Source organism: Hyphomicrobium sp. ghe19 (assembly GCF_902712875.1).
Classification (GTDB): domain Bacteria; phylum Pseudomonadota; class Alphaproteobacteria; order Rhizobiales; family Hyphomicrobiaceae; genus Hyphomicrobium_B.
In genome coordinates this window covers 2,720,712-2,836,054 of record NZ_LR743509.1, presented here as the reverse complement: position 1 = coordinate 2,836,054, position 115,343 = coordinate 2,720,712, and the positions used below count along the sequence as shown (strand labels likewise).

Below are 115,343 nucleotides of genomic sequence, written 5' to 3'. Positions count from 1 at the left end.
GGATATAATTTATATCTAGACTTGATTGGACGATGAGATTGCGCACGGAAGATATATCCCGTTGGCTTGATGGAAGGCTGCAGGTTAAAGCGGACGTCAGGACGGATTGGTTACGCGCCGACGATGATGTCGATTGGCACCCGATCTGTAGGCTGACGGGCTGCGTGCCGGGCGGTATTCCCGTTTCTGTCGTAGGGTTATATCAAGACATGCGGGTGTAAAAATCAAAAAGATGATTGCGGACAAACGGCGAAAAAAATGAAAGTCGTTCTTTTCTGCGGCGGGCTCGGCACGCGCATCCGCGACTATTCGGAAGCGATTCCGAAGCCGATGATCCCAGTCGGCCATCAGCCGATTTTATTGCATATCATGCAGTACTACAGCAATTTCGGGCATCGCGATTTCGTCCTGTGCCTCGGCTACAAGGCGAACGTTATCCGAGAATATTTTCGCGATTTCGATCCCTCCGCTTACAGTGACTGCATCATCTCGGAGTTCGGTAAAAAAGTCGAAGTCCTCGGGCCCCGACCGCCCGACTGGCGTATTTCCCTCGTCGACACGGGGATTTGGCGCAACATCGGGCAACGTTTGATGGCTGTGAAGCACCTCGTTGAGAACGAAGAATATTTTCTGGCAAACTACAGTGACGGCCTAACTGACGCTCCGATCCTCGAAATGATCGATCGCCTGAAAAAAAGCGGCGCCGTGGGATTGTTCGTGGCGGTCCGGCCGCCGTTCAACTTTCACCTTGCGGAATTTGGGGACGACGGATTGGTCAACCGCATGCGGTCGAACCAGCAAAGCGATATATGGATCAATGGCGGATACTTCGTATTTTCCAATAAGATCTTCGACTACATACAAGACGGGGACGAATTGGTGCTAGAGCCGTTCAATCGCTTGATTGCGGAGCGACGGCTTATCGCTTTCAAGCACGATGGGTTCTGGCGTGCGATGGACACTCTGCAGGACAAGCGCGTGCTGGAGGAGATGGTCGAGAAGGGCAGCATGCCCTGGCGTATTCACTCGAATGCCGCCGAATAGGGAACATCGGATGCTTCCGCTCAAGCTTCCGGCCGCAGGCGAACGGCTCTCTGTTCTGTGCCTCGGTGCGCATTCCGACGATATTGAAATCGGCGCCGGCGCCACGCTGCTGCAATGGATTTCGACGGGCGCGAAGCTCAATATTCTTTGGTGCGTCTTGAGCGGGATCGGCGACAGAGAAGCGGAGGCGCGAGGATCCGCGGACGCTTTCCTGCAAGGCACCGAATCCGCGACTGTCGAGGTGATGTCCTTCAAGGATGGGTTCTTTCCGACGCAGGGTGAGCAGATCAAGGAATGGTTTGAGACTCTCAAGGAGCGTTTCAACCCGGACCTTATTTTGACGCACCGGCGCGATGACGCGCATCAGGATCACCGTGAGGTCTGCCGGCATACGTGGAATACGTTTCGAGATCACCTGATACTCGAATACGAAATTCCAAAGTGGGATGGCGATCTAGGCCAGCCGAACCTTTACGTTCCGGTCGCAGAACGTTGCCTGGAGCGTAAGATCGAATTGCTCATCAAGCATTTCGGTACGCAACGTTCAAAGCATTGGTTCGATGACGAGACGTTCCGCGGTCTCGCGCGACTGCGGGGAATGGAATGCCGGGCAAATGAGCGTTACGCGGAAGGTTTCTTCGCGCGTAAAATAGCCGTCGCCTGAGCGCGTCGACACGCTCGCGAGCCTCGGAAATTCTGGTCGCGAAATCAAAGCGACTGCGCACTCCTGCAGAGCCAATCAGACACTCGCTAAGCCGCCTCGGCTTGAAGGTTAGGAGCTACGTAGCAATCGCATGGGGTTGAAATCCCGCAGAACGGAGAGACCCAGCTGCACTGGTCTCGTCACTTTGAAAACGACCATCACCACGGTCAGATATACAAACGTACAGCCGAATAAAGAGACGAAGAATCTTGTGATCGGGCTGACATCTCCAAGGAAGGCCTCCCGGACGACAAGTCCAAATGCGATAGTGATCAGTCCGGCAACGGTTTGGGGGCCGACCGCCGCTACAACATCATTGGTGCTAATCCCGGCTGGACGCCCAGCATAAACCAAAGCAGGCAAGAACAGGATATAGGCTGCAATTGCGCCGGCAACCGTCACTCCGATGAGTCCAAAGGGAAGGCCGCCAGCCACTGCCAAAACTTGGAAAATGGCGTTGAAAAATCCCCATCGCATCCATCGATCGGAGCGCCCCGTTGGGACGTGAAGCCACCCGAGTGTCCGTTCAACCGCCTGTGCAATGCCTCTGACAGAAAAGATGCAGAGCAGAGGTCCCGCTGCGGCCCATTTCTCTCCAAGCAGCATCACGATAAGGTCCGAACCGGTTACAGCGAGTAATGCAAAAGCCAGAGCAGATACAAAGCTGAGAGTCGACAACGCGACGCTCCAGGATCGCCGGAAGTCGTCCAAGTTGTTTTTGAGTTTGCTTAAGCTCGATACGGCGATGTTATGCAAAGGCGACACGAGCAGACTTAGAAGGTTCGTGTAGAAAAGATACGCGTTCTGATAGTAGCCGAGCGCACCCGGTCCGAGGAAATAGCCGATCGCGAGCCTATCTGCCGATTGCGCGATGCTATCGGTCATGGTGAAGCCGGCAACGCCCAAGCCAAATCGTACTGATTCTTTTGCTTCTTTCGAAAGTCGCGGACGTCCAGGCACCCACGGGCAGCTTATCCAGACGCCGACAAGGTTCAACAGAGGCGCCAAGACGTTCTTTGCCACGAGAGCCCAATAGCCCCATCCCGTCAGTGCCATGACGATGCCGAGAACGCTGCTGATCAGATTAGAGCAGATATCGACAACGGCGAGGCTGCGGAATTGCATCGCTCGCCGCAGCAAAGCCGAATGCTGCGTTGAGAAGCCGGCAGCAACGAATGTCAAGGATGCGGCAAGCGCGATGCCTCCGAGCGCCGGTTCACCATAAAAGCTTGCGATAAGTCCACTGGAGGCGGCAAAGACGGCCGTCAGCGCGACACCGATCGCGACGTTGAGCCAGAAAAGAGATGAAACCTCGGCCTCAGTAATGTGGGTCTTCTGACTTGTTGCTTCGGAGGTGCCCAAATCGACAAGCGACGGACCAAAGGCGATCAGCGCAAAAATCGTTGCTGTCAGACCCACGTCATTAGGACTGAGCAAGCGCGCCAGTACAATCATCGACACGACTTGCGAGACAACACCCACGCACTTCGCAGCAAGCACGATCACGCCGCTATGCAGAGATGCCCGGCCGAGCCCCGCAATGGGTTTGTTCTCCTGGAAATACTTATTCATGTCGCTGACGACGCCAATTGACAAGTCGCAGAGCAACGAGCATGCGGATTATGTCCTATTTGGAATGGTGTCCACCGTTGTGAACGCGCATCAATTGTAGTCAGCACATCACTGGAGCCTATTCAGCGGCGGCAGCAGCAGTATGGCGAAGCGAGGCGTCGATAATCCCGTCGGCCAATAGCTTTTTGATGTGACTGATGCGCTGGTATCGGGGCCCCTCGAACTCTTCCAGAGTGAGGCCCGAGGATCGGAACGCATCATAAACTTGTTGCGCGCCGGCTCGCGCGGTCCAGCGCGGCTTGAAGTCGGGCAGAGCGCGAGAGATCTTATCGAAGTTCACACGATAGCAGCGCTTGTCGGGACCGGCATCGGTAGCGTATTCGACGCGGCAATCGGGAACGACTTCGGCGACGATACTTGCGATCTCACTGATCCTGTAATTCTCGGACGTGCTGCCGACATTGAATGCCTGGTTGAAAATTTTCTCGGTCGGCGCCGCCAGCGCAGCGACAAAGGCCTGCGAAATATCTTCGATATGTACGATCGGGCGCCAGGGAGTGCCGTCGGATTTCAGATAGATCAGCCCTTTCGTCACTGCCCATGCGACGAGATTGTTGAGGACGATGTCGAAACGCATTCTTGGCGAAAGCCCGTATGCCGTGGCCGGGCGCAAGAACGTCGGGCTGAAATCGCCGCTGGCGAGTTTCGAGATATCGCGCTCCGACCAGACCTTCGATTCTCCATAGGCGGTAACGGGGTTGAGGGCGGCCGTCTCGTCGACGAAATTGTCGCCGGCCAATCCGTAATTGCTACATGAGGAGGCCATTACAAAGCGGCCGACGCCCGCGCTTTTCGCAACCTCGGCAATATGCACGCTTCCGCGATGATTGATTGCATATGTCGTTTCGCGGTTGAGATCGCTTAGCGGATCGTTGGAAAGCGCCGCGAGGTGAATGACAGCGTCGAACCCGGCGAGATCGCTGCGCTCGAGATCGCGAATATCCTTGCGGATCGTCGGAATGTCGACGATCTCGCCGCCGTGGGCGAATGTGCACCGTTCATAAAGATCGCTGTCGCAACCCGTAACACTGTGGCCGGCAGCAATGAGGGCCGGCGTCATGACTGTGCCGATATAGCCCCGATGGCCCGTCAAGAAGACTTTCATGCGATCACTCCAAGATCTCAGGCCCACCCCTGCAAGCGCCGCGCCACCCGACAAGTCGCCGCCACAATATTCTCGGCGATTTAATAATTCCCTATATGTTTGAGCGACATGGGCGAGAAAATTGTGAGCGGCTAATGGAAAAAATAATGGTGGCTTCCGATCATCATTGATGGCCGATTTGCACTAGCCCCCCCCGACGTCCGGCAGGTGAACGGAAAGCCGTCATATAATTTGACGTGTTCTGTCTATCCGGGTGCAGATGCAAAACAGCATCATCGAGTGGAATAAAATATCCGCGATAAGTGCAAATAACCATTCAGAAAACTTCGCGTATCAAATTAGTGCAACCAACTGTAATCTCGCGTCCAATAAATTCAACGAGCCTTTTTCATCATGGACAGCTCGCGACGTTACCTGCTCATTTCCCCATGTCGGGATGAGGCGAAGTACCTTCGGCGGACGCTTGAGAGCGTGTCAGCCCAATCAATCCCTCCCGCACTATGGGTTGTGGTGGATGACGGATCGACCGATGAAACGCCAGCCATCTTGGAGGAGTACGAACGTAGGCTGCCCTATCTGAAGGTCGTGCGGCGCGTTGACCGCGGCCGCCGGCAGGTTGGGCCAGGCGTAGTCGACGCTTTCTACGCTGGGCTCGAAGCGGTGCGTCTCGAAGATTTTGATTATCTGTGCAAGCTCGACATGGATCTGGACTTGCCGGTCCAGTATTTCGAACTGCTCATGCAGCGCATGGAGAGCGACCCGCGAATCGGTACGACGTCGGGAAAACCTTGGTACGTTCATCCTCAGAGCGGTGCACTGGTGCCGGAGATCTGTGGCGACGAGATGTCGGTCGGGATGTCGAAGTTTTACCGCGTCTCGTGTTTCAAGGAGATCGGCGGGTTCGTGCGGCAGGTAATGTGGGACGGCATCGACTGCCACCGCGCTCGCATGCTCGGTTGGATTGCTGAGAGCCGTGATTTGGAGGCGATCCGTTTCATCCACCTGCGGCCGATGGGTTCAAGCGAGAAAGGAATTTGGACGGGACGGCTTCGTCACGGCTTTGGCCAGTACTTTATGGGCACTTCCCCGGTGTACTACCTGGCGGTCGCTGTTTATCGTTTGCCTGCGTATCCGATGCTTGTGGGCAGCGTGGCGATGCTTTGGGGCTATCTCAGAAGCGCGCTCAGACGACTCCCGCGCTACGACGATCACGAGTTCAGAAATTTTCTCCGCTCCTACCAGCATTCCTGCTTGCGACTGGGCAAGGCGAATGCAACGGCGCGCGTCAATGCCGAGCGGGGTTGGATCTGGCGCGCCAATCACGCTGATGTCGAGGATATGCAGAACGCTGGAAAGGCGCACCGGGTCGGGGGATGATGCCAGACGGCAGAACGCACTTTCTCGGAATTGATTTCGAGGGTGCATGCATTGATAGTGCGATCGATGAAATTCTGAAGGTCACTAAGGAGCCCTTTAGATTCATCGTGACCCCGAACGTGCACCACGTTGTTCAGCTGCACGAGGGAAACGGGTTAAAGCCCATATATGCTTCCGCTTGGCGAGTGTATTGCGACAGCCGGATACTCAGTCGCTTGGGCCGGATTTGTGGGGTGAAGCTCGACGTCATTACGGGGAGCGATCTGACTGCGGCCCTTGTTGCCCGCGCGTCCGAACAGCACCTGAAAGTTGCGATCATCGGACCGAGCGCAGCTGATTGTGACACGCTCGCCGAGCGATTTCCGGGGCTTAAAATCGCTTCTTTCACGCCGCCGATGGGTTTCAGTAAAGCCGAAGCGGAAGTGATGAAATGTATCGACTTCGTGCGGACAACTGGCGCCGACCTAGTGTTCCTGGCCGTTGGAATGCCGCAACAAGAAAAATTGGCTCAACGTCTCTATGAGTGCGGAGATGTGACCGGCGTCGGTCTTTGTATCGGCGCATCGATCGATTTTCTGACCCAGAAGCAGCGGCGTGCGCCGCAATGGGTTCAGCGACTTGGCCTGGAGTGGCTTCACCGCCTGCTGTCCGATCCGAAACGTCTCGCGCGTCGATATCTGATCGAATGTCCTCGAATCTTCCCGTTGCTAATCGCACACGTGATGGATGCCAGGGCTCGTTCGTGATCCAGGGTAAAGAGTCGTCGGCGCGGCGCTTATGGATTCGGGAAAGTTCGTCAGACGAACCCATCCACGCCCGACTGCAGGAATCGAAGTGCAGGAGATCCTAAATGCGAATGGCAATTTTCACGCCGAGCTTCGCTCCCGATTTTGAAATGTGTGCAGACCTGCACAGATCGGTTCTTCGCTACACGCCCGACACCGTCCACCATCATATAATTGTCCCGGACGCCGATCGCGAACAGTTCCGCGCCCTGGGCGGCCCGCGAACGCACATCCGCTCCGAGTCCGAATTCTTGCCCTCATCTTTCATTCGGATGCCCTTCACGAAGTACACGCTCAACCTTCGCCGTCCTTTCCCTCCCGTGCGCGGATGGATTTTGCAGCAGGTGATCAAGTTGGCGGCTGTCGCGGAATGCACCGATGATGTAGCCCTTCTCGTCGATTCAGATGTCGAGTTTATACGGCCATTTGAACCAGAAACATTCAGTCGCGATGGCACAGTCCGGTTCTATCGCGAGGAGGGCGGCGTAGACGAAAGGCTGCCGCGTCACATGATTTGGCATACGGTGGCGCGTTCACTCTTGGGACTGCCGCCGGCTGAGCCCCCATTTACAAATTACGTGTCCTCGCTGCTTGCCTGGAATCCGGTGTTCGTTCGACAAATGCTCTCCCGCATTTCTGAAAGAACAGGGCGGCCCTGGTTCTCGTCTGTTGCCGGACAGCTGCACTTTTCAGAATGGACCCTCTACGGAGTGTTCGTAGACGAAGTGATCGGCGCGCAAGCTAGGACGTTCGTATCCGACGATTCCCTGTGCCGCGCTTACTGGGAGCCCACTCCGCTCGATCAGGAGGGTGCGCGAGAATTCCTGAGCCGCGTCCAACCGACCGACGTTGCGGCGATGATATCGGCAAAATCGCGAACTCCAGAGGCGGTTCGAAATGCTGCCTTCGCCCCTTTGCGCGCATCATAGGTCACACCAATATGACCGCAGTTGAAGCACGCAGCCATCGGATGAAAATTTTCGTATGGCGGCACGGTCTCAAGGAAATTCTCGTGATGCGAAATGTGGGTGCTGTTTTTTTCGCACTACTCGCTGCGCTCACGCCGTCATCGGTCGGCGCACAGCTGCTGCCGCCGCAACGCGATACTCTGTGGAATCCAGGCATTCCTGGCGGGATTCCGGATCGTTCTACCATTTGCGCCAAAGTAGAGGCGTCCACATTCGGAAATGGATCAGCGGACGCGAGGGCCGGGATACAGGCAGAAATTGCTCGGTGTCCGGAGGGACAAGTTGTGCAGTTGTCAGCGGGAACCTTCAAAATCAGCTCGGGGCCGATCCGAGTTAACAAAGGCATCACGCTGCGTGGAGCAGGGCCGACGCAGACGGTTCTCGAGGCGCCGGACGGCAACAATCAAGCTGTTGTCGTAATTGGAGTGCGGTGGGTCAAACCCCTTAGATCGACGAACTTGACGACCGATGCGGTCAAAGAAACGTATTCGGTGACCGTCGAGTCTACCGTGGGTCTTTCCGTTGGTCAGATCGTATTGATCGACGCACTCACTGATCCGGCTCTGACATACTGGGCTGCCGACTGCGATGAGAATTGCAAGGGCTGGTTTTCTCGTACCGATCGGCCACTTACGCAGGTGATGGAAATTGCTGGCATCAACGACAAAACGCTAACATTCACCACGCCCTTTCACATTACGTTCGAAACGTCCCGCACCGCGCAGTTGACGACTTTTGAGGCGCCGGCCGTAAAAAATGCCGGTGTCGAGGATCTGAAGGTATTTGGCGGAGAAGGCGGCGACGGCGGGGGAAACTTCTTCATGGAGCTCGCTGCTTACAGCTGGCTGAAAAACGTGGAGTCACAACATTCAATAGGCGCGAGTGTTCATGTGTACAGGTCTTTTCGATGTGTGATCCGAGATTCCTATTTTCACGAAACGAAGGATCCCAATCCCGGCGGCGCGGGCTACGGCATCGACGTCAGCCTTGGGTCTTCCGACAATCTCGTCGAGAACAACATTTCCTGGTCGTTCAATAAAGTTTTCCTGATGCGCGCCGCGGGAGGTGGAAACGTTATTGCCTACAACTATTTGGAAGACGGGTTCGGAGCGGGGTACGCGACGATGCAAGAGAATGGTCTCAACGCATCGCATATGACGACTTCGCATCATGTGCTGTTCGAGGGCAACGAAGCGTTCAACCTTTCTTCAGATGGGCGCTGGGGCAATGCGATTTACATTACATACTTCCGAAATCACGCAACGACGCTCAGGCGAGACGTCTCCAAGCTCGGGTTCGCCCGGGACAAGGACAATCGCTATGGTGTTTGGGTAGCCGCTCACCACTATTGGTATTCGTTGATTGGCAACGTGATCGGATACGCGGGCATGAGCCCCAAACCATATTCGAGCTTCGTGTACGAGGACACCTATCCTTTCGGCGATCGGCATGCGGTGGCGATGTACACTTTGGGTGCGCCGGATAGCACCGGGGCGCCCGAAATAAAGACTTACGATCCGAAGGTAGTCACTACGACAATCCGTGACGGTAACTTTGACTACGCGACCAACACTGTGAAATGGGATCGTCCAGCCCAAGAAATTCCAAGCTCACTCTACCTGAAGAGCAAGCCAGCATTCTTCGGGAATTGCGCTTGGCCCTGGATCGATCCACTCGGCGATACGAAAATTAAAGTGCTTCCTGCGCGCGCACGTTTCGACGGCAATCCAAGCGCCTGCGGTGAAAAAGCGTCGCGGGCGGATTGAGCGGATCACACACGCGTCACTGCCCGCTGAGGGTGCCTCGAAACGGAAGGAGCACGTCTCCAATACCGGCCGGCGTCAGCGACAACGACCAAAAATGTGACCCACAAAGTGCCTTGTCCGCGCATCCATATGCTTTCAAGGAAATTCGAGAGGATAACGAAGAGTGCAAGAGTGAGCAGCAGCCATGCACGAAGTAAGTTGCGCTCCGCGACCCGCCCTATGGCGTGCAGCGTCGCAAATATGAAAGCTACAAGCAGCATCCATCCGACGTAGCCCAGCTCAAGCATTGTATCCAAATAGCCGCTGTGGCCCGACGGCATACCTTTGATCCAGCCTGGTGCTTCCAAAACGCTGGGCCCATTCGGCCCAACGAGCCAGAATGATTGATATCCCCATCCCAAGATGGGCTTCTTCGAAATCTCATACTGGACGAAATTCCAGATATATGCGCGTCCTGACAGATCATAGTTTCCGAGGGCGTACCAAGATATCCGGTTGAGAATGTTGCCGTATACTTTTGACATCACGTAATAGGTGAGGGGGATGGGCAGCAAAGTGAGCGCGGGCGAGGTGCGTATCAGCCTTCCAATAAACAGGACTGCCAACGCTAGCGTCGGGGAAATAATGGCCATGCCAAGAGAGCCCTTAGACTTGCTCTCGATTGCGAGGTAGACGGAAATAACGAGAACGATCAATCCGATCACGCGCCGTCGTCCGCGGTAAAACAGCTCGTGAAGTGACAACAAAAAAGCAACCGCAGCGCATTCTCCCAGCTCGCCCTTGAATGAAAAATATCCAGGATACCCGATGATCTCCGGGCCTTTCCAGGTGTCGTAGATGATTGGGGTCTGGGAGAGCACGATGGGAAGATTCAAGATCACCGCGCACGCGAAGCATCCGAAAATGCCAGGAATTACATCTGCATTCTTATCCGCCATAATGATCGGCAGAACGATGCACGTTACGATCATCGATTGAAGTACAAACCGCGTCAGCGTCAGCCCCGGATTGAAGGCCCACAGCACGCTTGTTCCGGCGTAGGCCAAGTATATCAGCAGAAGAATGATGTGAGGCGGAAGGTTCTTAAGTCGAGGCAAATTCTTGGCGACGTAATATACGGTAATTGCCGTGATCACCGGCCAGAAGATTTTATTCTCAATCCTCGGCCTCATGAGGGCCTCGACTGCGGCAGCGCCTGATAAGCCGATGGCATTGGTGGGGCTTGAAAGGAAACCGAGGAGAGGCTCTACTATTATGGCGTAAGCAAAGACCACGATTGGTATTATGGCAAACGCTTCGCTCTTGGATCGAGACCGATGGGATGGCACAAAACGCGTCGCGGCTTTTGACATTCGGTCTTTCTCTGAGGTGAGCGTATCGGCTCTCTCGTGCGCTTAACGTTGCGGGCACACAACGCCGTCAACAACAGGAGAGGATGGGTCCGAACCAGCCTGCAGGTGAGGTTGTGCTATAGCATTTCCAGTTATCTATGATCGACATTAACGTGAGCCTATCGTTACTGATGTCGGGTGAAATCGTTCATGCCGAACTGCATTGTTGATGCCACCAGTCGGTTGATGTCGCAATTCGCTACGACTTATCTAATCCCGACTGAAATGCAGAGGATACCCCCACTTGCACCGTCGATGCAGTGCTCCGGCCATCGAACACACCGCTGGAAGGTGTGTCGTCGAAGTACCGCTTGAGCGCGAGGAACCTTCGTTCGAAGAGATTGTAGCTGAGCATAGAAATCAGGATCGAGACACCTACGCCAATGACGACGCGAGCCACCATAGCGAGCGTGTGGTTGCCGAGCAGCGCGTCGAGTTTCTCGTCGACGGCTGCCTCATACAGGTACCATGACAAAAGGGCATGATAGACATAGAGGCCGTAGCTGTACTTTCCGAAGAATCCCAGTACCCGGCCTTGAAATATCCTTGCAATCACGTTGGACGGCGGCTTCAGGGCGACCAAAATCAAAGCCGCGAAAAAGAAGGCGTCGAGCGAATTGCGCAATTGATGCAGAACGCGCGACGTGGACGGGGCGAGCGAATACATTGCCACCACGACGACAAAAGCTGCTCCGAAGATGACCGCAGCAAGCCCGGCCTTCTCGACCCATGCTGACAAGACACCGGGTCGGCGGATGCGCAAAGCAATGAAGGCCCCCAAGCATAGCGTATCAATTCTGCAGGGGGTCAAAACAGAAATTGAGAGTTCACTGAGGCCGGCAAATGCGAGCGCTATTCGCAAGCCGAGTGCGAAGACGAGGGCGCCAAGGCAAATGCGCTCGAGGGTGAGCCGGGAAGAGAAAAATACAACCAAAGGCCAAAGCAGATAAAATTGCTCTTCTATGGCGAGCGACCAGAAGTGGCTGACGTAATTCAGCGAGACCCAGGACGACGTCGTCGCGATATAAAAGTTCGACGTATACGTCCACAACCAGATCTGATGCGTCCGCGCCGATTCCAAGAGCGGTGAAAGCGTCGCGAATTGAGGAAGGATCAAAAAAAGGCAAACAAGAACGAAGTAGTAGAGAGGGAATATGCGCAGGGTCCGGCGGGCATAAAAGTTGCGGAAGTAGTTGGGGCTACCTTTGGCCTCGATCAAGATCCCCGTAATCAGGAACCCGGACAAGACAAAAAATAGGTCGACGCCCATCCAACCGCGAGTGGCCACCTCGACGACAATTTTTTGCCAGTCAGTGACGGCGGGAGCTCCTCCCACGAAATGGGCAGCCATCACGAGGAGCACAGCAAAGCCGCGGATGCCGTCAAGTCCTGGCAAATGACCCATGAGTTCCTTGGGAGTTACGAATGGGGATCTCGCGCTATCCTCCCTCTTTCCTCCAGCATTGGATATGGCCGTCATGGATCATTCCCCGGGATCCGACGATAGAAGCGATCGAGCGCACTGGCCGCCTCGCGCCATGAATAGCGTTGGACCGCAAGCCGCCTGGCCGATTTGCCGATGTGCGCCGCTAAGGCGGAATCAGCCAGCAGCCGGTTCACCGAGTCCGCGAACGCCGCGGGGGTATCAGCTATGAGAATGTCCCGGCCGTCAACGGCCTCAATACCTTCGGCGCCCAACGTGGTGGACACTATTGCCTTCCCCATCGCCATGCCCTCGACGATCTTCAATCGTGTCCCGCCCCCGAGGCGCAGCGGCACGACTACCGCCGCAGCCTCAGCAAGATGGGGGCGAAGATCTGGCACGAATCCTGTGAACTCAATCTGCGGTCCGGCAAAGGCTCGCAGTGAAGGGTGCGGATTGCCGCCGATGACCTTTAAGCGTGAATTCGGATGTGCCGCGGCGATGCGTGGCCAGATATCCCGGAGGAAATAGGTGACGCCATCAATATTTGGGACGTATGAAAGAAGGCCGAAAAATACTACCGTACGACCATCGGGCGTGGGATCTCCTGGACTTGGCTGATAGTATTCGACATCTGCGGCGTTGGGGATCACGGCGGTGCGAATGCCCGGGACTTCATCGAGGAGCCGCCGCTCGTCATTTGTGCTGCAAAGATAGACACCGTCGGCGTCGGCGTAGGTCTGCAACTCTTCTCGCCGTAGTTTACGCCAATTCACTTCGGCATAGAGACGTCGCACCAAGCTGCCCGAGCACCTCGCATATTGTCGGGCGAGTTCATAGTCGATGTTATGGGAATCCACGAATATCAAAGGCTTTTTCCCCCCCGGCGGCGCTTGGCGCAAATTGCAATGACCCAGAAATGTGAACTCAAGGTTCACGATATCGAAGCGCGTTGTTCGCAAGACCCGGTCCAACGTATCCTGCAGTGCAGGAACGGTACCAATAAGACGCTCGAAGCTAAGTGGCGACGTCAGTGAACCTAGCTGCTTCAGCCGCTTTTTGACGCCATTCGCACTATTGGGGTTCGGCAGCAGATAAACCTTCCGGCAATAGGATTCCATTGCCTGCCGGCATTCATCGATATTGAAGCCATCGTCGACCAGGCTGACTGCCGTGACATCGTGATGTCGCGCCAATTCGGTCAACAGCCCGTGGATCCGAGCCTGGGCGCCAAAACGCGGAGGGCTGGCCGGCATCTGCGAGACATGGAGAATATTCAGTCGTTGTTCTGTCATCTTTAGAGCCGGCCACGGAGGTTCGGAGCACGCGACGTGCCATTTTGAAATTGGCAAGCCACTCACTCAAGAAATGGACCATCAAAAAAAATGGTGTCCCCTTTTGTATCGATGCCGGACGACAGCCAAAATGGGCCGATGGGCACATTCGTTTATTCAATGATATGGAAGTTAATCTACCGTGCCACGCAGGCGTCGTTAAATGTATGATCTGCAACGGAGAGGGATTGCACCAAAAAGGCGATCAATTGCTAGGTTGGCTCGTTACTTGCAATTGCCCAGTACTTGACCCATCCTGGCTCATTGATCGTGCAAGAACTTTCAGCGTAATGAGTGGAAAAACAACATTGGACTTATCGAACATCCGCGTCCCCGACAATGAGTATCCGTCTGGATTCGACGCGTCCTATCAAGCAAACAATGGATCACCGGTCAGGGTCTCGGACATTTTCTGGATCCTACGGAGATCGTGGCTTTTGCCGCTGATTGGATGTTTGGTCGGTTTGGCCGCTGGAATCACGTATGTCGTGATTGCCCCTGAAATCTATAAAAGTAGCGCGCGTATTCTGTTGGATCGGTCTGTTAATCGATACTTACAGACCAATAAAATCATCGACGAGCCGACGCTCGACGATATGGATCTCGGCGGCCAGATTTATGTGCTGTCGTCCGACAGTATTATTGTTCCGGTCGTCCGTTCTTTGGACTTGGCTCACGATCCAGAATTCGTTGGCCCACCACGCTCGGAAATTTCACCGGACTCGCCGAGCTTGTCCAGTTGTTTGGTCAACGCCGACATCGGATGTGCTGCTGAAAGCATCGGGGCCAGCTTCAGGAAGCTGAAAGAATCCATAAAGCAATCTCTTGGATTGAAATCGGGGACGTCTATCGACCTCGATACCGCGCTTGAAAGGACTGCTGTCGAGAAGCTTCTGACTCGACTGACTGTGGAGCGTGCGGATGTCCCGAACGTAATCAATGTAACCTACGCTTCGCCGGATCCTATGAAGGCGGCGAAAATCGCCAACGCCATCGCGGACACTTACATCGCCAATATTGAGCGGCGCAAAATCAACTCCGGTAAAATGGTGAGCCAGTTGCTGGAGAGCCGGCTGACGGACCTTAAACAACAATCTCTCAAAGCCGACAGAGAGCTGCAAGAGTTCAAAAAGACAAACAATCTGTTCAATGCGGTCCCGGACAACCAGCTGATCATGAGGCTGCGGTCTCAGTATGTCGACGTGGCAACCAAGGCCCGCGAGCTAGAGCATACATTAGGACCGGCGCATCTCGCGGTGATCAAGCTCCGTAAGCAGATGGACGACCTGGACAACGCTATTCGAAATGAGGAACTACGAATTGCTGCGGCGCCCGAGGAGAATTCGGTGTCCGACAGTGCGGCGGTGGACGCCATAGACACGGAGCAGGCCGGGGATTTGAGCGATCTCTCCGTTGCAGAATCTACAACGAACCGGAATGATGAGCTATCAGCTCGGGTGTCCAAATTGGACGGACAATTACAGATCAAGTATCGCGAGCTTGAGACAACTGCGCGTGCACTCCGTGCGCTGTACAATTCCGCTCTGCGCAAATTCAATGAGATGAATCAGAGTCGGCTTGAGAACGAGGACGCCCATATCATCACGAGGGCAGCCCCACCGTTGCACAAGAGCAGCAAATCGTTGCTCGTGCTCGGAGCAGGTATAGTTTTTGGCCTTTTTGCAGGCATGGGCACGGCGGTAGCGAGAGAATGGACGGCTGGCGTGTTCCGCAGGCCAGATCAAGTGAAGCGCGCTACTGGGCTTTATTGCGTCGTCTTGGAAACGATACGCAAACAAAAGTCCGCCAGTATCGCCGACTATGTCGTCGAGGCTCCGTACTCGCGATTTACGGAGCAATTTCGGCATGTCCGCGCATTGATCAAAGCTACACGGCGAAATAAAAAAGGCGGGTTGACGATTTGCGTCGTCTCTTCCGTTTCACAGGAAGGCAAGACAACTGTCGCGAATAACCTCGCGGATCTCATGAGCATGTCCGCGACGTCGCGACTGCTGATCATCGACTGCGATTTGCGTCGGCGGATGGTTACACGGGAGTTGGTGCCCGATGCCAACGAGGGATTGATCGAGGCTCTGGCCGATCCATCGCGGCTTTCGTCTCTAGTGGTCAGGCGCGAACGCTCCAAAGTGGATGTGCTACCGTGCGTTCTGTCCGAACCTATCGTCAATGCATCCGAGTTGCTCGGCTCTTCTCAGATGGAGAAGCTTCTCGAAGTGGCCCGCGAAGCCTATGATTTCATCGTGATTGAGGCTCCGCCGATAATGTCAGTTGTAGACGTCAAGATTATTGAGCGCTTCATTGATCAATTCGTTTTTGTCATCGAGTGGGGTGAGACCAAGCAGCGTCTTGTTGAGGAAGCTCTTTCGGAAGTGGAAGGCATCCGTGATCGCATCGTTTGCGCGATCCTCAACAAGGCCGATCCGGCGACCTTGCGCAGCATCGAAGCCTACAAAGGCAGGAGAGTGGGAGCCTACTATCTCGGGTGAGATGTAGAGGCTCCTTTCTTAACCATCGGGACATCGCTGATTGCATCAGCACATAGTCTGGCCAGGGCGTGTGGCTGAATTGCAGCATGTTCAACGGCCTTCAGCTATTCTTTGAGCAAATGCTCAGTGTGCGGCGTGGCCCATTTGGCTTTTCCATTATGCTTAACTCGAACGAATCGCATATGAGCACTTCCAACCACTAATCTGATCATTAGTTTTCCGACTTGAAGTTCCGTGGGGGAAGTCAATTGGGGAATGTGCTGGTCGCTCACACCGAGCGCACTGTCGTGCCCAACATGCGTATAACCGATAAGGTCATGCGCACCTTGTTTGGCGTGCAGAAGGCATTGTCTCCGGTCGCCGCGCGCTTGCCGCTGCTGGCGGCTTTTGTGCTGTCGGGATGCTCGCATTTCCCTGTAAACGGGCCCGAATATCGAGAAATCCATCGCGGAGCGACTACGGAAGTTTCTACACCGCGAGAGGTCGCCGCGTACGACTACGCTCTTGTAGATATCAGTCCGATTGTCATTGACGTATTAGAGAACATTGCACCCGATTCGCTATACCGGACCTTTGGCACGCAACGCGGCCCGGCGCCGGTAGTCAGAGTCGGCGTTGGTGACGTTCTCCAGGTATCGATCTTCGAATCATCGACAGGCGGCCTGTTTACCTCCGGGGAGAATGCCTCCCGTGCAGGCAACTACGTTACGCTTCCATCACAAGCGGTCGGCGGCAATGGCAACATCTCGGTTCCGTACGCCGGATCCGTCAAAGCAGCGGGGCGTACGGTGCCCGAAGTCCAGCGGGACATCGAAGCGAAACTCGCGAAGCGCGCGATAGAACCGCAAGTCATTGTCAATATCGTCGAACAGAACGCCGACTCAGTCACCGTGATTGGAGACGCGGGGGGCAATAAAATAAAGCTAATCGGCTCCGGCGAGCGGATTTTGGATATGATTTCCAAAGCCAACGGAGGGGGTGGAAGTGCCGCTCCCAGCGGAGGCAGATTCGCAGGTTACGACCTGTTGGTGACACTGCAGCGCAAAGGTCAGATCGCTAAAGTTCCGTTCACGAGGCTCATTACAAACCCGGCAGAGAACATCTTTGTCGCGGCAGGTGACGTGATTTATGTCACGCGCGAACCGAAGACCTATATCGGATTTGGTGCATTGGCATCCATTGGCAACGGCGTCGTGGAGGGCGGCAATTCATCGGCGGTGAGCGCTCAGTACGCGTTTGACCAAGAGCGGCTATCTCTAAATGAAGCGATAGCGAGAGCCGGAGGTCTTGCCGATGCGCGCGCTAATCCGGCGCAGGTCTTCCTGTACCGTCCGGAGCGCCGTGAGACACTCTCTAGAATGGGCGTCGACTTGAAGAAATTCGCACCCGACCAGAGGGTGATTCCGACGATCTACAGAGCCAATTTCCGCGATCCGTCCAGCTTCTTCCTCGGGCAGCGGTTCCAGATGCGCGATAAAGACCTCATCTACGCGGCCAATGCCGAGTCCACCGAAGTCACGAAGTTCCTCTTGTACGTGAATACTTGGACATCGACGGCCTCGGGCGCAATGGTCAGTGGCCGAACAGTCGCCGATATCGCTTCGGGCGCTCACGTCCTTACAAACAGCACGACCACCGTGGTCTCGCCGTAATACTGGCATCCAAAATGGAGCTCCAGGCGGCCTCGTTCGCCGGAGCCAACGATTGGCAACACTTGATACGAACCGGGTATGAATCCCGGCGCCTTGACCATAATTGCCAGGCCGACTTTACTTTTGTTGGCTGACCTCGCGTTATCCTAATGGGTCAGCGTCTTTGTAATCGCAGATTTAGTGAGGACGAGGCGGGGCAGGAGAGCGGTCGCCAAGAATGAGCCTCTGGCTCGACCAATCTGAAGCCTTTCTTCTCTCTTGAGGTTCCGCCCTGTGTGTGGCATCGCCGGAATTATCGGACGGCTGGACGAGAACAATCGCTCCGCACTGAAGCGCATGAGCGAGGCTCTTATCCACCGCGGCCCGGACGGCAGTGGAATCTGGACCGCCGAACCGGATGACCGCGGTTGGGGCGCGCTGTTGGCCCATCGCCGGCTTTCCATCCTCGACCTCTCGTCCGCTGGCGCCCAGCCTATGATCGACCCGGTGACCGGGCATGTCGTGGTCTTTAACGGCGAGATCTACAACTTTTCAGAATTGCGCGAGCGCTTGGTCGGCGAGGGACAAGAGTTCAAGTCCACAGGCGATACGGCGATTATGCTGCGTGCGCTCGCGCTGCATGGACCGTCTGCAGTGAGCTGGCTGCGCGGCATGTTCGCCTTCGCCTGCTGGGATCCGAAGCAGCGCAGACTGCTGCTGGCCAGGGATCCTCTGGGCATCAAGCCTCTGTATGTAGCGCGCGCGACGGACACAAACGCGGAATGGTCGATCGCCTTTGCTTCGGAACTCCGCGCGCTCCTCGCGTCCGGACTTTTGGGAACACCCCAACTCGATCCTCGGGCTGTCGCCAGTTGTGTCTGGAACGGCTTTGTGACCGGCTCCAATAGCGCCGTCAAAGATGTCGAGCTTATGTGGCCGGGCTCTCTGCTCGAGTTGGATGGTAGAGGCAATGAAGTCCGCCAGGAGACTTACTGGAGCATCCCCGAGCGGTCCCCCGATCAGACGATGGATGAAAGCGGCTTGGCAGCTGTCCTCGAGCATGGGCTCAAGCTCCACCTCGCCAGCGACGTGCCCGTCGCGGTTTTCTTATCGAGCGGTGTCGACTCTTCCGTGATAGCCAACATAGCGCAGCGCGCTGCGCAGACCCCGATCCACACTTTCACGATGGCGTTCGAGGAACAGGAACTCAATGAGGGGCCAATCGCGAGCCGGATTGCGGCCGCTATAGGAACCCAGCATCACGAGGTCGTGTTGACGGAGGGGCATTTCGTCGAGAAGCTCGACTCGGCGCTCGATAGTCTCGATCAGCCGACCTTCGATGGTTTGAACGCCTATTACATGTCGAAGGTCATACGCGACGCCGGGTTTACCGTGGCGTTGTCGGGCACGGGGGGCGACGAACTCTTTGGTGGCTACACCTCCTACCGCGATCTTCCGGTCCTCCAGCAATGGTCGCAGCGCATCAGCTGGGTGCCGCGCGAACTGCAAGCGGCAGCGGCTACACTCGCGACCTGGCCGCTGCGGCGGGCCGGAGGGGCGGTGCCGCCCCAGACCCGCTGGGCCAAGCTTCCAGAGATGGTTCGCCACGCCGATGATCTGCTCTCGCTTTACCAGCTCGCCTACGCGCTCTTCCTCCCCGGTTTTCAGCGTGAGCTCTTGGCGCCCGGATTTGCTGATGTGTTGGCCGACGGCCTGACACCAGAGATGCGCAGACGTCTCGACGCCGAGACTCGGGGCCGTACACCGCTCTCTGCGATCAGCGTCATGGAGCAGCGGCTCTTCCTGGGCGAACGGTTGCTTCGCGACAACGACGTGGCGAGTATGGCCGCCTCGCTGGAGCAGCGAGTGCCGCTAGTGGATCAGGTGCTCTTCGAGAGCGTAGACCGTCTGCCGGATCAGGTGCGCTACGCGCCGTTACGGCGCAAGGCAATGTTACGGCGCATTGGCTTGCGCGGCCTCGATCCGTCGCTCTTCGACCGGCCCAAGAGTGGATTCGTGCTGCCGTTCGATCGCTGGATCCGTCGTGGCCTCAAGGACGCTATGGACCAGACCATGCGGGATCCGCAGGCCATCGCTCCAGTCGGACTCGATCCTGCAGCGGTGGCGGGGCTCTGGCGCGCCTTCCTGGACGGGGCTCCGGGGATGTACTGGTCGCGAGTCTGGTCGATATACGTGCTCATCCGGTGGTGCCATCGCAACTGTGTCTTCCGATGAAGTAGATGTCCATCTCGATGCGCCGCTCGCAGAGGGTCCGACATGTCGGGTCGTGAGCAGGGCATCGCTCATCTGTCTTTTCTGCGATGAGGCGGCGGATACCTATTAAAGACCAACCCGACAGCCGCAGGATCACGGAGCCAAGATTGGTAATGATGTTTGGACTCTGGCCCGCTTTGGATTTCGGCCAAGCAGAAGAAAGGACGCGACCTTAGAACGATCTGCAAAGATCTGAATCAGGATAGGGAGGCTCAGGCCAGCTAAAAACGATGCGATTATGAGATGGCTTGTGTCGGTGACACCGCATCGCATCAAGAAGATCCGAGCGCCAGCGGTGCCGAGGATATGGAACAGATAGATCGCATAGGAAAATTCACCAATCCACGCGATCGGAAAGCACTCCACCTGAAAACAGAACAACGCAACGCATGCGGGCATTCCGATCACTATCCGCAGCAGATCTTGATCAAGCTCAGTGAAAGCGACGGATCTCATGATCATCAAAAAATATGCGAATATACCCAGCAGGGCAAAAAACGCTGACACTGCTCCCAATGGTGGTGTTGTGAGTGTTTCGTGGAAGCGTCGAACTCCAAGGCCCAGTGTAAAAAAGGGTAGAAGAAACAGGGCTTCGTTGATCGCGACCAGATCGATTGGAAATTTGATAGACACATAGATCAGGATGCTTGCCGCTAGCACCAATAGCCAACTCCTCAGATTCTCCATTTGACGAAGAGACTCGAGGACGACGGTGGTCGTAAAAATCAGCATCAGCGCCTGCAGGTACCATAAGTGCTGATAGGGAAACATGGCAATTTGCCAAACGTCATGCAGCGGCAGAAAATAGTGTGTTCCCGGCACATGATCTTGAATAAGAAAATAAAGTCCGCCCACGACGACGAGGGGAACCAGAAGCCGGCGAGCTTTGCCAAATAGAAATTGCGATCCACCTCCGACCCTGACTGGTCTCATGGCATACACGTAGCCGGAAATGAAAGTGAAGAGCGGAAGCCGAACCGGGGCCAACAGAAGATTAAATATTGCGAGCGGGTGATCAGCCGCAATCTCAACGCCGTGGGTCCCGTCGGTCCCTGTGACGTGATAAGCGACGATGAGAAGACAAGCTATTCCTCGCAGCGTTTGCACATGAACATCGCGCCGCAAGTCTGCCTCTTTGGCACTGATTGCTATCGTCGCGTGTTCGAAAATCCGCATTTCAAGAAACGGCCGCCAGAGCTTATTTTAGTACGCGCCTCGAAAGAGCACGAACAACGTGCGCATCACGATCTCAAGGTCGAGCCAGATCGACCAATTGTCGATGTAATAGAGATCATGTTCCACGCGCTTTCTGATATCCAAGGTCGTCTTGGTCTCGCCGCGAAAGCCATGAACCTGAGCCCATCCCGTCAAGCCCGGACGAACGCGACGGCGAAGCGAAAATAGATCGAGCTGCTGATCGAATAATTGATCGTGAGCCAAGGCATGCGGACGGGGGCCGACGATCGACATGTCGCCAGTCAAAACGTTGATCAACTGCGGGAGCTCATCGAGGCTCGTGCGGCGCAGAAACCATCCGATGCGTGTAACTCTCGGGTCGTTGCGTTCCGCCTGCTTGATGTGCTGCCCGTCTTCGGTGACGAGCATCGTTCGGAATTTGTATATCCGGAAGATGCGGTTGTTCTGACCGTATCGGCGCTGCCGGAAGAACACGGGTCCCGGGCTATCGAGTTTGATGGCGATCGCAATAAGAATGAGGAGGGGCGACAAGAGGAAAAGACCGGCTCCTGCCAAGATGTAGTCGAGGGCCGCCTTGAGAACGCGATTGCTTTCCGACAACGGCACCAAATTGACGATGTCAGCCCGAAGCGTTCCGATTTGTCGTGCTCCGCGAACAATAAGTGGTTCGCGTTCGAGCTTCGTGCAGAGTAGCAGTTCCGTGGAATACGAAGCCAGATCGTTCACGGCCGCTTTGATGGACTCGATGTGTTCGGCCGGGAAGCCGATTATGATTGTATCGTACCGTCTCCGCTCGATCGCGTTCTTAAGCTCTTCGAGACCGCCATCGGAATGAAGATTCTCGGGACGAGCGTTCGTCGGCGCCAGATAAATCCCTTCGATCGCAGGTGAGGGATCTGCAGTTTCGACGCTCGCTTTCATGGCTGTAATGAAATCGGGATCACCGAACATTGCGATCCGCTGCCGAATTCTGCCTTGCGCCACCATCCGGCGCACATAGTGCATTCCAGCGATCCGTACAGTGATCAAAAGTAACGCGCTAATGGCGAACCACGTGAGAAACCACCCTCTCGAGTACCAATCCGCGACCTTGAGAATGTACAAAATTCCGAGAAGAAGGAGGAACGAAGTCACCAACGCGCCGAAGATCCGGCCATATGGCACGGCGGGTTGGCTGATAGAACTCGGGTCGTAGAGGTCGGCCCGCTTCAGGAAAAGATAAAGCGTGGTCGCCAACAGGGGAGCAGGCGCCAAATACGGCCACCACGGTTGAAGTCGGCCGATGCAGAGATCGATGTAAAGGAATTTGGCAGCGGATGCCGCCAAGATGACCGATGCAGCTTCGAAGATCGCCAACACCGAAACGCACGTATCGAGCTTCGAAAACATGGAAGCCCAGGTCCGGGGAGGCCGCCGGCGAGGAAGGGCGCCAAGCTCAACGCGGGCACTAGTGTTAGCCATATACGCCGCCACACAGCTTGAATTAAATCGTCATCGGAAGAGCAGCCGTGAGGAGGGTTTGACGCGCCCTCTCGGGAGTTAGCACCCGATCTCTTTGAAAACACCGCAATTTTTAGAGAGTATATTTAGCTCGGGTTAAGCATTTAGCAAGCATTAGTACGTAGTATAATTAAAGAGCTAGGACAATTGGCTGCCTCCTACCGATGCCAATCGTCGTTTTTCATTCGGCGTCTTTCGGCATTAGGAAGTGGCCTGCTTTATCGGCGCAGTCTTCCGCGCCGCGAATTAAACTGCAGCCTCAAATTGAACAGGGTCTCATAGGCCCATTGAGATTGCGGGCCGCCGGACTGGGAAACATCCGGGGCGCCCGCTTGCTTCGTTTCACCATCTCATACTTTGAAAAGCGAAAGCCGGATTCTAACGTGTTGCTTGGCTTGGCGATTTGGAAAGAAACCCGATAAAAGTTGCTGCCAAAAGCTGATCATGCGCATTGCGCATTAGGCGAAAAAAATTGAGCGAATTACGAATTACCTGTGCCGATTGTCGGTGCCGCCGGTGGCTTTAAACGAGGTCGCCGTTGTATCACTTCAAAATATCGCGCCTACGTTGAAACGGATGAATGGGGTCTTTCGTGCGGGCATGAACGATAACGACTTTAATTTGCCCGGGCACTCCCCGGTGGTGCTAAACGCGAACCGCAATCTTAAAGCCAGCAATTCGCTCGACTTAATTGCCACCGATCTCCGTCGCTTTCCGGAGGTGACCAACGTTGCGGCCGAGATCGCATCCGTTGCCAACCTCACGGCGGTACGGCGCCAAGAACTTAAAGCTCGCTCCGGGCGCCGTGTGGAGTAATGCCGTGAAATACTTCGCAGAGTTGCTCGATCCCAGAATTGCAATCGCCGAAGCGCCGCTCACGGGTGAACCTCCGGACCTTCTGGCTGACGAAGCGCTCAGCGTCACCCGTGCCGTTCCGCGCCGCCGTTTGGAATTTGCAATCGGTAGGGATTGCGCGCGCAAAGCCATGGCGGCTCTCGGCCACCCGGACGTGGCGTTGCCTCGGGGACAGGATCGAACCCCGGTCTGGCCGGTCGATCTCGTCGGCAGCATCACGCATACGGGCGGGTGGGCGGCTGCGGCCGTCGCGCGGCGCGACCGGGGCTTTGCCGCAATCGGCATCGACCTCGAGCCAGCGGACGAACTCGCGTTTGAACTATGGGATTCGGTTTGCACGGCCGAGGAACGGGCGACGCTGGCTGTCATTTGCAGCGTGACGCCTGGCGTTGCGGCTCACCTCATCTTCTGCATGAAGGAGGCGGCCTTCAAGTGCCAGTATCCGCTCAGCGGAACAATGCTCGAGTTCGCCGATCTCGCAGTCGACGTCGACGCTCAAGCCGGTACATTTGGGGCGACGTATCAGAGGGCGGTACCCCGGTTCCAGATGCATCATAGACTTATTGGGCGTTTCGCCATCAGAGACGGTTATATCGCGAGTGCGGTCGTCGTGACGTCGGAGTCCGCGTTGTGAGGCAGGCGCGTACCGGCTGGCTGGTCGTTCTTGCGGCCCTGATAATCTTCACTGGCAACGGAGGCTTGGCCATGAGCGAAGAGGCGCGTGGCGCTCCCGGCACTGAGGTATGGGCGCCCAGGGATCACGTTCGCGCCTTCTATTCCGGCCACAGCCTCAGCGAGGGTGTTCCGGAGGCAGTCGAGCAGATCGCGCGGTCTCTCGGAAACCGCTTGGATTTCGAAGTGCAGGTGCTCGGCTACTCACTTTTGCGCCAACGGACGAAAGGGGAGGTGGCATCCGCCTCCGAGTGGACGGGATATAGCGCTGGCCACAATCGCGACGGTGCTGGCTTGAATGTCGCCGAGGAGCTGCGGTCGCCCCGGCGCCTGTCGCCCGGCGAGAAGTATGACGTGCTGGTTGTCACCGAACGTCACGACCTCCCGGCCATCGCGCGCAAAGAGCGAACGGCGTTCTATTTGACCGAGATGGCAAAGCACCTATTGGTCGGAAATCCCGATGGCGAGGTTCTGCTTTATCACACCTGGCTCAACGTGGACCCTGACGCGCCTTGGCCCTGGATCAATTACGAGCGGACGGTTTCGTTGATGTGGGAGTGCATCGCGAGCCGCGCGAACCTCGACTTGCCCGCGCGCGGCGATGTTCCGCGCGTCCGCGTGTTGCCTGGAGCAGGCGCGTTGGCAGAATTGGCGGCCGCCCTTTGGGATGGCAAGGTGCCAGGCATCGCGGCCACTTCCCCGGGTGCGCGTGTGCGCCTCCTTTTCTCCGACGCCGTGCATTTGAGCGATGTCGGACGTTACTATTTGGCGCTGGTGCACTATGCGGTTCTTTTTGGCCGGAGCCCCGAGGGTGCTGCAGTTCCCGCGTCAATCTCCCCGGAGACAGGCCGGTACATGCAGACACTCGCGTGGCAGTATGCTGTCGCATACGGCGAGCGCGCCAAGTCCGCCGCCGGGCGCGACATGGCCGGCTGCCGGGAACTGATACAGGAGAAAGTCTGTCCCGCTTATGCAACCTTTCTGCATGGATCGGGTATGCCGGTGCTGAGCGCAGTGAGGCGTCAGCTTGTCACCAATGCGTGCAGGCGCGACTACGCGGGCGCACAGGATTCCGAGAACCCCTTCGCTTCACGCTAGGATGATCGAGGCAACAGCGCTCCCGCCTGGCGGGAGCGCCGAAGCGGCAGTCATTGACCTGCTACAGCGTCAGCTCGCTCAAATCGCGCGCACATCGGAAAGCTCTGATTTGCTGCCGATTCCGAAAATCGCAGCCGCGCTCTGTTGGTCACCCGGCCGGACACACGCCATTTCGAGAGCCTTGTTGAGGTGTCCCATAAGCTCCTGCGAATTGGCTCCGAGCATAAGGGTATCGTGATTGCCGGGGATCACCACGGTTTCAACGCCGCCCATGATCACCTTGTCCCAACCATAGGAGAGGCTCCGGCTGTTGAAGACGTAGTTCGCGCTTGCCGCCCGGTACAGGATCGCTCGGCCAGACCACGGCTGCGGCCGGTATCTCGAAGCGGCGTTCCCGAAATTATCCGTCAGATGACGATTGCGCAGGTGCAGGGGAACAATCTTATTTTGCCGGAGGCAACGTGAGATCTGCCAGCGCTCGCGTGCTTCGCGGAGCCAATGAAGTCTGGCTGATACGATTTCTCTGACGTAGCCGAGGCCTTCATTCCGCAGGCGCGAAACCTTACGCGCGAAGTCTACGGTTTGGAGGGGCATTTGCGGGTGGTAAGTGTCGAAGAAGACGACGAGAGGTACGTCCTCGCCGAGATCGGTCAGCTGCCGAGCCATTTCGAACGCGACTACTCCGCCGCCGGAATAACCCGCCAGCAGATAGGGGCCGTGCGGCTGCTGTGCACGGATCTCCTCGAGATAGGCTGCAGCCATCTCCGGTATGGAGGTGTGAGGCCGGTTCGTGCCATCGATGCCGCGCGCCTGGAGACCAAAGAACGGCTGCTCCTTATGCAGCGCCCTGGAAATATCGCGGAAGTTGAGTACGTTGCCGCCGGCGCCATGTACGCAGAACAGCGCGGGGCGATTTCCGCCTTTGGCGATGCTGACCAAATACTGAAAGCGCTTTGGCGTGAAGGGAATTGTCGCGCCGACTTCGATTGCCGCTTCTGGCAAATTGATGCTCTTCGCGGAACCGGAAGCCGGGGTCACTTCGTCTTCGGCGGTCTTTGATAGGCCTTCTTCTTCATCCGATTTGAAAGGACCGCGCAGAAGTTCTGCCGTCGCGGCAATCGTCGGAGCCTGAAACAGAACGGATAGAGGCAACTCGACCGCGTAATGCTTGCAAATCCGATTGAGGAGACGGACCGCGATCAGCGATTGACCTCCGAGTTCGAAGAAGTCGTCCGTGATTGAAATATGCGGTACGCCAAGCATCTCCTTCCACATTGCTGCCAGCTCCCGCTCGACGGTATCGCGAGGCGCGACGATATCGGTGTCGCTGCGCGCAGCGTCCGCCGCAGGCTGCGCCGTCGTCGTCTGCGCGCCAGACACGCGATGAGCGCCGGCATTCAATCGGGAAAGCCAAAGCTCGACGTCGAGTGTGGAGGCGATGACTTGCGGGGAAATGTCATTGGCGAGAATGCGGTCGAGCGCGTCCAATCCTTCTGACGGCGTCATGCCCTCGCGCAGGTAGCCTTCCGCGGCAGTTTCCGCGGCCCGCGGCTTGGTCGAAGCGGCGGCGTCTGAGACGGCGGCACCTGTCGCCGCGAACGCTTGTGAGCGGCGCATGATGTAACGCTCGACGGAGACGAGCATGTTGCCATGCTCATCGAGCAAGGTGGCATCGAAGATCGCGCTTTTGCCGTCTGCAGAGCGCAATCTCACGTGGCTGTAGAGTTTCGAGGTAAGGTCACGCCGCACCAGAACGCGGCCATATGAAAACGGGACGTAGAATTCCTCGAGGGCGTTGAAGCCCGGGATAAGCATCTGCGCTGCACCCGTTGCCATGTCGAGCATACCGGGGTGCAGGGCAGTTTCTGAGAGATCTGAATTGTAGGCGTCCGGCAGTGCGATGTGGATGAGCGCCTCGTTCTCTCCGAATTGGATCGACTCGATGTTGGCCCAACGTGGACCAAAATCCATGAAGTGCTGGACAAGTCGACCGTTCGGAGCCTCGACGGAACGGGAACAACGCTCGCGGATAGCCGCGACGGATTCCTGCGGCGCCGCCGGCTCATCGACGTATGCGACGTGAGCCGTCGCAAAAGGTTGCTCCTTGGAATCGCCAAACGCCGTGAAGGTATGGTCGCCATTGCGGGTCAACGTGACATTCAACATACGCGTCTCGTGGGCGCCGACCGTGAACGGCTGCAGGAACGTGAGATCGCGGATCTCTATAGGTCTGTCTTCTGGCTGATGGGCCAAAGCCGCGCGGGCAAGCTCGACGTATCCCGTGCCCGGCATCACCGCTTGGCCGCCCTTGACGACGTGATCGCCGAGGAGCCAGTGCGTCTTCCGGCTCAGTACCGAGCGGAAACGTGACTGTTCCGCGTCGTCGCTCAGACAATCTCCGAGCGGCGGGCCCGTATGTGCGTCAACTCGAGCGCCATGCTGTTGCGGCTCGCGAACCAGCGTCGCAAGCATGCCGACTTTCCATGCGTTCCAGTCGATGCTGATGGTGCGCGTGCGGCAACCGCGTGCCGCGCGGGCTTTTGCGAGAGCGTCCAAGAAGGCATTCGCGGCCGTATAGTCCACCTGTCCCGGCAACCCGAGAACCGAGCTGACCGACGAGAACAGCACCAGGAAATCCAGTTCGTTCTCACCGAAGAGCGATTGCAAAACCAAGGCGCCCTTGGCCTTGACATCGAGAACCGCCGAGCGGGCGATCGGCGGCCTGAGCGCGATCAACTGATCCTGCAGCAGGCCGGCACTGTGGAAGACGCCGTTGATCCGGCCGAAGCGTCGTCGCGCCTCTGAAATCACACCGGCCATCGCCTTGCGATCCGTAACGTCCGCCGTGGCGAGCATCACCTCGGCTCCCATGGCACGAAGCTTCCTGACACCTCTGATCTTGCGCGAGGTATCGTCATCCTCGCCGTGGTCGTTCAACCAGGAATCCCAGGCCGCTTCCTGAGGAAGCTCAGAGCGGCCGACGCTTACGAGGCGGGCTTTCCCATGCCGCGCCAGATGCTCCATGACTTCCAAGCCGATGCCGCCAAGTCCGCCCGTGATGAGATAGACGCCGTGCTCCCGCAGCCAAGCGCGCGGCGCCGGCGCCGGTTCGAGCGGCAGCTGTTCGAAACGTTGCACCCATCGTCCGTTCTTGCGAAGGACGACGAGGGGGCTGCGATTGTGGCCTTGAACCTCGGCCAGAAGGCGATCCGCCAGTTGGGCTTCGGCGTCCGAGCCGGTCGGAGGGATCACCACATCCACAACGGAACATGAGGCCTCGGGCGTTTCGCGCGGCAAGACTCGGCAGACGCCAGCCAAGGTCGCCTTTTCGGGATGAACCTCGCGCTCGCCTTCGAGCGCTTCTATCGCCGTACCGATTGCAGTCAGCCGGAAGCTGTCCCCGCCCAACGCAAACGCTTGCGATAAATGAAACAGGCTGTCGTAGTAGCGAACGACGTCGCGATCCCATGCGGCTAGATCGGCGTCAGGCGCTGACTGCAAAGGCCGCCATGGGCGCTGCGCCAATGCCCACAGGTGCACAACGTGCGCTGGGCTCGCGTTTTCCTGGCGCAAGGCGCCTTTCAGTTTCGCGTAGTCTTCAGAATTCGACGGGTCGATGTTGAAGGTCAGCCCGTCACGCACGGCGAAGCGAGCTGCCGCCTCCACGGTCGCAACCGTCGCGCCGGATCGGCGAAGACGCGCCACGAGCGCGCGCGCCAACGATGAACCATCTGTAAATATCAGCCACGGCTTACCGAGCTCTTCCGTCGACAGCGGATTGGGCGGCACAGAACGATGGAAGGACGGCGCAGAGAACCACGTTGTCAGGTCGCTCCTGCGTTTCAGCTGGGGCTGAGCGGAATGGGTCGCTCCCTTTTCGATCCAATACCGCTGACGTTCGAAGGGATACGTGGGGAGCGGCACCCGGCTCCGAGAACCGCGCTCCAACCGGCTGAGATCGATGTCGCCGCCCGCGGCCCAGACCTTACCGACGGCTTCCAGCAGGAACCCGACGTCGGACACGCTCTCCTGAGGATGGCGCAACGTATTGGCGACGACGGCGGCCTTCACCGGCTGCTGACGGCAGAGGCTCGAAAGCGTGCGTCCGGGACCCACCTCGAGCAGCGCGACGCCACGGGTTTGCAACAACGTTGCCGCGCCTTCATCGAAGCGCACGGTATTGCGCAGATGGCGAACCCAGTAGGTAGGGTCGGTTGCTTCCGCGTCGGTGATCCAGGTTCCCGTCAAGTTGGAAACAAACGGAATCCGCGGCTTCTGGAACGCAATCTTCCGGCAGTAGCGTTCGAACTCCGGCAGGATCGGCTGAAGCATTGCCGAGTGCGCAGCCACATCGATATGCACGCGCGTGCACTCGATCTCTGCCGCGGCGAGCTTCTGCTCGAGCTGCGCGATCGCCCGAACTGGACCCGATGCGACGCACAGCGCCGGACCGTTGACTGCGGCGATCGAGAGTTCATCGCAGAGGAATGCGCGCGCTTCCGCCTCCGGAAGCGGAATGGACAGCATCGCACCACGGGGCAGCTTTTCGAACAGCCGGCCACGCATCGCGACCAGCGAAATTGCATCCCGCATCGAAAGAACGCCGGCAACGCAGGCAGCCGCATACTCGCCGGCGCTATGGCCGATCAGGGCAGCAGGCGTAATGCCCCACGATGCCAGCAGTTTGGCCAGCGCGTATTCTGTTGCGAAGAGAGCAGGCAAGGCGAGCGACGGCGCGGCTAGCCGCAGGTTCGAGATTTCAGCCGAACTCGGCGGCGCGAACATCAGGGAGCGCAGATCGACATCGAGCCCCGGTTGCACGACCGCAAGGCATTCGTCGATCGCCTTGCGATATTCTGGCAACTTTTCGTAAAGCTCGGCCCCCATCCCGCAATACTGCGCCCCGCCGCCGGGGAACAGAAATGCCACGGAATGAGGCTCGCGCGCGGCCTTGCCCGTGAACACACGGCGCACGTCGTTCTCATCGAGCATCGCAGAAGCTGAAGCCGCGCTGTTCGCGACGATCGCCCGGCGATACTCGAAGGTCTCGCGTCCATTCATCAGCGTGAAGGCGACGTCGTCCAGCCGCTGATGGTGATCTGCGCGCAGGTGGTCGGCGAGGTTCTTCGAAGCCGCATCGAGCGCCTTACTGCTGCGTGCCGAGAGCACCAGCAACTGCGGTTGGTTTTCGCGGCTCACGGTCGGCCTTCGCGGCGGTGCCTCCTCGAGCACGAGATGAGCGTTGGTACCTCCAGCGCCTAAGCTGGTGATGCCGGCGATCCGCCGCTTGCCGGACCGGACATTCCATGGCTGAAGAGCGGCGTTGACGAAGAACGGCGTATTCGAAAGATCGGCCTGCGGGTTTGGCTTTTGATAGTGAAGACTTGCCGGAAGTTCGCGGTGCTCGAGTGCGCAGATCACCTTGATGAGGCCGCAAATGCCCGAGGCCTCTCCCGCGTGCCCGATATTGGATTTGAGCGAACCGATGGCGCACGACTGCTTCGGCACTTCCGGACCAAACGCCTCGACAAGCGCTGCGACCTCAATCGGATCGCCGATCAGCGTGCCGGTTCCGTGGGCCTCGATGTAAGATACGTCGCTCGGGTCGATACCGGCCAGATCGAGTGCTTCAGAGATCACCCGCGCCTGCCCGCTGACGCTTGGTGCAAGGTAACCCACCTTGTCGGAACCGTCGTTGTTGATGGCGGAAGCGCGTATCACCGCACGAATGCAATCACCGTCGCGGACGGCGTCCGCAAGCCGCTTCAGCACGACGCAACCCGCAGCCGAAGCCATGACGGTTCCACTGGCATCGGCGTCGAAGGGGCGGCAATGGCCGTCGGGTGAGAGGATCTCTCCCGGCCGATAGAGATAACCGGTTTGCTCAGGATAGATCGTTGAAGCACCGGCCAGCGCGACATCGCATTCGCCGTTGAGCAGGCTCTGACATGCGACGTGCACTGCGACGAGCGACGACGAACAGGCCGTCTGCACGTTCATGCTCGGGCCGCTGAGGTTCAGCTCGTACGAAACACGCGTGGCAAGGAAATTGGAGTCGTTGCCGGTATGGCGCAATAGCCATGCGCCGATTGTTTCCAGCACTTCTTGGTTAGTGACGAGATTATAAGTGAAATATTCGCTGGCGCCGGAGGCGGCAAAGACCCCGACCCGCCCGTCGATTTTTTCGCCGACGTAACCCGCGTCCTCGAAAGCTTCCCAAGAGCATTCCAGAAAGAAGCGGTGCTGCGGGTCGAATACCGCGGCATCGCGCGGCGACAATCCGAAGAATGCAGCATCGAATTGTTCTATTCCGTCCAGATAGCCGCAAGCTTTGACGTATGCCGGATCCCGAATGACGTCGAGCGAAGCGCCCGAGGCAAGCAATTCCTCTTCGGTGAATACACGAATGGACTCGCGGCCTTCGCGGAGATTTTTCCAGAACGCGGCGACATTGGAGGCGCCGGGGAACCTGCCCGAGAGGCCAATGACGGCAATCGCACTATCTTCGCTATCAGTCCGATCCCCCTGAGTCATGCCGCCTCCGTTTACCCCGTAATCGTTTCCCGATAGCAAATCCCCAATCGGTGTGATGGACGAAGAGGCGCGAGAAAAAGGGCGCCAAACTGGACCTGTTTCAGCCTTTAATCAATCCTGGTAATTATTAGAGCAGGGTAGACTTAAAATTAATGTAAAGGATGGATTGCATTGTAAGTGTGCGGGGCCAACTGCGGGTTCTACATCCTAAACGGTAAAGTCTCGATACAAATTTTCCGTATGATGTCCTCCCGGGTTTTGAGGGGGGGACGAGGTGCCCATTCAACAATTCGAAATTGCTCGCATGTTATCGGAAGCCGGAACCATGGTTGAAGATTTGTATCCTCTTTCCCCCCTCCAGCAGGGAATGCTCTTCCACCATCTCGAGGCACAAGCTCCCGGCGTTGACGTGGAGCAACTCGAGATCGAACTCAACGAGCCGATCGACGCCAACCTTCTCGCGCGCGCCTGGGCTATTGTCGCCGCGCAGCATCCGATCCTGCGGACCCGCTTCAGCTGGAAGGATTTGCGGAACCCGTTTCAGGAAGTTTTAAGCGAGGTTAAAGTCCCGCTCGAAGTGCGGGATTTATCGGCATTGCCGCCTGACGATCAGGTTGCGACGCTCAATGCCTTCCTGACGGAGGATCGATTGACGGCTCTGCCGTTGGACGTGGCGCCGCTCTGGCGTGTGTCTCTGTTTCACCTGAGCGCAGACCGGCATCAGCTTGTTTTCACCTACTCCCACGCGATCCTCGACTCCTGCTTCGCGTTCATTGTTCAGGACGTGTTCGATACGTACGCCGCCCTTGCTCGGGGTGACCAACCTTCCTTTCCATACCGGCCGCCTTATCGCGATTTTATAACCTGGCTCGGCGAGCATCTTGCGTCGAGCGCGGATGCCGCTGAGACCTTCTGGCGGACGGCCCTCGCGGGGTTTCAGACGCCGACCAACTTGGAGGCATTGCGCCTTTCGGGCAGCGCGACGCGCACATCCGGACCTCACGCCACGCTCGAGTTATCGCTGTCTCCGGCGCAGACTGCGAAGCTTCACGCGCTCTGTGATAAGGCCGGGCTGCGAACGTCCACTGTCATAGAGGCGGCCTGGGCGCTCGTGCTGTCGGCGTTTTCCGGCCGTGACGACGTGGCTTTCGGCGTTACGCGGACATGTCGCCGGTCATCGATCAAGGACGCCGATCGGGTCGTCGGACTTTTCATCAATACCTTGCCCGTGCGGGTCAAGCTTGACGGTGATCTGAGTGCGCTTGAATTCTGCCAGCAATTGCGGCGCAATCAGGTGGAGACGCGCGCCTTCGAGCATTCCCCCCTGCCGGACGTGCTTCGCCACAGCGAGCTGCCCCGCTCACAGACTGTCTTCGACACGATCGTCGTCTTCAACGCGGAGACCAACGACGCGCGCTTCAAGTCGTTTGGACCTGAGTGGCAAAACCGGCATTTCAAGCTCCACGATCAGACGAACTTTGCATTCAACGTGATGGCCTACGACGGGCCTGAGATAACGTTCAAGCTGTCATACGATGCCGGTTGCTTCTCCCGATCGGCTGCCGGCAGGATCGGCGACATGCTGCAGGTGCTGCTGGATGCGATCGCCGATAATCCAGATGCGAAGATCGCGAGTTTGCCGCGACTCCCATCGCGAGATGCCCAATTGGTGCTTCAGACCTGGAACGCGACGGACAAGCCATTGCCCGGCCCGGGCTGCATTCACGAAGCCTTCGAGGCGCAGGCCGATCGTACACCGGACGCACTGGCGCTCGTCGATGGCGACAGATCGATCACCTACCGCGAGTTGGACAAGCGCGCCAATCAGCTGGCCCACGAGATCCTCGCCCAAGGCGCGGCGCCGGATCAGATGGTCGGAATATTCATCGGACGTTCCATCGAGATGGTGGCTGGCCTGCTCGGCATTCTGAAAGCCGGCGCGGCCTATGTGCCGATGGACCCGTCATACCCGAGCGAGCGTCTCGCGATCATTCTCGAAGACACGCAAGCGCGGATCGTCGTTACGACATCGGATCTGAGCACCAAGTTGCCCGCGGGATTGAATGTCATCTGCGCCGACGCCATCGGTCAGAATGGAAATGACGAACGGCCGCGGGGCGCGGTGACCGGTAATAACCTGGCGTACGTGATCTTCACGTCCGGCTCCACAGGACGCCCCAAAGGCGTGATGCTGGAACACCGCAATGTAACGAGCTTCTTCACCGGGATGGATCAGGCCCTCGGAACGGCGCCCGGCGTGTGGCTCGCGACAACCAGCATCTCGTTCGACATTTCGGTGCTTGAGCTGTTTTGGACGTTGGCGCGCGGATTTAAGGTGGTGATCCAGAAAGAAGCTGAGCGCGAGGCACGCGCCGCCCAGCAACGAGCAAGCGCCACACCCATCGATTTCAGCTTATTCTATTTTGCGGCCGACTCCGATGATGCTGCCGGCAGGGCCAGCGGCAGATACCGTCTGTTGCTAGAAGGCGCAAAATTTGCTGACCAGCATGGCTTTTCCGCGGTCTGGACACCGGAACGTCACTTCCATCCGTTTGGCGGTTTGTACCCAAATCCCGCGGTGACGGGTGCGGCAGTCGCGGCCGTCACCCGGCGCGTCGCTATTCGCGCGGGTAGCGTCGTGCTCCCCTTGCACAGTCCATTTCGTATCGCCGAAGAGTGGTCGATGGTGGACAATCTGTCCAACGGCCGCGTCGGTCTGAGCTTCGCCTCCGGCTGGCACGTACGCGATTTCGCTTTGCAGCCTCAAAACTACAAAAACCGGCGCGAGCATTTTGCACGCGGTATCGAAACGGTCAAAGCGCTGTGGCGCGGCGAGGCCGTCGAGACGATCGATGGCGATGGCCAGACGGTTCAGGTGAAGACGTTCCCACCGCCGGTGCAGAAAGAACCCAAATTATGGGTAACCGCCAGTTCGCACCCCGATACGTTTGCGCTTGCAGGGCGAATGGGCGCCAACGTGCTGACGAACTTCCTGGTGATGAAGCCCGAGCAGTTCGTGGAGAACGTTGCAGTTTATCGTAAGGCCTGGGCTGAAGCGGGCCATGAGGGTCGGGGGTCGGTGTCGCTGATGCTTCACACCTTCGTCGGCGCAGATGAAGAAGAAGTGCGCCGCAAGGTTCGCGGCCCTTTCATTGAATACCTCAAGACGTCCACCGACCTGGTCGCGAAAATGCGGTGGGAGTTGACCCCCTTTGCGAAGCGCGATGACCGCGACGCTTCCGACCCTCGTATGGCTTTGTCGGATCTGCAGCCGGAAGAACTCGATGCCATCATGGAGCACGCCTTCGCGCGCTACTTCGAAACGGCAGGCTTATTTGGAACGCCGGCATCTTGCGTCGCCAAGATCGAAAAACTGAAGGCATACGGCGTCGACGAAATTGCCTGCTTGATCGATTTTGGCATCTCGACCGAAGACGTGTTGGCTAACCTTCCGCACCTTGACGAATTGCGCCGGATGACCAACCCGGGCACCGAAGAGTTGAACCAGGATATCCCTTCACAAATCGCCCGCCACGGCGTGACCCACCTGCAGGCCACGCCATCTCTTGCGAGCATCCTGGCGGCCGACGATGTTTCACTCGATGCGCTGGGACATTTGCGCATGCTTCTGCTGGGCGGCGAGGCGCTGCCGCGTGCGCTGATCGATCGATTGCGTTCCAGATACCAGGGACCGATCCACAATATGTACGGCCCAACCGAAACCTGCATCTGGTCGACGACGGCTAAGGTCGGTGGCACGAGCGATCCGATCACCATCGGCGGGCCCATTGCGAACACCCGTGTCTACGTCGTCGATCAATTCCTGCGTCCACTGCCCATCGGCGTGCCCGGTGAAATTGTCATCGGTGGCGCAGGCGTTGCGCGCGGCTATCTTGGACGGCCCGAGCTGACCAGAGAGCGGTTCGTCCCCGATCCGTTCGGCCGCAGCGACGAGCATCTCTACCGCACGGGCGATCTCGGGCGTTGGCTCCACGATGGTACAATTGAGTACCTCGGCCGGCTCGATCAGCAGGTTAAGATTCGAGGCCATAGGATCGAGCCTGGCGAGATCGAGTCAGTGCTGAGCCGGCATCCCTCGGTGAAGCAAAGCGCAGTCGTCGCGCGGTCCGATGAAGGTAGCGGCGAGCAACGCCTCATTGCCTATGTCGTGCCTGTAGCCAATGGCAGCAGCCCGTCCGCCGCTCCGAGCACGGCGCATTGGGAAACGATCTGGGACGAGACGTATCGCGGCAACGGCGATGCGGTCTCTGAAACAGTAGGTTGGCGGAGCAGCTATACCGGCGAACAAATCCCCGACGCCGAAATCCAGGATTGGATCGAGCGGACGGTTGAGCGGGTCCAGGATCTCCAGCCACAGCGCGTCCTCGAGATCGGCTGCGGAACCGGCATGATCCTTCTGCGCGTTGCTCCGAACTGCGATCGCTACCACGGCATCGACCTCTCCGCGGCGGCACTTGCCCGCGTGAGAACTGAGGCTGATCAGAAGGGTCTAGGCAACGTCGTTCTCGAGCAGCGGGCGGCAAACACGCTCGCTTCCATCGACGGCGGACCGTTCGACACGATCGTCATAAATTCCGTGGTGCAGTACTTTCCGAATGTGGATTACTTCGTCGATGTTCTCGCGCAGTGCATCGAAAAGCTGGCGCCGGGCGGGGCGATATTCGTGGGCGATGTGCGAAGTCGTGCGCTCCTTGAGGTCATGCTGGCGGAAATCGAATTGCTCAGAGCATCGCCGGATACGGAGGCGGACGAGCTTCGGACGCGTCTGCGCAAGCGGTACGATGACGAAGCGGAATTGGTGCTGGATCCGGAGCTGTTTCGGGCACTGCCGAAGTTCATTCACTCGGTCGAAAGCGTCGAAGTGGAACTGAAGACCGGACGCGCGCAGAGCGAGATGACGCGCTTCCGGTACGACGTCGTCATCCGCAAGAAAGGTGGAATATCGCTTTCGCCCGTCGCCACGACGACGGTGCAAACCCCGGAACCATGCACGATCGAGGCGTTGGGCGACATCTTGCGTTCTGCGCAATCGCCGATCCGCGTGACCGGGATCCCGAATGCCCGCGTGGCATCGGCAGTGGCGGCGCTTGACGCGCTCAAGGCGCTGTCACCTTCGGCGAAATTGGGCTCTCTGGCCGGTCACTCCACCAGTGGCCTTCAGCACTCCGTCGGGATCGACCCCGAAGACGTGAGATCGCTAGCCGAAAAGGGCGATGTGTCCATCGAGTGGTCAGCCGCCGGACGAGAATTCTTCGATGCAGTTTATCGTCCTCGTGCGGCGGGAGTAGCACGTGCGACTGATGCAGGCCCCATAAGTGCCGCCAACCCCGACGATAGCGCTTCGCCGGATTGGTCTCAGTATGCTAATCGCCCTGTGCTCCGGGCCGCAGGGGAAGATTCGCTCATGCCGGCTTTGCGTCAGCATCTGCGCAAGGCGCTGCCGGAATACATGCTGCCGTCGGCATTTGTCTTGCTCGACGCGTTGCCTTTAACACCCAACGGCAAACTCGACCGGCAAGCGCTGCCGGCGCCCGATCGCGCGCGCCACGAGACTGTGACGGCCTTTGTCGCACCGGCGACGGACGTGGAACGCGAGCTTGCGAGCATCTTCCAGGACGTTCTGGGGCTGGCCGATGTCGGGCTCGATGACAACTTCTTCGACCTTGGCGCCAGTTCCTTGACGATGGTCAGCGTCGCAGAAAAGATCCGCACGCGGACCGGTGCGAAAGTGTCGCTTGTGCGCCTGTTTCAGTTCCCCACTTTGCGAAGCTTGGCCGCTTCGCTCGCAAACCGCGAACGTGATGCGGCATCTGTTGCCCCGGAACAGAACCGCGCCAGTTTCCGCAAAGATTCGATGCAGCGTCGGCGCGGAGCACGTGCTCGATAGTTGATTGGTCTTCAGGCGCGCTTCCGTGCACGCGCGGAGCTTCAGCGATTATACGACAAGTGCCCCCAGTGGAAATGACGAGGGAAAATTCCCCAAAGGTGACGCTCTTCCAAAGAACCCAAAGCATTCAGTGTCCTGATCTCGAGCCCGCTGTCGTCGATTGCGGCGTCTAATGTCTTTCCGGCGACGGAAGCTGGCGCCTGGAAGCATCCACTTTTCGAAAGAGCGTCGATCACGATGTTTTCGGCGCGGACCGGATCCGAAACGCGCCAGCAGCGGTATATTCCGAACGTATTCCCTACGTCTGTTGCCCGATTGATTTCCTTGAGCCGATGCTCGACGGAGCGGGTCGTCATGCCGGCCGAGATCAGTTCGCTCTCGGCATTGGCCAGCATGAAAATCCAACCGGCTTTCGGCTCGTCCGCAATCCTTTTCCGCTTGAGGAACGCATAGACACAGCGGCGAGTGGGAAGCTCGAGAAGGACCGTTCGCGCATCAGCAAATGCGTCCCGGTCCCTGTCCTTGATAGCTGCGCTGAGAGCACGGATTTCCGCAGCTATTGTCGCCGCGAGCCGAGCCGACGGATACCCGAGCTGACCGGCGATGGTAAACCAGTCGAGCGAATTCCGGCGCGCGACGCAGCCGAACATTCCTTCGACGTCGTTTGCGAACTCGAATGTCTCCTCACGCCAATCCGGTAATAAAAAAGAATTCAGGATGTTGAGCAATCGCCAACAGGACGCCTCTCGCCGCCTTTGTGTTTCCACTGGCGGCGCCGCCGTTCCGAATGCGCACATCCCTACGGGAAGGTCGTTCATCCCGCTCCATCTCTTCTGAGGCGACGCTTGAGGAAGCTGACGAGAAATCCAGCCAGTCTTGAACAGCAAGGAAGCTCAAGGACGCTATCTTACCAATCGCGACAGTGTCGAGAGCGATTCCGTCGGTGTACGGCCGAATTACAAGGTTTGGCTAATTGTGCGATCTGGGATAGTCGGAATGAGCGCCCGAGATCCAGAGCTCTCGATCAGGTGCTTTCGGCTGTAGAGACCGCCGGCGGACTCTTCTCGCCGCCGCGCGCAAATCTTGCCTTGAGCTTCTCGAGCAGCAGGTAGATCACCGGCGTCGTGTAAAGCGTCAGCACCTGCGAGACGACGAGACCGCCAATGATCGTGATACCGAGGGGCCGGCGCAATTCCGAACCCGGGCCGACCGCAACAGCGAGCGGAATGGCGCCGAGCAGCGCAGCCAGCGTCGTCATCAAGATAGGACGGAACCTCTGCAAGCAGGCGTCGTAGATCGCAGCCTGCGGTGAGAGCCCGCGCTCGCGTTCTGCATGCAATGCGAAATCGACGAGCATGATGCCGTTCTTCTTCACGATGCCGATCAGCAAAATGACGCCGATGAGCGCTATGACAGAAAGATCCATGCTTGCCATCTGCAACGCGAGCAACGCGCCGAGGCCCGCCGAAGGCAGTGTCGAGATGATCGTCAGCGGATGCGCGAGACTTTCGTAGAGCACGCCGAGCACGATATAGATCGCGACGAGCGCCGCCAGAATCAGCAGGGTCTGTTGGCGTGCCTGCTCGATAAACGACTTGGCGTCGCCCGCGGGTTCACCGTGAATGGTCTCCGGCATATGCAGAGCCTGGAGAGCGGCGTCGATGCCTTGGAGACTCGTATCCATGCTGACGCCAGGCCGCAGATTGTAATTTATCGTCACGGCAGGGAACGGGCCCTGATGGTTGACGACCAGCGACGCGATGCCTTCGCTCGTCGAAATGACGCTCGAGAGTGGGATCTGCTGCGTGCGGTCGATCGTCGGCACATAGATTCGCGACAGATCCTTGGGATGAACCTGGAGCTTCGGATCGACTTCCAGAATAACTTTGTATTGGTTGCGATCGCCGTAAATCGTCGAGAATTGGGTTTGCGAGAAGGCGTTCGAGAGCGCGTTGTCGATGTCGACGATCGCGACGTTCAGTCGTGACGCGACGTCGCGATTGATGTTGACATTGAGCTGCAGTCCGCCGGCCTCGCGATCGGACGTCACGTCCGCAAGTCCAGGAACGGCGCGAACCGCGTCGATGACTTTCGGGACCCACTCATAGAGATCGTCGGCGTTGATTGCCCATAGCGTATACTGGTAATCCGCCTTGCCCGCGCGCGCTCCGGCCCGGATATCGCGAGACGGCATCAGCCTTGTCGCCAGTCCGACGATCTTGCCCAGCGGCGCGCGCAGACGGTCGATCACGACCGCAGTCGAAACGTTGTGGCGCTCTTCGATCGGCTTCAGGCTGATGAACATGCGGCCTTGGTTCTGCGTCGGATTGGGGCCGCCGGCGCCGATGGATGAGCCGACATTGTCGACCGCCGGGTCGGCGAGGATCACGTTGAGAGCTTGTCTCTGGAGCTTGCTCATCTCCGCGAACGACACATCCGCGTTGGCTTCCGTCGCCGCGATGATCAGGCCCGTGTCGTCCTCGGGCAGATAGCCCTTCGGCAGGACGGTGTAGAAATGGATCGTAAGCACGATCGTCGCCACGAACACCGCGAGCATGACCAGCTGATTGCGAAGGGCAATTCTGAGCGTAAACGCATAGCTTCGCACGACGAGAGCGAGTGCCCCTTCGAAAATGCGGTCGGCAAGGTTCTTATGTTCCTCGGCCCCGGCCTTGATGAAGTGAGCGCAGATCACAGGCGTGACCGTGAGAGACACGACGGCTGAGATGGCGATAGCGAATGTCAGCGTCAGGGCAAACTCGTGAAGCAACCGGCCGACGATGCCGGTCATGAACAGAACCGGTATGAATGCCGCGACGAGGGACACCGAGATTGAAATGACGGTGAAGCCGATCTGCTGCGATCCCGCAAGCGCCGCCGCATAGGGCTTCATGCCCTTTTCCATATTGCGATAGACGTTTTCGATCATCACGATCGCGTCGTCGACAACGAAGCCGACGGCAACGGCGAGCGCCATCAGCGTGAGGTTGTTGATCGAAAACCCGGCGGCCCACATCGCGGCGCACGTGCCTGCAAGCGACAGCGGCACCGTAATGCCGGCCGCGATCGTCGGCGTCGGGCGCCGGAGAAAGACGAACACGACGGACATGACGAGCAGGATCGTCAACCCGAGCGTAAATTGCATGTCGTGAACTGACGCACGGATCGTCGTCGTCCGGTCGGTGAGGATCGAAATGTCGATGCCCGCCGGTATCCACTCTTTGAGCTGGGGAAGGAGCGCCTTCACCCGGTCGACCGTGTCGATGACATTCGCCTCGGGCGTCTTCGTGATGATCAGCAGCACCGCCGGATCATGGCCGAAGCGCGCCGACGAACGCGCGTTTCGCGTCGCCGTTATGACGTTCGCGACGTCGCCCACCTTGACGATATCGCCGTTCGGCATGTTCTTCACGACGATATTTTTGTATTCGTCGGGCTCGGTCATCTGCGCGTTGGACTGCAGGATGATCGTTTGCCGCTCGCCGTCCACCGAGCCTATCGGCGAGAGATCGTTGGCGTTGGAGACGGCATTCTTCACGTCTTCGAAGCTGACGCCCATCGCAGCAACGAGCGTGGGATCGACCTGGATGCGCGTCGCTGGTTGGTCGGCGCCGCTTACCGTCACGTCAGCCACGCCATCGACTTGCGAAATACGCTGGCCGATGACGGTGTCGGCGGTGTCGTAGATTGCGCTCGTCGTCATCGTCTTTGACGTCAACGCGAGGATGAGAATTGGCGAGGCGGAAGGGTTCGCTTTCCGGAATGTCGGCACTTGCGGCAGGTCGCCCGGAAGATCCGCGGTCGCTGCGTTCAAGGCCGCCTGCACGTCGCGGCCCGCGCCGTCGATATTGCGATTGAGGTCGAACTGCATCGCGATGGACGTCGAGCCGAGCGAGCTCGTCGACGTCATCTCGGTGACGCCCGCGATTTCGCCAAGACGCCGTTCGAGCGGGGAGGCGACGCTGGACGCCATCGTCGATGGGTCGGCGCCGGGACGTGTCGCCATGATCCGAACGGTCGGAAACTCGATCGCCGGCATGCTCGCGACGGGGAGGAGCCCGTACGCAACGGCGCCCGCGAGAAACAGGCCGATGGCGAGCAGCGCTGTTCCGATGGGCCTCTCGATGAAGATGCGCGAGACGTTCATCGCCTACTCCGCGGCCGCCGGGAGGCTATTCGGTCTGGCTGTCAGCCCGGCGGCAGGTGGCTCGATCTCTTCGCTCTTATCGACAGACCGGCCGCCGCCGAGGCGCGCGCGAAGCCGCTCCATCGTCAGATAAATAACCGGCGTCGTGTAGAGCGTCAGGAGCTGACTCAAGAGCAGACCGCCGACGATCGTGATGCCGAGAGGATTTCTAAGTTCCGAACCCGTTCCGCTTTCGAGCGCAAGTGGCAGCGCACCGAAAAGCGCGGCAAGCGTCGTCATCATGATCGGCCGGAAGCGGAGCAACGCCGCCTCTTTGATCGAATCCCGTGGCGAAAGTCCGCGCTCGCGTTCAGCGTCCAGCGCGAAGTCGATCATCATGATCGCATTTTTCTTCACGATGCCCATCAGCAGAATGATGCCGATGAGCGCGACGAACGAGAGATCGTTGCCGGTGAGCTCGAGCGCCAAAGCCGCGCCGATGCCGGCTGACGGCAGCGTCGTCAAAATCGTGAACGGATGGATGAGACTTTCGTAGAGAACACCGAGGACGATGTAGATCGTTACGATGGCGGCGAGGATCAGCCAGGGCTGGTTGCTTAGCGATTTAGAGAATTCAGCCGCATCGCCATAGAACGTGCCCGTCACCGATGCCGGCAGATCGACCTCTTTCTTTGCGGTATCGATTGCCGCAAGCGCATCGCTCAGCGACGCATTGGGCGCCAGATTGAAGCTGATCGTTATGGCCGGGAACTGATCTTGATGGCTGATCGCGAGCGGCGCCGTATCGTATGCGATAGTTGCGACGGAGGTCAGCAAGACTTGCGTCCCCGTCGTGCTCGACGGAACGTAGAGCCGGTTCAACCGCGACGGATCGCTGCGATATTCGGGAGCCGCCTCCAGAACGACGCGATACTGATTGGCCTGCTCGTAAATCGTCGAAACCTGACGCTGGCCGAATGCGTTGCTAAGCGCATCGTTGATGGCTTGCATCGTGACGCCGAGCCGTCCGGCGGTAACCCGATCGACGTCGATGCGTGCAATGAGTCCGCCGTCGACTTCCTCCGACGCGACATTGCGAAGGAACGGGGACGCATGAAGTGCGGCCGCCATCTTCTTAGACCACTCGGAAACCTCATCGGCGTCGGTGCTCGCGAGCGTATACTGATAGCGCGCGCGGCTCGCCTGCGTCGAAATCTGCACGTCCTGCACGGGCTGGAAGTAGACGATCGTACCGGGAGTAGGCTTGACGGCGTGCTTTAGCCGCTGGATCACTTGCACGACATTCGATTTTCGCTCATCGCGCGGCTTCAGCATGATCTTGAGGCTGCCGACGTTCTGCGTGGCGTTGAGCTGTCCGATGCCGACGATGGACGCGACGCCCGTAACGTCCGGATCGGCCGCGGCGATGGCGGCAACTTCCTTCTGCAAGCGCGACATCTCGGCAAATGAGATCTGCGGGCCGCCTTCGACGACGGCTGTGATAGCGCCGGTATCCTGGTCCGGCAAGAAGCCTTTCGGCATGATGACATAGAGCCAGATCGTGATGACGACCGTCAGCAGCGCGACGAGAAGCGTCGCCGTCTGATGGCGAAACACGAATTCCAGAGAGCGTCCGTAGGCTTCGATCACGCGCTCGATGAAGCGGCCAATGACGCCTCCCTTTTCGTCATGGCCGCCGCTGCGCAGGAGCCTCGAGCACATCATCGGCGTCAGCGTCAGCGATACGATCGCCGAGACGACGACGGCAATCGTCAGCGTCATAGCGAACTCGCGGAACATGCGTCCGACGAGGCCGGTCATGAAAAGCAAGGGTATGAAAACCGCGATCAACGACAGCGTCAGCGAGATGACGGTGAAGCCGATCTCGCGCGCGCCGTCGAGGGCGGCCTTCATCGGCTTCTCGCCCTTTTCGATGTGGCGCACGACGTTCTCGATCATCACGATCGCATCGTCGACGACGAACCCGGTGCCGATCGTGAGCGCCATCAAGGAGAGATTGTCGAGGCTGAAGCCGCAGAAATACATGACGCCGAACGTGGCGATCAAGGACACCGGCAGAGCGACGCCCGCAATGATCGTCGCGCGGAACGAGCGCAGGAACAAAAGGACGACCATGATGACGAGGCCGACGCTGAGGACGAGCGTGAACTGCACGTCATTGACTGACGCTTTGATCGTGCCGGTGCGGTCGCTGACGATTGCGAGATTGACGCCGGCCGGCATGCTGCGTTCGACGCGCGGCAATTCCTGCTTGATGCGCGACACGGTGTCGAGGACGTTGGCGCCCGGCTGCCGCTGAACGTCGACGATGACCGCGGGCTTGCCATTGTACCAGCCGCCGACACGCGTGTTTTCGAGACCATCTGTAACGCGCGCGACGTCCTTGATGCGAACCGGCGCGCTGTTGCGATACGCAATGATGACGTCGTCGTAGGCCTTCGCCTGATCGATCTGATCGTTGGCGGCGATCGTGTACGACTGCTTTTCGCCGTCGAGCGAGCCCTTGGGCCCGGCGACGTTGGCGCTGGCAATAGCCGTGCTGAGATCGGCCATGCTGAGGCCGTAGCTCGCAAGACGCGATACATCGGCTTCGACGCGCACAGCAGGTTTGATGCCGCCCTCGATCGCAACGTGACCCACGCCCGACACGGAGGCGAGGCGCTGCGCGAGCAGCGTATCCGCAAGATCCGAAAGCGATCGCAGCGACTGGGTGTCCGACGTCAGCGCGAGCGTGACGATCGGCGTGTCGGCCGGGTTCACCTTCGAGTATGTCGGAGGGTAGGGGAGGTTACGCGGCAGCGTCGAGCCGGCGGCATTAATTGCGGCTTGCACGTCCTGAGCCGCCGCGTCGATATCGCGGTCGAGATTGAATTGGAGCGTGATGCGGCTGAGGCCGAACGAACTGGTCGACGACATCGACGCAAGCGACTGGATCTGCCCGAACTGGCGTTCGAGCGATGCCGTGACGAGCGTCGACATCGTCTCTGGGCTCGCGCCCGGAAGTTCGGTCGTGACCTCGACGGTCGGAAAGTCGACTTGCGGCAAGGACGATATCGGCAACGCGAAGTAGCCGAGCATACCGCCGAGAACGGTCGCGACCGCGAGTAGGAACGTCGCGATCGGCCTCTCGATAAAGGGCCGGGAAACGCTCATGGCGATGCGCCGCTATCCCGGTGAGAATGGTGATGTTTGCCGGCGGCCTTGCCGCCCTCGCCGGTCGAGCCTGTCACGAGAGCCGCTTCCGGTGAGCCCTGAGCCGCAGCCTGAGGCGCAGCTTGCGCCGCTTGCACGCTGCTGCTCGCTGTTGTGTCCGTCTGCGCAGCTTTCTTGCTGTCCGAGGGCTTCTTCGACATCGCAGGCTTGTCTGCCGGAGCCGCCGTGCCGTCGGTGACCGATACGGTCGCGCCGTCCTTGAGCCGGCCGAAACCGCTCGTGACGATTTTCTCGCCGGCCGTCAAACCTTCGGCGATGACGGCGAACTTATCGTCCTGCCGCGAAATTTTCACCTGCCGCATCTCGGCGACGTTGCCGTCGCCAACGACGTAAACATATGTGCCGTCCGGGCCCCGCTGCACGGCTTCCGTCGGCGCGACGACGACGCCTTTCAGCGTATCGACGAGAAGCCGGACGTTGACGAACTGTCCCGGCCACAGCTGGCGCTTGTCGTTCGGGAACTCGGCCTTGAGACGGATCGTGCCGGTCTGCTGATCGACCTGATTGTCGATGACCTTGAGCGTGCCGGTATCAAGCTCGGTCTGGCTGTCGGTCGACAACGCATGCGCCGCCAGCGTTCCTTCGGAGCTTGATTTGGTCAACGTCGGCAACTGTTGTTGCGGCAGCGTGAACACCACCGAAATGGGCTGCACCTGCGTAATGACGGCGATGCCGCCGGCATCTCCCGCATGCACGAGGTTGCCTTCGTCGACAAGGCGAATGCCGGTGCGGCCGTCGAATGGCGCGACGATCGTCGTATATCCGAGGATTGCAGTCGCATTCTCGATCGACGCCGTATCGGATTTGACCTGCGCTTCCTGCTGCTTGATGAGCGCGATCTGCGTATCGATCTGCTGCTGTGAAATCGCCAGCGTGCCGACCTTCTGGAAGCGCTCGAGATCCTTTTTGGTGTTGGCGAGCAGCGCCTCGTCCAGAGCCTTCTTGGCGATGGCTTGATCGAGTTGCGCCTGGTAGGTCACGGGATCGATCTTCGCCAGCACATCACCCTTCTTGACGTCCTCGCCTTCGACGAAGTCGACGCTCAAGAGGCGGCCGTCGACCTGCGCGCGGACAGTCGCCGTGTTGAGCGCTTTGACCGAGCCGACGCCCTCCAGGTAAATTGGTACGTCCGCCGTATCGGCGTTCTTGGCGACCACAGCGACAGGACCGCCGCCACCCATCCCGCCGCGCCGGCTGGCGGCCGCGCCATCAGGCGTCCGGCCTTGCATCGTGTAATAAACGCCGCCGGCGAGCGCGCCGACAACGACAACCGTAGAAACCCACCGAAGTAGCGTCATCGCCGCTTTTTTCCGCATCCAACTCGGCCGGATGCCGTAACAACACGGCACGCATCGGCTCTGTTCGTCCTATCACCCGGTCATGAAACGCACGGTTCGGAGAAATCCGTTGCCCCGCAAGCCCCACATTTATACGCGCCGAGCCTCGCCTGCGATATGCAACGCATGGCGTGGCTGCCGCGCTCCAAACTACCAAACCAATCTTTCGAAAAAGGCCTACATCCGAGGCCGTTTTATGCTCGGACGGGCTCGTCGCGCGGTGTAGGCAAGGCGCGAACGCGCTATATCCTGAAATTAGCCTCTTATTTCAAACGGTCATGACCGCGCTGCGTCGGTAGCACTCAGTTGAGAGATAACAGGCCCGCAGGGTCCCCGGGGGGGGTGAAGGCAGCCCCAAGAACGCGCTGTAACAAACCGATCCGCGGCCCAGGAACGCGAAAGCCGCCGCGAAATTGCGCGACGGCCCATGAAGTGAGTTGCTGGCGGGGAGCCTGGACGATTAACCGATCGCCTTCGGAATGAACTTCAGCGCCACGCCGTTCATGCAGTAGCGCAGGCCCGTCGGCTTCGGCCCATCCTCGAAGACGTGCCCGAGGTGCCCACCGCATCTCCGGCAGTGAACCTCCGTACGCGTCATGAAAAAGCTGTTGTCGGTCGTTGTGGCGACGGCGTTATCGAGCGGCTTCCAAAAGCTCGGCCAGCCCGTGCCGCTATGGAACTTCGTCGCCGAGGAAAAAAGCGCTAAATCGCAACCGGCGCAGTCATAGGTGCCGGCAGCATCGTTTTGGTCGAGCGGAGATGTCCCGGCGCGCTCGGTGCCCTGCTGGCGCAGGACGTTGAACTGTTCCGGCGTCAGCTCTTTCTTCCACTCGTCATCGGACTTCGTAATCTCGAATGTCTCAGAGGCCGCTTCGGCATATCCCGAAGCCGACTTCAGCATCGCGAAGGCTCCGCCCAGAGCGATGCCCAATCGTGAAAAATCGCGCCGTGAATACATGGCTCGTCACCTTGGGTTTCGTTTCCTTTTTCGGCGCCCTAACGCCGTCGTCTGGTGGAGAGTACGTTGGCTCTCTCTTTTTCGTTTCGGCCGTTGTTCGGCTTTTCTTATGAAAGATCGGCAATCTCGATCCGCTTCTCAACCTCGATTTCCATAGGGCTGAGGCGGCACGTATAGCAGAGCATTTCGACGCCGGAAGCCGCCGCGGTCTGAAATGCCGCGGCATAGGCTGGGTCGATATCCGCGGCGACAGAGAATTTCTGGGCGTCGCTGCGCTGCACAAGAAACACCATGACCGCGCGATGGCCCTGCTCGACCATGCTCGAAAGCTCGCGCAGATGCTTGGCGCCCCGCTCGGTTTTGCTATCCGGAAACTCTGCGAGCCCTGACGTCCGCATCAGGTGCACGTTTTTTACTTCGACATAGCAATCGCGCTTATCGGGGCCGCCCGAAAGAAGAAGGTCGATCCGGCTGTTGAGCCCGTATTTCACCTCGCGGCGCAGCGTCGAATAGCCGGAAAGCTCCGCAATCAGCCCCGCCTGAATGGCTTCGGTCACGAGTCCGTTGGGACGCCCGGAATTGATGCCGACGATATGGGCCCCCTGGCCGAGATCGGCTTCGATCAATTCCCACGTATGGCGATATTTGCGCGTTGGGCTGTCGCTTTCCGAGAGCCAAATACGCGCCCCCGGCGTCGCAAGCCCAAGCATCGAGCCCGTGTTCGGGCAGCTGGCAGTCACCGTGACGCCGCCCGACGTCGTAACGTCGGCGAGGAACCGCTTGTAGCGCTGAATGAGAATGCCGGGAACGAGGGGATGTGCGAATTTCATCGCTAGCCCTTATCGGCGAGCGGGACCGGCGGGCAAGTGTTTTCGTGCGGCGGCCGGGAATGCTAAGACGAGGAAGCAATGCACATATCGGCGAGTGGCACCTTGGCAGAAGAACGGATCGTGACGGCGGCTCTGCTCGTCATTGGCGATGAAATCCTTTCCGGGCGAACCAAAGATCAGAATATCGGCGCCCTCGCCGAGCACCTGACGAATGTTGGCATCAGGCTGCGCGAAGTCCGCGTGGTCCCGGACGATGAGGCCGATATCGTCGCCGCCGTCGATGCCCTGCGCCGCCGCTACGATTATCTCTTCACAACCGGCGGCATAGGTCCGACCCACGACGACATCACGGCCGACAGTCTTGCGAAGGCCTTCGGAGTGCCCATCGCCATCGACGCGCGAGCCGAGAAAATTCTGAGCGATTACTACGCCGCAAAGGGCCTCGAATTGACCCCGGCGCGCCTTCGCATGGCGCGGATACCCTCAGGCGCTGACTTGATCGAAAATCCTGTGTCGGCCGCGCCCGGCTTTCGCCTCGGGAATGTTTTCGTCATGGCCGGCGTGCCGAGCATCATGCGAGAAATGCTCCGATCCCTGACGCCGCTGCTGGAGACCGGCGCCAAGCTCTTGTCCGTCACGATCTCGGTCAATCGTCCGGAGAGCGAAATCGCCGAGATATTCTCCGCCCACCAGAGCCGCTACCGGGATGTGCAGATGGGAAGCTACCCGCTGCTGCGCGACGGCCGGCCGGCGTCCGATTTGGTGCTGCGCTGTTCCGACCAAGACCGCCTGACCGAGGCGGTCAACACGCTCAAAGCGGCATTGGGCGTGTGAGGCGCCGCCAGTCGTATCAAGCCAGTCGCGTCAGTTCAGCCGCGCCCGCTCGCTCTCTTCGGCGTCGGCCGTGCGCACGCTCGACGTGACCGGCGCGTCGCCGCCAAAAAGATCGTACTGAACGTCGAGCGCATCGAGAAAAGCAGCCGCCATGTCGAGAAGCGGCCCGAGAGCGATGCGCTTCGCGACGAGGAAATTGTCGTCGATCGTCAGATCCGAAGCGACCCGCATGGCCGGTGCGTCGGGCGCGATGAGGCCACGGCTGCGAACGTAGGCGACGATGTCGTCCGCAGTATCGAAATCCGAGGCTCTGGCATCGCCGCTTTCCTCAACGGCATCGAGCAGAATAGCCGTGCCCGAGACGAAGAGCTTGGCGATGGCACGGAAGCGGTCATCACATTCGGCGAGCGAGCTTGCGTGGCTGCGGGCCTTCAGGATACGGGCGACGAGCATCAGTTCGAAGCTGCGGACCTCTTCCGCAACAGCGCGCTGACGCAGGATGAAGTCGCTCGGATCGGCAGGCGTCTCGGTAAGCGCGCGCCAGTCGCCGCCGCGAGCCATCAAGTCTTCGCCCGCTGCAAGCGCGGCATCGAGATGATCAGCGAGCATGTAAACCGACAGGGGGGCCCGCACCTGCTGTGCCATCTCTAACTCCGCATTTCTCAAAGATTAATCTGGCCGGAAATTGCCCTGATTCGCGGGCCCTGAGCCAGCCGGACACCCTGAAGCCGCCGAACAATGTGGAGAGATGAGGATAAGGTGTGGACCGCGTTCAGCCGCTTATGCCGAACGTGAGGAAAACCGCACAAAACCGAGCGTCTACCGCCGATCCGGAAGAATCACGATTGAGCAAATGGCGTGCTGAGACGGTTCGAGACGGTCGCTTTTGGCACGCTTAATCAGCCACAGTCGCACAGAAATTCACAGCTCATTCGCCGCGAGGACGCGATAGCCGCGCGGAGGCACGCCGACGATCCGGGTTTGAGCCTGCGCCGAGGCTAGAATATTTTCAGCCCTCTCGCGGCGGATGCGCCGAACGGGTGGCCGGTCCGGGGCGCTTCGTTGCGCAAGCACCTTCAGTTCCTTCGTGCTTACGGCCTCCGGCGGTTTCCGGCTCGTCTTCGGACCCGAAACCACTTTCCGGTTCCGCGATTCCTTAAGGCGAACGTCGAGCCGCGGAGCAATCGCCCCGAGCTTCCAAGCCCGAAGAAGCTTTGAATCGAACAACTTCGTGCGCGTGACGAAGGGAGCGGCGGGTGCGGCAAGATCGGGCGCCGGCGGATCGGACGCCATCACAACAGCTGGAGCGGCAGGTTCTATGACCTCCACGACAGGCTCTACAACCTGCGCAATCTGCGCAGCCGACTCAGCCGTCACGGGCGGCAGCGTCGCCGCAATGCTCGGCTTTTGCAGCACCGTCGGCGGTGGCGTTGGCGCGAGGGTCGCTCCGATGCTCGGCTTTAGCGGCGCGCGAAGTGAAGGCTTCGGCGGCTCCACGATGACCGCAGCCGGCTTATCGGTAACGCCAACAGAGCGCTCGACGTTCAGCGCGGTAGGTTCGATTGAAGCTCGCGGCGAAACATAATCCCGGGCAGGCGCCGGCTTCGGCACGTCTGCGACAACGGCAGGGCGCGACGCGGTTCCCGGCACATCAACGGCCGGGCGAGCAGGCGGAGGTGCAGAAACGGGAAGGGGCGCTGCCGCTGCTTTCGGAGCCCCCGCATCTTCCACTCTATTGGCTGTGACGTTCGACGATTGTCGCCCTCGGGAGCGACGGCCGACCCAGGAGAAAAACCGGAAAACAAGGCCGCTGGCGACGACGAAGAGCAGTGCCCAGGTGAGGGCGAGGACTTCCGGCGGCAAAGGAACCTCCAACAGCAACGCTAAGAGAAACAACGTCCTCAAAACGCAGCGGCGCGTCAACAGTTGGCGGCAAAATTATTCGTACCCACGCGGAGAGTAACTTCAGCACAATGAAGAAAGGCGCGGCCTACGGGCGCGCGCCTTTCGAACCAGTTCTGATTTCTTCGAAGATCAGAACACTTTCGAGAAGATAACGTAGAGACCGCCGGCAAGAACAATCGAGACCGGGAGCGTCAGAACCCATGCCATGAGCAGGTTCCGCACGGTCGCCCATTGCAGACCCGAGCCGTTGGCAGCCATCGTTCCCGCCACACCCGACGACAAAACGTGGGTGGTCGACACCGGCAAGCCGTAAGCGTCGGCTGCGCCGATCGTCGCCATCGCGACAAGCTCGGCAGAAGCACCCTGCGCGTACGTCAAATGCGTCTTGCCGATCTTCTCGCCCACCGTCACGACGATGCGCTTCCAACCGATCATCGTGCCGAGGCCAAGAGCAATTGCAACCGCGACCTTGACCCAGAGCGGGATGAAGCGCGTTGCCTTGTCGAGCGAGCCCTTGAACGCGGTGATCGACTTGACTTCGTCGGGTTTCAGGTTGTTGGCCTTGTCCTTGAGCAGGAAGCGGAGTGCTTCCGACACCAGGTACATATCGTTACGTACGTTCGAGACAGCTGCCGCGGGCACCTTGTCGAGCGCGCCGTAGGTATCGACCTGCTGAGAGATATCGCGTACGAGAGCCGCGATGCTCGGATACGTGCCCTCGTTGATTGTACGCGTCGAGATGTAGGCTTCGACGGCCGGCCGGGGGTTGCCGAGAACGTTATAGCCCGACGCCTGCTTTTCGATCACTGCGGCTGCGGCCGCGGCATTCGCCTTGAACTCGACGATCTGCGATGGGCCCGGCGTGCGGTTCAGAGCATAAGCCGTCGGAATGGTGCCGATCAGGATGAGCATGATGAGACCCATGCCCTTCTGTCCGTCGTTCGATCCGTGTGCGAACGAAACGCCCGTGCAGGTGAGGATCAGAAGTCCGCGGATCCACCACGGCGGCGGCTGATTGCCTGCCGGCTCCTTATAGAGCGCGGGATTGCGGACGATGAACTTCAAGATGAGCAGGAGAGCCGCCGCGCAGGTGAAACCGACAACCGGCGATACGAGCAGCGAGGTGCCAATTTCCTGAGCTTTGCCCCAATCGACGCCCGACGTGCCGTTGCCGCCGTGCAGCAGCGAGTTGGCGACGCCAACGCCGATGATCGAGCCGATCAGCGTGTGCGACGACGAAGACGGCAAACCCAGCCACCAGGTTCCGAGATTCCAGATGATGGCGGCGATCAAGAGCGCGAACACCATGGCGAAGCCGGCGCTCGAGCCGACCTGCAGGATCAGCTCGACGGGAAGCAACGAGATGATGCCGAAGGCGACGGCGCCGGTCGAGAGCAATACGCCGAGGAAGTTGAAGAAGCCGGACCAGAGAACAGCGACGTTGGCTGGCATCGAGTGCGTGTAGATGACGGTCGCGACGGCGTTCGCGGTATCGTGGAAACCGTTGACGAATTCGAAGCCGAGGGCGATCATCAGCGCGACGCCCAGCAACAAGAAAGGTAACCAGGTCGTGACCGGCACGTTGGCCGCTTCGATATCCTGATAGAGGCTGTAGGCGGTAAAGAAGAGGCCCCCGGCTAGAAGCGCCAGGAAGATGAAGACAGTAACTGTGCTGGTGCCGTGATCGAGATTGGGCTTGCTGCTTGGTGTGCCCGCCGCCCCTGCCAATGCACCGCTCAACGCCACGTCAGACATGGTTTTTGTGCCCCCTAAATACCCATTTCCGGGGGACCTAACGCCGCTTTTATTACAGTGTAGTGACAGTTCACCGAAGACGAACTTGTGGCGCTTTCTGATGGTTTCGTAAGGGGAAATATCTGCGCGCACGACGCTTCCAGCGCATTGGTCTCCCCGCTCGAAGTGAATGAATCGCTGGCCCATCGCACCGAAAGTTTCCTGCAGAGCATTTTACTTTTTCTTCGTTCGCTTTTGGGGAACCGATCCCTAGCGTTGCGGAACAGCTCAAACGGCTGGTACCAGCTCGGGGAAAAATGAAATGAAAATCGCGAAATTGGTTTTGCTTGGGGCGTTCGTTTTGGGCGCGAGCATCTCCGCCGAAGCCGCAACGTCTGCGCCGAAGCTGCATGCTCCGGGCGCGAAGACGCTCGTCTCGCATACGGCGAAGGACGAAAAGAAGAAGCACGCTCACGCGCACCGCGCGCACAAACATAAGCACAAGGTCGCTGAAGCGCACGCGAAGCCCAAACCGCACAAAGCGCCCGCGCATGCGCACAAGGTCAAGAAGGTGAAACACTAACCCCTGATCGCGTTCCGGCCGGGGGGCGGGATAGCGTTATCAGCCACCGCCAAAGGGCACTTTCCGTCTCGCGTTCGGAAGGTGCCCTTGGCGGGTTTTGTTCTTTAGAGAGGGGTATCGATAGCGGCGAGCTCTGCCGAAACGCGCGCCGATCAATCACGCGTTCGAGGATGACACGGGGGCGCACTACTTCAAGCTTGTAGCTGAAGCCCAGCTCCTTTTTAAAAAGGGCTTGCAGGTCTTGTAAGTTCTGCTTCGCACGAACGAAGTCCGATGCAACATGAGCCTTCAAATCATCGGCCAACGAATTTACTTCAATCATCATCGGGCGCAGTTTCGCCGTTTCCGATAACGGAATGCTATGGCTCACGAGCCGACCCTCCTCCGCATCAAGAGATGCGACGGAACAAATGGCCTGTGTTAGCGAGGCTCTTGAGTCATTAAATGCCCTCAACGTCGCTAGGGCGCTGTTGTGCCGGACATCCATGTTCATCATCGCATTGAATACGAAACTATCTTTGAGAGCTAATAACATTCCCATTTCTTCGTGGGAAAAATGTATGGGCTCTGGTGGATTTGCGATTGGAAGATACTTTTGCCAGGACTCCCCATTGCACCCATCAGCTGCCGCACGGACATCACTTTCGATGAAGTGCTGGTGAAGCCCATGGGCAGTCGAAAATATGCGCATGCTTTTGAATATGAGCGAGTTGGCCAGTGCTTCCCTCTGGCGTTTGTGATCCTGCTCGCGCACAGAACGGGTTTCGCGTAAAGCAATCAACTGAACCGCTACTGCGATCAATCCGCCAACTACGGCGCCGACGATCGCTGCCCACAATTCAGTCGACTTCGCTAGAGCAAAAAATGCCTCGCTCATGACGATGAAGGGGGAGATTTCTCTCCCCCATCCCACGCTATCAAGAACATCCACTCGTGCTTCCGCACGTGTCACACTTCAAGCACGTGCCATTCCGCACCATCGTGAAGTTGTGGCACTCGCTGCACGAAACACCTTCGTAACCGCGCAATTTCGCTTCCGAGACGCGCTGCTTGAAGATCTCCGACTTCGTCAGCACGGGCGATGAAGACGCAACGGCGTGCATCTCTTCGCTGACCGAGGCGAGGGCGGTGGCGCCATGCGTCAGCGTCTGCTCCACATATCGGGAACTGACGTCATAGCTGCCCTTGCTCTGAACGGCGGCGGCGCCAAGAGACGAAGCTTTCAGTCCGCTCGTCGTGTTGCTGCTGGCGAGCCGAACTTTCGGATTGCCGCGAACAAGACCCTTCGACACGTTTTTCAGAACGGCTTCCGGCAGATCGAGCGCGAGCTGCTCATCCGTCGTGTCGTCGCTTGAGCCGAGACCCGTCTCGCCGACGATCTCGCGCGGATCGACGTGAGCAAGATCGTGACGCCCAAGGTACGACACGGCGAGTTCGCGGAAGATATAGTCGAGGATCGACGTCGCGTTCTTGATCGTCTCGTTGCCCTGCACGAGCCCGGCCGGTTCGAAGCGCGTGAAGGTGAAGGCTTCCACGTACTCTTCGAGCGGCACGCCATATTGCAGGCCGAGCGAGATGGCGATGGCGAAGTTGTTCATCAACGACCGGAAGGCGGCGCCTTCCTTGTGCATGTCGATGAAGATCTCGCCGAGGCGCCCGTCGTCGTATTCGCCGGTGCGGAGGTACACTTTGTGGCCGCCGACAGCAGCTTTCTGCGTGTAGCCCTTGCGCCGTCCGGGAAGTTTGGCGCGATCCTGCGCGGCTGCTTCCTCTTTCACATAGACGATGCGTTCGACGATCTTCTCGACGATCTTTTCGGTAATCGCCGCGGTGCGCGCCGCCATCGGCTGCGCCATCAGCGCATCGGCGGCTTCTTCTGCATCATCGACGTCGTCGCCCAGAACCTGGCTGTTCAACGGCTGCGAGAGCTTCGAGCCGTCGCGGTAGAGCGCGTTGGCCTTGAGCGCCAGCTTCCACGACAGCATGTAGGACTGCTTGCAGTCCTCGACTGTCGCATCGTTCGGCATGTTGATCGTCTTCGAGATGGCGCCGGAGATGAACGGCTGTGACGCCGCCATCATGCGGATGTGGCTCTCGACCGAAAGGTAACGCTTGCCCTTCTTACCGCACGGGTTGGCGCAATCGAAGATCGGCAGATGCTCGGCCTTCAGATGCGGCGCACCTTCGAGCGTCATCGCTCCGCAGACGTGTTCGTTCGCGGCGTCGACGTCCTTTTTCGAGAAGCCGAGATGCGCGAAGAGGTCGAACGTCGGATCGTTGAGCTTGTCGGCCGGTACGCCGAGCGTCTCGGTCAGGAAGGCATCGCCCAGCGTCCAGCGGTTGAACACGAACTTGATGTCGAACGCGGTGCCGAGGCTCTTTTCGATCTTGGCAAGCGCTTCATCCGTGAACCCGCGGGCTTTGAGCGTCTGCGTGTTGATCGCAGGCGCCTGCTTCAGCGACCCATGACCGACAGCATAGACTTCCATCTCCGCGATCTGGCTTTCGCGATAGCCAGCGGCCCGCAGCGCTTCCGGCACGGACTGGTTGATGATCTTGAAGTAGCCGCCGCCCGCAAGCTTCTTGAACTTGACGAGTGCGAAGTCGGGCTCGATGCCGGTCGTATCGCAGTCCATCACAAGGCCGATCGTGCCAGTCGGCGCGACGACGGTCGCCTGCGCGTTGCGATACCCGTGCTCCTGCCCGAGTTCGAGCGCGTTATCCCAGGCCCGTTTCGCAGCTTCACCGAGGCGCGCGTCTTTCAACGAGCCATGGTCGAGCGGAACCGGCGCGGTCGCGAGCTTTTCGTAGAACTCGGATTCGCCGTGCGCGGCCCGGCGATGGTTGCGCATCACGCGCAGCATGTCTTGCGCGTTCGGCCCGTATCCGGGGAACGGCCCGAGTTCGGCCGACATCTCCGCGCTCGTCGCGTAGGAAACGCCGGTCATGATCGCGGAGATCGCGCCGCAAATCGCGCGCCCCTCGGCGGAGTCGTAAGGAATGCCAGCCGACATCAGCAATCCGCCGATGTTCGCGAAGCCGAGACCAAGGGTCCGATAACGATAGCTGAGCTCGGCGATCTGCCGCGACGGGAACTGCGCCATCAGCACCGAAATCTCGAGCACCACCGTCCAAAGGCGGCAGCCATGCTCGTAGGCTTCGATGTCGAACGACTTATCTTCGCGGCGGAAGCGCAAGAGATTGAGCGATGCAAGATTGCACGCCGTATCGTCGAGGAACATGTATTCCGAGCACGGGTTCGACGCGCGGATCGGCCCCGACTGCGGGCAGGTGTGCCAGTCGTTGATGGTGGTGTGGAACTGAATGCCGGGATCGGCCGAAGCCCACGCGGCGAAACCGATCTGCTCCCAAAGGTCCTGGGCGCGCATCGTCTTCGTCACTTTGTTGTTAAGGCGGGCGCGTAGCTGCCAGTCCTTGTCGTCGGCAACGGCATTGAGGAATTCGTCGGTGACCCGCACCGAGTTGTTCGAGTTCTGCCCGGCGACCGTCAGATAGGCTTCGCTATCCCAATCGGTGTCGTACGTGTCGAACGCGATTTCCTTATAGCCCTGCTTGGCAAACTGAACGACGCGCAAAATGTAGTTCTGCGGAACGCCGTCGCGCTTGGCTTCGCGGATCGCGATCTTGAGCTTCGGATTCTTCGTCGGTTCGAAGCAGGCATCGCCCTCGGCTTCGCAATTGACGCAAGCTTTCATTACGGCCTTGAGCCGCTTCTGGCAGATCTTGGAACCCGTAACGAGCGCGGCGACCTTCTGCTCCTCGCGCACCTTCCAGGTGATGTATTCCTCGATATCGGGATGATCGACGTCGACGACGACCATCTTGGCGGCGCGCCGCGTCGTGCCGCCCGACTTGATGGCGCCCGCCGCACGGTCGCCGATCTTCAGGAAGCTCATCAGGCCCGACGAACGGCCGCCGCCCGACAGCTTTTCATTCGCGCCGCGGAGTGACGAGAAGTTCGAACCCGTGCCGGAACCGTATTTGAAGAGCCGTGCTTCGCGAACCCAGAGGTCCATGATGCCGCCCTCGTTGACGAGGTCGTCGGCAACGGACTGGATGAAGCAGGCATGCGGCTGCGGGTGCTCGTAGGCGGACGTCGAGTTGACGAGTTCGCCCGTCTGATAATCGACGTACATATGGCCCTGGCCCGGGCCGTCGATGCCATAGGCCCAGTGCAAGCCGGTGTTGAACCACTGCGGCGAGTTCGGCGCCGCCATCTGCATCGCCAGCATGTAGCGAAGCTCGTCGAAGAAGGCCTGAGCGTCATCTTCGGACGTGAAATAGCCGCCCTTCCAGCCCCAATAGGTCCACGTGCCGGCAAGGCGATCGAACACCTGCCGCGCATCCGTCTCGCCGCCGAAGCGTTCGTTCTCGGGAAGCTCCGCAAGCGCCGCGTCATCGGGAGCCGAGCGCCAGAGCCACGAGGGAACCTGCGTTTCTTCGCAACGCCTTAAGCGGCGCGCAACGCCGGCTTTGCGGAAGTACTTCTGCGCGAGGATGTCTGCTGCAACCTGGCTGAACTGCTCAGGAACGTCGAAGCTATCGAGTTTGAAAACGATCGAGCCGTCGGGGTTCTTGATTTCAGACGTCGCACGGCGGAACGGGATCGATGCATAAGGCGAGAGTCCGGCTTCAGTGAAACGCCGCGTAATCTTCATAGGTAAGAGCCCCCGAAATTTCGCGGCAAACGGACGCTCGTCCGCCTGCCGTATGGAATGATTGCCTTGCGCTGGACCCTGCTTTCCGGCGCTCAGGCGTGATGACGACGACGCATGACCGAGACGCACACAACTTGCCGCGTTTAGAGCGCGCACTTCTCCGCGCCAGCGACGACGGCCAATGGCCGCAATCCGCCGGTGTTCTGCCGACCACAAAGGTGTTTGGTGGCGACGAGGTGCTCGTGCGCTACGCTGAACGCGACAGGAAATAACGCTCCGAAATGCTTAGTCTCAACTCGACGATGGCTTGGTCCACAACTTCCCCACGGACTGTCGCACACTCGCCGAACACTCATCAAAGGTAGGACGATTCGATCCGCTCGTCACGCTTTCTGGGATATATATTGGGGTAGCAGCCGCAACACATACTATATCTAGTGCTGTTGGTAACTTCGAGCGGATGACGCGTTTCGCGCTGATTTCGGTATGTTTCAACGTGGTTCTAAGTCGGTGACCATGTGGATGAGGTGGGATTTCTCGATTTTGCTCACCCTGACGACCCAGAGCTTAGTGCGATTCCGCACAGTCGCTGTTGCGCGGCTGCATCTCCCTCCTACAGTCTGGACATAAGCCCCGCGGTGCAGCTAAGTCGAAACCGAGGCGCGGCGGGAAAAGGACCTTCAAGACATGGGCTTACTCAGCGAAATCTTCAGCTGGTGGGGCGGAAATACCTGGGGAACCAGACTTTTCACGCTGCGGAAGGGCAAGCAGGTCGGCCAGGACGAGTTTGGAAATCGCTACTTCGTCCAAAAGTCGGGCGTCGGACCGCTCGGCGTGCCCGCGCGCTGGGTCATATATCCGAAGCTTTCCGAGGCGAGCCAGGTGCCGCCCGATTGGCACGGCTGGCTTCATTATACCGTCGATACGATCCCGACCGACGAACGCTACCACCCCCGCCCGTGGCAGAAGTCGCACCAGCCGAATCTGACGGGAACGTCGCAGGCGTATCGCCCGAAAGGCTCGATCCTGGGCAAAGGCGAGCGCGCCAAGTCGACCAGCGATTACAAGGCATGGAAGCCGCACTAACCGCCTGATCGAAAATTCGCCCGCTTTGAGGCTCAATCGAGGGCCTCCGCCGGGCAGCGCCCCCTCACTGGATTCTGAATTGAGAAAGCCGTTGCTTTTGAATTTTGCGCTGAGCGTACGGCTTAACCGTCGCGGAGCGGCCCTAACGTCGCTGACGCTTTTGCTCGCGGGCGCAATGAGCGCAGCGACGGCGCCCGCGAAGGCCGATCGCATCGAAAATCAGGTTGCCGTCTTTTCCGCGCTCGACAAGGTGACGGCGCACATTTCGAAATTCGAGGTGGCGCTGGGCGAAACGGCGACGTTCGGCGCGCTCAAGATCACGCCGCGGGCCTGCTACTCGCGCCCGCCGACGGAAGAGCCGAAGACCACGACGTTCGTCGAGATTGAAGAAACGCAGCTCGATGGCTCGGAAAAACGAATTTTCACGGGCTGGATGTTTGCCGAGAGCCCCGGCATCTATGGGCTCGAGCATCCGACTTATGACGTCTGGCTGACCGAGTGCAATAAGCCCGCTCGCACGATCGTTGAGCAGAAGCCTGTCGCGCCCGAGGGCGCTCCGGCCGATGCGCCCGCCACAGCCGAAGGTCAGCAACCGCCGGACGCCGGCTACCAGGACAACGGCGGAGCGCCTGCCGACCAGGATTACCGCCGCCGCGTTCGCCGATAACAAAGCACAGCCGCACAATCCGACCATTGTTACCCTCGGGCTGTCCCGAGGATCTATTCATCAACGGGTACGGCAGCGCCATGGATCCTCGGCCTAAAGCCGAGGATGACAATTTGCGGAATCCTTTTGGCGCGGGGCAACAAAGAAACAAGACGCCGCGTGCGGAAGCGCCTTGAAGGAATTCTGCCGCCTAATGACGAGTTTCATGCTGCCGCCGGTATGATGGAGGGGAGCGCGCTGTCGCCCACATGTCATCCCTCGGCTTTAGGCCGAGGATCCATCGTGCCCTGAGGGCCGTAGTCAGCCGATAAATGTATCCTCTGGACGAGCCCGAGGATGACGGAGGTGAAACGCGTCTTACTCCGCGAGCAGCCGCGCCGCTTTCGGTGCGAAATATGTGAGAACGCCTGAAGCGCCCGCGCGTTTGAACGCGAGCAGGCTTTCGAGCATCGTCTTGTCGGGATCGAGCCAGCCCTTTTCGAAGGCCGCTGCAAGCATCGCGTACTCGCCGGAGACTTGATACGCGAAGGTCGGCACCCCGAACGTTTCCGATACGCGACGCACGACATCGAGGTAGGGCATGCCGGGCTTCACCATCACCATGTCTGCGCCCTCGTCGAGATCGATGGCGACTTCGCGAAGCGCTTCTTCGGTATTTGCCGGGTTCATCTGATAGGTGCGCTTGTCGCCCTTCAGAAGTCCCGAAGACCCGACGGCGTCGCGGAATGGGCCGTAGAACGCGCTCGCATACTTCGCCGCATACGACATGATCTGCGTGTTCTTGAACCCGTTTCCTTCGAGCGCACTGCGAATGACGCCGATACGCCCGTCCATCATGTCGGATGGCGCAAGCACGTCGGCACCCGCCTCTGCCTGTACGAGCGCCTGCTTCACGAGAGCGGCATTCGTCTCGTCGTTCACGATCTCCTCGCCGACGAGAAGGCCGTCATGCCCGTGGCTGGTGTAGGGATCGAGAGCGACGTCGAGGATGACGCCGAGATCGAGGTTCGCAGCCTTGATCGCGCGCGTCGCCCGGCAAACCAGATTGTCCGGATTGAAGGCTTCGGCTGCATCCTCGCTGCGCTTTTTCGGATCGGTGAAAGGAAAGAGCGCGATGGCCGGAATGCCGAGATCGACGGCGTGCTTCGCGGCATCGACGATGAGGTCGACGCTCAGCCGTTCGACGCCTGGCATGGACGCGATAGGCGTGCGCAGCGCAGCGCCGTCGACGACGAACATCGGCCAGATCAGATCGGCGGGCGACAATTGGTGTTCGGCGACGAGCCGGCGAGACCACGAGGCCTTCCGGTTGCGGCGCATACGGATCGCCGGAAAGCCGCCGGAAAGCGACTCTGTTTCGAGGTTGGGGGCCGGTGGGCGTGTGCGGGAGGACATGAAAGAGTTTCCTGGGCAGAAGCAGCGAAATCCGCGCCGCTCGAATTTCGGCCGACAATGGACACGAGCCGCGCCTCGGCGCAAGCCGTTGGACGTGCCGCAGATGTGCCGTCAGGGATGATAGCGATGCAGGTCGGGAATGCCGCCGCCCGATTGCAGGAGTTTACCGGTCGCAAAGCCGCTAATTGCAGATTTTGGTAAACTTGCGCTGCGCCATATCGATGTGGAAGTGGTTCCGGTGATCGTCGTTCGCTTCGGGCCCAAGCGTCGTTCCGAAGATCCGGCACGCAGCCTGATGCGCCTCGTGCAGGAACGCCTTGAGTTCAGGGTCGGGGTTGGACGTTGAATTGACGCCTATCTTCGAAGTTTTATGAGCGAGCGAACCTTTTTTGCCGGGCTTCAGGAGTGGCCCGCCGAGTTTGTTAGCGACGACCGGATCGGACGTTGCCAAAGTTGGCTTTGCGACGATCTCGCCATCCCCGGCGCCATCGATGATTGTCGAACGCGCGAGTGAAGTAACAGCTGCGCCCGCGGTCGACGGCAGAGCCGACGGGAGCGCGGCCTGAGCCGGATTGGTCGCGACCGCCGTTCCCGCGGCCTTGGCAGCCGCTTCTTCAGCGGCGCGCTGCTCGGCGGCAGCCTCGGCCAAAATTTGGCGTTGCGGCTTTCCCCAGTCTTGAAGCACATCGGCCGTTTTCGTCGTCGCCGTTATGAAACCGCCGATATCGAGCGCGTTCGCCAAGCCGTGCTCGCTGAGCTTCGTCTTCTTGCGGCCGTAAGCGTTGCGGCACGAATAGGAGCTCATTGTCTGGATCGTGATGATTTCGGACTTGAGGTGCTTGCGAGCGAGCGGCTGCACATCGCCTTCGAACCAATTGACCAGAGATTCAGCGAGATCGCAGGTCACAATTGCCGGTGGCGATAACGCGACCTGGGGGTTCTGACCGATACTGATGAGTTCGATGGGAGCGGGCGTGCCGCATGCACCCTCCTTGATCGGCTCATGCGGCAAGGCGACGGCGTGGATGCGCTGGAGAACGACCGCGCAACGCGCCTTGGCATCTGCAATCTCAGCTGCGGACCACGTCGGGGGAGCCTTCGGCGCGGGTTCGGCGGCAGTCGTCGCCGGATCTGCGGGCTTTACGCCATCCTCCGATTTTTGAGCGGCCTTCGCCGCGTCTGATGCGGGCTGAGTGGGCGGCGCTGCGGCAGCGGGCTCGGCCGCAGAAGTCGCTTCCCATGCGGGAGGCGTTGCCTTTTGCTTAGTCTGAGCATCAGCAGGCACTTCGCCGACAAGCAATGAAGCGACGAAAATGACGGCGGTTGCGACGTGCCCAAGGCGCGACGGTCTGGTGTAGTGCCCCTTGCGGCGGCCCGTGCTGGGGGATGTCATCATTTCCGTCTGTACATCCTTCACGGCCGCTCTACAAAGTCGACGCGAGCGCTGATCTCGGCGGGAGCCTGAATATTCCAGAATTCCCTTTTCAGGCCAAGCTCATACTGACCTCGGCCGTTGATCCGATCGGGGATACGGCAAGCGTCTCTAGTGTGGAAGATGATTCCATAGCCGCAAAATATGGCGGGTTCGTATGAAACAGGCCATAGCATCCGATTTCACAACCGAGTCGCGCCACCGATACTTACCGAGCATGCAGTGAACCAGCACAACATCGATCTCAAAACGTCGACAGTCGGGCAGTCTCCGAAGATCATAGCGGACCGATCGCAGGCGCTGCAGACGTTCACGCTGAACCGGCCGAACGTCCTCAACGCCCTCGACGATGAGATGTGCCGCACGTTGAGCAGCGCCATCCCGGCCGTCGCTCGCAATCCCGACGTCTACATCGTCGCGCTGCTCTCCAATAATCCGAGAGCCTTCTGTGCCGGTGGCGACGTCCGGGCGCTGTCGGTTGCTGCAAAGGACGATATCGAGACCGCGAAGAGTTATCTCCGGAACGAGTATTCGCTCAACTGGCTCCTTGAATGCTTCTCCAAGCCGACGGTGTCGTTCATCGATGGGCTGTGCATGGGTTCGGGCGCCGGCTTGACCGCCTACAATACGCATCGCGTCGCCGGCGAAAATTTCAAATGGGCGATGCCCGAAACCAAGATCGGACTGTTCCCTGACGTCGGCATATCGCGCGTGCTGGCGAAGATGCCGTGGCCCATCGGAATCTATTTGGGTCTCACCGGCCGTGCGATCGGACGCGCCGATGCGCAATGGCTAGGTCTCGTTACGCATTGCATCTCCGCGACGCATTTTCCCGGCATTTTGGCGAAATTGAAAGACGCCGAACCCGTCGACCCCATGCTCGACGCCCTTAACGAAATTCAAGCTCCTGGAGACCTACAAAAAGACCGGGGCCATATCCTCGAGCATTTTTCCGAGCCGACGCTCCAAGGTATTCTGCGTTCGCTGACGAACGCGGAGGCCAAAGGCTGCGAGTGGGCGAAAAAGACGTTGGCCGATCTGGCGAAGTGCTCGGCGTTATCGCTGGCCATTACGATCCGCCATATTCAATCGGCGCTTTCGCTTGATATACGTCAAACACTCGTCGAAGATTATCGTGTAGCCGTGCGATCCATCGAAAGCCACGATTTCCACGAAGGCGTTCGCGCGCTGCTCATCGATAAGGATGGCAGCCCAGCATGGAAACCAAATCGCTATGATGATAGTATTGCTGATGTAGTCGAAGCGTATTTTGCGCCATTGCCAGGGGCAGAGCTCGAATTGCCGAAGAGAACGGAGATGCAGGCAGCGCGAGTTTAAAATATCTGGCGATATTGTTGTTAATTGTCGTCGCCGCGTTAGGACGATAGTTACCAATTCGGAGAATTGACCTGAATATTGGTTAAAAATTCATTCCAAAGACACCCCCCTACTATTCTTTTACTATATCTATTTAGCCGAAATTCAGGCCTCCGCGTTATCAATTTGTCAAAACCCGGGCAAACCGGGTGGCGTCAAACAATTGCGAGGCAGGGTTATGAGTTTAGCGTACGATATGGCGCGTCACCGCGCGCCGGCCCAGGAAGAAGGGTTTCGCGGTGAATACCTTCAGGCGCTGCGTTTGATCGAGCGTCTGCATCGCCTTCTGCTCGACGTCATTAAGGACGAGTTTGATCGACGTGGCGGAGCCGAGCTCAACAGCGTGCAGGCATTGCTCCTTTACAACATCGGCGAGAGTGAGCTGACGGCAGGCGAGCTGAAGACCAGGGGCTACTACCTTGGGTCGAACGTGTCCTACAATCTGAAGAAGCTCGTCGACATGGGATACATTCACTACAAGCGGTCCGACACGGATCGCCGGTCGGTGCGTGTGAGCCTGACCGACAAGGGCCTCGAGGCGCGGGACATCGTTTCGAAGCTCTATCTTCGTCAGCTGGGCTCGGTGCAGACCGTCGGCGAAGTTTCCAATGAAGACGTCAAGGGCCTGAACAAAGCCCTCGTGCGCCTGGAACGCTTCTGGTCGGACCAGATTCGCTACCGCCTCTAAAAACGGCCGACGCCAATAGCCTGCTTTTGAACGCCGTCTTACGACGGGCGTCGAGGACCTCTCTGCATCCGCAGAGAGGTCCTTTTTCGTTCGCGACGGCGGCGGCGACGGGCACCTGTGGACATGCCGGTCCGCAGACAGCCCGCGCGGCATCTATCCGATGTCAAATGCTCGTATTTCAGATAGTGTAGCCCCAACGCCAATTGGAATCGCAAGCGCCGGGGGACGGACGTGGGCTTGGGGGAACGGAAGCTTGGGGCAGGGATCGCCCTTTCAGACCGTCGGCTGATAGCCAGCGTCCTGAGCATTGGATTCATTGCGATATCGGCGGCCGGCTGGCTGGGATCCGGCGGTGCGGCGGCCCAGGGGTTCAGTTGGTTCAATTTTGGCTCCGGCAACGACGGCCCGTCCTACACGAGCAACCGGACCGATCCCGACTTCGTCCGCGAATGGGAAGCCAACCCGCCCAAAGGCTACGCGACGCTCGCCAAGGCAAATATCGAAGCGACCAAGATGGCGGTCCGGCAGTACACGATGATCGTGGGGAAGGGCGGCTGGCCGCAAATCCCAGAACCGCCACCAAAGACACCCCGTGACAGTCTCATGCAATTCGGGACGACCGATCCCGCCGTCGCATTGCTGCGCGCCCGCTTGGCGGCCTCGGGAGACCTGCGCAGCGCCAATACAACTTCGAGCTATTTCGACAACGACGTCGAGAAGGCGCTTCAGCGGTTCCAGGCATCGAACGGCCTGACGCCGACCGGCATCGCCGACAAGCGGACGATCGCCGCCCTGAACGTGCCCGCGGATGTGCGCCTGAAGCAGCTGAAGGTCAATTTGGTGCGCTTGCAGGAAGCCATCCCGACGACATCTAAGAGATACGTCGTCGTAAACATCCCGGCGGCGCACATCGAAGCCGTGGAGAACGGCGCGATCGTTGCCCGGTACGCAGGCGTCGTCGGCAAGCCCGAGCGGCCGACACCTCTTCTGCGCACGCCGATTACCGACCTCAACTTCAATCCCATGTGGCGGCTGCCGCCGACGGTCGTTTCGGAAGACCTGATCCCGCGTGGACGCGAGATGCAGAAGAAGGGCCAGAACGTTCTGGTGAAATTCGGCATCGACGCCTACGCAGGCGGGAAGAAGGTCGATCCGCAGAGCATCAACTGGGAGAAGGTGTCGCCCGGCACCTACACGTACAGCCAGCAGCCGGGCAAGGAGAACCCGCTCGGCTTCCTGAAGATCAACTTCGACAGCGCCCACTCCGTTTACATGCACGACACCCCGTCGGATCGCATCTTCGGCCGCAACTTCCGTTCGGAAAGCTCGGGCTGCATCCGCGTCCATAACATCGAAAACTTGGCGGCCTGGTTGCTCGCCGATCAGAAAGGCTGGAATGCCGATCGGGTCGCGCAACTGAAAGAGCAGGGACAGCGCCTGGACGTCCGCTTGAAAAAGCCCGTTCAATTATTGTTTGTCTACATCAGCGCCTGGGCGACCGAAGATGGGGTCGTGCAATTCCGGCGCGACATTTACCAGAAGGACGGCATCGGCGAAGTGGCAGCTTCCTATTAACATGTCGATGCCACCTTACGGTCGCGATGGCATCATAGCTTCCAGATGCGGGAGGCCTGTTATGCGCCCGACGACTTGCTGCCAGAGCCGTCAGCTGCCAGAAACAAAGCCCCCATACCGGATGAAAGGTCTTTTTGACCTGACGAAATTTTCATCCTCTGCGCGACGAAACGGCACTGGTCCTTTCAGGTCCCTGGGTACATAAAAGGACCAAAATAATGAACGCCGTGCTTTAGGGAGCGGAAACCGGCTGATGAACTACGAGCAGATGCTGTCGGACGCCCTCGATACGGTAAAGCGTGAGGGACGCTATCGGGTTTTCGCTGATGTGAAGCGCCGCAGAGGTGCCTTCCCCAAAGCAGAAGTCGTCAAAGGTGAAGCTGCAAAGCAGATAACCGTTTGGTGCTCGAACGATTATCTCGGCATGGGCCAACACCCGAAGGTGCTCGCCGCGATGCACGAGGCCATCGATCTCGTCGGCGCCGGTTCCGGCGGCACTCGCAACATCGCAGGCACCACCCATTACCACGTCGAACTTGAGCGCGAGCTTGCCGACCTCCACGGCAAGGAGATGGCTCTTCTCTTTACGTCGGCATTCGTCGCCAACGAGGCCGCGCTATCGACGCTCGCAACGCTCTTTCCCGGCTGCGTGATCTTTTCCGACGAGAAGAATCACGCGTCGATGATCGCGGGCATTCGCAACGGCCGCGGGCCGAAGCAGATCTTCGTTCATAACGATCTCGCCGATCTCGAAGCGCGCTTGCAGAAAGTGCCGCGCGACACGCCGAAGATCATCGCCTTCGAGAGCGTCTATTCGATGGACGGTCACGTAGCGCCTATCGCCGCCATCTGCGATCTCGCGGAAAAGTACAATGCGCTGACGTACCTCGACGAGGTCCATGCGGTCGGGCTTTATGGCCCGCGCGGCGGCGGCGTCGCAGAGCGCGACGGCGTCATGCATCGCATCGATATCATCAATGGCACGCTCGCGAAGGGCTTCGGCGTCATGGGTGGCTACATCGCAGCGTCCAAGACGCTGTGCGACGCCATTCGGTCCTATGCCCCTGGCTTCATCTTCACGACTTCGCTGGCGCCCGCGATCGCGGCCGGCGCCCTCGCGTCCATCCGCCATTTGAAGTCGAGCAACGTCGAGCGTGAGCAGCACCAGGAGCGCGCCCGCACTCTGAAGCGGCGTCTCGCGGCGGCCGATTTCCCCGTCATTTCCGGACCGAGCCACATCGTTCCCGTGCTCGTCGCCGATCCGGTGCGCTGCAAGGCCCTGACCGACGTGCTGCTCGATCGCTACGGCATATACGTTCAACCGATCAATTATCCGACGGTTCCGCGTGGCACCGAGCGGCTCCGGCTGACACCGTCGCCTCAGCATACGGACGCCGATATGGAGCACCTCGTCAACGCCCTGTCGGCTCTATGGTCTCAGTGCCCGCTGGCGCTAATGGAGAGCCTCGCCGAAGCGGCTGAGTAAGGTCCCACCGGAGAGCCCGGAGAGGCAGCGCCTCAGTTGCGCTGCAATACCCGCAGCCCGCGCCTTTATTACGCGGGTGCGGATAGAGTTGAGCGCTGGCATAGTAGCTCGCAACTATGGTTGAAAGCCGGTCCGGGCTTGCTCCAAAGTGCCCGCCAGCGCTAAAAAAACGTTTCCCCAATTTAGAGGAAAGCCCATGTCGACTGCACCGGCAGCAACTTCGCAAACCTCGCGCTTTTTCAAAGCGCACCTTTCTGAAACCGATCCCGAAGTCTTCGGCGCCATCCAGAAGGAATTCGGACGCCAGCAGAACGAGATCGAGCTGATCGCTTCGGAGAATATCGTCTCCCAGGCCGTGCTCGACGCTGCAGGCTCGGTCCTGACGAACAAGTATGCGGAAGGCTATCCGGGCAAGCGCTATTACGGCGGCTGCCAGTACGTCGACATCGCGGAACAACTCGCGATCGACCGCGCCAAGAAGCTGTTCGACTGCGGCTTCGCCAACGTGCAGCCGAACTCGGGCAGCCAGGCCAACCAGGGCGTCTTCAACGCACTCGCCAAGCCCGGCGATACGATCCTCGGCCTGTCGCTCGCAGCCGGCGGTCACTTGACCCACGGCGCGACCGTCAACCAGTCGGGCAAGTGGTTCAAGGCTGTCCACTACATGGTGAAGCCTGACACCCACCTGATCGATATGGACGAGGTGAAGAAGCTCGCCCACGAACACAAGCCGCGCATCATCATCGCCGGCGGTTCGGCCTATCCGCGCAAGATCGACTTCGCCGCGTTCCGCGCGATCGCCGATGAAGTCGGTGCGCACTTCCTTGTCGACATGGCGCACTTCGCCGGTCTCGTCGCAGCAGGCCTCATCCCGAGCCCGTTCCCGCATGCTCACGTCGTCACGACGACGACGCACAAGACGTTGCGTGGCCCGCGCGGCGGCATGATCCTGACGAACGACGAAGAGATCGCGAAGAAGGTCAACTCGGCGATCTTCCCTGGCATCCAGGGCGGCCCGCTGATGCACGTCATCGCAGCGAAAGCCGTTGCCTTCGGCGAAGCGCTCCGTCCCGACTTCAAGGTCTACATCAAGAGCGTGATGGACAACGCCAAGGCGCTGGGTGAAGTGCTGGTCCAGAACGGCTTCGCGCTCGTCTCCGGCGGCACCGACACGCACGTCGTGCTCGTCGATCTCCGTCCGAAGAAGCTCACCGGCAACAAGGCCGAGAAGTCGCTCGAACGCGCTCACATCACCTGCAACAAGAACGGCATTCCGTTCGACCCCGAGAAGCCGATGGTGACGTCGGGCATTCGCCTCGGTTCGCCGGCCGGCACGACGCGCGGCTTTGGCGTCGCAGAGTTCCAGGAAATCGGCCGTTTGATCACGGAAGTTCTCGAGGGCTTGGCGAAGAACGGCGAAGAGGGCAATGCTGCGGTCGAAGCCGCCGTCAAGGCAAAGGCGACGGCGCTTTGCGAACGCTTCCCGATTTACGCCTAAGCTGAACGTAAGCCTGCGCTGAACGGCAGGTTCAATCGATCGAGAGCGCCGGATACGTCCGGCGCTCTTTTTATTTGGGCATGGCCGTCATTATGCTCGACGCTCTTCGCAGTGTGACACCGCTTCGCGCGAACACTCCCGGAACACGCTATAAGTAACGATAATCTCGCGTTCCGGACTACGATGGGCCAAAGCACGTCTTTTCTCATTGTTGAAAACCTTGCCGTAGGCCATCTCGGGAATGTGTGCCGCCGCCGGAATCTGGCTTGTGGTTAAGACGAAGCCGGTTTGAGCGGTAAGGAGGCGGCGCCGATAGGGAGCGGTCGCCGCGATTGCGAGGAGCTAAGGATGCGCTGTCCATTTTGCGGAAGCGAGGATAGCCAGGTCAAAGACAGCCGGCCGTCGGATGAAAATGCCGCGATCAGGCGCCGGCGCATCTGCGCCGATTGCGGTGGTCGCTTCACCACGTTCGAACGCGTCCAGCTTCGGGAGCTGACGGTCCTCAAGCGCTCGGGTCGCAAGGTCCTGTTCGATCGCGACAAGCTTTCGAAATCGATCTCCGTCGCGATGCGCAAGCGTCCAATCGAGCCCGAGAGAATCGACCGTCTCGTCTCCGGCCTCGTCCGCCAGCTCGAAAGCTCGGGCGAAACGGAAATAACGTCTGCCGAAATCGGCGAGCTCGTCATGGCTGCCTTGCGCGAGCTCGACCCCGTCGCGTATGTGCGCTTCGCGTCCGTGTATCGAGATTTTCGCGATGCCGCGGATTTTCATTCCGTCCTCCGCGAACTCGCGAGCGATACGCTCGAGCCGCTCGATCTTAACGAGCGGTTCGGTACCCCCGCTCTCGATAAGATCGTGAGCCAGAAGAAGCACTGACCAGCAATGTCGAGTTTCCCAGGTCGTGCGTTCGACGACGAAATGATGGAGATCGCGCTCCGTATGGCTGAGCGCGGACTCGGCGCAACGGCGCCGAACCCATCCGTCGGCGCCGTCATTGCGGACGAGGCGACAGGCGAGCTGATCTCGCGCGCGAGGACGGCGGACAAAGGCCGTCCGCATGCCGAAACGACAGCGATTGCGGCAGCGGGAGAACGAGCGCGCGGCGCAACGATTTACGTCACCCTCGAGCCGTGCTCGCATTACGGCCAGACGGGCCCGTGCGCCGATGCGATCGCAACGGCCGGGTTGAAACGCGCGGTCGTCGCGATCGAAGATCCCGATCCTCGCGTCGCCGGGCGTGGTCTCGATAGGCTGAGAAACGCCGGAATTGAGGTCGTTCGCGGTGTAGGCGCGGCACGGGCGCGATGGCTGACGCGAGGGCATGTTGTTCGGATCACCGAGCGCCGCCCCTTCGTCACCCTGAAGCTCGCCCTCGACGAGAAGGGCGAGATCGCGCGGGGCTCGGGCTCGGCACCTGTTTGGGTCACCGGCGAAAGAGCGCGCGCTCACGGAATGCTGCTGCGCAGTGAATTCGACGCGATCCTCGTCGGCAGCGCGACAGTCAGAGACGATGATCCGGAACTGACGTGCAGACTGCCCGGCCTGATAGGCCGCTCGCCCGTTCGCATCGTTCTTTCGCGCTCGCTCGATCTTTCACCGCGCGCGAAGCTGTTTCAGAGCGCAGCGAAAGTTCCGGTTTGGTTGATGACGGCACCGGGCGCTGACCCCGGAAGAGTGAGTGCGATCGCGGCCGGAGGCACGGACATCGTCGACGTCGGCGTTGTCGGAAATGCGCTGTGGCTGCCCTCGATCATGGAAGCGCTCGTCGCGCGCGGAATAACCCGCTTGCTCGTCGAAGGCGGCCCGGCGATATGGCGCTCCTTCGCGGCAGCCTCTCTTGTCGACGAGATCGTTCTTTACATGGCCGGCAACCCGACCGATCTCGATGCGCAGAATGCCCTCCTGCGGTGGGTGGGTCCGCTCGGGATGACGGCCGTCGAACGGCGGACAATCGGCACCGATACGATGTGGCGGCTTCGCCGCTTAGCGGACAAAGCGGACAAGGAAGGACGCTGATCAGATGTTTACCGGATTGATTACGGATGTCGGCGAGGTGATCGCGAAAGCGCCCGGCGGCTTTACATTGAAAACGGCTTACGCGCTTAAGCCTGAAGAGACAGGGCTTTCCATCTGCTGCGATGGCGTATGCCTCACGGCGACGGCCATAACGCCGCGTGCTGATGGCGCCGAATTTTCAGTCGACGTTTCCAACGAGACGATGGCCAAGTCGACGCTCGGCAGCTGGCAACCCGGCAAGCGCGTCAATTTGGAACGATCGTTGCGTGCCGGCGATGAACTCGGCGGCCACATCGTGTCCGGCCACGTCGACGGCGTCGCCAAAATCATCGCAATCACCCGCGATGGCGACAGCAAACGCTTTCTTTTGGAAGCGCCCGAGCATCTTTCCCGCTATATAGCAGCCAAGGGGTCTGTGGCGTTGGACGGGACCTCCCTGACGGTCAACGAGGTTGCGGAAGCCCGTTTCGGCGTCAATCTCATTCCGCACAGCTTGACGGTTACGACCTGGGGCGCGAAAACCCCCGGCGATCTGGTCAATCTCGAAGTCGATGTATTCGCGCGCTACGTTGCGCGCCTGATGGAGTTTCGCCCATGATGTCGGGCACGACAAATTTGCAATCCACGGGAAGCAACAGTGCGCTCTCGCCGATCGAAGAGATCGTCGAGGAAATGCAGAACGGCCGGATGGTCATTCTCGTTGATGCGGAAGATCGCGAAAACGAAGGCGACCTCATCATCCCGGCGCAGATGGCGACACCCGATGCCATCAACTTCATGGCCAAGCACGGACGCGGGTTGATCTGTCTCGCGCTGACGCCGGCGCGTGCCCGCGAACTCAATCTCGATTTCATGGTGCGCACGAACGGCTCGCGCAACCGCACCGCCTTCACGCAGTCGATCGAAGCACGCGAAGGCATCTCGACGGGCATTTCCGCTTTCGACAGGGCTCGCACGATCTCGACGGCCATCGATCCGACGAAAGGCGCGAGCGACATCGTCTCGCCCGGTCACGTATTCCCGCTGATCGCGCGCGACGGCGGCGTCCTCGTCCGCGCGGGCCACACCGAAGCATCGATTGACCTAGCAAAGCTCGCCGGTCTTTCGCCCGCCGCCGTCATCTGCGAAGTGATGAACGAAGACGGCACGATGGCGCGCATGGCAGACCTCGCCCGCTTCGCCAAGCACCATGACCTGAAGATCGGCGCCATCGAGGATCTGATCGCCTACCGGTTCAAGAACGATCGCATCGTCAAGCGCATCGCTCAGACGCCCGTCGAAACGACGACGGCCGGCAGCTTCGATTTGCACGTCTATGAAACGACGGTGGAGACCGGCGAACACTTGGCGCTCGTCAAAGGCAACGTCTCCAAGGGCGGTCCCGTCCTGGTACGCGTCCATGCCCTGAACGTGCTGCACGACGTGCTCGGCATCGACGGCCACACCGAGAGCGGCACGGTCATTGAGCAATCGATGCGCGCCATCGAAGCCGAAGGCCGCGGCGTCTTAGTTCTCATTCGAGACTTGCGTCCCAAATCCGTGTCTGATTGGGTGACGCGGAGAAACACACCGGGCGCGCTCGCAGACTTGAGCAAGGAACGGCGCCAAGTTGAAATCGGCGTCGGCTCGCAGATCCTTGCGGACCTTGGCGTCAAGGACATGGTGCTTCTCACGACACAACCGCAGCATGTCTACGTCGGCCTCGAAGCATTCGGGCTGCGTGTGACCGGCACCAGAAAAATCGAGTAGCACGACACATGATTCAGAAATCGCCAGGAGCACCGCGGGACGAAAAGAGCGCGGCTCCGATTCGCGCGCACATTCTTTTCATCGAAGCGCGCTACTACGAGGACATCGCCGATCTGCTCATCGAGGGCGCGATCGCCGAGTGCAAAAAGCGCGGCGCCACCTACGAGCGGATTACCGTTCCGGGTGCGCTCGAAATTCCCCAGGTGTTGGCCGCCGCGGCAGACGCGCGCTCAGCCGGACGAACCGCGTTCGACGGTGCAGTGGCTCTCGGCTGCGTCATTCGCGGAGAGACCGCGCACTATGATATCGTGTGCAACAACGCGAACCACTGGATGATGGAAGTGGCCATCGGCCAGAATATTCCGGTCGGCAATGCCATTCTCACCGTCGATACGCGCGAACAGGCAGTGGCGCGCGCAGAAGGCGGAATTACGGGTAAAGGCGGCGATGCCGCGCGCGCATGCTTGCGGCTCATCGAGGCGAAGCGCGCTTTCTGGGAAACGACGGCATGACCTCCAAAGGCAAATCGAAGCTGGAGGAAATAACGCCTCGTACCGCAGCCCGTATCGCGGGCGTGCAGGCGCTCTATCAGATGGATATGGCGGGAACGGACGTCAACGACGTCATAGCCGAGTTCATCGAGCAGCGCTTTGAAGGCGATAGTCGCGATGAAGTTCTGGCGACGGCGGACCGCGTCTTCTTCGCCGACATCCTGCGTGCGGTACTGCGCCGGCAGCGCGAAATCGATCCGATGATCGACGAGCAGCTCGCAATCGGCTGGAGCCTGATACGCGTCGATTCCATTTTGCGGGCCATTCTCCGGGCAGGCGTTGCCGAACTCGTTGATCGGGCCGACGTTCCGGCCCGCGTCGCCATCAACGAATACGTCAATGTCGCGCACGTCTTCTTCGATGACGAAGAACCCCGCGTTGTGAATGGCGTGCTCGACAAGATCGCGCGAAAGGTTCGGGGCCACGAATTCGTAAGGCGAGTAACGCCATCCTGAGGACGTAGCGCGCGAGCGCTGGGCTTGGAAAGCATGCTGCCAACGCACGCCAACGCGCCAGAGTCAGAGGACCGGCCAGAAGATCGGATCCAAAGCGAAACCGATCTCGTGCAGACGTATTTGGCACCGCTCGCGGCAGGTAGCCCGGGCGCATTCGGACTTCGCGACGACGCCGCGCTGATCTCTCCCGAGCCTGGAACCGATCTCGTCGTCAGCAGCGATCCCGTCATCGCCGGCGTACACTTTTTCATCGACGACGCGCCCGAGGACGTCGCCTGGAAAGCGCTCGCCGTAAACGCTTCGGATATGGCTGCGAAGGGCGCAAGACCGCTCGCCTATATCTTGACACTCGCCCTGCCGGACGCACCCACACGCGCCTGGATGACGAGATTTTCCGAAGGGCTCAGAAGCGCACAGGAAAGCTTCGGCTGCCGTCTCGTCGGTGGCGATACCGACCGCACCCCCGGTCCGCTCTCGATCGGCATAACGATCTTCGGTGCCGTGCCGGCCGGTAAATTCGTCCCCCGCCAGGGAGCGGCGGCCGGCGACCACGTCTTCGTCACGGGAACGATTGGCGATGCGGCGCTCGGATTAGCCGTCCGCAGAGATCCCTCGGCTTTCGATCGCGTGCTGTCCGGCGACGAGCGCGCCTTCGTTCTCGGCCGCTATCTCCGGCCGCGCCCCCGGATCGCGCTCGTTGAAACATTGCGAAATCATGCGTCCGCCGCGCTCGATATCTCCGATGGCCTGATGAAGGACCTCGCCCGGCTCGCCGGACCATCGGGAATTTCTCTCAGCCTCGCCGCCGTCCCCATGTCTTCGGCCGTCAGCGCCGCACTGGCCCATGACGCCGCGTTCGCCAAAACCATCCTGACAGGGGGGGACGATTATGAGCTGCTTGTTGCCGTCCCTCACGCCTCAATCGCGGATTTCAAAAGCGGTGCAAGGGAAGCCGGAATCGAGATCAGTCACCTCGGTGTGCTCGGGGCCGGGCGGAAATTCGAAATTCTCGACCAGCAGGGAACGCCGATCGACGGGCGGCAGTTGGGCTACGACCATTTCTCCCGCTAGGCCGTAAACGGGCGGCGAAGCGGGGCCCGCCTGCAACACAGATCTGCATTTCGGCCTCTGGCAGCGACGGGATCGGGTTGGTAGATCGTCACTGTTTGGCCATATGGGTGCTGGTAGTTAAGTGGCTGAAAAGGCACGTGTGCTGCCACATAGATGAGCAGCGTCGAAATTCAAAAGCGTAGCCGGAAGAAGTTTTATAACTGGTACGCATCAATTAGCGGAAAGCCGGGCGAGCGGGATGAGGGATGTGATTTTGACAACGCGGTTTGGAACTTCGGTTCTGAGGGCAGCCGCGCTGATGCTGGTTGTTTCGGTCATTCAGCTTCTCCCGCAGTTCGCGACGCCGGGTCACGCGCAAATCAGCCTTTGGGATCAGATTCAGGGGCCGAGCTTCGGTCGGGGCGCGAGCGATACTCCGCCGCCGGCGACGCCCGTTGCACTCGATGACCTGAGGCCGGACGCAACCCCGTGGCGCAGCGACGTGATGCTCAATGCCGTCGCCGCGGCGATCGAGCGTTATCAGAAGATCGTCGATAGCGGCGGCTGGCCGGTCGTCCCCCAGGGGCGCATGCTGCGTGAAGGCGATGATGATCCGCGCGTTCCGATTCTGCGGAAGCGCCTGAGGATCAGCGGCGACATGCCCGCGAAGGGATCCTACTACGATGTCCAAACGTTCGACTCCGAACTGACGGAAGGCGTGAAGCGCTTCCAGAAGCGTAACGGTCTCCGCGAGACGGGACGAATCGAGCAATCGGTCTATCCCGTGCTGAACATCACGGCCGAACAGCGCTTGGCGCAGCTCAAACTGAACTACGATCGGCTCCGCGGCCTTATGCAGGGCGTCGAAGAGCGGTACGTGCTGGTCAATGTTCCGGCATTCCAGCTCGAAGCCGTCGACAAGTTCGAAGTTCAGCTTCGCCATCGCGTGATCGTCGGACGGCAGGGCCGCGAAACGCCGGATGTCCGCGCGATGATCAAGGCGCTCAACTTCTTCCCGTTTTGGCGCGTGCCCGAAAGTGTCGCAACGCTCGACCTCATCCCGCGCCTGCGGAAGGAGCCCGGCTACCTCGAGCAAGAAGGCATCCGCGTTTACAACGGCGTCAACGGACCCGAACTCGATCGCAAGACCATCGATTGGTCGTCACCCCAGACCGCCAGCTACAAGTTCAAGCAGGATCCGGGAGAGAAGAACGCGCTTGGCCTGCTGCGTTTGGACATGTCCAATCAATACGGCGTCTACATGCACGACACGCCGATGAAAAATCTGTTCGACCAGCGCAGCCGCGCCTTCAGTGCCGGATGCGTTCGCGTGCAGAACGTATTCGATTTGGGCGATTGGATCGCGCATTACGAGGCCGGGTGGGATCAGCCGGGCCGCGTCCGTCAGCAGCTCGATTCGGGCCAGCCCATGGAATTGAAGCTGACGCGTCCCATTCCGGTTTACTTCACCTACATCACAGCGTGGGCTGAGCCGACAACCGGATCGATTGAATTCCGCCCGGACATCTATGGCCGCGACGGTTCTGCGATGCAGACGTCCTACCAGCGGGACGCCGATGATGCGCCGCCTGCTTCCGCCGCAGCTGCTCTCGCACCTTGACGGGCCAGGGAATCGATCGAGGGAATCGATCGAGCAATCGTCGCGCGATGGTCGCCTAGCGGAGCAAGCTCGATCCCGGCAAGGATCGGCTTGTAACCTCGCGCAGCACGAAGCTTGAATGCAATCGGGAAACACCGGGGAGCCGCGACAGCTGCTCCTTATGGATCCGTTCGAAATCGGCGAGATCCCTCGCCAGCACCGTGATGAGATAATCGTCCTGCCCCGACATCATGTAACAGGATACGACGGACGGGGCCGCGGCAGCGGCCTGTTCGAACGCTACCAGTAGATCCTGGTTCTGGCTTTCGAGGCTAATCTGCACGACCACCATCATCGTGAAGCCGAGGGCCTTGCGATTGACTTTGGCCTCATACCCCGAGATGACGCCTGACTGTTCGAGGGCGCGGATCCGGCGGCCGATAGCCGTGGGCGACAGGGGCACGCGCTCAGCCAGTTCGACTTGGCTCTGGCGGCCATCGGCGAGAAGCGCGGTCAGAATCGCCTTATCCAGCGCATCCATCGCAATTTCCGCCATTTTCCAGCGTCCTTCATCCAAACGACGATGATTTGCTGCGAAAAATCGGCCAACGGCAAGCGAAATTGCTGGGTAATGGCACGGATTTTGTGCCAGCCTACGCACAGAAGACCAGGCGGCCTATTGAGGCGCCAATTGAGGGGATGGGGATATGCGGATCGGTGTTCCTACGGAAATCAAGACTGACGAATTTCGCGTGGGTCTGGTGCCAGGCTCCGTTCGCGAGCTGGCGGCCCGCGGTCATGAGGTCATCGTCCAGTCCGGCGCCGGAGCCGGCATATTTGCCGACGACGCCGTTTACGAAAAGGCCGGCGCTCGCATCGTCAAGACGGCGGCAGAGGTCTTCTCGGAGGCTCAGCTGATCGTCAAGGTTAAGGAGCCCCAGCAGGCCGAGTGGAAGCGCCTTAAGTCCGATCAAATCCTGTTTACCTATTTGCACCTTGCTCCCGACGCTCCCCAGGCGATTGGCCTGATGGATTCGGGCGTCTCGGCCATCGCCTACGAAACGGTCACGGATCCGGCAGGCGGCCTGCCGCTTCTTGCCCCCATGAGCGAAGTCGCCGGCCGTCTTTCGATTGAAGCAGCCGCGATTGCTCTGCGCCGCCCGACAGGCGGGCGTGGCGTTCTGCTGGGCGGCGTTCCGGGCGTCAAGCCCGCCAAGGTCGTCGTGCTCGGCGGCGGCGTCGTCGGCACGCATGCGGCCCGCATGGCCGTGGGTCTCGGTGCAGAGGTTTCGATTATAGACCGCTCGCTCCCCCGTCTCCGTCAGCTGGACGAAGTCTTCAATGGCCGCGCCACGACGCTGGCCTCGACGATGGAGACGATCGAGCACGAAGTGCTCGCAGCCGATGTCGTGATCGGCGCGGTGCTGATCGCAGGCGCGAGCGCGCCGAAGCTCGTCAATCGCGCGATGCTGAAGGACATGAAAAGGGGCGCCGTCCTCGTCGACGTGTCCATCGATCAGGGCGGATGTTTCGAGACATCGAAGCCGACGACCCATGCTCATCCGACCTTCGAAGTCGACGGCATCATTCATTACTGCGTCGCCAACATGCCGGGCGCCGTTCCCGTAACCTCGGCGCAGGCCCTCAATAATGCAACGCTGCCATTCGTCTTGAAGCTTGCGGAAAAAGGCCTTGCGGCGTTTGATAGAGATCCCCATCTAGCAGCAGGGTTGAACGTCAAGAATGGGCGCATAACGCATGCGGCCGTGGCGGCATCGTTAGGTTTCGACAGTGTAGAAACCAGTCGTACTTTTCGTCTCGCTGCTGAGTAATTGAAAGAACCCCCGTGCCGCCGGATCCCTCACCGGCGGCCATCAAGCCGGTCGCTCCTCCCCCCGGAGCGGCCGGTTTTTCTATTCCGGCACTTGTTCTCCGAAGCGTTCTATCGGCGACGTATTGCGCCACGCGGTGCCTTCGAAATGTCGCGAACGCGCGCCATCTTTTTTTCAACGATTCATCAATGCCTGTGATCGTTTCGCGGTTTAGCGACGGATCAATTCGCTGGCTGCGTTAGGCGGGAAAGGCACATCGTTTCGGTGGGAACGGATCAATGACCAAGCTGAAAAAACTAATCGCATCCTCTCTCGTTGCCGTATCCATGACGGCAACTTTTGCGGCGACCGAGCAAGCAGCCGCAGCCCCGTTCGGTGCTGGCGTACCGGCTTTGACGCACAACAACGGCGTGACGAACGTCGGTTGGCGCGGCGGCGGTGGTTGGGGCTGGGGTCCGGGAGCCCTCATCGGCGGTATCGTCGGCGGCGCGTTGATCGCGTCCGCAGTCGCCGAGCATCGTGCCGATCACGTGGATATGGACCGCTGCGCGCGGGATTTCCCGGAGTTCAGCTATCGGACCGGCACGTACATCGATCGCCGCGGCGTCGAGCGGGTCTGCCCCTATCTTCGCTGATTGAGCTTTGGCGAGCCAAAGTCGTTCGCCCGCGGAACATTCCGTTGTCTTTAAAAAAGTGCGGCGCCGGATCGAATGATCTGGCGCCGCATTTGTTTTACTTCAAGCTCGGGAAATTGAATTCCGCGCCCTTGCGGATACCGGCCGGCCAGCGCGAGGTGACCGTCTTCAAGCGCGTATAGAAGTGCACGCCTTCCGGACCGTAGATCGCATGATCTCCGAACGCGGACTTCTTCCATCCGCCGAACGAATGATAGGCGACCGGAACCGGCAGCGGCACGTTGATGCCAACCATACCGACTTCGATGCGATCGGCGAAGGCGCGCGCGGTATCGCCATCCCGGGTGAAGATCGCGGTGCCGTTCCCGTATTCGTTCGTATTGATGAGGTCGGCGGCTTCGTCATAGGTCTGGGCGCGAACGACTGAAAGAACCGGCCCGAAGATCTCCTCGCGATAGATCGTCATGTCGCGCGTGACCCGGTCGAACAGCGTGCCGCCGAGGAAGTAGCCGTTCTCATAGCCCTGGAGCTTCAGGCCGCGGCCGTCCACGACGAGCTTCGCGCCTTCCGCGACGCCCTTGTCGATGAGCGACGTGATGCGCTGCTTCGCGTCTGCCGTTACCACTGGGCCCATTTCGGATGCCGCATCCGATGCGGGGCCGACCTTCAGGTTGGCGACGCGCGGTGCGAGAGCTTCGACGAGGCGATCAGCCGTCTTCTCGCCGACCGGAACCGCGACCGAAATCGCCATGCAGCGCTCGCCGGCCGAGCCGTAGCCCGCGCCCATGAGAGCGTCGACGGCTTGATCCATGTCCGCGTCCGGCATGACGATCATGTGGTTCTTCGCGCCGCCCAGAGCCTGAACGCGCTTTCCGTTGGCCGAGCCGCGGCCGTAGATATATTGCGCGACGGGCGTCGAGCCGACGAACGACACAGCCGAAATATCCGGATGGTCGAGGATGGCGTCCACGATCGTCTTATCGCCGTGCACGATATTGAAAACACCGGCCGGCAGGCCCGCTTCCTGGAACAGCTCCCAGAGCAGCATCGGCGCCGAGGGGTCGCGCTCGGATGGTTTCAAGATGAAAGTGTTGCCGCACGCGATGGCGACCGGAAACATCCACATCGGCACCATGGCCGGGAAGTTGAAGGGCGTAATGCCCGCAACAACGCCGAGCGGCTGACGGTCCGACCAGCTGTCGATGTCGGGTCCGACGTTGCGGCTGAACTCGCCTTTCAGGAGATGAGGAATTCCGCAGGCGAAATCGACGACGTCGATCCCGCGCGCCAGTTCGCCGAGCGCGTCCGCATGCGTCTTGCCATGCTCGCGCGAAATCGCGCGGGCAATCTCGTCGGCGTTCTTCTCCAGAAGCTCCTTGAACTTGAAGAACGGCCGGACGCGCTTCATCGGCGGCATTGTGCCCCACGAAACGGCGGCAGCCTTAGCCGCTGCCACAGCCGCATTGAGATCTTCCGCGCTCGATAGAGGGAGCCGCGCAACTTCCTCGCCCGTCGCCGGGTTGAAGACGGGCTGCGTTCGCGCAGCATGGACAGCGGCGCGGCGGCCGTTGATGGCATTCTCGATCATCTGCATTGAAAGCTCGTTTTCTGATTTTTGTTTGCTATGCGCGCGACTTTGCTTGGCTCAGTAATCCGCCTTCAGCACCTTCGTGAAGATGTCGAACAGCTGGTCGATCTCAGCCTTCGAAATGACGAGCGGCGGCGACAGAGCGATGATGTCGCCCGTCTGCCTGACGAGAAGGCCTGACTCGAACGCCTTGACGAACCGCTCGTAGGCGCGCTTGCCGGGTTGAGCCGGATCCGGCGCGAATTCGACCGCGCCGATCAGGCCGATATTGCGAATGTCGATGATGTGCGGAAGCCCCTTGAGAGCATGCACGCGCTCTTCCCAATAGGGCGCAAGCTCGGCCGCGCGCGTCAGCAGGCCCTCATCGGCATAGGTATCGAGCGTTCCGATAGCGGCCGCGCAGGCGACCGGATGGCCCGAATAGGTATAGCCGTGGAAGAAATCGATCATCCAATCCGGGCCGTTCATGAACGCATCGTGGATGTGCGATTTGACGAAGACCGCGCCCATCGGGACGGTGCCGTTGGTAACGCCCTTCGCCGTCGTGATGATGTCGGGCGAGATACCGAAGTAATCCGAGCCGAACGGCACGCCGAGGCGGCCGAACGCGGTGATGACTTCATCCGCGATCAAGAGGATGTCGTGCTTGCGCGCGATGGCTTCAAGGCGCTTCAGATATCCCTTCGGCGGGATCAAAACACCCGTCGAGCAGGCGACGGGTTCGACGATGACGGCGGCGATCGTCGAAGCATCGTGCAAGGCGACGAGACGTTCGAGGTCGTCGGCAAGCTCGGCGCCATGTTCCGGTTCGCCGCGTGAGAAAGCGTTCCGAGCGATATCGTGCGTGTTGCGCATATGGTCGACGCCGGCGACGAGCGCGCCGAACATCTTGCGGTTCGGACCGATGCCGCCGACCGCCATGCCGCCGAAGTTGACGCCATGATAGCCGCGTTCACGGCCGATCAAGCGAACCTTCGAGGCGTTGCCCTTTGCGCGGTGATACGCAATGGCCATTTTGAGGGCGCTCTCGACCGACTCCGAACCCGAGTTGGTGAAGAATACGTGGTTGAACCCTTCAGGTGCGAGATCGACGAGACGGGTCGCGGCTTCGAAAGCGCGCGTGTGCCCCATCTGGAACGTGCCGGCGAAGTCGAGCGTCTCGACTTGCGTCTTGATGGCTTCGGCAATCTTCGGCCGGCAGTGACCGGCGTTGACGCACCAGAGACCCGACGTGCCGTCAAGAACACGCCGTCCATCGTTGGTGATGTAGTGCATGTCCTTGGCGCCGACGAACAAGCGCGGGTTCGCCTTGAACTGCTTGTTCGCGGTGAATGGCATCCAGAACGCTTCAAGATCGTTCGGTTTGATTTGGACGTTCATGGGTCACTTTCCTCTATTTCGGCCCGGCTCCCCGAAGAGCGTCACCGAGGTCAATTATTCTATCTCTTCAGCCTCGCCGGCCGGCTCCCCGGAGCGAGCAGCCGAATTATCAAGCTGCGCGGGCAACGGCGTCGGTCAGCGCCGCTTCGAAAACGTCCATGCCCTCGCGAACCAGGTCATCGCTTGCCGTCAATGGTACGAGAAAGCGGACGACGTTGCCGTAGGTGCCGCACGATAGCAAAATCAGGCCGCGCTCGTTTGCGGCTTTGAGCAGCGCGGCGGTGAGTTCGGGCGCGGGTTCGCCGCTCGCCTTGTCTTTGACGAGTTCCACCGCGCACATGGCGCCGAGTCCGCGTACGTCGCCGATGCAATTGAGGTTCGAATTCTGCTGAAGCGCCGCGCAGCGATCCATGATGATCTTGCCGATGGCGTTGGCGCGATCGCAGAGCTTCTCTTCTTCGATGACGTCGAGCACGGCGTGAGCGGCAGCGCACGCGATCGGGTTGCCGGCGTACGTGCCGCCAAGACCGCCGGGGTTCGACGCATCCATCACGTCGGCGCGACCGACGATGGCCGAGAGTGGGAGGCCGCCGGCTAACCCCTTCGCCATGGTGACGACGTCGGCTTTGACGCCATAGTGCTCCATCGCGAAGAGCTTGCCGGTTCGCGCGAAGCCGGTCTGGATCTCATCCGCGATCAGCAGGATGCCGTTGTCGTCGCAAAGCTTCCTGAGCGCGACCATGAAATCCTTCGGCACGATATTGAAGCCGCCTTCGCCCTGCACCGGCTCGATGATGATCGCGGCGATGCTCGACGGATCGGCCGTGTGCTTGAAGAGTGACTTCAGGCTCTTGAGACTCTGCTCGACGCTGACGCCATGATAGAGGTTCGGGAACTCGACATTGTAGACGTCAGACGGAAACGGTCCGAACCCTTTCTTGTAGGGAACGACCTTGCCGGTCAGCGCCATGCCCATATGCGTGCGGCCGTGAAAACCGCCCGCAAACGAAATGACACCCGAGCGGCCCGTGAACGCGCGCGCAACCTTGACGGCGTTTTCGACCGCTTCGGCACCCGTCGAGACGAGCATCGTTTTCGCAGGCCCAGGAACGGGCGCGATGGCATTCAGGCGCTCGGCGAGGCTGACGTAATTCTCGTAAGGCGTGACTTGAAAGCAGACGTGACTGAAGGCTTTCAGCTGCTCTTGGATCGCGGCCACCAGGCGAGGGTGCTGATGCCCGGTGTTGACGACCGCAATGCCCGCGCCGAAGTCGATGTAGCGCTTGCCGTCCTCGCTCCAGATCTCGGCATTCTTCGCCGTCTTGGCGAAGATCTGCGTGACGTTGCCGACGCCGCGCGGAATGGCGGCGACGCGACGGGCCTGGAGTTCGGCAGAGGTAGCCATTGTCGGTCCTTCAGGTTGGGCTGGCTGTCTATGATGGCTCAACGGAGCAATAGTCGAATTGCTCCGCCGAAACTTGACTGCTAGGCGCTGATGCCGCCAAGGCAGATGAATTTCGTCTCCAGATATTCGTCGAGACCTTCCTGCGCGCCCTCGCGGCCGAGACCCGACTGCTTGATGCCGCCGAACGGCACGACCTCGTTGGAGAAGACGCCCTCGTTGACGCCGACCATTCCGGCTTCCAGCGCCTCCGCGACCCGCCATGCCCGCGATAGGTTCTGGCTGAAGAGGTAGGCAGCAAGACCGAACGGCGTGTCGTTGGCGATGCGGATCGCGTCGGCTTCCGTCTCGAAGCGGAAGATCGAAGCGACCGGCCCGAAGATTTCTTCGGTCGCGATGGCCATTTTGTCCGTGATGCCGGTCACGATAGTCGGCGAAAAGAAGAGCTCGCCATGTGCGTCGGGCTTGCCGCCCATCTCGATCTTCGCGCCGTGCGAGACGGCGTCGGAAAGCAGAGATTTCACCTTCTCGATTGCGTCCGCATTGATCAGCGGACCGATCGTGGACGTCGCATCGCGGCCCGGAGCGACGACGAGCTTTCCGGCGGCTTCCTTCAGACTAGCGACGAACTTGTCGAAGATCCCCGCCTGCACGAGGATGCGGTTGGCGCAGACGCATGTCTGGCCCGCATTGCGGAATTTCGAAGCCATCGTCCCGGCGACCGCCTGCTGTAAGTCGGCGTCGTCGAAGACGATCAGCGGTGCGTTGCCGCCAAGCTCCAGCGTCAGCTTTTTGATCGTGTCGGCGCACTGGCGATAGAGGATGCGGCCAACCTCGGTCGATCCGGTGAACGTCAGCTTCCGGACGCGGTCGTCAGCGGTCAGAACCTTGCCGCAGCCTGGGCCATCGAGCGTCGTGATGACGTTGAACACGCCCGCAGGCACGCCCGCATCGACAGCGAGCTTCGCGAGGGCGAGGGCCGAAAGCGGCGTCTCTTCCGAAGGCTTGACGACGATCGTGCAGCCGGCGGCAAGCGCGCAGCCGACCTTGCGCGTGATCATCGCGATCGGGAAGTTCCACGGCGTGATCGCCGCGCAAACCCCGATCGGCTGCTTGATCGTCACATAGCGGCGCGAAGCAACCGTCGTCGGGATCGTGTGGCCGTAGGCGCGTTTGCCTTCTTCAGCGAACCACTCGATGAAAGACGCCCCATAGACGACTTCACCGCGCGCCTCGGCGATGGGCTTGCCCTGCTCGGCCGTCATCAGCTGCGCGAGCGACTCCGTTTCGGCGACGATGAGATCGAACCAGCGCCGCAGGATTTGCGCGCGATCCTTCGCGGGCTTTGCGGTCCACGCCGGGAACGCCTTGGCAGCGGCATCGATGGCGCGCTTGGTGTCCTCAGGCGTCAGATCCGGCACATCGGCGATCTTCTCGCCCGTCGCGGGATCGAGAACCGCAAACGTCTTCGGCGAGGTGACCCACTGTCCGTCGATCAGGGCGGCGGTCGGGAAGGGGGTCGAGGGCTTGATATTCATTATTGCCTCCGGGGGCGTCAGAACGTGATCGATACCGACTTCAGGTCGGCATACTTATGGAGTGCGTGAAGCGAGCGGTCGCGGCCGAAGCCGGATTGCTTGAACCCGCCGAACGGCAGCGTGATATCGCAGGCGTCCCAGCCGTTGATCCAGACGAGGCCGGCGCGGATCTCGCGGGCGGCGCGGTGGGCAAGCGAAATGTCTTTCGTCCAGAGCCCGGCGGCGAGGCCATAGTTCGTATCGTTGGCGATGCGAATGGCGTCATCGGGCTCTTTGAACCGGGTGACGGCGAGCACGGGGCCGAAAACTTCCTCGCGTGCCAGCGTGTTCTCGGGCTTGACCTGATCGAACACAGTCGGCTCAACATAGAAACCGCCGGTGTCAGCCAGCGTACGACTACCGCCGAGCGCCAGGGACCCACCCTCGCGCTTCGCCGTTTCAATGTAGCGTAGTGCCGTCTTCATCTGCGCTTCACTCACCATTGCGCCCGTGGCGGTCGAAGGCTCGAGGGGATCACCGGCAACGATTTTGCGGGCGACCCTTATGAGCCGATCGAGGAAATCATCCGCTACAGAATCCTGCGCGAGGAGGCGAGATCCGGCAGTGCATACCTGACCTGAATTATAGAAGACGCCCCAGGCGGCTTCCGTGGCAGCGCGGTCAAGATCCGGGCAATCCGCAAAAATGATGTGCGGAGACTTGCCGCCAAGCTCCAGGCTGACCCGCTTCAAGTTGCTCTGCCCGGAATACTGCATCAGCAGTCTGCCCACCGTGCCTGATCCGGTGAAAGCGATCATGTCGACGTCGTTGTGCAGCGCGAGAGCCTTCCCGGCTTCAGTGCCGAAACCCGGAACGACGTTGAGAGCACCAGCCGGCAGCCCGGCCTCGAGCGCCAGCTCACCAAGCTTCAGCGCCGTGAGAGGCGATTGCTCGGCGGGCTTCAGAACGACGGAGTTTCCCATCGCGAGCGCAGGCGCAACCTTCCACATCGCCATGTGGAGCGGAAAATTCCACGGCACGATGGCGCCGATCACGCCGAGCGGTTCGTGGACAACGAACGAAAACCGGTCCGGCGCTTCGGGGCCGACCTCGCCATAAATCTTGTCGAGCGCCTCGGCGTAATAACGGAGGGAGCGGATCGCATTCGGAACATCGCCGCCGAGCGCATTCGAGATCGGCTTGCCGACATCGAGGCTTTCGAGAACGGCGAGCGTTTCGATATCGCGCTCCATCAAATCAGCGAGCTTGAGAAGTATCCTTTTCTTCTCGCGATAATGAAGCTTGCGCCACGACCCGTTCTCGAATGTCCGGCGTGCGCTTTTGACGGCGGCGTCGACATCGGCCGCATCGCACTGCGCGACGCGATTGAGTATTCGTCCGTTCCGGGGAGTGATGTTGTCGAACGTCCTGCCCGACGCGCTGCCGGCGAGGCGGCCGTCGATGACGGCCTCTCCCGGAAGCTTAATCGAACCAGCAACCGCTTCGAAGTGCGCGAGCGATGTCATGACACTAAGCCTTATGCAACTTGAGCGTACCACGCATGGTCGAGAGAGGTGACGATGCGTTCGAAGGCGATCCGTTCGGTCTGCTTCAGCCTATAATAGACGTCCTGGAACGGCGCGCCGAATGCTTCCCGCACGATTTTAGATGAGCGGAATTTCTCGAGGGAGTTGACCCAGGCTGTCGGAAGCGCAGCGCCGTCGAGCGTTTCCGCGTTCCCTTCGGCGTGCTGTCCGGGGTCGATTGCATTGGTTAAGCCGTGACGAATGCCGGCCAGGATCGCGGCGACGACGAGGAACGGGTTGGCATCCGCTCCCGACACACGATGCTCAATGCGGGTCGCGGGGCCCGAGCCAGCCGGAATGCGCAGCGCAACGGTGCGGTTGTTGAAGCCCCAGTGTGCGGCCATCGGAACGTAGGATTCCGGCACATAGCGGCGATAGGCATTGGCCGATTGCGCCCAGATGGCCATGAAGTCCGGCATGGACTCACAAAGACCGCCGATGGCCTGACGGAACATCGGCGCCATCGGCTCGCCGGCGAACAGGTTTTTGCCTTGGCTGTCGACGAGACTGACGTGAATGTGCATCCCGGAACCGGTCCAGTCGTGATGCGGCTTCGCCATGAACGTCGCTTCGAGATCATGAGCGCGTGCAGCTGCCTTGACCGCCCGCTTGAGCAGGAGCCCATTGAGCGCCGCCGATAGCGCATCGGAATGCTTCAAGTTGATCTCGAACTGTCCGGGACCCGACTCCTGCATCACCGCATCGACGGGTAAGCCCTGGGCTTCCGCAATGCGGTAAACGTCATCGATGAACGGTCCGAGCGTATCCATTTCTTCGAATTGGAAAGTCATCGGCCGTTCGGGATCAGACGAAAGGCCGGGCGGCGTCTCGAGAGTGAATTGACCATCGGCCGAGCGGCGCGTGACGTAGAATTCGAGCTCCACGGCAACGATTGGCGTCTGCCCGGCGGCGGCGAAGCGTTCGACTTGCCCCTGAAGAACGCCGCGCGGGTCCATATCGCAGAAATCCGCCGGGACCATCACGGCTTGCGCGTGGGTACCCGCGCCGACCGGCACCGGCTTGAGCGTGCCGGCAAGAATGCGGAATGGAATGTCGTGATCGCCGGTTTCCCAGAGACGGCCCGTCTCGGCGATCGAGTTGCCGCGCGGGTCGAGGACGTAAACCGAGGCCGGAAGCAAGAGGCCGTTCTTTACGGCGCCGACGAGATCGGCGCGCCGGACTCTCTTGCCCCGAGCCATGCCGTTCATGTCGAACAGGATGATGTCGATCCAGGTTACGGTCGGATTGGCGTCGAGAAATGCGGCCGCTTCGTCGATGGTGATGAAGGTGTCGGTCATGCAGCCTGTCCTTTTGCGATTCTGCCTCTCGCAGCGTCGCCGAAGCGACGGAACAGCGCCAGGGATTGAGGATTTGAATGGATCTGCCACTCGGGATGCCATTGCACGCCAAGCGAAAATGGATGCCCCGCAGCCGCCCGCGCAGCTTCGATCAGCCCGTCTTCGGCGAATGCTTCGGCGACCAGCGGCTGGGCGAGGGACTTGATGCCCTGTCCGTGTAGCGAGTTGACGATGATCTGGTCCTGCCCGAGCCACTTCTTGAGCTCGCCTTTGAGCGTAACCGGATGGCGAGCCGCGAACATCACATCAAAATCCGTGACGGCCGGCTCGCGATGATCGGCGTAGTCCTCGAGAGTATGCACGGCCTGGTGCAGCGTGCCGCCGAGCGCGACGTTGAACTCCTGGAAGCCGCGGCAGATCGCAAAGAGCGGCAGCTTGCTTCCGACGGCTGCCCGGATGAGCGGCAACGTCACGGCGTCACGATCCCGATCGATCGCGTGCGGAAGGATTGGCTCCTCGTCGCTGTAATGCTCGGGGTGAACGTTCGAGATGGCGCCCGTCAGCAGAATGCCGGACGCCACATCGAGCACGGAGGGGATGTCGGCGAGGTTGTGCCCCACCGGCACGAAGAGCGGCTGGCACTCCGCGCCTTCGGCAACCGCTACGGCGTATTTCCGCACGACGACGTCGGCGGTGAGGCCGCCGACCGATTCAGTGCTGCAGGGAATGACGATAATCGGCCGGCTCATGCCGCAAGTTCTCCACTGACGTCTGCGAGCGTCTGATCGAGTGCCTTCTGAATGACGGCACCCGCGTGTTCGAATTCGGCTTCGGTCCAGATCAGCGGGGGCGCACACACCATCGTGTCGTACACGGCGCGCATGATGAAGCCTCCGCGGAAGAAGTGATCGCGGCAGATGAGGCCGACGCGGCCCGGATCGTCGAAACGCTTCCGCGTTTTCTTGTCGGCGACGAGTTCGATCGCGCCGAGCATGCCGACCGTGCGCACTTCGCCCACAAGCGGGTGATCCTTGAATCGGGCGAAAAGCTTCGCAAGCGCCGGACCCGTCGTTTCTTTGACCTTCGGAACGAGCCGGTCCCGCTCCATGATCTCGAGGTTCTTCAACGCGACGGCGCAGGCAACGGGATGGCCTGAGAAGGTGTACCCGTGATTGAAGTCGTCGTTCGTCGACATCAGCGCTTCGACGATTTTGTCGTCGACGAGAACACCGGAGAGCGGGATATAACCGGACGTCGCGGCTTTCGCGAAGGTGATGAGGTTTGGCCGAATGCCATAGAATTCCGAGGCAAACCACGTCCCCACCCGGCCGAAACCGGTGATCACTTCGTCAGCGAGCAGCAGAATGCCGTACTTGTCGACGATGCGCTGCACTTCCGGCCAATAGGTGGATGGCGCAATCTTGACGCCGCCCGCGCCCTGAACGGGTTCGCCCGCGAATGCCGCGACGTTCTCCGGTCCGCAACGAAGAATTTCTTCCTCGATCGCGCGCGCCGCACGGAGCCCGAAAGCCTCCGGCGTCTCGCCTGGGAATGAATCTCCGTACCAATAGGGATCCATCACATGCCGGAACCCTTCGTAGACCGGATAGCTGTGCTGATGGACGTGGCTCATGCCGCCCATCGAGCCCGCTGCGATCGTCGACCCGTGGTACGCGTTCTTGCGGCTGATGATGATCCGGCGTTTCGGCTCGCCCTTGAGCGCCCAGTAGTGACGGATGAGGCGGATCGCCGTGTCATTCGATTCCGAGCCCGACGATCCGAAGAAGACCTGGTTGATGTGAGCCGGTGCGATTTCGGCAAGCTTGCGCGACAACGCCACGACGGGCGGATGCGTCGTCTTGAAGAACGTATTGTAGAACGGAAGCTCGACCATCTGGTCGTAAGCGGCCTGAGCAAGCTCCTTATTGCCGTAGCCGATGTTGGTCGTCCAAAGGCCGGCCATGCCATCGAGAATGCGGTGGCCTTCGCTGTCGATGACGTAAGGACCTTCACCCTTCACGATGACGCGGACGTTCGAACCCGCCCGCAGCGACTGGTGATCGGAGAAGGGATGCAAATGGTGCTGCGCGTCGAGGTCTTGGATCTGCTTTGTCTGAAATCGGTTGGACACGGGTTTTCTCTCCAGCGGAAACGGTTGAGGGCCTGTTGCGGCCAGTCGGTGAAAGAAAGCTGGAGACGTCAGTGCGGCGTATAGCCGATGCGCGCGCACAGCTTCAGAAGTTCGCGCTTCGGATAAGGAGCGCTTTTCATGAGGCGCGAGGTCTCGCTGCAGCCGGTCCGCGCCGGTGCACTGTCAGCAAAAATAGCCGGGAGCCGGATACCCGACGGCGCCATATCGATGTTCCCTGGCCGGCCGCACCATTCGCGATGCGACACTCGATAACGAACGACAGCGATACTTGCTTATTCAATGGCTTCTAGAGTATTCTCTACAGTGTAGAAGTGTCAAGGGCCACGCGAAATGGCAGAACCGAAATCCCGGGCACGCCGGGGGGTCGAGCGATCAGAGATCCTCGACGCCGCCTTTAATCTATTCGCGAGCACCGGAGAGCAGGGCTTTTCGATCCGCAAGCTCGCGGCGGCCCTCGGCGTCGACCCGATGACGGTCTTGCATCATTTCGGCTCCAAGGCTGAGCTGCTTCGCGCCATCGCCGACCGCGCCTTGCGAGATATCGAAATGCCGGTGTCGACCTCGAATTGGCAAAGCGACCTGAAGGCCGTCGCCAACGCCTATCGAACGCTCGCGCACCGCCATCCGCTCGTTTTTCCTCTACATTTTCGCTACAACGCGACGGGGCCGACCGACCACATATCGAGCGAGGTCGTTTATTGCGCGCTGCGGCAGGCCGGGCTTGCCGACGCTGAGGTGGCCGGGCTTGGACTCGCGTTTTACGCTTTCGTCTTGGGGTTCGCGCTCGCCGAGGCCGAGGGCCTTCTGCGCCCGATCGGGCAAGGCGATGAAACGGAACTCGAAGGCCTCGAGCCCGAGACCTACAAGGCAACGAGGTCCCTTATTCCCGCTCTGAAGACACTCGATCCGGATGCGGCGTTCGACAATTCGATCAACGTCTTCATCTTGGGGGTGGCGGCTCTCGCAGCGGGCCGGCCTGAAAACGCCTCCCACAAATCAAAAGTCGGTTTCGCCGCGCATTAGCCTGCGTCTGCACTGCAAACGTGCTGATGACAATGGGGTGAGCACGAATTGAAGCTTGCGTAGATAGCCTCTTGCGACATTATTGGTAAGAGCGACCGGTGACCGGGGAGAATGCCATGTATCGGGTGCACGCTGGCGGAACCACCTACACGTTTTCGACCCTCAAAGAACTTCTGGCCAAAGCGACCCCGCCTCGTTCGGGCGACGTACTTGCAGGAGTCGCGGCGACATCGGCCGCCGAGAACGTGGCGGCCAAGATGGCGCTCGCCGATATTCCCCTGAAGCAGTTCCTCAACGAAGCGATCATTCCTTACGAAGCCGACGACGTAACGCGCCTTATCATCGATACCCACGATGCGGCAGCCTTCGCGCCAATCTCACACATGACGGTCGGCGAATTCCGAGATTGGCTTCTGTCCGAAAATGCGACGCCGCAGAAAGTCTCCGCCCTCGCGCCGGGACTGACGCCGGAGATGGTCGCAGCCGTCTCGAAAATCATGCGCAACCAGGATCTCGTGCTCGGCGCCAAGAAGGCGCACGTCATCACGAAGTTCCGCAATACGATCGGCATTCCGGGCCACATGGCCGTCCGCCTGCAACCCAATCACCCGACCGACGACAAGAAGGGCATCGCGGCCTCGATCGTCGACGGTCTGATGTACGGCTGCGGCGATGCCGTCATCGGCATCAACCCGGCGAGCGACAACCTTACTGCGATCACCGATCTTCTGGTGATGATGGACGACATCATCACCCGCTTCGAAATTCCGACGCAGAGCTGCGTGTTGACCCACGTCACGACCACGATCGACGCCATCGCCAAGGGCGCGCCGGTAGACCTCGTGTTCCAGTCGATCGGCGGCACGGAGGGTGTTAATTCATCCTTCGGCGTCACGCTCGCGCATCTGAAGGAAGGCCGCGAAGCCGCCCTCAGCATCAAGCGCGGAACGGTGGGCGACAACTGCATGTATTTCGAAACGGGGCAGGGGTCGGCACTATCGGCGGACGCACATCACGGATGCGATCAGCAGACGATCGAAGCCCGCGCCTATGCCGTGGCCCGCCAGTTCAAGCCGCTTCTCGTCAACACCGTCGTCGGCTTCATCGGGCCGGAATATCTCTACAACGGCAAGGAAATCATCCGTGCCGGGCTGGAGGATCATTTCTGCGGCAAGCTGCTCGGCCTGCCGATGGGCTGCGATATTTGCTACACGAACCACGCCGAAGCCGACCAGGACGACATGGACATTCTGCTGATGATGCTCGGCGCGGCAGGCGTCAACTTCATCATGGGCATTCCCGGCGCCGATGACATCATGCTGAATTATCAGTCGACGTCGTTCCACGACGCGCTCTATGTGCGAGAGGCGCTGGGGCTGAAGCGCGCGCCCGAGTTCGAAGCTTGGCTCGCCCGCATCGGGGTGACGGATACAAGCGGTCACCTCGCACCGCATGCTCCGGGCAATCCGCTCCTCACGCATGCACAGGCATTGGCGGCATGACCATGACAGAGGATCCCTGGGCAAATCTGAAGCGGTTCACGGACGCGCGCATCGGCCTCGGCCGCTCGGGCTCTGCGATGCCGACGCGCGAAGTTCTGAATTTCGCCCTCTCGCACGCCATGGCGCGAGACGCGGTGACGACACCGATCGATTGGACGCCGATTGAAAAAGGCCTGTCAAATCTCGGTCTTTCGACGTTGAGAATAGCGAGCGCCGCCACCGATCGGTCCGAATATCTCCGCCGTCCCGATCTCGGCCGTCGCCTGTCCGACGTTTCGCGAGGGGCGCTCGTTCGCGCATCCGAGGTCGAAGGATCGGCGAAACCCGACCTCGTCGTTCTCGTCGGTGACGGGCTTTCGTCGCTCGGCGTCGCAGCCAACACGCTGGCATATATGTCGGCGTTCATGCCCTATGTCGTGAAAGCCGGCTGGAAACTATCGCCGGTGCTGCTCGCCGACGACGCCCGCGTTGCGCTGGGCGACGAAGCGGGTGAAATTCTGGGCGGCAAAGCCGTCCTCGTCCTGATTGGTGAGCGGCCGGGCCTCTCGTCGCCCGACAGCCTCGGCGTCTACCTCACGTTCTCGCCACGCATCGGCATCAAGGACGCCGACCGCAACTGCATCTCGAACATTCGCCAGCGGGGGCTCTCTTACGACGAGGGCACGTTCAAAACCGCGTGGCTGCTGCGGGAAGCCTTCCGGCGCGGGTTAACGGGCGTCAACTTGAAGGACGACTCGCAGTTCCTTATTGAAGGCCAGCCGGGGCCGGAACTGATTAAGTAATCCAACGTCATCCCGGTGTAGGCCGGGATCCACGACAAGTCACAGCAAAACGAGTGTCGAGGGAGCCGCTGAGTGCGAGCCAACCCCAGCCACTGTCATCCTCGGGCTTGGCCCGAGGATCCATCAAGCAGCATCGTAAGTTGGACGATGGATCCTCGGCCTAAAGCCGAGGATGACACTTGTGGGATTGCGCCCTCAATCACACCGCCGTGAAGCAGTTGTCGACGAAAAGGTGCGCGCCGTTGACGAAGCTCGCTTCGTCGCTGGCAAGGAAAAGCGCGGCCCGCGCAACTTCTTCCGGCTCGCAGAGTCGGCCCTGCTGCACAGCAAGCGCGGCATCCGACGCATCGACCCCGCGCCGCGACAGCTCCGCGACTTCGTGCAGGCCGTGTGGCGTCTTGACGAACCCGGGACAGACCGCATTGCAGCGAATGCCTCTGTCGCGATACTCGACGGCGATGGACCGCGCGAACATATGGCAGGCGCCCTTCGACGTATTGTAAGCCGTCTCCATAGGCGTCGCCGCAATGGCAGAAATCGACGACGTGCAGACGATCGATCCGCCGCCGATCTCGAGCATGCCGGGCAGAACGGCTTGCGTCATCAGATACATGCTCGTCACGTTGATGCCCATCAGCCATTCCCACTCCTTGAGCGTCGTCTCGAGGAACGGCTTGATGATGATCGTGCCCGCATGATTGAAGAGCACGTTGGCCTGGCCGATTGCCGATGTGACGCTCGCGACGGCAGCATTCACCTGCGCTTGATCCGCGACGTCGGCCGCGGCGAAAACGGCCCTGCCGCCCGCGTTGTTGATTTCGGCAACCACGGCGCGTCCGGCCTCTTCGTTGCGATCGATCACGCCGACCGCCGCACCCTCGGCGGCGAAAAGCCGGGATGAGGCGCCGCCCATACCCGTCGCTCCGCCCGAAATGATCGCAATCTTACCCTTAAGCCGGTCTGCCATTTTCTTGCTCCTGTCGAGACGTTTGGCGGGATGTGTAACAGATGCGGGCCGGATCGTTTGATCCGGCCCGTGTTATTTTTTGACATCAAGAAGGGTCTTGTCCCGTCAGAGGCCTTCGCCGACGGCCGCCTCGGCTGCTTTGATCTCAGCCGCGCGTCGTGCGATGTCCGCGCCGATCGGGGGACCCTTGAACCGGCGGTTCTCGAACAGCACCCAGATGATCAACGACAGCACGATAAAGCCGATCGTGATTTCGAGCGCCCAGTCGTTCGGCGGCTGGATGCCGATGTAGAAGATGACGGCCATCGAGATCAGCGACAGCACGCACACGAGCTTGAAGAGGCCCGCCCCAAGATCCCACGGGCCGGGCTTCGGGAAGCTCGGGCCGCCGTATTTGAAGAGCGCCAACGCGATCGGCACCGCGAACGACAGGAACAGGAAGATGACCGTGCAGGATACGACGATCGAGTAGGCTGGTGTGCCAGCGATGGTGATCGCAGACGTGAACCAGACAAACAAGGTCGCGAGCAGGGCGCCAAACCAGATCGCGTTCTGAGGCACGCGGTATGTCGGGCTGACCTTCGCCAGCAAGCCCGAAATGCCCGGAATACCGCCGTCACGCGAGAAGGCGAACAGCATGCGCGATACCGATGTCACGGTCGCCAGGCCGCAGAGCCATTGCGACACGAAGATCAGCACGTACATCGCATTCTTGATGCCCGACGGAACCTGCTGGTCCATGGCCCAGAAGAAAACGTTCCAGCCCTGCTTGGCGGCTTCGTCCATGTTGGGGATCATCAACACGAACGCACACAGCATGATGTAGCCGAAAACGCCTGACCACAGCACGGCCGAAACCATGCCTTTGGGCACAGCCATCGACGCGTTGACGGTCTCTTCGGCTGTATGGGCCGAAGCGTCGTAGCCCGTGATCGTGTAGATCGGCAACAGCAGGCCAAGCGCGAACGCCATGCTCAATGAAACCGCGTTCGGCCAGACGCCGCTAGCACCTTCCGTGCCCGTGTAGTTCGAGAACGTCCACAAGCGCGAGATGTCGTAGCTCGGTGCGAAGATCAGGCACACCACTGCGAGGAGCACGGCGCCGATCAGAATGATGTAGCCCGAAAAGTCGGTGAGCTTCATCGTCAGGCCGATGCCGAGATGGTTGATGAGCGCCTGCAGGCCCGTGATCAGAGCCATGAACAGCACGCGATGGGTCAGCGTGTCTTCGACGCCGAAGTAGGGGCCGAACGCGCCGAAGAAAAAGTAGAATGTGCCGACGTTGATGGCGCCGAGCACGGTGATCAGACCGAGCAGGTTGAGCCACGCAGCGAGCCAGCCGGTGAACCGGTTGCCCAAGATAGAGCCCCAGTGATAGAGGCCGCCGGCCGTCGGATATGCCGATGAGATTTGCGCCAAGGCCATTGCAAACACGCCTGAAATCAGAACGCCCAAAGGCCATCCCAATCCGATTGCCGCCCCACCCGCGCCGGCGGTCGCCTGTCCGAGCGAGTTGATGCCGCCGGAAAGGATGCAAATGATGGAAAACGAAATAGCGAAGTTCGAGAACGCGTGCATGCGCCGGGCAAGTTCCTGCGCATAGCCCATCGAGTGAAGGACTTTTACGTCCTCATCGACCACTTTTGATTCGGATGACATGTGTGAGGTCCCCAAGAAAGTCATTCCCTTTGGGAAATCTTGGGCGACGTGACGCTTGTCGTCACTCGAGCGTGACGGCGTCCAATTCTTCCGCGTGCAGTTTGGTCGGAAGCCAGCAAAAGGTCAATCGGTAGGCAGGGCTAAACAGTGTGCAAGCGTTGTTTCCGCTTGCACATCGTTTGTGCGCGCCCCGGTCGCTTGGCAAACGAAAGCCGCTCACGCCTCCGATTGCCCGCCAAGCCCTTGGCAATGCCCAGCCTTTGGTAAAGCGCGCTTTCGGCGAACCGCTCGCGGCTATTGCGGCTTCGCCCTGGCGATCTGATCGGTGAGCGGCTCGATCCGGTAGATGGATGCTTCCGAGCTATCGGTCAGCAGGTAGATGTAGCCGTCCGGAGAAACTGAGACGTCACGGATGCGCCCGATCGCATGATGCAGATAGCGTTCTTCTTTGACGACTTTGCCCGAATCCATGCGGAGCCTGATGAGGCTTTCCCCGACGAGCGTGCCGACCAGGAAGTCGCCGCGCCAATCGTCGGGCATGACGTTGCCGTAGTAGGAGACGAGACTGGCCGTGGCAACCGACGGTACCCACACGTATATTGGGTCGACCATACCCGGGGCGGACGTCTTATCCGAAATGGTTGAGCCGTCGTAATTGACGCCGTACGTGACGAGCGGCCAGCCGTAATTGCTGCCGGCAGTGATGAGGTTGAGTTCATCGCCACCTTTGGGACCCTGCTCGATCGACCAGAGCTGCCCATCGCCGACGTTGCCGATCAGCCCCTGCGGATTGCGATGCCCGTAGCTGTAGATTTCGGGCAGCACGTCGCTGCGGCCGACGAACGGGTTATCTTCGGGGATTGACCCATCCGTGTTGATCCGGATGATCTTGCCGCCATGATCGAGCAGGTTTTGCGCGCGTTCTTTCTGGAAGCGATCGCCGATCGTCAAATAAAGAGCGCCGTCTGGCCCGAAGGCCAGACGCCCGCCAATTTGATCGAGCCCCTTTGCCGCCGGCCGGCTCTCGAAAATCACCTGCTTGTCGACGAGGGTCATACCGTCGAGGACGGCACTGGAGATCCGTATCGTTCCAGCGTCCGGCGTCCCGTGCATGTAGGACAGAAACAAGCGGTGATTTTTCTGGAATTCGGGATCGACGACAACATCCAGGAGGCCCGAATGACTCCCCGAAAGAACGGTCGGCACGCCGGCGATTCCAGCCGGCACGAGTTCGTCACCCTCGATGATGCGAAGGCGTCCCGGCCGCTCGGTCACGAGGATTCTGCCGTCCGGCAGGAAACCAATCGACCAGGGGCTTTCCAGCTTGTCGGCTATTTTTCGCAGGTTGAACGGGAAATCGCCGTCCGGGATCTCGTGAATATCGGGCTGGGGCGGCAGTGAATCGATATGCGCCTCTTCGCTTCCGATTTCGGCCCGAGAGGGTTCTGGAGAGCCGACGACGAGAGCGGCGAATAATGCAGTGGCGAATCCAGAACGAAAGCCGAAAGCCCGCCCGAGAGCCGATGTGATGGTGTCCAAAATGCCCCCGTTTTCCTGGTCTTCCGGCTCTTCGGCCGTTTGTGATACTTTTAAGACTATGCAGAAAATTGGCGCGAGCAAGCCCAAAAAATGAATGTCCAATTCATCTGACCGGTCTCGATCGGCTCGAAAAAATATTGGCGTCTTCGACTCGGCCGAATTCGCTGTTCGGAAGCGGAGGATCGTCCATCGAGTGCGACCATCACGCCGGGCACTATGCCGCGCTATGTGCGCGTGCGAGAATTGCGCGATTCAACCCGTCCTGGCCGACGCCGAAATTAATCCACCGATGACAGGTTCGCCCAACCAATGGATGCTGGCCGATGAATGCTGGATTGAGCCGCCTGCCACTCGCTCTGTTCATCTCCATTGCACTGCTCGCGGCGTGTCTCGCACTGCGCGTCGCAGACCCCGAGCCGGTGGCGCGACTCAGGCTTTCCGCTTTCGACACGTACCTCCGCGCGGCGCCGCGTCAGGTCGACCCGTCGTTTCCGGTACGCATCGTTGCGATTGACGAGGCCGCGCTCGCGGCGGTCGGCCAATGGCCGTGGCCACGGACAAAACTTGCAGACCTCGTGTCGAAGCTCTTTGCCGCCGGCGCAGCATCGGTCACGTTCGACATGGTCTTCGCCGAACCGGATAGACTTTCGCCTGAAGTCCTTCTGCGATCCTTGATGGACGACCCGGGGCAGGCGGCAGCCATCGCGAGCCTCGGTCGGCTTTCGTCCAACGACGCAAGGCTGGCAGCGGCAATCGACGAAGCGCCCGTGGTCCTGGGTGTGGCTGGAAATTCCAGCGTTACCAGCAAGATAGCGCCATATCCCGGCGCCGTATCCTTTGCCGGTGACGACCCACTGATGTTCGTCCACTCCTTCGCTGGCGGAGTGCAAAATCTCCCGAACCTCACGAAGGCGGCACGCGGCATCGGCGCGGTCAATTGGCTGCCGTCCAGCGACCAGGTCTTGCGCCGGATACCGCTGCTCGTGTCGATCGGCGGCGCGCTTTATCCGTCCCTTGCACTCGAAGCGCTCCGGGTCGGCACGAAGCAATCGACGATCTTCATCAAGTCTTCGGGCGGAAGCGGCGTCGAGGCGCTCGGACAAAAGACGGGCATCGAAAGCATCCGCGTCGGCGAAACGGTTCTTCCTTCCGACGGGCGCGGCGAGCTTTGGCTGAAGTTCGCGCCGAGCGATCCGCGGCGCACCATATCGGCGCTGAGCGTTCTCAACGGCACCGTCAAAACCGATGACCTCAAATCCCGCCACATCATCATAGGCGCGACCGCGACCGGGCTTCTCGATCTCAGGGCCACACCGCTCGAGGCTGCTGTTCCGGGCGTCGAAATACATGCTCAAGCCCTGGAGCAGATGCTGGCCGGCGATCACCTTCTCCGTCCAGCCTATGCCACCGGCGCCGAGATCGCGTTCCTGATCATCGTTGGCGTGCTGGTCGCTTGGCTGATAGAACGGTCGGGCGCTTTGATCGCCGCGATTGTCGGACTGGCGTCGATCGCGTTCATTATCCTGATCTCCTGGCTTGCATATTCGCGCGCCGGATTGTTGTTCGACCCCGTTTATCCATCGCTCTCCGTGGCGCTCCTCTATTTCGGCGTATCGCTCACGAGCTACATAAAATCCGAAATCCAGCGCGCCGAGATCCGCTCGGCATTCGGACATTACGTGGCAGCGCCGTTGATCGAAGAACTGGCAAGAAATCGCGACAAGCTGAAGCTCGGCGGCGAAACACGCGAAATCACGCTGCTCTTTGCCGATGTGCGCGGGTTCTCGAAAATATCGGAAGGTCTGCGGGCGGAAGAATTGATCCGCTTCGTCAATCGCCTCTTCACGCCGCTGACGGATGTCATCCTCGGTCATAGCGGCACCATCGACAAGTTCATGGGCGACGCGGTGATGGCGTTCTGGAATGCGCCGGTTCATGACGCCGATCACGCGAGCAATGCCTGCCGCGCTGCACTTGCAATGCTCGACCGCCTAGCGGCTCTGAACGACGCGACGAAGGCGGAGGCCGCAGCGGCCGGCGTGCCGTTCATGCCGGTGCGCTTAGGGATAGGGTTGAACACGGGAGAATGCGTCGTCGGCAACGTCGGCTCGCCCCAACGCTTCGATTATTCGGTTCTCGGCGACGTTGTGAACGTCGCGGCCCGGTTCGAGGAAGCAACGAAGACGTTCGGAGCGAGGATCGTTGTCGGCGAGCGGACGGCGGCGCAGGCTCCGCAGTTCGCATTTCTGGAACTCGGCTCCGTCACGCCCCGCGGGAAGGATCGCGCCGAAAACGTCTTCGCTCTGCTCGGAGACGAGACCTATGCCGCTTCCGAGGCGTTTCTCAATGTGCGCAGCGCCCACGTCGCGTTTCTTGCCGCGCGTCAGGCAGGCGATCCAGGGCGAACCGAGGATGCGCTCGCCGCCTGCATGCGGGTCGCGCCCGAGGACATGGTCACCTACTATCGCAACAGCGTGAGCGAAAAGATCGCGACCTGATGCGATGATCGACTAGAGACGGAGGCGTCCGTTGCCGGATATCAGCGGCCCCTGCTGCCGTAGTTGCCGCCATCGCTGCCACCGCGATGGCCACCGAACCCACCCATTCCGCCGCCGCCGATGACGATGCCCATGCCGGTCATGCAACCTGGGCAGTCGTCACCGTATCCTCCATCACCTTTCGGCTTCCGCGTCACAACCTTCTGCTTCTTCGGCTCCTTGCGCGGCGTCTCCGCTTTGCGTGTTTTGATCGGCTTCTGAAGCTCGATCGGTGAATGCGGGTTGATGCAATCTTTCGCCGGAGCGTCGGGCAATGACGCTTCGATGATTTGCGCGCGCGTCAGAAGCGGGTTGGGATCGATCGACGGCGTATTGATGACGAAGGGAAACGCCGTATCGAACGCAACCGCGTTTCCGTCGGGCAGCTTGGCCCAATTGAAAGGCCCGGTGACCGTCCCGTCGCTTGCGATGTGCATCATCTGTCCTGGCCGGTCGAGAACGCGGCAGACATTTTTCTTGCCGGTCGCCTCGAGCGCGCCTTCGTGAAGCAGCACCCACACCGACTTGTCAGGCAATATGTAAGAGTCGAATATCGTGCCCCGAACCGTTATCGATGCGTTCGGCGTGTTGATGACATACGTCGGTTTCGCGGCGACGCCTGTCATGAAGCGAAACGCGCCCTTCGCAACGTTGAGAATGATCGAGCCCGTTTTCTTGTCGCTGTCGTAGACGAATTTATCGAGCACGAGCCGCGAGCCGGGCCCAAGCGCAAGCTTCGTGTCGTCGTCGAGCTTGAACTCGCCTTGCGCGTCCGTGTTGACCTCGATGATCTCGTCCTGGCGAATATCGTCGCCGCGCGCGAGCTTGCGCTGCTTTTCTGCGTAATCTGCCATGACGATGTTGGTGATCACGACGGCATCGCCGATGCGCTCGCCCGATGCGGCATCTGCGGGCCGGGGATGGCTGGCGAGAGTGCTCGCCGTAGCGGTCACCACGATGATCGCGAGTTTCTTCCAAGGTCTCGACATGGCAAGGGTCCTCAAAATCGGCGGCTCGAAGGCTATGCGCCTGATGAATAGCACAGTTGCGCTTTGTGGACTCGTCTAACGGATGCTCCGTATCCCGGGTTGTTCCCCGCGTGACAGAGCGGCGAGTAAGCGACGGGCCCCTTTCATTCTCAATCGTTTCGAAATAGCAATTAAACTATAACGGGAGCCGGTGAGAGTTTCCCGGACGCCGTTTTGAAAAGACTTTGAACTATTTACGCGTTGATCAGTTGATGCCTGCGGGACTTCCGGGAAGCATGAACGCCGACTTGCGGAAGTCGAACAATCCCGCCAACCCATATCCAATACCGTCGACGACTAGAGAATTTGCAAAACGTAGGGGCACGGTGCGGCGGGCCGATGCCTCGCGAGGGAGTAATCATGAAGCTGTTCAGTGGCCCGATTATTGGTCTAAGCGTCTTTGCCTGCATCGGCGCCCTCGTAGTCGCCACGCACGCGACTGCCGGTGACTTGAAGCCGATCGAAATCCCAGGCGATCAAGCCTACCCCGAAAGCATGTCCGCGGGGTCCGATGGAACGATCTACCTCAGCAGCCTGGCCTCCGGCGGCGTCGCCCGCGTCAAGCCCGGAGCGTCGAAGGCTGAAATGTGGATCAAGCCCGGAGCTTTCGATACGCGTTCGACGTTCGGTGTTCTCGTCGATGAGCCTTCGAACACCCTATGGGTTTGCTCCAATGATTTCTCTGGGATGGGTATTCCGGGACCGTCGAACGTTCCCGGCGCCCATTTGAAAGGCTTCGACCTCGCGACGGGTGAAGGCAAGCTCAGCGCCGCGTTCCCGGGCAAGGCGACAGTATGCAATGACATGGTCGTCGCCGCCGACGGAACGCTGTACGTGACGAATACCGCAGCTCCGCAGATCTTGCGGCTGAAGCCCGGCGCGAAAGAACTTGAAGTCTGGGTCGAGAACGATCTGCTCGTTCCGAAGAACGGCGCGGGCCTTGACGGCATAGCCTTGGGAAGCGACGGCAATCTCTACGTCAACACCTATGGCGGCGGCGAATTTTTCCGCATCGACGTCAAGGACGGCGTGCCCGGCGCCGTAACGAAGTTGGCGACGTCACGCCCGCTGAAGTTCCCGGATGCGCTGCGCCAGCTCACCGGCAATACGTTCCTCCAGGTGGAAGGCAGCGGCACGCTCGATCGGGTGATCGTGGACGGCGATAAAGTCACGATAGAAACCTTGAAGGATGGCCTCAACGGCCCGACGTCTCTCGCGAAGATCGGCAGCACGGTCTGGGTCGGCGAAGGTCAGCTCAATCATCTTTTTTCGCCCAAAGAGAACGGACCTCCGAAGCTGCCGTTCCAAGCCGTGCCGGTAACAGTCGGTAACTGAAATACCGCTGCCCGGGCTTTCGTCCGGGCGGCTTCGATCATTCAAAGCACAGGAGTTCAGCCATGCAACCTGCCGTAACAAAGCGCGCTGCAATTTTTGCCGCGCCGGTAGCGGTCGCGCTTGCTCTCGGCTTGCAATTCGCCGGCATGACCGAGGCGAATGCCGAAGCTTGCCCGAGCGGCAATGCCGGATTGAGCCTGCCGAAGGGGTTCTGCGCGACCGTTTTCGCCGACAACATAGGCCATGCTCGTCAAATGGCGGTCGGCAAGGACGGCACCGTCTTCGTGAACACGTGGAGCGGCGTCTATTACAAGAATAACGATTTGCCACCGGGCGGCTTCGTCGTTGCATTGAAGGATACGAAGGGCACCGGCACCGCGGACGTCGTCAAGCGCTTCGGCGAAACGCAGGCAGAAGGCGGCAAAGGCGGCACAGGCATCGCCCTCCACAACAATTACGTATACGCGGAGATCAACGATCGCATCGATCGCTACCCGCTGAAGGACGGAGAGATCGCGCCTGAAGGCAAAGCCGAGACCGTTCTCTCCGGCATGCCGATCAACGGCGACCATCCGATGCACCCGTTCATCATCGACGCCGACGGCAATCTCTTCGTCAGCATGGGTTCAGCGACGAACAACTGCGAAATCAAGAACCGCATGCCGCACTCGAAAGGCCACGAGCCGTGCGTCGAGCTGGAGACGCGGGCGGGCGTCTGGAAATACGACGCCAACAAGCTCGGCCAGAAATTCTCGCCCGCCGAGCGCTATGCGACCGGCATCCGCAACGGCGAGGGATTCGACTTCGATTCCGCGGGCCAGCTCTACGTAACGCAGCACGGGCGCGACCAGCTGCATGAGAATTGGCCCGAACTTTACACCGCCCAACAGGGGTTCGATCTGCCGGCTGAGGTCGTCGTCGCGTTGAAGCAGGGAGGCGATTACGGCTGGCCGTATTGTTACCACGACGGCGCGCAGCAAAAGCTCGTGCTGGCTCCGGAATACGGCGGCGATGGCGGCAAGAAGATAGGACAGTGCGCTGAGAAGCTCGGACCTGTCGCCTGGTTCCCGGCCCACTGGGCGCCGAACGACATGAAGATCTACAAAGCGACGGCGTTCCCCGAACCCTATCGCGATGGCATGTTCATCGCATTTCACGGCTCATGGAATCGCGCGCCCGGTCCGCAAGGCGGCTACAATGTGGTCTACCAGCCGTTCGCGGACGGCAAGCCGACCGGAAAGTTCATTGTCTTCGCTGACGGTTTCGCCGGCGCCAAGAAGGATCCGGGCGGCGCCGCGCACCGGCCATCGGGACTTGCCGTCGGCCCGGACGGCGCGCTCTATATTTCGGACGACGTAAACGGCCGCATCTGGCGCGTCACCTATTCCGGCGATCCGAACTCGAAGACCCTCGATGCAGCACCGGAAGTTCAGACACAGGCGGCAAACGCGGATCAGGCTTCGCCGCCGGAGGGTATTCATCCCGAGGCCGGAGCATTGGCGGCGCTCCCCGTACCGCCGGGCTCGACTGCCGATGAAGTCGCGCTCGGAAAGAAAGTCTTCGATGGTGACGTCGGCGGCGCGACATGCGCCGGATGTCATGGCGCGGGCGGCGTTGGCAGCCCGGTCGGTGCCGATCTAACGTCCGGAAAATGGTTATGGAGCGACGGCAGCGTCGCGGGCATCACCAAAACCATTTTGGAAGGCGTGCCCGAACCGAAGGAGCATCCCGGCGCCATGCCGCCGAAGGGCGGCGTCGAAATGTCGGACGATCATGTGAAGGCCGTCGCCGCATACGTCTGGGCGCTCGGACATCAGAAGAAGTAGAAACCAAGAGCGCGCTGCCTTGCGGGCGGCGCGCTCATCTCCAATCAGAACAGGCGTGCTCCGTTCGGCACCTTGATGTCGGGCTTGAACATCACGACCTCGCCGTTCTCATCCGGAAAGCCGAGCGTCAGCACTTCCGACATGAACTTTCCGATCTGACGCGGCGGAAAATTCACGACCGCCGCCACCTGTCGCCCAACGAGCGTAGCGCAATCGTAATGACGCGTGATCTGCGCGCTCGATTGCTTGACGCCAATGCCGCTTCCGAAATCGATTTTGAGCTTAAGCGCCGGCTTCTTTGCTTCTGGATAAGGCTCTGCCGCGACGACCGTGCCGACTCGGATATCGACCGCGAGAAACTGGTCGAACGTAATCGCAGCCGCCGCGGGCGCATTTGGATCTTGGACGAGATGCATGGCGCGGCCTCTACTTGAGCTTGCCCGTTAGAAATTGCGCTTCACCGTTTCCGAACGACCAATCGGCATCGGTGTTGATCACGAAGTTGACCATCACATCGCTCGGCGCAATGCCGCAACGCTTGGAAAGCGATTCCGTCAGCAGCCGGTAAAACGTTTGCTTTTCTTCAGTCGTGCGCGGCCGGCTCGTCACCTGAACGAGCACGACTTTGTCCGTGCGCTCGATGCCGAGCCCCGTATCCTCGATCCGTACGCGGCTCGGCTCGTGCTCATGGACGATTTGATAACGGTCCCGCACAGGCACTTTGAAGGCTTCCAGCATGGCCTCGTGCGCCGCATCGAGCAGCGTTGCAATTTCGCTATCGGTGCGCCCCTTGATAAGATCAAATCGCAAGAACGGCATAGAATATTCCTTTGAGCTTTGGAGTGCCGAAAGACGTTCTTTAGGACTGTTCGCCGATCGAAACAACGAGACGGCCGCGCACCTTTCCGTCGAGCAGATCGCGCGCGGCATCGATGGCCTGTTCCAGCGGAATGACGCGCGTCATGCCGTCGAGCTTGCCGAAGTCGATCTCGCGGGCGAGACGCTCCCAAGCTGTAACGCGATCCGCGATGGATCGGTTAACCGAATTGATCCCGACGAGCGTTACCCCGCGAAGAATGAACGGCGCGACCGTCGTCCGGAAATCCAGACCCTGCGCAAGACCGCACGCCGTGACGACGCCGTCGTCCTTCATGCTCGCGCAGACGTTCGCAAGTGTGTGGCTTCCCACGCTATCGACGGCGCCCGCCCAGCGAGCGGTTTGCAGCGGGCGGCCGGGTTCGGCAAGCGCTTTGCGATCGATGATCGTCTTCGCGCCCAAGCCTTTCAAGTACTCGGCTTCTTCCATACGGCCGGTCGAAGCGGCGACGTCATAACCGAGCCGCGATAGAATGAGAACGGCAACGCCGCCGACGCCGCCGCCCGCACCCGTTACGATGATCTCGCCCTTGTCCGGCGTGACGCCTTGGCGTTCGAGCGCCATCACGCACAGCATCGCCGTGTATCCCGCTGTGCCGAGCGCCATCGCGCGCTGAGCGGTCAAGCCTTCGGGAAGTGGAATGAGCCAATCGCCTTTGAGGCGTGCATATCCCGAGAGCCCGCCCCAGTGACTTTCGCCGACGCCGAACCCGTTGAGCAGAACGGTGTCGCCCGCTTTGAAGCGGGCGTTGCTGCTCTCCTCGACGATGCCCGCGAAGTCGACGCCTGGCACCATCGGAAAGGAACGGACGATCGGCCCCTTGCCGGTAATCGCAAGGCCGTCTTTGTAATTGAGCGTCGAATGACTGATGCGCACAGTCACGTCGCCCTCGGGCAGCGCGGTCTTGTCGAGTTCAGCAAGACGAGGCGTTGCGCGCTCGCCGTCTTTTTCTATCAGGATTGCTTTGAACATCTTCTGCCTCCGACGGGTTCGGCGCGTTTACTCTTCGCCGTCATCGGAGGCAAGACGCGAAACGGCCGCCATCGCTGGCGGCCGTCACATTCGCATGGGAGATATGCGAAGCCTTACATTTTAACGCGCTTCTTCTCCGGATCGTAGAACGGAAACGGCACGACCGTTGCTTTGAAGCGCTTCTGCAGTCCGTCGAGACGTCCGATCTCGAGCGCGGTCCCCGTCGCCGAATGCGTGACGTCCACACGCGCGAACGCCAGCGTCTTCTTGAGAAGCGGCGAGCGCATCGCACTTGTCACCGCGCCGACTTGTGCACGGCCGACGAACACCGGGTCGCCGTGCGCTGGTTTTTCGTTGCCCTGAATTTCGAGACCGACGAGCTTCCGAAGCGGATTGGCGCGCCGCTTCTCGATCGCGGCCTTGCCGATGTAGTCCTCTTCTTTTTTCTGCGGCACCGTAAAGCCGATGCCGGCTTCGAGCGGATCTGTCGTTGAATCGAAATCGTGGCCGCCAAAGACGAGACCGGCTTCGATACGAACCATGTCGAGCGCATCGAACCCGAATGGCTGAATTTTGAATGGTGCGCCGGCTTCCATGATCTTATCCCAAACCGCAGGCGCGTCCTTGGGATGGCAAAACACTTCGTATCCGAGCTCGCCCGTATACCCCGTTCGCGAGACGAGAACCGGAATGCCGGCGACCCCGCCGATGCGTCCGACTGTGAAGCGGAAAAGGCCGAGTTCCTGCATCGTCGGCCGGCCAGGCGGCGTCTCGATGATCTTCTGCAGAATTTCCCGCGACTTCGGACCCTGAACGGCAACGTTGTTGAGTTCGGACGTCGCGGTCTTGAGGGTCACTTTGTAGTTGGTTTTGGCGAGCTGCTCTTTAAGCCAGATGAGACTCGCATCATCGCCGCCGATCCAGCGGAAATTGTTTTCGGCTAAGCGGAACAGCGTTCCATCGTCCACCATTCCGCCGTGCTCGTAACACATCGGCGTATAGTAGATCTGTCCGACCGACAGCTTGCGAACGTCGCGCGTAATGATGCCTTGCAGGAACTGCTCGGCATCCGGCCCCAGAACTTCCATCTTCCGCAAAGGCGAGAGGTCCATGATGACCGCGCCTTCGCGGCACGCCCAGTACTCGTCTATGGCGCCTGCGTTCGAATAGCAGTGAGGTACCCAGAAATTCCGGTATTCGCCGAAGTTGCGGGTGAGGGCCGACGTGCGCGGGTGAAATCCCGATTCTCTTGTCAGCTGAAGCGGAGCATCCGGTGCCATTCTGTATCCGATCGAGCGCTTGAAGGATGTGTCTTTCGGGTAGACCCGAACGTGTATCTCGGTCAGGTTCCACCCGTTGGAGGCGTCAATGTCGGACGGACATGATGACGTGCCGCAGACGAGATCCGTCAGCGCGCGCATCATCACGTAGTCGCCGGGGCGCGACCACGGTTCGTCAGACCAGATGTTGTTGTGGCAGTCGACGTTGGTGTTGAAGAAGAAGTTGATGGCCGGCCAGCCCTTGTAGCTGCCGATGGGATAATCCTTGAGCGCATCGTTGAAATTGTCGGTGCAGTTCGGATGGCCGAAGTAGCCCATGTCCTCGTAATAGCGCGTCGTGCATGCAAGGTTGAACGTATCGTGGCGCCCAACAGTATCCTGCACGATTTCGACGAGCGGATTGCGATCCCTGTCGAAAAACTTCGAAAAGAGACCCGGCTTCGGATAAGCGGCGCCGATCATTGACCGTGTCGTCGTGGAATCGAGCCCCAAGACTTCACCGCGATCGAGGGCGCGGCGATTGAAAGCCAGAAAGTCCGAGCACTGCCGCCCCGCCACATCGATGATCTGGATGTACTCGCCTTCGCGAACTTCGAAGCTCTCGGCGCTCGCGATGTTGATGCGGATGTCGAGACGCGGTTCGGCGATCGGCTCCGGCAGCTTCGCTTCATTCAGAAGTCGCGGATTGGCTCGCTGAATGAAGACGAGAATGTCGGTTGCGGGCGTCTGCTCCCATACGATCATCGGCTCTGCAGGCGCACCGAAGACGGCGAGAACGGACCGCTCGACCTCCAGAGAAACGACATCGCCCGGAACGCAATCCGGCCCGAGCAAGCTCGCAGCTTTCACGCGACCGATATCAAGCCCCCGCCGAAACAATCCGAAACGAACGCGTTGCGCGTCTTCGCTGTCGGCGTCGAGAGCCCGCTGAATGCCCGTAGGCTTACCGCGGCCCTTCAGACCGAGCGCCTCGAGATCGCTTTTGCCTCCCGGCGCGAACGCCGCAATTTCTACGCCCTGTCCGCCTTCGAGCGGACTGAGTTCGATGCGGTCGCCCTTGTCTAGTTCGAAGACAGCCGTGCCGCCGCCTTTGAGCACGTAGCGCTCGACGCCAGGCGCCAGCGACGATTGTCCTGGAACGAAAAGTTTCGGTCGCGCGGGGGACGTCAGGACCGCTTCGCTCATCTTGTCCTCATTTCGCTAAAGAGCATGACGTCGGATGTGGACTGGCCGCGTGTGCGGCCAATCCACCATTTGCTTCTTACGTAGCGAGAGCCGCTACTCCGCAGCCACTTTGCTCGGCTGATTGAGAAACGCTTCCATCGAGTCGTCGGCAGCTTTCATCCAAGCAGTGTGATGGATAGGTGCCTGAGTGCCGGTCAGCACTGATTTGTGCGAACGGTCGCGATAGGTCAGGATGTCGTCCATCTTGTGGTGCTCCCAGTCCTTGAACATCTTCGCGACTGTGTCGACGTCGAGGCGCGGGTAGTCGGTCGGAGCGAGAAGATCGCGCATATATTCTGTCTGGAAGTCGATCGCAGCGGTCGCGTCCGGGATGGCTTCTTCCATCTCGGTCCACTTCTGGATGTCGTCGAACATATCCGACTTCGACGGCAGCTTGATGCGTCCGAGCACGACGTCACGCGCGTACCAAGCCTGCGCGTCGAACATGTTGAACGTATAGAACTGATCCTGCATGCCGATGTACATCAGCTTCGGATTGTCGATCCAGAAAATGCCCTTGTAGAGGTTCGGCGGATAAAGCCGGTTGCGTGACTTGAGGCGCAGCGAGTCTTCCATGAACGGATGGTGATGCAGATATCCCGTGCACAGAATGATCGCATCGACGTCTTTCTTCGAGCCATCCTTGAAATAGGCCGTCTTGCCTTCGACGCGCTCGAGCAAGGGGACTTCGTCCATGCGGGCGGGCCATTTGAAGCCCATCGGCCTCGAGCGCCACGAGAACGTGACGGACTTGGCGCCATACTTGTAGCACTGAATGCCGATGTCTTCCGACGAGTAGCTCGCGCCGACGCAAAGCACGTCTTTGCCCGCGAATTCGTCAGCCGAGCGGAAGTCGTGCGAATGCAACGTGCGCCCAAGGAAGTGGGTCAAACCGGGGAATTCCGGAATGTTCGGCGTCGAGAAATGGCCGCTGCCGCAGAAGACGTAGTCGAATTCCGATGACGTAAGCGTATCGGCGACGAGATCCTTCACCGTGACGGTGAATTTTTGCGTCTCTTCGTTGAAGGTGACGTTGCGAACCGCGGTGCTGAGCTTGATGTAGTGCAAGATGCCGCTGCGTTCGATGCGGCCCTTGATGTAGTCGTGCAGCACGGCCCGCGGCGGAAACGATGGTATCGGACGTCCGAAGTGTTCTTCGAATGAGTAGTCGGCGAACTCCAGGCATTCCTTCGGTCCGTTCGACCAAAGATAGCGATACATGCTTGCGTGAACCGGCTCGCCGAACTCATCCGTTCCGGTGCGCCACGTGTAGTTCCAGATGCCCCCGCAATCCTTCTGCCGCTCGTAGCAGACCATCTCGGGGATATCCGCGCCCTTGCGCCGGGCACTCTCGAACGCGCGCAAAACCGCCATGCCGCTCGGGCCGGCGCCGATAATAGCTATTCGTTCTGCCATTTGGTGTCCTTCCGAAAAATCAATTCGCTAGGATTTTCTGACTTCGTAGGTGCGTGGATCAGGCTTTGTCGCGGGGATGCGTGCGAAGGCGGAGCGGATCGTAGAACGGCATCCGCACCACGGACGCCGGCCAGTCGCCGCCGTCATGAACGACGAGTTCGGTGCCGAGCTTGGTGTAAGCGGGTTCGATCTGCGCCAAGGCAATCGATTTCATGAGATGCTTGCTGTAGGTCGTGCTGGTGATGACGCCGACTTGCTTGCCGTTCGCCGTGATCTTGGCGCCGGGCGTGATGGCTTTCGTGTGATCGATTTCGAGGCCTGCAACGAACGTGCGTTCCTTGCCCTTCTTTTCGACGAGCGCCTTCTTGCCGATGAAATCCGGCTTCGAAAGATCGACGGTCCAATCGGCCTTCACTTCCCAAGGCGTGGTATCTTCGTTCGTCATCTCGCACGGGAAGAACAGCAACCCGCCTTCGACGCGCACGATGTCGAGGCACGCCCACGAAACCGGGATGACGCCCTTATCCTTCCCCGCAGCGAGGATGAAGTCCCACATCTTGTGCGCATCCTTGGCCGCGCAGAACACCTCATATCCGAGCTCGGCCGAATAGCCGCCGCGGGCGAGACGCACCGGCGTTCCGAACAGCGTCGACGTTCCGTGCTTGAAGTAGCCGAGCCCGGCGAGGTCCATCGGCGTATGCGGCGCGAGGATTTCGAGCGACAGCGGCCCCTGCAAAGCGAGAACGTGAACATCGTCATCCCGCTCGACCTTCACGTCGAACTTCGGCGCGAGTGCTCGGATGGCCTCTTCGAGCTTTCCAGCTCCGTGCGAAAGCCGGTATTCTGTCGGGCTGTCGACGTAGATGAGAACGTCGTCGATCAGCCCGCCGTTTTCATTGACGATATTGGAAATATGTGAGTCGCCCGGCTTGGCTTTGGAGATGTCGGACGTCAGCACGTAATTGAGAAGCTTGGTAGCGTCAGGACCCGACACGTTCAGAAGCTGTAGCGAGGAGACGTCAAAGAGCCCCGCCCGGCAACGAACGGCTTCGACTTCCACATAGGGATCCGTCGCGTACGTCTGCGGAAGCGGCATGTTGTTCCACGAAACGGATTCCAGATCGCCGCCGTTCGCCCGATGGCGATCGTTGAGAATGGACTGACGTGGCAAATCGGCTAGGGACATGAGCACTACCTCTTGCTTGTTTTTCGTTGGTTCTGAATGGAATCTGTCTTGGAAAGGATCGCCTAGTCGGGACCTCCACCAGGTGAGGTCGGAGCGCCATCGTCGTATGGCGCAAGGTACGCAAGTGCCATGTCGCGGTATCGACTGAGGCTCTTGTACTCGACGAGTTCAGGCGGCAGCGAACTGAGAACGCGCGGCAGCCGGCGGCCCCATTTCGGCACCGTGACGATCTGCTCGAAGCTCATCAGATAGCCGCGGATCGAGAACAGGATTGCGTTCGATCGGGGCAGCCTGAATAGACCCTGCATCTCGACGCGCAGATGCACTTTCTGGCCAACATTCTCCGGCGTCACCGTCATGCGATCGCTGGCCCACTTGTGATAATTCTCAGGGCTCGTATCGAGACGCGGATTGATCGTCATCGTCCAGTTCAAGCGACGAACCGGCTTGCCGACCTGCAGATTGAGAAGAAATTTCAACGCGCGCTCGAACACGCCGGCCTCGTGCGCGAGCGGCACCGGTCCGTGCCATTCGAAGAAGTTCATGCCGACGTCGAAATCGAGCGACCAGTCGGCTTGCGACGTGATGATGCCCGCATCCATCCAAAGCTGGTTATCGCGCTGGTCCTGGATCGAGAAATCGCCTTGCACCTGACGGCCGATGAATTCCATCGGCTGGTAGGGCAGCGTGCTCGCATCAAGGAACGTGAACTTCTGGTCGATGCCGAGCGGCCGGTTGATCCAATGCCACGCCGAGCCGTCTCGATGGAGCGTGAAGTGCTCGGGATAATCGCGCGCAAGCGATGTCATGAGCAGCTCGAGCATATCCCACTGCGCCGTCATCATGTGCGGCAGCGCTTGGCATCGCAAAGGATCGGCGGCGAGGACTAGAGCGCGATCGCGCATTTCCGAAACGTAGTGCTCGTCGACGTCGAAGTGGAATTCGAAGGGAGACCCCTTCGGACCCGGCGTATGCGGCTCGATGTTGACCGAATACCGGTACTGATCCTCTACGAAAGGAAACGGAAAGCGCCGAATGTTGGACGGGCTGTTCGTGTATGTGAAGTCGTCTCGAAAAGTCTCATTTCTGAATGTCAGTCCCATGCCATGATCTCCCGGATAGGAATCTTTGAATTGTTCTTTAGAGATCGAGGGTGATCGATCCTGTTTGAATGCGAGACATGCAGATCATGATCTTCTTGCCGCTCACGCGCTCGGGCTCGGTGAGAAAATGATCGTTGTGCTCGATGAAGCCCTCGCACGCGACGACCTGCGTTTCGCATTGACCGCAAGCGCCGCCGCGACAGAGGAACGGCGCGTCGACCCCATTTTCTTCGAGTGCTTCGAGAATGCTTTGATGGCCGCGAACAATGATCTCGCGGCCAGACCGCGCCAACTTAACGAGGAACTGCTTACCCGGAGGCGGAGCGCTGAACTGTTCGGAGTGCACGTTCTCGTCGGGCCAGCCGAGCAGATTCGCTGTCTGCAACGACCAGTCGATCATTGGCTTGGGCCCGCAGACGTACATATGCGTGCCGAGCCGCTGATCGCTCAGAATGCGCTCGAGTGGGATCAGGTGACCCTGGTCCTGGCGATAGATATTCACGCGCGATCCGTAGCGCGATTGCAGGTATTTGCAGTAGGCAGCGTCTTCGAGCGAGCGAACGCCGTAGTGCAGCTCGAAGTCTGAATGCAGTCCGTCGAGCTCGTCCATCATCGACATGAAAGGCGTTATGCCGATGCCGCCCGCGACCAGCACATGCTTCTTCGCGAGCTTGGCCGGCGGAAAGAGATTGAGCGGCTGACCGATCTCGAGTTCCGTGCCGACCGAGACGTTCTCATGCATGAACTTCGAGCCGCCGCGGGAATCCTCGACGTTCAGAACGCTGATTTGATAGCTCGACGTATCCGACGGCGCGCCCATGAGCGAATAGGGATTGCGCATCAAACGGTCGCCTGCGTGCATGACGACCGAAATGTGAGATCCGCCGGAAAACTCCGACAGCGGAGCATTGTCGGCATCGACCAGGCGGAAGCGCTTGATGCGGTTCGCCACACGTTCTACCTCGGCGACCCGAACGCGCCGTAGAAGAGATCCACTCATTGGTACAGGGCCTCCGTCGGCGGAATTTCGCCCGGCACTTCCGCGTCGACACACACGCCTTGGAACGCGGCGAGCCTCCGGGAATAATGGTCGCGCACAAATAGTGTTATGCCGCAATGAGTGCATTTCACCGGGTTCGTCGTGACGTTCTCGATGTAACCCTTGCAATGCACGCACTGGACACGGCGCTTCAGCGAGCCGCGATGCTCGGTCCGGATCGACAAGTGATCGATTGAGAAATCGAGGCCCGCCTGCACGACGAAACCAATGAGAGGTTCGGAACCGGCCGCGTAAAGGCGCAAGCTCATCGGCGCCGTTTCAAGAAGTTGCCGCAGACGCGCGATTCCATCGGCAAGAGTCGGCTGAATTTCGACTGTAGCCGGCGCCAGATCGCGGCTGAGGGTTTGGGCCTCGGTAGCAGACAGGCTGTCTGCCAGAATGATGGTCGCCCGCTCCGCGAAGGCGCAGTCGGCGCGCGAAAGCAACTCGGCGACCGCTGCCGCACCTGCTTTATCGCAGACGATGATATTGCGTCGCGCATTGAGATCCGGGGTGAGACCCGGATAGATAGGCCGGCTTTTGATAGTGCTTACCGTCATCAATTGCTCCCTGAATCCGTCAAGCCTCATGCCCGGACCTGCGGAAAGTAATCAGAGCAGATCGGAGCGGCGGAGGAAACCGCCCCGACCTGCAATTTCTCTAGGCAGGCAGCTGGAAGAACCAGTTCGACACCAGCACGACGAGCAAGCCCGCGGCGAGAACGATATAGGGAAGAACCCCGGCCTTCCGCGTTTTCAAGTCGCCCTGCGTCAGTCCGAGATCCTCCAGCATGTGGGCAGGAAACACGCCTTTATCCTGCACATAATGGCGGAAACAGAACACCGGAATGATCAGCGCCGCGGTGAACAGCCCGGCCCACAATGCGATGGGGTTCCAGACCTTTGCTCCCGCGCCCATGAAGACGGCATTGACGAAAGCGAACACCGTGCCGAGGGCCAGCACGAAGCCCGGTGCCCGCCACGGCCGATGGACGCCAGCGTTATCGATGCGGTGGATCCAACCCGAATTGAGGTTCAGGAAGTTGAAGATGATGTAACCGCAGTTCGAAACGGCGAGGATGAAGAAGAAGCTCGTGGCGTCCGCGCAGGCGATCGCCAGGACCGCAAGGTTGATCACGAGATCGGTCCACATCGCACGCGTTGGTGCACCATGTTCATTAACGTGGCTGAGGTAGCGCGGCAGCCAGCCATCGCGCGAGCCCTGATAGAGTGTGCGCGATGATCCGGCCATAGCGGTCATCAGACACAACATGAGCGCCAGGATCATCAGCATGACGAGCAGGCTTGTGAGCATTCCGCCGTGGCCGACCATGTTGGCCATGGCCGCGGCGACGCCGGAACCATCGACGATCGATGGCTCAAGCATACCCTCGAGACCCAAAACCCCTTGGAAGGTGAAGGGCACGAGGGTGAAGAGCACGAGGCAAAGCAGGCCCGAATAGAAGATCGCCTTGAATGTATCGCGGCCCGGATCGCGGAATTCGCTCGTGTAGCAAATCGCCGTTTCAAAACCATACGTGGACCACGCGGCGATGAACATGGCGCCGAGAACAAGCGTCCAGCCGGCGATATCCCAATGTCCCATTTCCGGAGCATAGGCGGCTTTGAGCGGTTCGAGCGGCGTGAAGTTCGACCAGTTGATCTGGCCCGTGAGGATTGGCACGACGCCGACGATGAGCATCGGTATGATCACCGCGAGGCCGATATATTTCTGAACGCTGGCGGTGCCGAGAATGCCTCGATGCTGAATGGCGAACGTGATCAGCATGAGCACCGCGCCGATGAAGAACGCGGCGTTGAAGGAGAATGACACGGGCCCGAGGGTTCCGTGGAAGAGGGACCAGTTGCGGATCTCCGGCGTCAGCGCAGCAATGGCATCCGTTGAAAGGAGAGCCGCGACCGCGTCCGCTGCCGTCTTTCCTTGGTTGGCCCCGAGCCACTCGGCGATGCGAGGAGAGTCGAGTGGGATCGACGCGGCATGAGCGCTGACCCAGGCGGCGACCTGCGGCGCGTCAGCCGGTGGGACGGCTGCCAGCGAATTCAGGATGTAGGCGGCAGCGATCGAGCACCCGAGCGAGAGCACGGGCGA

82 protein-coding genes and 1 pseudogene (1 of these 83 only partly in view) are annotated in these 115,343 nt (G+C 59.9%); 39 read left to right on the top strand and 44 right to left on the bottom strand.

Annotated elements, in window-relative coordinates:
• Positions 1-258: 258 nt before the first annotated feature.
• Both AACL53_RS13595 and AACL53_RS13590 read left to right on the top strand, forming a co-directional pair.
• Positions 259-1,044: a sugar phosphate nucleotidyltransferase gene (locus tag AACL53_RS13595; protein WP_339085064.1), complete on the top strand. Its 786-nt coding sequence runs from the start codon at positions 259-261 to the stop codon at positions 1,042-1,044.
• 10 nt (positions 1,045-1,054) lie between these two features.
• Positions 1,055-1,708, top strand: coding sequence for a PIG-L deacetylase family protein (locus AACL53_RS13590; protein WP_339085063.1), 654 nt, complete (start codon positions 1,055-1,057; stop codon positions 1,706-1,708).
• 108 nt (positions 1,709-1,816) lie between these two features.
• On the opposite strand, the gene AACL53_RS13585 is transcribed toward AACL53_RS13590, so the two are convergent.
• Together AACL53_RS13585 and AACL53_RS13580 are read right to left on the bottom strand one after the other, a co-directional pair.
• The gene (locus AACL53_RS13585) at positions 1,817-3,319 is read right to left on the bottom strand and encodes a lipopolysaccharide biosynthesis protein (RefSeq protein ID WP_339085062.1); all 1,503 of its coding nucleotides are present in this window, start codon (positions 3,317-3,319) and stop codon (positions 1,817-1,819) included.
• Between the two features lie 118 nt (positions 3,320-3,437).
• Positions 3,438-4,484 carry an NAD(P)-dependent oxidoreductase gene (locus AACL53_RS13580; protein WP_339085060.1) on the bottom strand — a complete coding sequence of 349 codons (1,047 nt, stop codon included), beginning with the start codon at positions 4,482-4,484 and terminating at the stop codon, positions 3,438-3,440.
• Positions 4,485-4,877: 393 nt separating this feature from the next.
• Here AACL53_RS13580 and AACL53_RS13575 point away from each other — a divergent pair, with 393 nt between their 5' ends.
• The 4 genes from AACL53_RS13575 to AACL53_RS13560 all read left to right on the top strand — a co-directional run bounded on the left by AACL53_RS13575 (position 4,878) and on the right by AACL53_RS13560 (position 9,380).
• A complete protein-coding gene (locus AACL53_RS13575) occupies positions 4,878-5,861 on the top strand; it encodes a glycosyltransferase family A protein (RefSeq protein ID WP_339085058.1) in 984 nt (327 codons plus the stop codon).
• Positions 5,858-6,607 carry a WecB/TagA/CpsF family glycosyltransferase gene (locus tag AACL53_RS13570; protein ID WP_339085057.1) on the top strand — a complete coding sequence of 250 codons (750 nt, stop codon included), beginning with the start codon at positions 5,858-5,860 and terminating at the stop codon, positions 6,605-6,607. Before AACL53_RS13575 ends, AACL53_RS13570 begins: the two co-directional genes overlap by 4 nt.
• Positions 6,608-6,711: 104 nt before the next feature.
• Entirely contained in the window at positions 6,712-7,575 is an 864-nt protein-coding gene (locus AACL53_RS13565; RefSeq protein ID WP_339085056.1) for a DUF6492 family protein, read from the top strand.
• Between the two features lie 323 nt (positions 7,576-7,898).
• Positions 7,899-9,380 (top strand): right-handed parallel beta-helix repeat-containing protein, encoded by a 1,482-nt coding sequence (locus AACL53_RS13560; protein WP_339085055.1) that lies wholly within the window; start codon positions 7,899-7,901, stop codon positions 9,378-9,380.
• Positions 9,381-9,385: 5 nt separating this feature from the next.
• Here AACL53_RS13560 and AACL53_RS13555 read toward each other — a convergent pair whose 3' ends face one another.
• The 3 genes from AACL53_RS13555 to AACL53_RS13545 form a co-directional block, all read right to left on the bottom strand.
• Complete coding sequence (locus AACL53_RS13555) at positions 9,386-10,552, bottom strand: O-antigen ligase family protein (RefSeq protein WP_339085054.1); 1,167 nt, start codon at positions 10,550-10,552, stop codon at positions 9,386-9,388.
• 418 nt (positions 10,553-10,970) lie between these two features.
• Positions 10,971-12,251: an acyltransferase gene (locus AACL53_RS13550; protein ID WP_339085053.1), complete on the bottom strand. Its 1,281-nt coding sequence runs from the start codon at positions 12,249-12,251 to the stop codon at positions 10,971-10,973.
• Complete coding sequence (locus AACL53_RS13545; RefSeq protein ID WP_339085052.1) at positions 12,248-13,489, bottom strand: glycosyltransferase family 4 protein; 1,242 nt, start codon at positions 13,487-13,489, stop codon at positions 12,248-12,250. Before AACL53_RS13545 ends, AACL53_RS13550 begins: the two co-directional genes overlap by 4 nt.
• Positions 13,490-13,836: 347 nt before the next feature.
• On the opposite strand from AACL53_RS13545, the gene AACL53_RS13540 reads away from it, so the two are divergent.
• The 3 genes from AACL53_RS13540 to asnB all read left to right on the top strand — a co-directional run bounded on the left by AACL53_RS13540 (position 13,837) and on the right by asnB (position 19,901).
• The gene (locus AACL53_RS13540; protein WP_339085051.1) at positions 13,837-16,035 is read left to right on the top strand and encodes an AAA family ATPase; all 2,199 of its coding nucleotides are present in this window, start codon (positions 13,837-13,839) and stop codon (positions 16,033-16,035) included.
• A gap of 257 nt (positions 16,036-16,292) precedes the next feature.
• Complete coding sequence (locus AACL53_RS13535; protein WP_339086940.1) at positions 16,293-17,687, top strand: polysaccharide biosynthesis/export family protein; 1,395 nt, start codon at positions 16,293-16,295, stop codon at positions 17,685-17,687.
• Between the two features lie 273 nt (positions 17,688-17,960).
• On the top strand, positions 17,961-19,901 hold the full coding sequence (gene asnB, locus AACL53_RS13530; protein ID WP_339085050.1) for an asparagine synthase (glutamine-hydrolyzing): 1,941 nt from the start codon (positions 17,961-17,963) through the stop codon (positions 19,899-19,901).
• A gap of 132 nt (positions 19,902-20,033) precedes the next feature.
• Here the strand turns inward: asnB and AACL53_RS13525 are convergent, their stop codons facing one another.
• Positions 20,034-21,116: an acyltransferase family protein gene (locus tag AACL53_RS13525; RefSeq protein ID WP_339085049.1), complete on the bottom strand. Its 1,083-nt coding sequence runs from the start codon at positions 21,114-21,116 to the stop codon at positions 20,034-20,036.
• Positions 21,117-21,143: 27 nt separating this feature from the next.
• Positions 21,144-22,526: an undecaprenyl-phosphate glucose phosphotransferase gene (locus AACL53_RS13520; RefSeq protein ID WP_339085048.1), complete on the bottom strand. Its 1,383-nt coding sequence runs from the start codon at positions 22,524-22,526 to the stop codon at positions 21,144-21,146.
• A gap of 612 nt (positions 22,527-23,138) precedes the next feature.
• Between AACL53_RS13520 and AACL53_RS13515 the strand changes: the two genes are divergently transcribed.
• The 3 genes from AACL53_RS13515 (at position 23,139) to AACL53_RS13505 (ending at position 25,262) form a co-directional block, all read left to right on the top strand.
• On the top strand, positions 23,139-23,453 hold the full coding sequence (locus AACL53_RS13515; RefSeq protein WP_339085047.1) for a hypothetical protein: 315 nt from the start codon (positions 23,139-23,141) through the stop codon (positions 23,451-23,453).
• A 4-nt stretch (positions 23,454-23,457) separates the two neighbouring features.
• The gene (locus AACL53_RS13510; protein ID WP_339085046.1) at positions 23,458-24,126 is read left to right on the top strand and encodes a 4'-phosphopantetheinyl transferase; all 669 of its coding nucleotides are present in this window, start codon (positions 23,458-23,460) and stop codon (positions 24,124-24,126) included.
• 71 nt (positions 24,127-24,197) lie between these two features.
• Positions 24,198-25,262: a hypothetical protein gene (locus AACL53_RS13505; RefSeq protein WP_339085045.1), complete on the top strand. Its 1,065-nt coding sequence runs from the start codon at positions 24,198-24,200 to the stop codon at positions 25,260-25,262.
• A 78-nt stretch (positions 25,263-25,340) separates the two neighbouring features.
• Here the strand turns inward: AACL53_RS13505 and AACL53_RS13500 are convergent, their stop codons facing one another.
• The gene (locus AACL53_RS13500) at positions 25,341-31,796 is read right to left on the bottom strand and encodes an SDR family NAD(P)-dependent oxidoreductase (protein WP_339085044.1); all 6,456 of its coding nucleotides are present in this window, start codon (positions 31,794-31,796) and stop codon (positions 25,341-25,343) included.
• Between the two features lie 325 nt (positions 31,797-32,121).
• Between AACL53_RS13500 and AACL53_RS13495 the strand changes: the two genes are divergently transcribed.
• Positions 32,122-37,704 (top strand): MupA/Atu3671 family FMN-dependent luciferase-like monooxygenase, encoded by a 5,583-nt coding sequence (locus AACL53_RS13495; protein WP_339085043.1) that lies wholly within the window; start codon positions 32,122-32,124, stop codon positions 37,702-37,704.
• A 41-nt stretch (positions 37,705-37,745) separates the two neighbouring features.
• Here AACL53_RS13495 and AACL53_RS13490 read toward each other — a convergent pair whose 3' ends face one another.
• From AACL53_RS13490 to sfsA, 6 genes are all read right to left on the bottom strand, one after another.
• Positions 37,746-38,522: a hypothetical protein gene (locus AACL53_RS13490; RefSeq protein ID WP_339085041.1), complete on the bottom strand. Its 777-nt coding sequence runs from the start codon at positions 38,520-38,522 to the stop codon at positions 37,746-37,748.
• 206 nt (positions 38,523-38,728) lie between these two features.
• Complete coding sequence (locus tag AACL53_RS13485) at positions 38,729-41,851, bottom strand: efflux RND transporter permease subunit (RefSeq protein WP_339085039.1); 3,123 nt, start codon at positions 41,849-41,851, stop codon at positions 38,729-38,731.
• Between the two features lie 3 nt (positions 41,852-41,854).
• Positions 41,855-45,004, bottom strand: a complete 3,150-nt coding sequence (locus tag AACL53_RS13480) for an efflux RND transporter permease subunit (protein WP_339085038.1) — start codon at positions 45,002-45,004, stop codon at positions 41,855-41,857.
• Positions 45,001-46,362 carry an efflux RND transporter periplasmic adaptor subunit gene (locus AACL53_RS13475; RefSeq protein WP_339085037.1) on the bottom strand — a complete coding sequence of 454 codons (1,362 nt, stop codon included), beginning with the start codon at positions 46,360-46,362 and terminating at the stop codon, positions 45,001-45,003. The genes AACL53_RS13480 and AACL53_RS13475 overlap by 4 nt, the downstream gene beginning before the upstream one ends.
• A 499-nt stretch (positions 46,363-46,861) precedes the next feature.
• Entirely contained in the window at positions 46,862-47,359 is a 498-nt protein-coding gene (gene msrB / locus AACL53_RS13470; RefSeq protein WP_339085036.1) for a peptide-methionine (R)-S-oxide reductase MsrB, read from the bottom strand.
• Positions 47,360-47,466: 107 nt separating this feature from the next.
• Positions 47,467-48,189: a DNA/RNA nuclease SfsA gene (sfsA, locus tag AACL53_RS13465; RefSeq protein ID WP_339085035.1), complete on the bottom strand. Its 723-nt coding sequence runs from the start codon at positions 48,187-48,189 to the stop codon at positions 47,467-47,469.
• Between the two features lie 78 nt (positions 48,190-48,267).
• Here sfsA and AACL53_RS13460 point away from each other — a divergent pair, with 78 nt between their 5' ends.
• A complete protein-coding gene (locus tag AACL53_RS13460) occupies positions 48,268-49,023 on the top strand; it encodes a molybdopterin-binding protein (RefSeq protein WP_339085034.1) in 756 nt (251 codons plus the stop codon).
• A gap of 30 nt (positions 49,024-49,053) precedes the next feature.
• Here AACL53_RS13460 and AACL53_RS13455 read toward each other — a convergent pair whose 3' ends face one another.
• The 3 genes from AACL53_RS13455 to AACL53_RS13445 form a co-directional block, all read right to left on the bottom strand.
• Positions 49,054-49,668, bottom strand: coding sequence for a hypothetical protein (locus tag AACL53_RS13455; protein WP_339085033.1), 615 nt, complete (start codon positions 49,666-49,668; stop codon positions 49,054-49,056).
• A gap of 276 nt (positions 49,669-49,944) precedes the next feature.
• On the bottom strand, positions 49,945-50,886 hold the full coding sequence (locus AACL53_RS13450; protein ID WP_339085032.1) for a hypothetical protein: 942 nt from the start codon (positions 50,884-50,886) through the stop codon (positions 49,945-49,947).
• A gap of 171 nt (positions 50,887-51,057) precedes the next feature.
• Positions 51,058-52,683, bottom strand: a complete 1,626-nt coding sequence (locus tag AACL53_RS13445) for an inorganic phosphate transporter (protein ID WP_339085031.1) — start codon at positions 52,681-52,683, stop codon at positions 51,058-51,060.
• Between the two features lie 301 nt (positions 52,684-52,984).
• On the opposite strand from AACL53_RS13445, the gene AACL53_RS13440 reads away from it, so the two are divergent.
• Entirely contained in the window at positions 52,985-53,245 is a 261-nt protein-coding gene (locus tag AACL53_RS13440; RefSeq protein WP_339085030.1) for a hypothetical protein, read from the top strand.
• Here AACL53_RS13440 and AACL53_RS13435 read toward each other — a convergent pair.
• Both AACL53_RS13435 and AACL53_RS13430 read right to left on the bottom strand, forming a co-directional pair.
• A complete protein-coding gene (locus tag AACL53_RS13435) occupies positions 53,226-54,176 on the bottom strand; it encodes a hypothetical protein (RefSeq protein ID WP_339085029.1) in 951 nt (316 codons plus the stop codon). The two genes, AACL53_RS13440 and AACL53_RS13435, sit on opposite strands and share 20 nt — an antisense overlap.
• Entirely contained in the window at positions 54,163-57,924 is a 3,762-nt protein-coding gene (locus tag AACL53_RS13430) for a vitamin B12-dependent ribonucleotide reductase (RefSeq protein ID WP_339085028.1), read from the bottom strand. The genes AACL53_RS13435 and AACL53_RS13430 overlap by 14 nt, the downstream gene beginning before the upstream one ends.
• A 101-nt stretch (positions 57,925-58,025) precedes the next feature.
• Between AACL53_RS13430 and AACL53_RS13425 the strand changes: the two genes are divergently transcribed.
• The 3 genes and pseudogenes from AACL53_RS13425 to AACL53_RS13415 all read left to right on the top strand — a co-directional run.
• Positions 58,026-58,196 carry a hypothetical protein gene (locus tag AACL53_RS13425; protein WP_339085027.1) on the top strand — a complete coding sequence of 57 codons (171 nt, stop codon included), beginning with the start codon at positions 58,026-58,028 and terminating at the stop codon, positions 58,194-58,196.
• A 415-nt stretch (positions 58,197-58,611) separates the two neighbouring features.
• The gene (locus AACL53_RS13420; protein ID WP_339085026.1) at positions 58,612-59,010 is read left to right on the top strand and encodes an NADH:ubiquinone oxidoreductase subunit NDUFA12; all 399 of its coding nucleotides are present in this window, start codon (positions 58,612-58,614) and stop codon (positions 59,008-59,010) included.
• 175 nt (positions 59,011-59,185) lie between these two features.
• Positions 59,186-59,512 (top strand): annotated as a pseudogene (locus AACL53_RS13415) (DUF2155 domain-containing protein); the annotation flags it as partial.
• 522 nt (positions 59,513-60,034) lie between these two features.
• On the opposite strand, the gene hemB reads toward AACL53_RS13415, so the two are convergent.
• A complete protein-coding gene (hemB, locus tag AACL53_RS13410) occupies positions 60,035-61,072 on the bottom strand; it encodes a porphobilinogen synthase (RefSeq protein ID WP_339085025.1) in 1,038 nt (345 codons plus the stop codon).
• A gap of 181 nt (positions 61,073-61,253) precedes the next feature.
• Complete coding sequence (locus AACL53_RS13405) at positions 61,254-62,468, bottom strand: extensin family protein (RefSeq protein WP_339085024.1); 1,215 nt, start codon at positions 62,466-62,468, stop codon at positions 61,254-61,256.
• Between the two features lie 258 nt (positions 62,469-62,726).
• On the opposite strand from AACL53_RS13405, the gene AACL53_RS13400 reads away from it, so the two are divergent.
• The 13 genes from AACL53_RS13400 (at position 62,727) to AACL53_RS13340 (ending at position 76,570) form a co-directional block, all read left to right on the top strand.
• Positions 62,727-63,842: an enoyl-CoA hydratase/isomerase family protein gene (locus AACL53_RS13400; protein WP_339085023.1), complete on the top strand. Its 1,116-nt coding sequence runs from the start codon at positions 62,727-62,729 to the stop codon at positions 63,840-63,842.
• A 235-nt stretch (positions 63,843-64,077) separates the two neighbouring features.
• Positions 64,078-64,569, top strand: coding sequence for a transcriptional regulator LdtR (locus AACL53_RS13395; protein WP_244531226.1), 492 nt, complete (start codon positions 64,078-64,080; stop codon positions 64,567-64,569).
• 231 nt (positions 64,570-64,800) lie between these two features.
• Positions 64,801-66,144 (top strand): L,D-transpeptidase family protein, encoded by a 1,344-nt coding sequence (locus AACL53_RS13390; protein WP_339085022.1) that lies wholly within the window; start codon positions 64,801-64,803, stop codon positions 66,142-66,144.
• Between the two features lie 253 nt (positions 66,145-66,397).
• A complete protein-coding gene (hemA, locus tag AACL53_RS13385; RefSeq protein WP_339085021.1) occupies positions 66,398-67,630 on the top strand; it encodes a 5-aminolevulinate synthase in 1,233 nt (410 codons plus the stop codon).
• 196 nt (positions 67,631-67,826) lie between these two features.
• On the top strand, positions 67,827-69,128 hold the full coding sequence (gene glyA / locus AACL53_RS13380; RefSeq protein ID WP_339085020.1) for a serine hydroxymethyltransferase: 1,302 nt from the start codon (positions 67,827-67,829) through the stop codon (positions 69,126-69,128).
• Positions 69,129-69,476: 348 nt separating this feature from the next.
• Entirely contained in the window at positions 69,477-70,004 is a 528-nt protein-coding gene (gene nrdR / locus AACL53_RS13375) for a transcriptional regulator NrdR (protein ID WP_339085019.1), read from the top strand.
• Positions 70,005-70,010: 6 nt separating this feature from the next.
• On the top strand, positions 70,011-71,144 hold the full coding sequence (gene ribD / locus AACL53_RS13370; RefSeq protein WP_339085018.1) for a bifunctional diaminohydroxyphosphoribosylaminopyrimidine deaminase/5-amino-6-(5-phosphoribosylamino)uracil reductase RibD: 1,134 nt from the start codon (positions 70,011-70,013) through the stop codon (positions 71,142-71,144).
• A gap of 4 nt (positions 71,145-71,148) precedes the next feature.
• Complete coding sequence (locus AACL53_RS13365; protein ID WP_339085017.1) at positions 71,149-71,742, top strand: riboflavin synthase; 594 nt, start codon at positions 71,149-71,151, stop codon at positions 71,740-71,742.
• Positions 71,742-72,893: a 3,4-dihydroxy-2-butanone-4-phosphate synthase gene (gene ribB / locus AACL53_RS13360; protein WP_339086939.1), complete on the top strand. Its 1,152-nt coding sequence runs from the start codon at positions 71,742-71,744 to the stop codon at positions 72,891-72,893. Before AACL53_RS13365 ends, ribB begins: the two co-directional genes overlap by 1 nt.
• Before the next feature lie 8 nt (positions 72,894-72,901).
• The gene (ribH, locus tag AACL53_RS13355) at positions 72,902-73,405 is read left to right on the top strand and encodes a 6,7-dimethyl-8-ribityllumazine synthase (RefSeq protein WP_339085016.1); all 504 of its coding nucleotides are present in this window, start codon (positions 72,902-72,904) and stop codon (positions 73,403-73,405) included.
• Positions 73,402-73,899, top strand: a complete 498-nt coding sequence (nusB, locus tag AACL53_RS13350) for a transcription antitermination factor NusB (RefSeq protein ID WP_339085015.1) — start codon at positions 73,402-73,404, stop codon at positions 73,897-73,899. The genes ribH and nusB overlap by 4 nt, the downstream gene beginning before the upstream one ends.
• Positions 73,900-73,932: 33 nt before the next feature.
• A complete protein-coding gene (thiL, locus tag AACL53_RS13345; RefSeq protein ID WP_339085014.1) occupies positions 73,933-74,970 on the top strand; it encodes a thiamine-phosphate kinase in 1,038 nt (345 codons plus the stop codon).
• Between the two features lie 238 nt (positions 74,971-75,208).
• Complete coding sequence (locus AACL53_RS13340; protein ID WP_339085013.1) at positions 75,209-76,570, top strand: L,D-transpeptidase family protein; 1,362 nt, start codon at positions 75,209-75,211, stop codon at positions 76,568-76,570.
• A gap of 55 nt (positions 76,571-76,625) precedes the next feature.
• Here the strand turns inward: AACL53_RS13340 and AACL53_RS13335 are convergent, their stop codons facing one another.
• Positions 76,626-77,105 (bottom strand): Lrp/AsnC family transcriptional regulator, encoded by a 480-nt coding sequence (locus AACL53_RS13335; protein WP_339085012.1) that lies wholly within the window; start codon positions 77,103-77,105, stop codon positions 76,626-76,628.
• Between the two features lie 151 nt (positions 77,106-77,256).
• Between AACL53_RS13335 and ald the strand changes: the two genes are divergently transcribed.
• Both ald and AACL53_RS13325 read left to right on the top strand, forming a co-directional pair.
• Positions 77,257-78,381 carry an alanine dehydrogenase gene (gene ald / locus AACL53_RS13330; RefSeq protein ID WP_339085010.1) on the top strand — a complete coding sequence of 375 codons (1,125 nt, stop codon included), beginning with the start codon at positions 77,257-77,259 and terminating at the stop codon, positions 78,379-78,381.
• A 278-nt stretch (positions 78,382-78,659) separates the two neighbouring features.
• Positions 78,660-79,016, top strand: a complete 357-nt coding sequence (locus AACL53_RS13325) for a hypothetical protein (protein ID WP_339085009.1) — start codon at positions 78,660-78,662, stop codon at positions 79,014-79,016.
• A gap of 97 nt (positions 79,017-79,113) precedes the next feature.
• On the opposite strand, the gene AACL53_RS13320 is transcribed toward AACL53_RS13325, so the two are convergent.
• From AACL53_RS13320 to AACL53_RS13285, 8 genes are all read right to left on the bottom strand, one after another.
• Positions 79,114-80,610, bottom strand: coding sequence for a CoA-acylating methylmalonate-semialdehyde dehydrogenase (locus tag AACL53_RS13320; RefSeq protein WP_339085008.1), 1,497 nt, complete (start codon positions 80,608-80,610; stop codon positions 79,114-79,116).
• Positions 80,611-80,661: 51 nt separating this feature from the next.
• Positions 80,662-81,984: an aspartate aminotransferase family protein gene (locus AACL53_RS13315; RefSeq protein ID WP_339085007.1), complete on the bottom strand. Its 1,323-nt coding sequence runs from the start codon at positions 81,982-81,984 to the stop codon at positions 80,662-80,664.
• Between the two features lie 109 nt (positions 81,985-82,093).
• On the bottom strand, positions 82,094-83,389 hold the full coding sequence (gene gabT, locus AACL53_RS13310; protein WP_339085006.1) for a 4-aminobutyrate--2-oxoglutarate transaminase: 1,296 nt from the start codon (positions 83,387-83,389) through the stop codon (positions 82,094-82,096).
• An 80-nt stretch (positions 83,390-83,469) separates the two neighbouring features.
• Positions 83,470-84,924: an NAD-dependent succinate-semialdehyde dehydrogenase gene (locus AACL53_RS13305; RefSeq protein ID WP_339085005.1), complete on the bottom strand. Its 1,455-nt coding sequence runs from the start codon at positions 84,922-84,924 to the stop codon at positions 83,470-83,472.
• A 17-nt stretch (positions 84,925-84,941) separates the two neighbouring features.
• Entirely contained in the window at positions 84,942-86,429 is a 1,488-nt protein-coding gene (locus AACL53_RS13300; RefSeq protein ID WP_339085004.1) for an aldehyde dehydrogenase, read from the bottom strand.
• 11 nt (positions 86,430-86,440) lie between these two features.
• Positions 86,441-87,787 carry a glutamine synthetase family protein gene (locus tag AACL53_RS13295; protein ID WP_339085003.1) on the bottom strand — a complete coding sequence of 449 codons (1,347 nt, stop codon included), beginning with the start codon at positions 87,785-87,787 and terminating at the stop codon, positions 86,441-86,443.
• Entirely contained in the window at positions 87,784-88,536 is a 753-nt protein-coding gene (locus tag AACL53_RS13290; protein ID WP_339085002.1) for a gamma-glutamyl-gamma-aminobutyrate hydrolase family protein, read from the bottom strand. The genes AACL53_RS13295 and AACL53_RS13290 overlap by 4 nt, the downstream gene beginning before the upstream one ends.
• Complete coding sequence (locus AACL53_RS13285) at positions 88,533-89,918, bottom strand: aspartate aminotransferase family protein (RefSeq protein ID WP_339085001.1); 1,386 nt, start codon at positions 89,916-89,918, stop codon at positions 88,533-88,535. Before AACL53_RS13285 ends, AACL53_RS13290 begins: the two co-directional genes overlap by 4 nt.
• A gap of 351 nt (positions 89,919-90,269) precedes the next feature.
• Here AACL53_RS13285 and AACL53_RS13280 point away from each other — a divergent pair, with 351 nt between their 5' ends.
• The 3 genes from AACL53_RS13280 to eutC all read left to right on the top strand — a co-directional run bounded on the left by AACL53_RS13280 (position 90,270) and on the right by eutC (position 93,246).
• Entirely contained in the window at positions 90,270-90,962 is a 693-nt protein-coding gene (locus AACL53_RS13280) for a TetR/AcrR family transcriptional regulator (protein WP_339085000.1), read from the top strand.
• A 116-nt stretch (positions 90,963-91,078) separates the two neighbouring features.
• Positions 91,079-92,464 carry an ethanolamine ammonia-lyase subunit EutB gene (locus AACL53_RS13275; protein ID WP_339084999.1) on the top strand — a complete coding sequence of 462 codons (1,386 nt, stop codon included), beginning with the start codon at positions 91,079-91,081 and terminating at the stop codon, positions 92,462-92,464.
• A 2-nt stretch (positions 92,465-92,466) separates the two neighbouring features.
• Positions 92,467-93,246: an ethanolamine ammonia-lyase subunit EutC gene (gene eutC / locus AACL53_RS13270; RefSeq protein WP_339084998.1), complete on the top strand. Its 780-nt coding sequence runs from the start codon at positions 92,467-92,469 to the stop codon at positions 93,244-93,246.
• Between the two features lie 199 nt (positions 93,247-93,445).
• Here eutC and AACL53_RS13265 read toward each other — a convergent pair whose 3' ends face one another.
• From AACL53_RS13265 to AACL53_RS13255, 3 genes are all read right to left on the bottom strand, one after another.
• Entirely contained in the window at positions 93,446-94,213 is a 768-nt protein-coding gene (locus tag AACL53_RS13265; RefSeq protein WP_339084997.1) for an SDR family NAD(P)-dependent oxidoreductase, read from the bottom strand.
• 105 nt (positions 94,214-94,318) lie between these two features.
• Positions 94,319-95,872, bottom strand: a complete 1,554-nt coding sequence (locus AACL53_RS13260; protein ID WP_339084996.1) for an amino acid permease — start codon at positions 95,870-95,872, stop codon at positions 94,319-94,321.
• 294 nt (positions 95,873-96,166) lie between these two features.
• Positions 96,167-97,411, bottom strand: coding sequence for a PQQ-dependent sugar dehydrogenase (locus AACL53_RS13255; protein ID WP_339084995.1), 1,245 nt, complete (start codon positions 97,409-97,411; stop codon positions 96,167-96,169).
• Between the two features lie 323 nt (positions 97,412-97,734).
• On the opposite strand from AACL53_RS13255, the gene AACL53_RS13250 reads away from it, so the two are divergent.
• Positions 97,735-99,909 carry a CHASE2 domain-containing protein gene (locus AACL53_RS13250; RefSeq protein ID WP_339084994.1) on the top strand — a complete coding sequence of 725 codons (2,175 nt, stop codon included), beginning with the start codon at positions 97,735-97,737 and terminating at the stop codon, positions 99,907-99,909.
• Between the two features lie 41 nt (positions 99,910-99,950).
• On the opposite strand, the gene AACL53_RS13245 is transcribed toward AACL53_RS13250, so the two are convergent.
• Positions 99,951-100,937 (bottom strand): FecR domain-containing protein, encoded by a 987-nt coding sequence (locus AACL53_RS13245; protein ID WP_339084993.1) that lies wholly within the window; start codon positions 100,935-100,937, stop codon positions 99,951-99,953.
• A 399-nt stretch (positions 100,938-101,336) separates the two neighbouring features.
• Between AACL53_RS13245 and AACL53_RS13240 the strand changes: the two genes are divergently transcribed.
• Both AACL53_RS13240 and AACL53_RS13235 read left to right on the top strand, forming a co-directional pair.
• Complete coding sequence (locus AACL53_RS13240) at positions 101,337-102,311, top strand: hypothetical protein (protein WP_339084992.1); 975 nt, start codon at positions 101,337-101,339, stop codon at positions 102,309-102,311.
• 62 nt (positions 102,312-102,373) lie between these two features.
• Positions 102,374-104,137, top strand: a complete 1,764-nt coding sequence (locus AACL53_RS13235; protein ID WP_339084991.1) for a PQQ-dependent sugar dehydrogenase — start codon at positions 102,374-102,376, stop codon at positions 104,135-104,137.
• Positions 104,138-104,181: 44 nt separating this feature from the next.
• Here AACL53_RS13235 and AACL53_RS13230 read toward each other — a convergent pair whose 3' ends face one another.
• The 10 genes from AACL53_RS13230 to AACL53_RS13185 form a co-directional block, all read right to left on the bottom strand.
• On the bottom strand, positions 104,182-104,553 hold the full coding sequence (locus tag AACL53_RS13230; RefSeq protein ID WP_339084990.1) for a tRNA-binding protein: 372 nt from the start codon (positions 104,551-104,553) through the stop codon (positions 104,182-104,184).
• Positions 104,554-104,563: 10 nt separating this feature from the next.
• On the bottom strand, positions 104,564-104,956 hold the full coding sequence (locus AACL53_RS13225) for a tautomerase family protein (RefSeq protein ID WP_339084989.1): 393 nt from the start codon (positions 104,954-104,956) through the stop codon (positions 104,564-104,566).
• 40 nt (positions 104,957-104,996) lie between these two features.
• The gene (locus AACL53_RS13220; RefSeq protein ID WP_339084988.1) at positions 104,997-105,986 is read right to left on the bottom strand and encodes an MDR family oxidoreductase; all 990 of its coding nucleotides are present in this window, start codon (positions 105,984-105,986) and stop codon (positions 104,997-104,999) included.
• A 113-nt stretch (positions 105,987-106,099) separates the two neighbouring features.
• Positions 106,100-108,451 (bottom strand): DUF1989 domain-containing protein, encoded by a 2,352-nt coding sequence (locus AACL53_RS13215; protein WP_339084987.1) that lies wholly within the window; start codon positions 108,449-108,451, stop codon positions 106,100-106,102.
• A gap of 93 nt (positions 108,452-108,544) precedes the next feature.
• The gene (locus AACL53_RS13210; protein ID WP_339084986.1) at positions 108,545-109,906 is read right to left on the bottom strand and encodes an NAD(P)-binding domain-containing protein; all 1,362 of its coding nucleotides are present in this window, start codon (positions 109,904-109,906) and stop codon (positions 108,545-108,547) included.
• A 58-nt stretch (positions 109,907-109,964) separates the two neighbouring features.
• Positions 109,965-111,092 carry an aminomethyltransferase family protein gene (locus AACL53_RS13205; protein ID WP_339084985.1) on the bottom strand — a complete coding sequence of 376 codons (1,128 nt, stop codon included), beginning with the start codon at positions 111,090-111,092 and terminating at the stop codon, positions 109,965-109,967.
• Positions 111,093-111,154: 62 nt separating this feature from the next.
• Positions 111,155-112,195 carry a DUF3445 domain-containing protein gene (locus AACL53_RS13200; RefSeq protein ID WP_339084984.1) on the bottom strand — a complete coding sequence of 347 codons (1,041 nt, stop codon included), beginning with the start codon at positions 112,193-112,195 and terminating at the stop codon, positions 111,155-111,157.
• A 37-nt stretch (positions 112,196-112,232) separates the two neighbouring features.
• Complete coding sequence (locus tag AACL53_RS13195; RefSeq protein ID WP_339084983.1) at positions 112,233-113,195, bottom strand: PDR/VanB family oxidoreductase; 963 nt, start codon at positions 113,193-113,195, stop codon at positions 112,233-112,235.
• Positions 113,192-113,794 (bottom strand): dimethylamine monooxygenase subunit DmmA family protein, encoded by a 603-nt coding sequence (locus AACL53_RS13190; protein WP_339084982.1) that lies wholly within the window; start codon positions 113,792-113,794, stop codon positions 113,192-113,194. Before AACL53_RS13190 ends, AACL53_RS13195 begins: the two co-directional genes overlap by 4 nt.
• Before the next feature lie 100 nt (positions 113,795-113,894).
• A protein-coding gene (locus tag AACL53_RS13185) for an APC family permease (RefSeq protein ID WP_339084981.1) crosses the window boundary here: on the bottom strand, positions 113,895-115,343 show its 3' portion. It continues 345 nt past the right edge of the window; the window shows 1,449 of its 1,794 coding nt (coding positions 346-1,794); its start codon lies off the right edge, out of view; the stop codon is at positions 113,895-113,897.

Coding starts and splice junctions, on each gene's coding strand:
- AACL53_RS13595 (WP_339085064.1), top strand. CDS start 259: ATGAAAGTCGTTCTTTTCTGCGGCGGGCTCGGCACGCGCATCCGCGAC.
- AACL53_RS13590 (WP_339085063.1), top strand. CDS start 1,055: ATGCTTCCGCTCAAGCTTCCGGCCGCAGGCGAACGGCTCTCTGTTCTG.
- AACL53_RS13585 (WP_339085062.1), bottom strand. CDS start 3,319: ATGAATAAGTATTTCCAGGAGAACAAACCCATTGCGGGGCTCGGCCGG.
- AACL53_RS13580 (WP_339085060.1), bottom strand. CDS start 4,484: ATGAAAGTCTTCTTGACGGGCCATCGGGGCTATATCGGCACAGTCATG.
- AACL53_RS13575 (WP_339085058.1), top strand. CDS start 4,878: ATGGACAGCTCGCGACGTTACCTGCTCATTTCCCCATGTCGGGATGAG.
- AACL53_RS13570 (WP_339085057.1), top strand. CDS start 5,858: ATGATGCCAGACGGCAGAACGCACTTTCTCGGAATTGATTTCGAGGGT.
- AACL53_RS13565 (WP_339085056.1), top strand. CDS start 6,712: ATGCGAATGGCAATTTTCACGCCGAGCTTCGCTCCCGATTTTGAAATG.
- AACL53_RS13555 (WP_339085054.1), bottom strand. CDS start 10,552: ATGAGGCCGAGGATTGAGAATAAAATCTTCTGGCCGGTGATCACGGCA.
- AACL53_RS13550 (WP_339085053.1), bottom strand. CDS start 12,251: ATGACGGCCATATCCAATGCTGGAGGAAAGAGGGAGGATAGCGCGAGA.
- AACL53_RS13545 (WP_339085052.1), bottom strand. CDS start 13,489: ATGACAGAACAACGACTGAATATTCTCCATGTCTCGCAGATGCCGGCC.
- AACL53_RS13525 (WP_339085049.1), bottom strand. CDS start 21,116: ATGCGGATTTTCGAACACGCGACGATAGCAATCAGTGCCAAAGAGGCA.
- AACL53_RS13520 (WP_339085048.1), bottom strand. CDS start 22,526: ATGTTTTCGAAGCTCGATACGTGCGTTTCGGTGTTGGCGATCTTCGAA.
- AACL53_RS13505 (WP_339085045.1), top strand. CDS start 24,198: ATGAGCGAAGAGGCGCGTGGCGCTCCCGGCACTGAGGTATGGGCGCCC.
- AACL53_RS13500 (WP_339085044.1), bottom strand. CDS start 31,796: ATGACTCAGGGGGATCGGACTGATAGCGAAGATAGTGCGATTGCCGTC.
- AACL53_RS13495 (WP_339085043.1), top strand. CDS start 32,122: ATGGTTGAAGATTTGTATCCTCTTTCCCCCCTCCAGCAGGGAATGCTC.
- AACL53_RS13490 (WP_339085041.1), bottom strand. CDS start 38,522: ATGAACGACCTTCCCGTAGGGATGTGCGCATTCGGAACGGCGGCGCCG.
- AACL53_RS13485 (WP_339085039.1), bottom strand. CDS start 41,851: ATGAACGTCTCGCGCATCTTCATCGAGAGGCCCATCGGAACAGCGCTG.
- AACL53_RS13480 (WP_339085038.1), bottom strand. CDS start 45,004: ATGAGCGTTTCCCGGCCCTTTATCGAGAGGCCGATCGCGACGTTCCTA.
- AACL53_RS13475 (WP_339085037.1), bottom strand. CDS start 46,362: ATGACGCTACTTCGGTGGGTTTCTACGGTTGTCGTTGTCGGCGCGCTC.
- msrB (WP_339085036.1), bottom strand. CDS start 47,359: ATGTATTCACGGCGCGATTTTTCACGATTGGGCATCGCTCTGGGCGGA.
- sfsA (WP_339085035.1), bottom strand. CDS start 48,189: ATGAAATTCGCACATCCCCTCGTTCCCGGCATTCTCATTCAGCGCTAC.
- AACL53_RS13460 (WP_339085034.1), top strand. CDS start 48,268: ATGCACATATCGGCGAGTGGCACCTTGGCAGAAGAACGGATCGTGACG.
- AACL53_RS13455 (WP_339085033.1), bottom strand. CDS start 49,668: ATGGCACAGCAGGTGCGGGCCCCCCTGTCGGTTTACATGCTCGCTGAT.
- AACL53_RS13445 (WP_339085031.1), bottom strand. CDS start 52,683: ATGTCTGACGTGGCGTTGAGCGGTGCATTGGCAGGGGCGGCGGGCACA.
- AACL53_RS13440 (WP_339085030.1), top strand. CDS start 52,985: ATGAAAATCGCGAAATTGGTTTTGCTTGGGGCGTTCGTTTTGGGCGCG.
- AACL53_RS13430 (WP_339085028.1), bottom strand. CDS start 57,924: ATGAAGATTACGCGGCGTTTCACTGAAGCCGGACTCTCGCCTTATGCA.
- AACL53_RS13425 (WP_339085027.1), top strand. CDS start 58,026: ATGACGACGACGCATGACCGAGACGCACACAACTTGCCGCGTTTAGAG.
- AACL53_RS13420 (WP_339085026.1), top strand. CDS start 58,612: ATGGGCTTACTCAGCGAAATCTTCAGCTGGTGGGGCGGAAATACCTGG.
- hemB (WP_339085025.1), bottom strand. CDS start 61,072: ATGTCCTCCCGCACACGCCCACCGGCCCCCAACCTCGAAACAGAGTCG.
- AACL53_RS13405 (WP_339085024.1), bottom strand. CDS start 62,468: ATGATGACATCCCCCAGCACGGGCCGCCGCAAGGGGCACTACACCAGA.
- AACL53_RS13395 (WP_244531226.1), top strand. CDS start 64,078: ATGGCGCGTCACCGCGCGCCGGCCCAGGAAGAAGGGTTTCGCGGTGAA.
- hemA (WP_339085021.1), top strand. CDS start 66,398: ATGAACTACGAGCAGATGCTGTCGGACGCCCTCGATACGGTAAAGCGT.
- glyA (WP_339085020.1), top strand. CDS start 67,827: ATGTCGACTGCACCGGCAGCAACTTCGCAAACCTCGCGCTTTTTCAAA.
- nrdR (WP_339085019.1), top strand. CDS start 69,477: ATGCGCTGTCCATTTTGCGGAAGCGAGGATAGCCAGGTCAAAGACAGC.
- ribD (WP_339085018.1), top strand. CDS start 70,011: ATGTCGAGTTTCCCAGGTCGTGCGTTCGACGACGAAATGATGGAGATC.
- AACL53_RS13365 (WP_339085017.1), top strand. CDS start 71,149: ATGTTTACCGGATTGATTACGGATGTCGGCGAGGTGATCGCGAAAGCG.
- ribB (WP_339086939.1), top strand. CDS start 71,742: ATGTCGGGCACGACAAATTTGCAATCCACGGGAAGCAACAGTGCGCTC.
- ribH (WP_339085016.1), top strand. CDS start 72,902: ATGATTCAGAAATCGCCAGGAGCACCGCGGGACGAAAAGAGCGCGGCT.
- nusB (WP_339085015.1), top strand. CDS start 73,402: ATGACCTCCAAAGGCAAATCGAAGCTGGAGGAAATAACGCCTCGTACC.
- thiL (WP_339085014.1), top strand. CDS start 73,933: ATGCTGCCAACGCACGCCAACGCGCCAGAGTCAGAGGACCGGCCAGAA.
- AACL53_RS13340 (WP_339085013.1), top strand. CDS start 75,209: ATGAGGGATGTGATTTTGACAACGCGGTTTGGAACTTCGGTTCTGAGG.
- AACL53_RS13335 (WP_339085012.1), bottom strand. CDS start 77,105: ATGGCGGAAATTGCGATGGATGCGCTGGATAAGGCGATTCTGACCGCG.
- ald (WP_339085010.1), top strand. CDS start 77,257: ATGCGGATCGGTGTTCCTACGGAAATCAAGACTGACGAATTTCGCGTG.
- AACL53_RS13325 (WP_339085009.1), top strand. CDS start 78,660: ATGACCAAGCTGAAAAAACTAATCGCATCCTCTCTCGTTGCCGTATCC.
- AACL53_RS13320 (WP_339085008.1), bottom strand. CDS start 80,610: ATGCAGATGATCGAGAATGCCATCAACGGCCGCCGCGCCGCTGTCCAT.
- AACL53_RS13315 (WP_339085007.1), bottom strand. CDS start 81,984: ATGAACGTCCAAATCAAACCGAACGATCTTGAAGCGTTCTGGATGCCA.
- gabT (WP_339085006.1), bottom strand. CDS start 83,389: ATGGCTACCTCTGCCGAACTCCAGGCCCGTCGCGTCGCCGCCATTCCG.
- AACL53_RS13305 (WP_339085005.1), bottom strand. CDS start 84,924: ATGAATATCAAGCCCTCGACCCCCTTCCCGACCGCCGCCCTGATCGAC.
- AACL53_RS13300 (WP_339085004.1), bottom strand. CDS start 86,429: ATGACATCGCTCGCGCACTTCGAAGCGGTTGCTGGTTCGATTAAGCTT.
- AACL53_RS13295 (WP_339085003.1), bottom strand. CDS start 87,787: ATGACCGACACCTTCATCACCATCGACGAAGCGGCCGCATTTCTCGAC.
- AACL53_RS13290 (WP_339085002.1), bottom strand. CDS start 88,536: ATGAGCCGGCCGATTATCGTCATTCCCTGCAGCACTGAATCGGTCGGC.
- AACL53_RS13280 (WP_339085000.1), top strand. CDS start 90,270: ATGGCAGAACCGAAATCCCGGGCACGCCGGGGGGTCGAGCGATCAGAG.
- AACL53_RS13275 (WP_339084999.1), top strand. CDS start 91,079: ATGTATCGGGTGCACGCTGGCGGAACCACCTACACGTTTTCGACCCTC.
- eutC (WP_339084998.1), top strand. CDS start 92,467: ATGACAGAGGATCCCTGGGCAAATCTGAAGCGGTTCACGGACGCGCGC.
- AACL53_RS13265 (WP_339084997.1), bottom strand. CDS start 94,213: ATGGCAGACCGGCTTAAGGGTAAGATTGCGATCATTTCGGGCGGAGCG.
- AACL53_RS13260 (WP_339084996.1), bottom strand. CDS start 95,872: ATGTCATCCGAATCAAAAGTGGTCGATGAGGACGTAAAAGTCCTTCAC.
- AACL53_RS13250 (WP_339084994.1), top strand. CDS start 97,735: ATGAATGCTGGATTGAGCCGCCTGCCACTCGCTCTGTTCATCTCCATT.
- AACL53_RS13245 (WP_339084993.1), bottom strand. CDS start 100,937: ATGTCGAGACCTTGGAAGAAACTCGCGATCATCGTGGTGACCGCTACG.
- AACL53_RS13240 (WP_339084992.1), top strand. CDS start 101,337: ATGAAGCTGTTCAGTGGCCCGATTATTGGTCTAAGCGTCTTTGCCTGC.
- AACL53_RS13235 (WP_339084991.1), top strand. CDS start 102,374: ATGCAACCTGCCGTAACAAAGCGCGCTGCAATTTTTGCCGCGCCGGTA.
- AACL53_RS13230 (WP_339084990.1), bottom strand. CDS start 104,553: ATGCATCTCGTCCAAGATCCAAATGCGCCCGCGGCGGCTGCGATTACG.
- AACL53_RS13225 (WP_339084989.1), bottom strand. CDS start 104,956: ATGCCGTTCTTGCGATTTGATCTTATCAAGGGGCGCACCGATAGCGAA.
- AACL53_RS13220 (WP_339084988.1), bottom strand. CDS start 105,986: ATGTTCAAAGCAATCCTGATAGAAAAAGACGGCGAGCGCGCAACGCCT.
- AACL53_RS13215 (WP_339084987.1), bottom strand. CDS start 108,451: ATGAGCGAAGCGGTCCTGACGTCCCCCGCGCGACCGAAACTTTTCGTT.
- AACL53_RS13210 (WP_339084986.1), bottom strand. CDS start 109,906: ATGGCAGAACGAATAGCTATTATCGGCGCCGGCCCGAGCGGCATGGCG.
- AACL53_RS13205 (WP_339084985.1), bottom strand. CDS start 111,092: ATGTCCCTAGCCGATTTGCCACGTCAGTCCATTCTCAACGATCGCCAT.
- AACL53_RS13200 (WP_339084984.1), bottom strand. CDS start 112,195: ATGGGACTGACATTCAGAAATGAGACTTTTCGAGACGACTTCACATAC.
- AACL53_RS13195 (WP_339084983.1), bottom strand. CDS start 113,195: ATGAGTGGATCTCTTCTACGGCGCGTTCGGGTCGCCGAGGTAGAACGT.
- AACL53_RS13190 (WP_339084982.1), bottom strand. CDS start 113,794: ATGACGGTAAGCACTATCAAAAGCCGGCCTATCTATCCGGGTCTCACC.